This window comes from Actinopolyspora alba, assembly GCF_900112765.1.
In the GTDB taxonomy this organism is placed as follows: domain Bacteria; phylum Actinomycetota; class Actinomycetes; order Mycobacteriales; family Pseudonocardiaceae; genus Actinopolyspora; species Actinopolyspora alba.
In genome coordinates this window covers 115,344-230,134 of the sequence record NZ_FOMZ01000002.1, presented here as the reverse complement: position 1 = coordinate 230,134, position 114,791 = coordinate 115,344, and the positions used below count along the sequence as shown (strand labels likewise).

General features: G+C 68.1%; 102 protein-coding genes, 4 tRNA genes and 2 riboswitches (1 of these 108 only partly in view). Of the genes, 56 read left to right on the top strand and 50 right to left on the bottom strand.

Annotation, left to right across the window (positions count from 1 at the left end; genetic code table 11):
- Nucleotides 1–102 carry the 3' portion of an SPW repeat protein gene (locus BM150_RS03635; RefSeq protein WP_092923846.1) on the top strand. The gene continues 285 nt to the left of window position 1, outside the view, so only the last 102 of its 387 coding nucleotides appear in the window; its start codon lies off the left edge, out of view; the stop codon is at nt 100–102.
- A 74-nt stretch (nt 103–176) separates the two neighbouring features.
- Here the strand turns inward: BM150_RS03635 and mce are convergent, their stop codons facing one another.
- On the bottom strand, nt 177–614 hold the full coding sequence (gene mce, locus BM150_RS03630) for a methylmalonyl-CoA epimerase (protein ID WP_092923843.1): 438 nt from the start codon (nt 612–614) through the stop codon (nt 177–179).
- 220 nt (nt 615–834) lie between these two features.
- Here mce and BM150_RS03625 point away from each other — a divergent pair, with 220 nt between their 5' ends.
- Both BM150_RS03625 and BM150_RS03620 read left to right on the top strand, forming a co-directional pair.
- Nucleotides 835–2,022, top strand: coding sequence for an acetyl-CoA C-acetyltransferase (locus tag BM150_RS03625; protein ID WP_342752523.1), 1,188 nt, complete (start codon nt 835–837; stop codon nt 2,020–2,022).
- An 89-nt stretch (nt 2,023–2,111) separates the two neighbouring features.
- Nucleotides 2,112–2,948 carry a hypothetical protein gene (locus BM150_RS03620; RefSeq protein ID WP_092923838.1) on the top strand — a complete coding sequence of 279 codons (837 nt, stop codon included), beginning with the start codon at nt 2,112–2,114 and terminating at the stop codon, nt 2,946–2,948.
- 254 nt (nt 2,949–3,202) lie between these two features.
- On the opposite strand, the gene BM150_RS03615 is transcribed toward BM150_RS03620, so the two are convergent.
- Nucleotides 3,203–4,546 (bottom strand): DNA polymerase IV, encoded by a 1,344-nt coding sequence (locus BM150_RS03615; RefSeq protein WP_092924409.1) that lies wholly within the window; start codon nt 4,544–4,546, stop codon nt 3,203–3,205.
- 113 nt (nt 4,547–4,659) lie between these two features.
- Here BM150_RS03615 and BM150_RS03610 point away from each other — a divergent pair, with 113 nt between their 5' ends.
- On the top strand, nt 4,660–5,019 hold the full coding sequence (locus tag BM150_RS03610) for a DUF3817 domain-containing protein (RefSeq protein WP_175496669.1): 360 nt from the start codon (nt 4,660–4,662) through the stop codon (nt 5,017–5,019).
- A gap of 226 nt (nt 5,020–5,245) precedes the next feature.
- Here the strand turns inward: BM150_RS03610 and BM150_RS03605 are convergent, their stop codons facing one another.
- Entirely contained in the window at nt 5,246–5,746 is a 501-nt protein-coding gene (locus tag BM150_RS03605) for a MarR family winged helix-turn-helix transcriptional regulator (RefSeq protein WP_092924405.1), read from the bottom strand.
- Nucleotides 5,747–5,917: 171 nt separating this feature from the next.
- Here BM150_RS03605 and BM150_RS03600 point away from each other — a divergent pair, with 171 nt between their 5' ends.
- Nucleotides 5,918–6,223 carry an MTH1187 family thiamine-binding protein gene (locus tag BM150_RS03600; protein ID WP_092923835.1) on the top strand — a complete coding sequence of 102 codons (306 nt, stop codon included), beginning with the start codon at nt 5,918–5,920 and terminating at the stop codon, nt 6,221–6,223.
- A gap of 310 nt (nt 6,224–6,533) precedes the next feature.
- On the opposite strand, the gene BM150_RS03595 is transcribed toward BM150_RS03600, so the two are convergent.
- Entirely contained in the window at nt 6,534–6,791 is a 258-nt protein-coding gene (locus tag BM150_RS03595) for a hypothetical protein (RefSeq protein ID WP_342752522.1), read from the bottom strand.
- 365 nt (nt 6,792–7,156) lie between these two features.
- Between BM150_RS03595 and BM150_RS03590 the strand changes: the two genes are divergently transcribed.
- Nucleotides 7,157–8,068 carry a tetratricopeptide repeat protein gene (locus BM150_RS03590; RefSeq protein ID WP_092923832.1) on the top strand — a complete coding sequence of 304 codons (912 nt, stop codon included), beginning with the start codon at nt 7,157–7,159 and terminating at the stop codon, nt 8,066–8,068.
- Nucleotides 8,069–8,206: 138 nt separating this feature from the next.
- Here BM150_RS03590 and BM150_RS03585 read toward each other — a convergent pair whose 3' ends face one another.
- Entirely contained in the window at nt 8,207–9,667 is a 1,461-nt protein-coding gene (locus BM150_RS03585) for a neutral zinc metallopeptidase (protein WP_092923829.1), read from the bottom strand.
- A 180-nt stretch (nt 9,668–9,847) separates the two neighbouring features.
- Nucleotides 9,848–11,131, bottom strand: a complete 1,284-nt coding sequence (locus BM150_RS03580; RefSeq protein WP_092923826.1) for a neutral zinc metallopeptidase — start codon at nt 11,129–11,131, stop codon at nt 9,848–9,850.
- 206 nt (nt 11,132–11,337) lie between these two features.
- Between BM150_RS03580 and glgP the strand changes: the two genes are divergently transcribed.
- Nucleotides 11,338–13,899, top strand: coding sequence for an alpha-glucan family phosphorylase (gene glgP, locus BM150_RS03575; RefSeq protein ID WP_092924401.1), 2,562 nt, complete (start codon nt 11,338–11,340; stop codon nt 13,897–13,899).
- Nucleotides 13,900–13,971: 72 nt separating this feature from the next.
- On the opposite strand, the gene BM150_RS03570 is transcribed toward glgP, so the two are convergent.
- Nucleotides 13,972–15,135 (bottom strand): tetratricopeptide repeat protein, encoded by a 1,164-nt coding sequence (locus BM150_RS03570; protein WP_245755236.1) that lies wholly within the window; start codon nt 15,133–15,135, stop codon nt 13,972–13,974.
- A gap of 240 nt (nt 15,136–15,375) precedes the next feature.
- Between BM150_RS03570 and BM150_RS03565 the strand changes: the two genes are divergently transcribed.
- Nucleotides 15,376–16,143: an ATP-binding cassette domain-containing protein gene (locus BM150_RS03565; protein WP_092924397.1), complete on the top strand. Its 768-nt coding sequence runs from the start codon at nt 15,376–15,378 to the stop codon at nt 16,141–16,143.
- A gap of 27 nt (nt 16,144–16,170) precedes the next feature.
- Here BM150_RS03565 and BM150_RS03560 read toward each other — a convergent pair whose 3' ends face one another.
- The 3 genes from BM150_RS03560 to BM150_RS24010 are packed head-to-tail and all read right to left on the bottom strand — an operon-like array spanning nt 16,171 to nt 17,648.
- On the bottom strand, nt 16,171–16,638 hold the full coding sequence (locus BM150_RS03560; RefSeq protein ID WP_092923824.1) for an Imm1 family immunity protein: 468 nt from the start codon (nt 16,636–16,638) through the stop codon (nt 16,171–16,173).
- Nucleotides 16,635–17,468, bottom strand: a complete 834-nt coding sequence (locus tag BM150_RS03555) for a DddA-like double-stranded DNA deaminase toxin (RefSeq protein ID WP_092923821.1) — start codon at nt 17,466–17,468, stop codon at nt 16,635–16,637. Before BM150_RS03555 ends, BM150_RS03560 begins: the two co-directional genes overlap by 4 nt.
- A 9-nt stretch (nt 17,469–17,477) precedes the next feature.
- Complete coding sequence (locus BM150_RS24010) at nt 17,478–17,648, bottom strand: hypothetical protein (protein WP_175496667.1); 171 nt, start codon at nt 17,646–17,648, stop codon at nt 17,478–17,480.
- 226 nt (nt 17,649–17,874) lie between these two features.
- On the opposite strand from BM150_RS24010, the gene BM150_RS03550 reads away from it, so the two are divergent.
- Nucleotides 17,875–18,204, top strand: coding sequence for a hypothetical protein (locus tag BM150_RS03550; RefSeq protein ID WP_245755234.1), 330 nt, complete (start codon nt 17,875–17,877; stop codon nt 18,202–18,204).
- Nucleotides 18,205–18,544: 340 nt separating this feature from the next.
- Here BM150_RS03550 and BM150_RS03545 read toward each other — a convergent pair whose 3' ends face one another.
- The 4 genes from BM150_RS03545 to BM150_RS24850 form a co-directional block, all read right to left on the bottom strand.
- Nucleotides 18,545–18,778 carry a hypothetical protein gene (locus BM150_RS03545; protein WP_092923815.1) on the bottom strand — a complete coding sequence of 78 codons (234 nt, stop codon included), beginning with the start codon at nt 18,776–18,778 and terminating at the stop codon, nt 18,545–18,547.
- A 117-nt stretch (nt 18,779–18,895) separates the two neighbouring features.
- The gene (locus BM150_RS03540) at nt 18,896–19,123 is read right to left on the bottom strand and encodes a hypothetical protein (RefSeq protein ID WP_092923812.1); all 228 of its coding nucleotides are present in this window, start codon (nt 19,121–19,123) and stop codon (nt 18,896–18,898) included.
- Nucleotides 19,116–19,319 (bottom strand): hypothetical protein, encoded by a 204-nt coding sequence (locus BM150_RS03535; RefSeq protein WP_092923809.1) that lies wholly within the window; start codon nt 19,317–19,319, stop codon nt 19,116–19,118. Before BM150_RS03535 ends, BM150_RS03540 begins: the two co-directional genes overlap by 8 nt.
- On the bottom strand, nt 19,316–19,450 hold the full coding sequence (locus tag BM150_RS24850; protein WP_281243641.1) for a hypothetical protein: 135 nt from the start codon (nt 19,448–19,450) through the stop codon (nt 19,316–19,318). The genes BM150_RS03535 and BM150_RS24850 overlap by 4 nt, the downstream gene beginning before the upstream one ends.
- 214 nt (nt 19,451–19,664) lie before the next feature.
- Here BM150_RS24850 and BM150_RS03530 point away from each other — a divergent pair, with 214 nt between their 5' ends.
- The 5 genes from BM150_RS03530 to hrpA all read left to right on the top strand — a co-directional run bounded on the left by BM150_RS03530 (nt 19,665) and on the right by hrpA (nt 27,038).
- Entirely contained in the window at nt 19,665–20,516 is an 852-nt protein-coding gene (locus BM150_RS03530) for a helix-turn-helix domain-containing protein (protein ID WP_092923806.1), read from the top strand.
- Nucleotides 20,513–20,710: a DUF397 domain-containing protein gene (locus BM150_RS03525; protein WP_092923804.1), complete on the top strand. Its 198-nt coding sequence runs from the start codon at nt 20,513–20,515 to the stop codon at nt 20,708–20,710. Before BM150_RS03530 ends, BM150_RS03525 begins: the two co-directional genes overlap by 4 nt.
- A gap of 271 nt (nt 20,711–20,981) precedes the next feature.
- Complete coding sequence (locus tag BM150_RS03520; RefSeq protein ID WP_092923801.1) at nt 20,982–21,764, top strand: enoyl-CoA hydratase/isomerase family protein; 783 nt, start codon at nt 20,982–20,984, stop codon at nt 21,762–21,764.
- A gap of 12 nt (nt 21,765–21,776) precedes the next feature.
- Nucleotides 21,777–22,958 (top strand): THUMP-like domain-containing protein, encoded by a 1,182-nt coding sequence (locus BM150_RS03515; protein ID WP_092923798.1) that lies wholly within the window; start codon nt 21,777–21,779, stop codon nt 22,956–22,958.
- Between the two features lie 120 nt (nt 22,959–23,078).
- Complete coding sequence (gene hrpA, locus BM150_RS03510) at nt 23,079–27,038, top strand: ATP-dependent RNA helicase HrpA (RefSeq protein WP_092923795.1); 3,960 nt, start codon at nt 23,079–23,081, stop codon at nt 27,036–27,038.
- 543 nt (nt 27,039–27,581) lie between these two features.
- On the opposite strand, the gene BM150_RS03505 is transcribed toward hrpA, so the two are convergent.
- A complete protein-coding gene (locus tag BM150_RS03505) occupies nt 27,582–28,421 on the bottom strand; it encodes a DegV family protein (protein WP_092923792.1) in 840 nt (279 codons plus the stop codon).
- A 292-nt stretch (nt 28,422–28,713) separates the two neighbouring features.
- Here BM150_RS03505 and BM150_RS03500 point away from each other — a divergent pair, with 292 nt between their 5' ends.
- The 8 genes from BM150_RS03500 (at nt 28,714) to BM150_RS03465 (ending at nt 37,645) form a co-directional block, all read left to right on the top strand.
- Nucleotides 28,714–29,496: an electron transfer flavoprotein subunit beta/FixA family protein gene (locus tag BM150_RS03500; protein ID WP_175496666.1), complete on the top strand. Its 783-nt coding sequence runs from the start codon at nt 28,714–28,716 to the stop codon at nt 29,494–29,496.
- Between the two features lie 167 nt (nt 29,497–29,663).
- On the top strand, nt 29,664–30,623 hold the full coding sequence (locus tag BM150_RS03495; RefSeq protein ID WP_092923786.1) for an electron transfer flavoprotein subunit alpha/FixB family protein: 960 nt from the start codon (nt 29,664–29,666) through the stop codon (nt 30,621–30,623).
- A gap of 186 nt (nt 30,624–30,809) precedes the next feature.
- Entirely contained in the window at nt 30,810–31,595 is a 786-nt protein-coding gene (locus BM150_RS03490) for a GNAT family N-acetyltransferase (RefSeq protein WP_092923783.1), read from the top strand.
- On the top strand, nt 31,592–32,668 hold the full coding sequence (locus BM150_RS03485) for a lysophospholipid acyltransferase family protein (protein ID WP_092923780.1): 1,077 nt from the start codon (nt 31,592–31,594) through the stop codon (nt 32,666–32,668). The genes BM150_RS03490 and BM150_RS03485 overlap by 4 nt, the downstream gene beginning before the upstream one ends.
- Nucleotides 32,583–33,986: an MFS transporter gene (locus BM150_RS03480; protein WP_139219440.1), complete on the top strand. Its 1,404-nt coding sequence runs from the start codon at nt 32,583–32,585 to the stop codon at nt 33,984–33,986. Before BM150_RS03485 ends, BM150_RS03480 begins: the two co-directional genes overlap by 86 nt.
- Nucleotides 33,983–35,206 (top strand): cysteine desulfurase family protein, encoded by a 1,224-nt coding sequence (locus BM150_RS03475; RefSeq protein WP_092923777.1) that lies wholly within the window; start codon nt 33,983–33,985, stop codon nt 35,204–35,206. The genes BM150_RS03480 and BM150_RS03475 overlap by 4 nt, the downstream gene beginning before the upstream one ends.
- 2 nt (nt 35,207–35,208) lie before the next feature.
- Entirely contained in the window at nt 35,209–36,297 is a 1,089-nt protein-coding gene (mnmA, locus tag BM150_RS03470) for a tRNA 2-thiouridine(34) synthase MnmA (protein WP_092923774.1), read from the top strand.
- A 310-nt stretch (nt 36,298–36,607) separates the two neighbouring features.
- Nucleotides 36,608–37,645: a methionine synthase gene (locus BM150_RS03465; RefSeq protein ID WP_092923771.1), complete on the top strand. Its 1,038-nt coding sequence runs from the start codon at nt 36,608–36,610 to the stop codon at nt 37,643–37,645.
- A 221-nt stretch (nt 37,646–37,866) separates the two neighbouring features.
- Here the strand turns inward: BM150_RS03465 and BM150_RS03460 are convergent.
- From BM150_RS03460 to BM150_RS03450, 3 genes are all read right to left on the bottom strand, one after another.
- Nucleotides 37,867–37,939: transfer RNA gene (locus BM150_RS03460), tRNA-His, on the bottom strand.
- Between the two features lie 128 nt (nt 37,940–38,067).
- Nucleotides 38,068–38,715 carry an oligoribonuclease gene (orn, locus tag BM150_RS03455; protein ID WP_092923768.1) on the bottom strand — a complete coding sequence of 216 codons (648 nt, stop codon included), beginning with the start codon at nt 38,713–38,715 and terminating at the stop codon, nt 38,068–38,070.
- Nucleotides 38,716–38,906: 191 nt separating this feature from the next.
- The gene (locus tag BM150_RS03450; RefSeq protein WP_342752526.1) at nt 38,907–40,448 is read right to left on the bottom strand and encodes an AMP-binding protein; all 1,542 of its coding nucleotides are present in this window, start codon (nt 40,446–40,448) and stop codon (nt 38,907–38,909) included.
- A gap of 280 nt (nt 40,449–40,728) precedes the next feature.
- Between BM150_RS03450 and BM150_RS03445 the strand changes: the two genes are divergently transcribed.
- The gene (locus BM150_RS03445) at nt 40,729–41,133 is read left to right on the top strand and encodes a hypothetical protein (RefSeq protein WP_092923763.1); all 405 of its coding nucleotides are present in this window, start codon (nt 40,729–40,731) and stop codon (nt 41,131–41,133) included.
- Nucleotides 41,134–41,238: 105 nt separating this feature from the next.
- Here the strand turns inward: BM150_RS03445 and BM150_RS03440 are convergent, their stop codons facing one another.
- Nucleotides 41,239–41,979, bottom strand: a complete 741-nt coding sequence (locus BM150_RS03440; RefSeq protein ID WP_092923760.1) for a hypothetical protein — start codon at nt 41,977–41,979, stop codon at nt 41,239–41,241.
- A 318-nt stretch (nt 41,980–42,297) separates the two neighbouring features.
- Between BM150_RS03440 and BM150_RS03435 the strand changes: the two genes are divergently transcribed.
- The 3 genes from BM150_RS03435 (at nt 42,298) to tenA (ending at nt 44,456) form a co-directional block, all read left to right on the top strand.
- Complete coding sequence (locus tag BM150_RS03435) at nt 42,298–42,540, top strand: biotin/lipoyl attachment domain-containing protein (protein ID WP_092923757.1); 243 nt, start codon at nt 42,298–42,300, stop codon at nt 42,538–42,540.
- Nucleotides 42,541–42,633: 93 nt separating this feature from the next.
- Nucleotides 42,634–42,732, top strand: a riboswitch (TPP riboswitch).
- Between the two features lie 132 nt (nt 42,733–42,864).
- The gene (thiD, locus tag BM150_RS03430) at nt 42,865–43,686 is read left to right on the top strand and encodes a bifunctional hydroxymethylpyrimidine kinase/phosphomethylpyrimidine kinase (RefSeq protein ID WP_092923754.1); all 822 of its coding nucleotides are present in this window, start codon (nt 42,865–42,867) and stop codon (nt 43,684–43,686) included.
- 44 nt (nt 43,687–43,730) lie between these two features.
- The gene (gene tenA / locus BM150_RS03425) at nt 43,731–44,456 is read left to right on the top strand and encodes a thiaminase II (protein ID WP_092923751.1); all 726 of its coding nucleotides are present in this window, start codon (nt 43,731–43,733) and stop codon (nt 44,454–44,456) included.
- Nucleotides 44,457–44,819: 363 nt separating this feature from the next.
- Here the strand turns inward: tenA and BM150_RS24395 are convergent, their stop codons facing one another.
- The 5 genes from BM150_RS24395 to BM150_RS03405 form a co-directional block, all read right to left on the bottom strand.
- On the bottom strand, nt 44,820–45,959 hold the full coding sequence (locus BM150_RS24395) for a polysaccharide pyruvyl transferase family protein (protein ID WP_217641334.1): 1,140 nt from the start codon (nt 45,957–45,959) through the stop codon (nt 44,820–44,822).
- A gap of 74 nt (nt 45,960–46,033) precedes the next feature.
- Entirely contained in the window at nt 46,034–46,528 is a 495-nt protein-coding gene (locus tag BM150_RS24390) for a hypothetical protein (RefSeq protein WP_217641333.1), read from the bottom strand.
- 95 nt (nt 46,529–46,623) lie between these two features.
- Entirely contained in the window at nt 46,624–47,760 is a 1,137-nt protein-coding gene (locus tag BM150_RS03415) for a coiled-coil domain-containing protein (RefSeq protein WP_092923745.1), read from the bottom strand.
- Nucleotides 47,761–47,932: 172 nt separating this feature from the next.
- Entirely contained in the window at nt 47,933–48,562 is a 630-nt protein-coding gene (locus BM150_RS03410; protein ID WP_092923742.1) for a hypothetical protein, read from the bottom strand.
- Between the two features lie 4 nt (nt 48,563–48,566).
- Nucleotides 48,567–49,643: a hypothetical protein gene (locus BM150_RS03405; RefSeq protein ID WP_092923739.1), complete on the bottom strand. Its 1,077-nt coding sequence runs from the start codon at nt 49,641–49,643 to the stop codon at nt 48,567–48,569.
- 917 nt (nt 49,644–50,560) lie between these two features.
- Between BM150_RS03405 and BM150_RS03400 the strand changes: the two genes are divergently transcribed.
- The 3 genes from BM150_RS03400 to BM150_RS03390 all read left to right on the top strand — a co-directional run bounded on the left by BM150_RS03400 (nt 50,561) and on the right by BM150_RS03390 (nt 53,179).
- Entirely contained in the window at nt 50,561–50,944 is a 384-nt protein-coding gene (locus tag BM150_RS03400; protein ID WP_092923736.1) for a DUF3817 domain-containing protein, read from the top strand.
- Nucleotides 50,941–51,879 carry a heme o synthase gene (locus BM150_RS03395; RefSeq protein ID WP_092923733.1) on the top strand — a complete coding sequence of 313 codons (939 nt, stop codon included), beginning with the start codon at nt 50,941–50,943 and terminating at the stop codon, nt 51,877–51,879. Before BM150_RS03400 ends, BM150_RS03395 begins: the two co-directional genes overlap by 4 nt.
- A gap of 298 nt (nt 51,880–52,177) precedes the next feature.
- Nucleotides 52,178–53,179: an Acg family FMN-binding oxidoreductase gene (locus BM150_RS03390; RefSeq protein WP_092923730.1), complete on the top strand. Its 1,002-nt coding sequence runs from the start codon at nt 52,178–52,180 to the stop codon at nt 53,177–53,179.
- Nucleotides 53,180–53,210: 31 nt separating this feature from the next.
- On the opposite strand, the gene BM150_RS03385 is transcribed toward BM150_RS03390, so the two are convergent.
- Entirely contained in the window at nt 53,211–54,056 is an 846-nt protein-coding gene (locus BM150_RS03385) for an SAM-dependent methyltransferase (RefSeq protein WP_092923726.1), read from the bottom strand.
- Nucleotides 54,057–54,260: 204 nt separating this feature from the next.
- Here BM150_RS03385 and BM150_RS03380 point away from each other — a divergent pair, with 204 nt between their 5' ends.
- On the top strand, nt 54,261–55,043 hold the full coding sequence (locus BM150_RS03380) for a helix-turn-helix domain-containing protein (protein ID WP_092923723.1): 783 nt from the start codon (nt 54,261–54,263) through the stop codon (nt 55,041–55,043).
- Nucleotides 55,044–55,164: 121 nt separating this feature from the next.
- Here BM150_RS03380 and BM150_RS03375 read toward each other — a convergent pair whose 3' ends face one another.
- The 3 genes from BM150_RS03375 to BM150_RS03365 all read right to left on the bottom strand — a co-directional run bounded on the left by BM150_RS03375 (nt 55,165) and on the right by BM150_RS03365 (nt 57,298).
- Nucleotides 55,165–55,959, bottom strand: a complete 795-nt coding sequence (locus BM150_RS03375) for a triose-phosphate isomerase family protein (RefSeq protein WP_175496665.1) — start codon at nt 55,957–55,959, stop codon at nt 55,165–55,167.
- Between the two features lie 68 nt (nt 55,960–56,027).
- Nucleotides 56,028–56,594: an SIS domain-containing protein gene (locus BM150_RS03370; protein WP_092923717.1), complete on the bottom strand. Its 567-nt coding sequence runs from the start codon at nt 56,592–56,594 to the stop codon at nt 56,028–56,030.
- Nucleotides 56,591–57,298: an orotidine 5'-phosphate decarboxylase / HUMPS family protein gene (locus BM150_RS03365; protein WP_175496664.1), complete on the bottom strand. Its 708-nt coding sequence runs from the start codon at nt 57,296–57,298 to the stop codon at nt 56,591–56,593. The genes BM150_RS03370 and BM150_RS03365 overlap by 4 nt, the downstream gene beginning before the upstream one ends.
- Before the next feature lie 310 nt (nt 57,299–57,608).
- Nucleotides 57,609–57,840: riboswitch (cobalamin riboswitch) on the top strand.
- Nucleotides 57,841–57,983: 143 nt separating this feature from the next.
- Between BM150_RS03365 and BM150_RS03360 the strand changes: the two genes are divergently transcribed.
- Nucleotides 57,984–60,479 (top strand): ribonucleoside-diphosphate reductase subunit alpha, encoded by a 2,496-nt coding sequence (locus tag BM150_RS03360; protein WP_217641332.1) that lies wholly within the window; start codon nt 57,984–57,986, stop codon nt 60,477–60,479.
- A gap of 168 nt (nt 60,480–60,647) precedes the next feature.
- Nucleotides 60,648–61,739: a ribonucleotide-diphosphate reductase subunit beta gene (locus tag BM150_RS03355; protein ID WP_092923711.1), complete on the top strand. Its 1,092-nt coding sequence runs from the start codon at nt 60,648–60,650 to the stop codon at nt 61,737–61,739.
- Between the two features lie 144 nt (nt 61,740–61,883).
- Here BM150_RS03355 and BM150_RS03350 read toward each other — a convergent pair whose 3' ends face one another.
- The 5 genes from BM150_RS03350 to BM150_RS03330 form a co-directional block, all read right to left on the bottom strand.
- Nucleotides 61,884–62,513 (bottom strand): HNH endonuclease family protein, encoded by a 630-nt coding sequence (locus BM150_RS03350; protein WP_175496663.1) that lies wholly within the window; start codon nt 62,511–62,513, stop codon nt 61,884–61,886.
- Between the two features lie 300 nt (nt 62,514–62,813).
- Nucleotides 62,814–63,152, bottom strand: a complete 339-nt coding sequence (locus tag BM150_RS03345; RefSeq protein WP_092923706.1) for an MBL fold metallo-hydrolase — start codon at nt 63,150–63,152, stop codon at nt 62,814–62,816.
- 150 nt (nt 63,153–63,302) lie between these two features.
- The gene (locus tag BM150_RS03340) at nt 63,303–64,799 is read right to left on the bottom strand and encodes a tripartite tricarboxylate transporter permease (protein ID WP_092923703.1); all 1,497 of its coding nucleotides are present in this window, start codon (nt 64,797–64,799) and stop codon (nt 63,303–63,305) included.
- Complete coding sequence (locus BM150_RS03335; RefSeq protein WP_092923700.1) at nt 64,799–65,374, bottom strand: tripartite tricarboxylate transporter TctB family protein; 576 nt, start codon at nt 65,372–65,374, stop codon at nt 64,799–64,801. The genes BM150_RS03340 and BM150_RS03335 overlap by 1 nt, the downstream gene beginning before the upstream one ends.
- Entirely contained in the window at nt 65,371–66,360 is a 990-nt protein-coding gene (locus BM150_RS03330) for a Bug family tripartite tricarboxylate transporter substrate binding protein (RefSeq protein WP_092924390.1), read from the bottom strand. The genes BM150_RS03335 and BM150_RS03330 overlap by 4 nt, the downstream gene beginning before the upstream one ends.
- A gap of 302 nt (nt 66,361–66,662) precedes the next feature.
- Between BM150_RS03330 and BM150_RS03325 the strand changes: the two genes are divergently transcribed.
- The 3 genes from BM150_RS03325 to BM150_RS03315 all read left to right on the top strand — a co-directional run bounded on the left by BM150_RS03325 (nt 66,663) and on the right by BM150_RS03315 (nt 69,924).
- A complete protein-coding gene (locus BM150_RS03325; RefSeq protein ID WP_217641331.1) occupies nt 66,663–68,381 on the top strand; it encodes an ATP-binding protein in 1,719 nt (572 codons plus the stop codon).
- Complete coding sequence (locus BM150_RS03320; RefSeq protein ID WP_092923694.1) at nt 68,378–69,079, top strand: response regulator; 702 nt, start codon at nt 68,378–68,380, stop codon at nt 69,077–69,079. The genes BM150_RS03325 and BM150_RS03320 overlap by 4 nt, the downstream gene beginning before the upstream one ends.
- Before the next feature lie 95 nt (nt 69,080–69,174).
- Entirely contained in the window at nt 69,175–69,924 is a 750-nt protein-coding gene (locus BM150_RS03315; protein WP_092923692.1) for a GNAT family N-acetyltransferase, read from the top strand.
- 104 nt (nt 69,925–70,028) lie between these two features.
- Here the strand turns inward: BM150_RS03315 and BM150_RS03310 are convergent, their stop codons facing one another.
- Nucleotides 70,029–70,529 carry a methylated-DNA--[protein]-cysteine S-methyltransferase gene (locus BM150_RS03310; RefSeq protein ID WP_092923689.1) on the bottom strand — a complete coding sequence of 167 codons (501 nt, stop codon included), beginning with the start codon at nt 70,527–70,529 and terminating at the stop codon, nt 70,029–70,031.
- Nucleotides 70,530–70,732: 203 nt separating this feature from the next.
- Between BM150_RS03310 and BM150_RS03305 the strand changes: the two genes are divergently transcribed.
- Together BM150_RS03305 and BM150_RS03300 are read left to right on the top strand one after the other, a co-directional pair.
- On the top strand, nt 70,733–71,083 hold the full coding sequence (locus tag BM150_RS03305) for a PadR family transcriptional regulator (protein ID WP_217641330.1): 351 nt from the start codon (nt 70,733–70,735) through the stop codon (nt 71,081–71,083).
- Nucleotides 71,080–72,126, top strand: a complete 1,047-nt coding sequence (locus BM150_RS03300; protein WP_092923683.1) for an MFS transporter — start codon at nt 71,080–71,082, stop codon at nt 72,124–72,126. The genes BM150_RS03305 and BM150_RS03300 overlap by 4 nt, the downstream gene beginning before the upstream one ends.
- 124 nt (nt 72,127–72,250) lie before the next feature.
- On the opposite strand, the gene BM150_RS03295 is transcribed toward BM150_RS03300, so the two are convergent.
- The gene (locus BM150_RS03295) at nt 72,251–72,811 is read right to left on the bottom strand and encodes a GNAT family N-acetyltransferase (protein WP_092924387.1); all 561 of its coding nucleotides are present in this window, start codon (nt 72,809–72,811) and stop codon (nt 72,251–72,253) included.
- A 729-nt stretch (nt 72,812–73,540) separates the two neighbouring features.
- Nucleotides 73,541–73,614, bottom strand: a tRNA-Arg gene (locus tag BM150_RS03290).
- A 432-nt stretch (nt 73,615–74,046) separates the two neighbouring features.
- On the opposite strand from BM150_RS03290, the gene ssb reads away from it, so the two are divergent.
- The 6 genes from ssb (at nt 74,047) to BM150_RS03260 (ending at nt 85,796) form a co-directional block, all read left to right on the top strand.
- Nucleotides 74,047–74,604 carry a single-stranded DNA-binding protein gene (ssb, locus tag BM150_RS03285; protein WP_245755232.1) on the top strand — a complete coding sequence of 186 codons (558 nt, stop codon included), beginning with the start codon at nt 74,047–74,049 and terminating at the stop codon, nt 74,602–74,604.
- A gap of 256 nt (nt 74,605–74,860) precedes the next feature.
- Nucleotides 74,861–76,537, top strand: a complete 1,677-nt coding sequence (gene ettA / locus BM150_RS03280) for an energy-dependent translational throttle protein EttA (RefSeq protein WP_092923680.1) — start codon at nt 74,861–74,863, stop codon at nt 76,535–76,537.
- Between the two features lie 16 nt (nt 76,538–76,553).
- Entirely contained in the window at nt 76,554–79,370 is a 2,817-nt protein-coding gene (locus BM150_RS03275) for a hypothetical protein (RefSeq protein ID WP_139219439.1), read from the top strand.
- Between the two features lie 169 nt (nt 79,371–79,539).
- Entirely contained in the window at nt 79,540–84,531 is a 4,992-nt protein-coding gene (locus tag BM150_RS03270; RefSeq protein WP_092923674.1) for an NAD-glutamate dehydrogenase, read from the top strand.
- Nucleotides 84,532–84,721: 190 nt separating this feature from the next.
- The gene (locus tag BM150_RS03265) at nt 84,722–85,162 is read left to right on the top strand and encodes an acyl-CoA thioesterase (protein ID WP_092923671.1); all 441 of its coding nucleotides are present in this window, start codon (nt 84,722–84,724) and stop codon (nt 85,160–85,162) included.
- A complete protein-coding gene (locus BM150_RS03260; RefSeq protein WP_092923669.1) occupies nt 85,155–85,796 on the top strand; it encodes a DUF8185 domain-containing protein in 642 nt (213 codons plus the stop codon). The genes BM150_RS03265 and BM150_RS03260 overlap by 8 nt, the downstream gene beginning before the upstream one ends.
- Before the next feature lie 56 nt (nt 85,797–85,852).
- Here BM150_RS03260 and BM150_RS03255 read toward each other — a convergent pair whose 3' ends face one another.
- The 5 genes from BM150_RS03255 to BM150_RS03235 form a co-directional block, all read right to left on the bottom strand.
- On the bottom strand, nt 85,853–87,115 hold the full coding sequence (locus tag BM150_RS03255) for an alpha-amylase family glycosyl hydrolase (protein ID WP_092924381.1): 1,263 nt from the start codon (nt 87,113–87,115) through the stop codon (nt 85,853–85,855).
- 260 nt (nt 87,116–87,375) lie between these two features.
- Entirely contained in the window at nt 87,376–88,674 is a 1,299-nt protein-coding gene (locus BM150_RS03250; protein ID WP_245755231.1) for an alpha-amylase family glycosyl hydrolase, read from the bottom strand.
- A gap of 390 nt (nt 88,675–89,064) precedes the next feature.
- Nucleotides 89,065–89,448 carry a globin gene (locus BM150_RS03245; RefSeq protein ID WP_092923663.1) on the bottom strand — a complete coding sequence of 128 codons (384 nt, stop codon included), beginning with the start codon at nt 89,446–89,448 and terminating at the stop codon, nt 89,065–89,067.
- Nucleotides 89,449–89,473: 25 nt separating this feature from the next.
- On the bottom strand, nt 89,474–90,454 hold the full coding sequence (locus BM150_RS03240; protein ID WP_092923661.1) for a mechanosensitive ion channel family protein: 981 nt from the start codon (nt 90,452–90,454) through the stop codon (nt 89,474–89,476).
- A gap of 209 nt (nt 90,455–90,663) precedes the next feature.
- A complete protein-coding gene (locus tag BM150_RS03235; RefSeq protein ID WP_092923658.1) occupies nt 90,664–92,781 on the bottom strand; it encodes a prolyl oligopeptidase family serine peptidase in 2,118 nt (705 codons plus the stop codon).
- Between the two features lie 245 nt (nt 92,782–93,026).
- Here BM150_RS03235 and BM150_RS03230 point away from each other — a divergent pair, with 245 nt between their 5' ends.
- From BM150_RS03230 to BM150_RS03215, 3 genes are all read left to right on the top strand, one after another.
- Nucleotides 93,027–93,677 carry an HNH endonuclease gene (locus BM150_RS03230; RefSeq protein ID WP_342752521.1) on the top strand — a complete coding sequence of 217 codons (651 nt, stop codon included), beginning with the start codon at nt 93,027–93,029 and terminating at the stop codon, nt 93,675–93,677.
- Between the two features lie 883 nt (nt 93,678–94,560).
- Complete coding sequence (gene ctaJ, locus BM150_RS03220; RefSeq protein WP_092923652.1) at nt 94,561–94,809, top strand: aa3-type cytochrome oxidase subunit CtaJ; 249 nt, start codon at nt 94,561–94,563, stop codon at nt 94,807–94,809.
- Nucleotides 94,796–95,302, top strand: coding sequence for a DUF5130 family protein (locus BM150_RS03215; RefSeq protein ID WP_092923649.1), 507 nt, complete (start codon nt 94,796–94,798; stop codon nt 95,300–95,302). The genes ctaJ and BM150_RS03215 overlap by 14 nt, the downstream gene beginning before the upstream one ends.
- Before the next feature lie 145 nt (nt 95,303–95,447).
- Here BM150_RS03215 and BM150_RS03210 read toward each other — a convergent pair whose 3' ends face one another.
- Entirely contained in the window at nt 95,448–96,194 is a 747-nt protein-coding gene (locus tag BM150_RS03210) for a response regulator (RefSeq protein WP_092923646.1), read from the bottom strand.
- A gap of 218 nt (nt 96,195–96,412) precedes the next feature.
- Nucleotides 96,413–98,986 (bottom strand): aminopeptidase N, encoded by a 2,574-nt coding sequence (gene pepN, locus BM150_RS03205; protein ID WP_092923643.1) that lies wholly within the window; start codon nt 98,984–98,986, stop codon nt 96,413–96,415.
- Nucleotides 98,987–99,308: 322 nt separating this feature from the next.
- Here pepN and BM150_RS03200 point away from each other — a divergent pair, with 322 nt between their 5' ends.
- Nucleotides 99,309–99,929: a mycothiol-dependent nitroreductase Rv2466c family protein gene (locus BM150_RS03200; protein WP_092924378.1), complete on the top strand. Its 621-nt coding sequence runs from the start codon at nt 99,309–99,311 to the stop codon at nt 99,927–99,929.
- A gap of 129 nt (nt 99,930–100,058) precedes the next feature.
- Here BM150_RS03200 and BM150_RS03195 read toward each other — a convergent pair whose 3' ends face one another.
- Complete coding sequence (locus BM150_RS03195; protein WP_245755229.1) at nt 100,059–100,760, bottom strand: 2-phosphosulfolactate phosphatase; 702 nt, start codon at nt 100,758–100,760, stop codon at nt 100,059–100,061.
- A 104-nt stretch (nt 100,761–100,864) separates the two neighbouring features.
- Here BM150_RS03195 and BM150_RS03190 point away from each other — a divergent pair, with 104 nt between their 5' ends.
- Nucleotides 100,865–101,335 (top strand): ribose-5-phosphate isomerase, encoded by a 471-nt coding sequence (locus BM150_RS03190; RefSeq protein WP_092923637.1) that lies wholly within the window; start codon nt 100,865–100,867, stop codon nt 101,333–101,335.
- Nucleotides 101,336–101,426: 91 nt separating this feature from the next.
- Nucleotides 101,427–102,233 carry an Fpg/Nei family DNA glycosylase gene (locus BM150_RS03185; protein ID WP_092923634.1) on the top strand — a complete coding sequence of 269 codons (807 nt, stop codon included), beginning with the start codon at nt 101,427–101,429 and terminating at the stop codon, nt 102,231–102,233.
- A 128-nt stretch (nt 102,234–102,361) separates the two neighbouring features.
- Here the strand turns inward: BM150_RS03185 and BM150_RS03180 are convergent, their stop codons facing one another.
- From BM150_RS03180 to BM150_RS03170, 3 genes are all read right to left on the bottom strand, one after another.
- Nucleotides 102,362–102,985, bottom strand: a complete 624-nt coding sequence (locus BM150_RS03180; protein ID WP_092923631.1) for a 2'-5' RNA ligase family protein — start codon at nt 102,983–102,985, stop codon at nt 102,362–102,364.
- Between the two features lie 113 nt (nt 102,986–103,098).
- On the bottom strand, nt 103,099–104,553 hold the full coding sequence (locus BM150_RS03175; RefSeq protein WP_092923628.1) for a DHA2 family efflux MFS transporter permease subunit: 1,455 nt from the start codon (nt 104,551–104,553) through the stop codon (nt 103,099–103,101).
- A 322-nt stretch (nt 104,554–104,875) separates the two neighbouring features.
- Nucleotides 104,876–104,947: transfer RNA gene (locus tag BM150_RS03170), tRNA-Gly, on the bottom strand.
- A gap of 164 nt (nt 104,948–105,111) precedes the next feature.
- Between BM150_RS03170 and BM150_RS03165 the strand changes: the two genes are divergently transcribed.
- Nucleotides 105,112–105,185 (top strand) — tRNA-Pro (locus BM150_RS03165).
- A gap of 97 nt (nt 105,186–105,282) precedes the next feature.
- On the opposite strand, the gene BM150_RS03160 is transcribed toward BM150_RS03165, so the two are convergent.
- Nucleotides 105,283–106,215 (bottom strand): ferredoxin family protein, encoded by a 933-nt coding sequence (locus BM150_RS03160; protein WP_092923623.1) that lies wholly within the window; start codon nt 106,213–106,215, stop codon nt 105,283–105,285.
- A 189-nt stretch (nt 106,216–106,404) separates the two neighbouring features.
- Here BM150_RS03160 and tig point away from each other — a divergent pair, with 189 nt between their 5' ends.
- The 5 genes from tig to BM150_RS03135 all read left to right on the top strand — a co-directional run bounded on the left by tig (nt 106,405) and on the right by BM150_RS03135 (nt 112,207).
- Nucleotides 106,405–107,799, top strand: a complete 1,395-nt coding sequence (gene tig, locus BM150_RS03155) for a trigger factor (RefSeq protein WP_092923620.1) — start codon at nt 106,405–106,407, stop codon at nt 107,797–107,799.
- 224 nt (nt 107,800–108,023) lie between these two features.
- Entirely contained in the window at nt 108,024–108,650 is a 627-nt protein-coding gene (locus BM150_RS03150; RefSeq protein ID WP_092630845.1) for an ATP-dependent Clp protease proteolytic subunit, read from the top strand.
- A 52-nt stretch (nt 108,651–108,702) separates the two neighbouring features.
- Nucleotides 108,703–109,335 (top strand): ATP-dependent Clp protease proteolytic subunit, encoded by a 633-nt coding sequence (locus BM150_RS03145; RefSeq protein ID WP_092923617.1) that lies wholly within the window; start codon nt 108,703–108,705, stop codon nt 109,333–109,335.
- A 422-nt stretch (nt 109,336–109,757) separates the two neighbouring features.
- Complete coding sequence (gene clpX / locus BM150_RS03140) at nt 109,758–111,044, top strand: ATP-dependent Clp protease ATP-binding subunit ClpX (protein WP_092923614.1); 1,287 nt, start codon at nt 109,758–109,760, stop codon at nt 111,042–111,044.
- 533 nt (nt 111,045–111,577) lie between these two features.
- Nucleotides 111,578–112,207, top strand: coding sequence for an RBBP9/YdeN family alpha/beta hydrolase (locus BM150_RS03135; RefSeq protein WP_092923611.1), 630 nt, complete (start codon nt 111,578–111,580; stop codon nt 112,205–112,207).
- A gap of 27 nt (nt 112,208–112,234) precedes the next feature.
- Here BM150_RS03135 and fdhD read toward each other — a convergent pair whose 3' ends face one another.
- Nucleotides 112,235–113,077 carry a formate dehydrogenase accessory sulfurtransferase FdhD gene (gene fdhD, locus BM150_RS03130; protein WP_092923608.1) on the bottom strand — a complete coding sequence of 281 codons (843 nt, stop codon included), beginning with the start codon at nt 113,075–113,077 and terminating at the stop codon, nt 112,235–112,237.
- Between the two features lie 165 nt (nt 113,078–113,242).
- Nucleotides 113,243–113,596 carry a peptidoglycan-binding domain-containing protein gene (locus tag BM150_RS03125; protein ID WP_092923605.1) on the bottom strand — a complete coding sequence of 118 codons (354 nt, stop codon included), beginning with the start codon at nt 113,594–113,596 and terminating at the stop codon, nt 113,243–113,245.
- 253 nt (nt 113,597–113,849) lie between these two features.
- On the opposite strand from BM150_RS03125, the gene BM150_RS03120 reads away from it, so the two are divergent.
- Complete coding sequence (locus BM150_RS03120) at nt 113,850–114,530, top strand: AMIN-like domain-containing (lipo)protein (protein WP_139219438.1); 681 nt, start codon at nt 113,850–113,852, stop codon at nt 114,528–114,530.
- Nucleotides 114,531–114,791 lie beyond the last annotated feature (261 nt).

The following is a 114,791-nucleotide window of genomic DNA, read 5'->3' as shown; positions in this document are numbered from 1 at the left end:
TGGACCTCCTGGGTGGTGGGAGTGCTGGCCGTGATCGTAGGGGTCGCGGCGTTGCCGGAGGCCAACTCGGCCCACCGCTCGGGAATGGCGGGACAGCACTGAACGACCGCTCACCGGTGTCCGCGCGGTCGTTGTGCCCGACCGCGCCCACCGGTGCGCCGGAACCGCTGGGGCCGTCAAGCCGGTTCGACCAGCTCCACCAGCACACCACCCGCGTCCTTGGGATGGACGAAGTTCACCAGACTGTTCGCGGTTCCCCGCCGTGGTGTCTCGAACAGCAGCCGTACGTCCCTGTTCCGCAACGTCGCGCACGCGGCCTCGACGTCGGTTACGCGGAAGGCGAGCTGCTGTAGCCCTGGACCGTTCTTGTCCAGGAACTTCGCGATCGTGGAACTCTCGTCGGCCGGGGCCAGCAGCTGCACCCTCGTGTCCGACTCGGCGGAGTCGGGGGCGGCCAGCATCGCCTCGTGCACCCCCTGCTCCTGGTTGGTCTCGCGATGAGTGGCCACCAGACCGAAGGTGTTCCGGTAGAAGTCGATCGCCCTGTCGAGGTCGGCCACCGCGACCCCCACGTGATCGACCGCGGTCACCAGCTCACCGAGTTCCTCCCGCATGGCGGCACCCTAACCCGCCGGCGCGGCACGGTGGAAACGTCACAGCAGTGTGCTTCGTCTCACAGCGGGTCGCGCGGTTCCGTGCGGGTATGGTTCGGCCGGTCGGCACGGTTCATCATGGTGACCGGACGGGGGACAACCGTGCTCGACCGCCCGACCGGTGTCAACCAGGCGGACCGTTCGTTACCCAAGACTTCCCATCACCGCATCGGAGGCAGCCGTGGAAAGTTCCGTGATCGTAGCCGGGGCCCGTACCCCCATGGGCAGGCTGCTGGGCTCGCTGAAGGACTTCTCCGGAGCTCAGCTCGGCGGGATCGCCATAGCCGAGGCGCTGCGCCGTTCCGGGGTCGCTCCGGAGCAGGTCGAGTACACGATCATGGGGCAGGTGCTCACGGCAGGTGCCGGGCAGATCCCGGCCAGGCAGGCGGCCGTGGCGGCGGGCATCGGCATGGACGTTCCCGCGTTGACCGTCAACAAGGTCTGCCTCTCCGGGCTGGACGCGATCGCGTTGGCCGATCAGCAGATCCGCGCCGGTGAGTTCGACGTCGTCGTGGCGGGCGGGCAGGAATCCATGACGCGGGCGCCGCACCTGCTGGGCGATTCGCGGGAGGGTTTCAAGTACGGCGACGTGCGGATGCTCGACCACATGGCCCACGACGGCCTGTTCTGCTCGTTCGACCAGGTCGCGATGGGGGCCTCCACCGAGAAGCACAACGGTCGTTACGGGCTGACCCGTGCCCGGCAGGACGAGTTCGCCGCACGGTCGCACCAGCGGGCTGCCGCGGCCGCCGAACGCGGTGTGTTCGCGGAGGAGATCGCGCCGGTGACAGTGCCGCGCCGCAAGGGCGACCCGGTGATCGTCGACAGCGACGAGGGAATCCGCGGTGACACCACGGCGGAGGGGCTCGGCAAACTGCGCCCCGCCTTCGATCCGGACGGCACGATCACGGCAGGGACCGCTTCGCAGATCTCGGACGGAGCCGCGGCCGTGGTGGTGATGCGCAAGTCCAAAGCCGAGGAGCTGGGGCTCGACTGGCTCGTCGAGATCGGCAGGCACGGCGTGGTCTCGGGGCCGGACGCCAGTCTGCACGAGCAGCCCTCCAACGCGATCAACCGGGCCTGCCACCGTGCGGGAGTGGCACCGACCGACCTCGACCTGGTCGAGATCAACGAGGCGTTCGCCGCCGTGGGGATCGTTTCCACCGAGGTGCTGGGGATCGACGAGGAAAAGGTCAACGTCAACGGGGGAGCGATCGCGCTCGGGCACCCCATCGGCATGTCGGGAGCGCGGCTCGCGTTGCACCTGGCCCTCGAACTCGATCGGCGAGGGGGCGGCGACGGTGTCGCCGCGCTGTGCGGCGGTGGCGGGCAGGGTGACGCCCTGCTGCTGCACGCGCCGCGTGGCTGATCGGAGGTGATCGGGTTCACGCGACCGTCGGTGCGTTCCAGCGGCGGTCCGTGACACCTGAACACCGCTGGTGAGGATATTCTGGTGCCATGAAGTGGCTACCCGGGGGATGGCAACGCGCCGATCGTGTGGATCCGGAGGGAAGGACGGCCCCACGCCGTACGGTTCCGCAGCAGGAAACGGTCGTGGAACGTCGCAACGTCCCGCCGGGGGAGCCCACTCCGCCGTCCGCTACCGGGAGCACCAGGCAGGACGCCTATCCGTCCACGCGGGTGCAGCGACGAGCGGGTGGTGACCCGAACAGCGCGGGCCCGGAACGTGCGGGCGGTCGGGCCGTGCTGCTCGGCGAGCACGCCCGTGACATCGACGTCAGCGCCGCGGCCTTCCGCAACCTCGCGGTCGGCGGTGGTATCAGCGGTTTCCTGACCGTGTTGTGCGCGGCGGCGCTGGTCGATTCCCCCGGCGGGGTGTGGCTGTGGATCTGGCAGCTCGTGTTCGGGGTCTCTTTCGTCTGGTTCATCACCTCGGCCAAGGGGTCGTTGAGCGGTCGCGGGTTCCTGGTGGACCAGCGCGGCATCTGCCCCCGCACCAGTGGTGAGGTGTTCGCGGTGCCCTGGGACGAGGTAGCGGCTGCCGGGATCGGTTCGCTGCGCCCGATCGAGAACCGCAGGCTGGTGCATCCCGAGCGTCGGCGTTGTCTGGAACTGTTCCCCGCGGATTCCGCGTTTCCCGGCAGGCATCCCGAACTGGAGCGCTGGCGGGTCGAGGAGCCCCCGCCCATGCAGGGGCTCCCCTCGGTGCGTTACCGATTCCACCTGCCGGTGCTGAGCAGACTTCCCAAGCGGTTGGAACAGGCCGTTCAGGCCGCCGCGCCGCGCGTCTGGGTGGGGAACTACCGCAGGCGGCCCCCGACACCCGAAACCTGATCGCGACCTTGCTCCACGCGGGTTGCGTGGCGGTGTGGTTGCGGAGCCTCTCGCGGTGGTACCGGCTGTGAGAGTGGTAGGGGTTCGGCAGCGCCGAAGCCGCGTCGATTTCTCGCGAAATCGCCGCGCCGGTGAGGTGGTGCGGCCGGGGCGGCGTCGATTTCCCGCGAGATCTCCGAATCCGGAACGATCACCGAAGCGCCGCGGTGAGCGGAGCGGCGCACGGGGACCGGCGCCAGTCGCAGGCCGAGCGGTCAGGCCGGTTCACCGCTTCCGCCGAGACTGTCGAGCGGGTCCGCTGCCACCAGTTCGCGATCCCCGCTGTCGAAGGTGCGCATCCTTCCGGGGCCGGTGGTCGATGTCTCGAACCGCACGCTCACCCGTCCGTGGCCGCAGCCCTGCACCCAGCCGTGTCCCCAGCTGGGGTGGCTCACATCGTCGCCCTGCCGCCACTGCCTCCCCTCGGCGGTGACGGTGGGCGTGGGTGAGCGGGGTGGTTCCGGGGAGGCGGGTGGGCGTTCGCTCTCGTCGGTCTCGGGAACCCGGAACAGGGTGGCCTGTTCGGCGACGGTCAGTCCCGAGTACGAGACCCCGACCAGCCGTACGGGCACGCCGGGACTGACCGCGATTCCGGCCAGCCGTCGCGCGGCGGCCACCAGTTCCTCGCGTTCGGTGGTGGCCGAGGACAGCGTTTCGGAGCGGCTGATGGTGCTGAAGTCGGCATCGCGCACCTTCAGGGTGATGGTGCGTGCCGCGCGCTCGGAGGCCACCAGCCGTCGATGGGCGGCTTCGGCCATGCCGACTATCTCCTCCGCCAGCACTGCCGGATCCGTGTGGTCGGTGTCGAAGGTCGTCTCGGCACTGACCTGTTTGGCCTCGGCCCGTTCGGTCACGGCCCGCTCGTCGATGCCGTGCGCCAGTTCGTGCAGTTCGGTGCCGTGCGCCTGCCCCAGCAACGAGGTCACGTCGCCGAGTTTCAACGCCGCGAGTTCACCGATCGTCTGCACCCCGATGCGGCGCAGTTTGGATTCACCGATGGGGCCGATGCCCCACAGGCGGCGTACCGGCAGCTCGGCCAACAGCTCCCTCTCCTCGTCGGGGGGAACAACCATCGAGCCGTCCGGTTTCGCCATTCCCGAGGCGATCTTGGCCAGTTGCTTGCCCGACCCGGCCCCGACGGACGCGGGCACTCCGACCTCGGTGGCCACCCGGCCACGGAGGGCTTCCGCGAACTCCGCCACGACTTCCGGAGCGGACCCGGTCAACTCGATCGGCTCCAGGAACGCCTCGTCGATCGAAACCTGCTCGAACCGCTCGGAAAGCTGCCTGACTATCGTGAAGACACGCTCGCTCACCTCCCGGTAGAGCCGGAAACGCGGCGGCAGCACCACGGCGGTGCGGCACCGGCGTCTGGCCTCCGACATGGGCATGGCGGAGCGAGCTCCGTACTTCCTCGCCGGATAGCTGGCTCCGGCCACGGTGCCGCGCGGTCCCGTTCCACCGACGAGCACGGCCCGCTCGCGCAGCGTTGGGCGGGTGAGCTGTTCCACGGACGCGTAGAAGGCGTCCATGTCCAAGTGCAGCACCCAACGAGTCATACCGTCATTGAACGAGATTCCACCGACAACGACCAGTCCGGTGCGCCCGTGTCGTACCCACACCGGTGCATACCGGACATCGGAGCGGAAGGCTCCCACGATACGGTGAGATCGTGCTCAGGACTGGTGTCGGATGGTTCCGACTGATCGCGGTCGCCGAGGCTGTCTCGTGGGCCGGGTTGCTGCTCGCGATGGTGCTCAAGTACGGGTTCGGTTTTCCCGAGGCCGTGACCGTCATGGGATGGATTCACGGTCTGGTGTTCACCGCTTACGTAGTCGTCAGCCTGGTGGTGTACGGGCCGCTGCGGTGGAGTTTCCGGGTGCTGGTGCTCGCCCTGATCGCTTCGGTCCCGCCGTTCGGATCGGTGGTTTTCGAGCGCTGGGCGCTGCGACGCGGACTGCTCACCACACCGGAACCGTTGGGGCCCACGTCGTTGTCGAGGCTGGTCGGCGCGTTGCGTGCGTTGAACTGACCGGGGCGTGACGTGCGTGGCCGTCTCCGGTCGCGGGACGGTGGGTCGTCGCACGGCGGTTTCGGCCCGCGGCGTTCCAGCCCCTCGTGGGGGCGAACAGCCGGGAGCTGTGACACGGCTCCGGGGTTGCCGGGACCGTGCCCACTCGAGGACTCCGCGTCGGGAGCGGGAATCGTCGGGTGGTTCCGCTCGACGAGCTTCGGACGACCGAGCCGGAAGAATTCGGTCAGAAGTCCCCGGAAGCCTGTCTGACCTTGCCGAGCAGCTCGGTGAGCTGCTGCGTCTGTCGTTCGGTGATGCCCGAGAGCCCGAAGTCGATGTCGGTGACCGATTCGGTGGCCTTGTCCGTCACCGTGCGGCCGTGTTCGGTGATCTCCACCAGCGTTGTACGTCGATCGGTCGGATGGGGGACGCGTCGCACCAGTTCGTCGGCTTCCAGCCGATCGACGATGTTGGTGACACTGGTCGGGTGCAGTTGCAGCCGGTCCCCCATGACACGCATCGGGAGGCTTCCCTGCCGGGAGAATGACAGCAGTACGAGCGCCTCGTAGCGGGCGAAAGTCAGGTTGTGCGGCCGCAGTGCCGAGTCGACCGCCGACTGCAGGATTTGCTGGACCCGCATGATGCTGGTCACCGCGGCCATCGTCGACGAAGGACCGATACGTTGCGACCAGGTCTCGGCCGCGCGAGCTATGGGATCGAATGGCAGCGGTTGGCGGGGGCTCATGGCATTCGACGCTAGCAGCGTGCTGTTGCACGAACGGGCGATGTGGGGTGTTCGCCGCAGCCGTGGTCGGCGCGTGTCCGACACGTCCGCCACGCGGTGCCGGTAGGTTCGTCGCGGTACCCCTCCGCGAATCCCGATGGAAACGAGACTTCGTAGTCAGGAGAAACACACATGTTGGTCGCATTCAGCGTGGCCCCCTCCGGGGCGGGGGACTCCGACAGCGTGAGTGCCGCTGTCGCGGAGGCGGTGCGGATCGTGCGCGACTCCGGATTACCGCACGAGACGAACGCCATGTTCACCACCGTTGAAGGCGAGTGGGAGGAGGTGATGGACGTGGTTCGGCGTGCCACCGAGGCCGTGTCGTCCAGGGCACCCCGCACCAGTCTGGTGATCAAGGCCGACATCCGGCCGGGTCACACCGACCAACTCCGGGAGAAGGTCGAGCGCGTCGAGCAGCGGCTCGAAGGCGGCAGCTGAGATCGATCCCGGTGGTTCGGCCGAGCGGGGCGGGCGACCAAGAGCCGGACAGCCAAGAACCGGACAACCGAGAACGGCCGCCGGCACGCGCGTCGCGCGGACGCGCGTGCCGTGTGAAGTGCCCGCCGCGACGGGGTGCGAATCCCCGTCGTTCGTGGCGTCCCGGGTCCGTGAGGACGCCGACCGCATCCGTGGTTCACCGGATGCGAGGCGGACCCACCCGCCGCGGCGGACAACCAACTCACGGGGCGGCCTCGGAACGTTCCCGGATCGGGACGCTCCTCGTGCCGCCCAGCGGAGCTCCGTCAGCTCACTTGGACAGCGGGTGGTCGACCACCGGGGCGTTGACGCACTGGGAGTTCTGGGCCGTCAGCAGGTTGAGGGTGACACCGATGACGGCGCTGATGTTGTTGTTGCAGGCCTGGATCGGCACCGCGCTGATGTTGTTGTCGTCCACCGCGTTGATGCCGTCGTTGTCCTTGGTGTCGGCGAACGCGACCGTACCCATGGTCATCATCCCCAGGGTGGCGACGCCTGCTGCACCGGCAACACGGGTTGCAATACGCACTGTCTGATACCTCTCGTCGAACTTGTGGGTAGGGAAAAATCCCGATCGAGTCCCTACGGAGTTGCGGGGCACCGCATGGTGCGGCGCCTCTCGCGGACTCGTGAGTGGGTTTCGACGCTGTCCCGCTCGGAGATTAGAGATTTTCGCCAGATCTCCCTGATCGAGTGATCAAAGCTAACTCGATCGAGAGATAAAATGCCTGCTCGAACGCGTTCGGTGATCTATTCCGGGCTCTTCGCCTTGCCGGACCGGGGTGTCGGGGTGTGCACCGCCTGCCACTGGCGGCGTGGCACGATGGGGGTGTGACACGGCCTGATCCACGCCAGAATTCCGATGCAGCGCAGAGCTCGGCGGCCGCCGCCTCCATGGCAGGGGCGGTCGACCTGTCGGGGTTGAAGAACCGGGCCGACGCCCAGGCCAAGTCCGCGTCCGCGGGCTCGGGCTCCGGTGGTGACTCCGGCGGGGCAGGCGCTTCGGTCGTCGAGGTCACCGAGGCCAACTTCCAGGCCGAGGTGGTCGACCGGTCGATGCAGGTGCCGGTCGTGGTCGACCTGTGGGCGACCTGGTGCCAGCCGTGCAAGCAGCTCTCCCCCATTCTGGAAAAGCTCGCCGGCGAGGGCGGCGGATCCTGGGTGCTGGCCACCATCGATGTGGACAACAACCAGCGCATCGCGCAGCTGTTCGGTGTCCAGTCGATCCCCACGGTGATCGCCATCGCGGGTGGGCAGCCGGTCGAGGCGTTCCAGGGCGTGCAGCCGGAGGAACAGATCCGGCAGTGGATCAGTTCCATCCTGGACTCGCAGCGCGATCAGCTTCCCGGTATCAGCGCCGCCGAGCAGGGCGCGGGCGCCGCTGAGGAGGAGCAGGAGGACTCCCGGTTCACCGCGGCCGAGCAGGCGCTGGAACGCGGTGAGTACGCGGCCGCCGAACAGGCGTACCAGTCGATCCTCGACGCGGAGCCGGACAACGAGCAGGCCAAGGCCGCACTCGCACAGGTCCGGTTCACCGCCCGTGCCGAGAGCGCCGATCCCGGCGCGATCGAGCGTGCCGAGGGCGCACCCGACGACGTCGAGGCACAGCTCGCCGCCGCCGACGCCGAACTGGCGCAACAGCGCGTGGAGGATGCCTTCAACCGGCTGATCGGTACGGTCCGGCGCACTTCGGGTGCGGACCGCGATCGTGTCCGCGAGGAACTGCTGGAGATGTTCGGCCTGTTCCCGGAAGGCGATCAGCGAGTCGCCGACGCGCGGCGTTCGCTGGCCAGCGCGCTCTTCTGAGCCACCTGAGAGTCGGCACCCCGCGAGAGCCGCGGGGTGCCTCGACCGACGGGGTGCCCGCTTCTTCCGTCCCCGTAGCGAACTCGGCGGCAGGCGCCACCGGACTCGTTCCAGGGAGATGAGACGGGAACTCGCCGGTCAGGTGCCGTACTCGGAGGCGCAGGGGGTCATTCCCTGTTGGAATCCGATGCGGAACGCCTCGACCCGGGGGAACCCGGCGGGTACCTGACTACCGGTCATGTCCGCTGCGATCAGACTGTCCTCACCCAGCAGCGCCGCCACGCCCTCGTCGACGTCGCCAGGGGCGATTCGCAGCTTGCCGACCGGATTGCGTTGCCCGATCGGATCCTCCACGAGCAGGCCGCTCCACGCGCCCACCAGACACGCGGTACGCAGCCCCGCCCCGTCACCACGCAGCGACAACCCCGCCGATTCCTGCACGGCCAAGGTGTAGCGGGAGGCCAGCTGGGCATAGGCGGCGAAGTCTCCGTAGCCCGCGGTGCGTTCGCCGTCCGTGGGTGGCTGGGCGATCTCCCGCAGCCCGGCCAGCCGGACCGAGACGGTGTTGGTCTCCACGCAGTACGAAACGGGCTCGGTGCTGTCGGCACCGCCGCAGGATCGGGGACCGATGATCACCCTCGGGGGAGCGAACCCGGTCTCGCTGAAGACCTTCCGCAGGCTCCGCGCCACGGCTCGGATGTTGTCCGCCTCCACCGGAAGATCCGACTCCTGCTTGTCCTTCCAGAAGTGGAACTGGGTGGTTCGTTCCGTGACCGACTTCTCGGTTATCTCGGCACACCGGCTCGGGCCGTCGCTGAAGCCGTACTGAAACGCCGAAACACGGTCGAAGGCGGTGCCGTGAGCCCGGGGATCCGCGAAGCCGGTCCGCCCCGGCGCGTCCCGGATGTAGCTGAGTACTCCCATGACGGTGTTGAGCCCGTTACCGGTCGACACGCGGATGTGTGGTGCCGAGCCCTCCGCCGCGTGCCGGAAGAACGCCCCGGCGAAGCAGTCCGCCTGTTGTTCGCTGACCAGCGTCGGTGTGTCGTCGTCCACGAGGCCCGCCCGGTGTTGTACCGCGTGCCCGATCTCGTGCGCCAGCACGGTTACCGGGGCGAGCTGCCCGAACGTGCTGCGCAGCTTCGGCAGCAGCACCCCGCGGTCCCAGGCGATCGTGTCGCTTCGCGGGCAGTAGAAGGCGTTCGCCAACCCGGCCAGCCGCTGTCCGCAGACGCGCCTGTCGGTGTTCCGGGAATCGTACGAGACCAACCGTGCGATCGGACGGAACGCGGTGCCGTCGAAAGTGTCCGGATAGGCCGTTTTCCAGTACTGCCGCACGTCGGCGACCGTGTCGACCGCGAGGGTGTCGATCTCACCACCGGTACTCCCGACCACCGGCAACTTCGCGTCCGTGACACCCGGCTTGCGGCCACTCGGGCCGTCACTGGCGGGCAGCCCGGCCACCGTGTCGACCTCCGGCTCGTCGTTGGCGGTCGGAATTCCGTCGATCGGACGGGAGCACCCCGTCACCAACAAGCACAGTGCGACGGCGGTCGCCGAACCTGCCAGCAGGCGCCGCGTCGTCGAGCTTCGTCCCACTGACGTGTCCCATCCTCGAAATCGCTCGGGTCCTGTCCCTCCACCTCGGCTCGGCAGAGCGCCACGCGCAGCGTAGCGAATGAACCATCCCCGACACTTCCCCAGGCGCACCCGCCCGAGAACCACCTGAATCCCGGAGGTTCGCACAACTCGACGTGTCGTTCCGCACGGGGCGGCACCCTACGAACAGGACTTCGCGGTACCGCTCACCCCGGCCCGGAACGCCCGCAACTCCTCGAAGCCACTGGCCGTGCTCGTGCCGAACACCTCCCGGCGTGCCGCGTCAGCGGCGAGCACGGCGCGGATCGCCTCGTTCAGGTCCGAGCCGGATGCGCGATCGGTGTCGCGTACCAGGTGACCCGTGTAGGCACCCGTGAGACACGCGGCACGGATTCCCCGCCGTTCCGGCGTCCCGGAAGCCGTCCCCCGTGCGGCGGCGGTGGCGAACGCGCCGATCAGGGACGTTTCGGCGGCCTGGTCACCGAGCTCGTAGATCGAACGCCGTAGTCGTTCGCGATTGACCGCGAGCACGTTCCCACCGCAGTCGGTGAGGATGGCGGCCCCCGCGCATCCGGCCGCCTCCGGTGCCAGCAGCTTCGGCGGATCCCACCGACCGCCCCGCCGTTCCACCAGCTCGTCGAAGAACTGTCGGGCCGGGGGAACTCGGTCGCGCAGCAGCGCCGTCACGTCGCGGTTGCCCCGCGAGCCGCCTCCGGCCGACCACTCACCGCTGAGCTCGCGCCCGGTGGTGCACGTTCGCGGACCGTTCGTGTAGCCGTCCTGGAACGCGCCCGTGCGCTCGTAGGCGGTGCCGTGCGCGTCGGCGACGCCTCGGGCCGCCGGATCCGCGAAATTGATCAGCGCTCGCAACGCGGCGTCCAGTTCGGCCGAGTCCATTCGCAGCCGTCGCGAGTCACCGTCGACGACCCACCGCACGTAGCTGCCCGCGTAGCAGTCCGCGGTGGTCTCGATCCGCAGCGGACTCCGCTCGCCGGACGCGGGTTCGCCGTCGAGCCGATGCGCCACCGCGTGCCCGATCTCGTGCGCCAGCACCAGCACCACGGCCGACTGGCCGTAGTGGTCGCGCAGCACCGGCAGCATCGCCGCGCGATCCCACGCGATCGCGTCCACGGAGGCGCAGTAGTAGGCGTTGCCGGTCAGCTCCGCCACGTCGGCCGAACACGGCGGCGGTGTGGCGTTCTCGTCGGTGGTGTCCACCGAGAAGAAGCCGCCGTCCAGGTCGTGCCAGTCCCGTCCGAACACTCGGCGGAACTCGCCCTCCCAGTAGTCCTGCGCGTCGGTGACCACCGTCGCCGCCAGTTCGTCCACGGCGGAGGAATCGGTCCCGAACACGAAGGAGGGAGCCACGGCGTGACGAAGGACACCCGGATCGGGGGTGGGTGCGCTTCGGATCGCGGTACAACCGCTCAGCACCGCGAGCAGCACCAGCGGCAGCAGCGACACGACCCGGCACCGCGCCTTCCGAACGGATCTCCCCGAAGGGGGCCGGCTCCGCGCCGTCGTCGAGGTCCGCGAGTCCGTTTCGGCACGATTCGCTCGGAGAACGCGGTCGCGGCGGGGTCCGGTGGGCACGTACACCAGGCTCGCATGCCGGGTTTCGCGCGTGGGTGGTTCGGGACTCGCGTCCCGGCGAGATACCCTGCGCGTCCGTGAGAGCCGTTCGTCGCTTCACCGTCAGCGCGCACCTGCCGGATTCCCTACAGGCCCTGGGCCGACTGGCCATCAACCTGCGCTGGAGTTGGCATCCGCCCACCCAGGATCTTTTCGCCTCCGTCGAACCGGACGTGTGGACGGAGGTCGGTGGCGATCCGCTCCGACTGCTGGCCGAGGTCCCCGCGGAGCGGTTGGACAGGTTGGCCGCGGACGAGGACTTCCTCGCCCGCTGCCGCGCGGTCGACGACGACCTGCGTCGTTATCTCACGGTGCCGCGGTGGTACCAGCAACGCCGCGACGAGGGAACACCGCTGCCCTCGTCGATCGCGTACTTCTCGATGGAGTTCGGTCTGACCGAGGCGCTCCCCAACTACTCCGGTGGGCTCGGGGTGCTGGCCGGGGACCATCTCAAGTCCGCCTCCGACCTCGGGCTTCCGCTGGTGGGAGTGGGGCTGCTCTACCGCTCCGGTTACTTCCGGCAGTCGCTCTCCCCCGAGGGATGGCAGGTGGAGCAGTACCCGGTGCTGGATCCGCGCGGGCTGCCGCTGGAGCTGTTGACCCGTCCCTCCGGGGAGCCCGTGATGGTGCACGTCGCGGTGCCCGAGGGCAGGCTGCTGCGGGCCCGGATCTGGAAGGCCCAGGTGGGGCGCGTCCCGTTGTTGCTGCTGGACAGTGACGTCGACGACAACGAGGACGACCTGCGGGGCGTCACCGACCGGCTCTACGGCGGGGACGCCAGCCATCGGATCAGGCAGGAGATCCTCGCGGGCATCGGTGGGGTGCGCGCGGTGCGCGCCTACTGCGAGCTGACCGGCACACCCGCCCCCGAGGTGTTCCACACCAACGAGGGCCACGCCGGTTTCCTCGGGCTGGAGCGCATCAGGGAACTGCTCGCCGATCCCGGTCTCGGCTTCGACGAGGCGGTGGCCGCGGTCCGCGCCGGTACCGTGTTCACCACCCACACCCCGGTCCCCGCGGGGATCGACCGCTTCCCGATTCACCTGGTCCGGCACTACTTCGGTGACGGCTCCGCGCAGTCGTTGCTTCCCGGAGTTCCGACGGACAAGGTCGTCGAGCTCGGTGCCGAGGACAAACCGGGTACTTTCAACATGGCCAACATGGGGTTGCGGTTGGCGCAGCGCGCCAACGGCGTCTCCGAGCTGCACGGCGGTGTCAGCAGGCGGATGTTCAGCGGTCTGTGGCCCGGTTTCGACACGGAGGAGATCCCGATCTCCTCGGTCACCAACGGGGTGCACGGTCCCACCTGGTCGGCGCGGGAACTCGGCAAGCTGATCGGCGAGTCGGAGATGGACCAGGGGGCGGGGCTGCGCGGCATCGAGCCGGTCAGCGACTCGCTGCTGTGGGAGCTGCGCAGCTCGTTGCGCGGCAGGCTCGTCGAGGAGGTGCGACGCAGGCTGCGGCATGCCTGGTTGCGGCGTGGTGCCTCCGAGCTGGAGCTGGGCTGGTGCGACTCGGTCTTCGATCCCGATGTGCTGACCATCGGGTTCGCCAGGAGAGTGCCCACCTACAAACGGCTCACCCTGATGCTGCGGGACCCCGAACGGCTGCGCGCCCTGCTGCTGGATCCGGACCGTCCCGTGCAGGTGGTGGTCGCGGGCAAGTCACATCCCGCCGACGAGGGTGGCAAGGCCATGATCCAGCGCATCGTCCGGTTCGCCGACGATCCCGAGGTGCGCCACCGCATCGTCTTCCTGCCCGACTACGACATGTCACTGGCCAGGTACCTCTACGCGGGCTGCGACGTGTGGTTGAACAACCCGGTGCGTCCGCTGGAGGCCTGCGGAACCTCCGGCATGAAGTCGGCGCTCAACGGCGGGTTGAACCTCTCGGTGCGCGACGGCTGGTGGGACGAGATGTACGACGGCCACAACGGCTGGGCCATCCCCAACGCCGACGGGGTCAGCGATCCGGAACGCAGGGACGATCTGGAGGCCAACGCGCTCTACGAGCTGATCACCGAGCACGTCGCCCCGATGTTCTACGAGCGAAACAGCGACGGCCTGCCCGGTCGCTGGATGTCGATGGTGCGGCACACGCTGGCCACGCTGGGACCCAAGGTGCACTCCTCCCGCATGGTGCGCGAGTACGTCGACAACCACTACTCGCCCGCGGTGCGCTCGGTGCAGGCCGCCACCGCGAACGACTACCGGGGGGCGAAGGAGATCGCGAGCTATCGGGAGCGGCTGGACGAGGCGTGGAGCGCGGTGCGGGTCACCGACACCTACATGTCCGTTGAGGACGGTTCCACCCCGCTGCTCGGCGGCAAGATCACCGTGCGCGCGCTGGTGGAGCTCGCGGGCCTGCACGACTCCGACGTGACCGTGCAGGTCGTGGTGGGCAGGGTGGACGACTCCGACGAGCTGCGCGACTTCGTCACCACTTCGATGCGCTGTGTCGCCGACGGCGGCTACCAGGCCACCGTGACGCTGCCGCACACCGGACCCGCCGGCTACACCGTTCGGGTGCTGCCCAAGCACCGGTTGCTCTCCAGCCCCGCCGAGCTCGGCAAGGTGGTGCCCGCCGACGAGAAGTCGTGAACCGCTCCTATCGAACGGCCTCGCTCCGGTGCTCCTGTGCGTGCCCGCGCTGGTCGACCGCGGGAACGCCGCTCAACCCACCACGTCCAGGCGTTCCCGCACCGAGCGGACCCGAGGCCACCAGTCCGCGAGGCGTTCCGCGTCGGCCAGCGTCTCGCGAGCCCGCCCGTTCTCGCCCTCGGCCATGTACGCCCTCGCCAGCGTCGCCAGGTTGTCCGCCCGGCTGGTGGTCGAGGTCGAGTACTCCGCCCCGGTCCCGCACAGCCGGACCGCCTCCGCCGTTTCGCCCTGTGACAGCGCGAGCAGCCCGAACGTTCCGCTGAGCTCGAAGGCGGGGAAGCCCAGCCGGACGGAGTCGTGCAGCGCCCGCTCGGCCGTGGGCACGATGTCGGCGGCGGGAAGCTGTCCCGCCTCCGCCGCGGCCAGCCCCAGTCCGGCCAGTCCCGCGAGCATGTAGCACATCTCCCGTCGCGGCGGTTGCTGCTCGGACAGCCGTCCCAGCAGCAGCATGGTGGCCGTGTCGAACTCACCGCGCGCCTCGTGCATGGTCACCCGGCAGGACAGCGCGGTGTGCGAGTCCGGTGCGATCCGGTCGAGCTCGTCCACCACGGCCCGCGCCCGGTCGAGCTCACCGCGTTGCAGCAGCGTGTGTGCCTCGGCGGCGTAAGCGCCCGCGCGGAACTCCCGTGCCCGTCCCGCGTCCTGTCTGGGTAGTCCGAACAGCAGCCATCCCGTCGAGGTGCGCAGCGGCGTCCTGCCGGGGATCAGCTGGTACAGCAGCACCGCGCTCGCGGCAGGCGCGAAGCCGTCCCAGAACGGTGTCCCGAGCCCGAACCAACCCGCGGTAGCCACGGCCACCCCGAACAGCGCCGAGACGAGTCCGGCCGTCCAGCAGCGCGTGATGACCGGTTCCCGCCGTGGACCGATGTCCGCGCTGAGCACCACGGGCAGTGTGCGAAAGGTCACTTCCACTTGTCCGGCGCGTACGGTGCCGAGTCGACGCCCCGCGCCGATCACGATGTGTCGAACCCGCAGTCCCAGGAGGAACGAGCCCAGCAGTAGGCCCGTCCGAGTGCACATGGGGAGCACGATCGTGCCGAGCAGTGCCCCGGTCACGGCCGCGAGCACACCGAGAGCGCCGTTGCCCAGGACTGTTTCCACGGTCGTCAGTACGACCAGGGCCACCGTCGCAGCCACGAACCAGGGTTTGCCGAGTAGTCTCAACCAGGGATGCACGGGCGAGGGATGTTACTCGTCCCCGTCGGAATCGGCCGTCGATTTCGCGGGAAAAACTGGCATATCGTGGCCGGTGGGGTTGTCTCCCGGTGGAGGAGCCCCACCGGGAGAGCGGGACAATGACAAGCGCGGACGCGGAAACCCCGCCGGTCCGCGGCGGAGGCGAAGCGCGTGTCGACCAACGCGCGCACAACGGCCGGTCACGGCTGGGAGGTAGACGTGGACGACCTGGTCATCCGGATGGATGGCGTCAGTGTCCGGCGGGCGGCGAACACACTCGTGACCGATGTGGACTGGTCGGTCGAGCTGGACGAGCGCTGGGTGGTACTCGGGCCCAACGGCGCGGGGAAGACGACCGTCCTCAAGCTCGCCGGTGCCGAGATGTATCCCACCACCGGCGCTGTCGACGTGCTCGGTGAGCGGCTCGGCAGCACCAACGTTTTCGAGCTGCGCCCTCGCATCGGGCTGTGCTCGGCCGCGTTGGCGTCGAGGATGCCCACCGAGGAGCTCGTGCGCGACGTCGTGGTCAGCGCGGGTTACGCGGTGGTCGGCAGGTGGAACGAGGACTACGACCACATCGACACCGAGCGCGCCGAGGAACTGCTGCGCGGCATGGGCATCGCCGAGCTGGCCGATCGGCCCTTCGGCACCCTCTCCGAGGGAGAGCGGAAACGTGCCCTGATCGCGCGGGCGCTGATGACCGATCCCGAGATGCTGTTGCTGGACGAACCCGCTGCCGGGCTGGATCTCGGTGGGCGCGAGGACCTGGTCGCCAGGCTCTCGGCGTTGGCCCTCGACCCGGACGCGCCCGCGATGACGCTGGTGACGCACCACGTGGAGGAGATCCCGCCGGGATTCACCCACGCGCTGCTGCTTCGCGAGGGCGGCGTGGTCGCGCAGGGGCTGCTCGATGACGTGCTCACCGAGCGGAACCTCTCCGAGACCTTCGGCCAGGACCTGCGGTTGCAGCGCACCGGGGATCGCTACTTCGCGACGCGGCGCGACTGATCGTGGTTTTCCGGTGGGAGTGCGCGGTTAGAGGATGAGAAAGCCCTGCTGCCACTGCACGGTGGTGGGGCGTTCCCCGCTGTGGGTGTATTCGGTCAGGGCCCGGCGTACCTCGGTTTGGGGAAGTGAGGCCGAGGCGGGCAGGAGGTCGGGGCCGTCGCAGGCGAACACCAGTTCCGGTGCGTCCTCGGGTGCGTGTGGGTTGAGAGTGTCCAGCACGGTGTCGGTGCCGATCCAGGTCATCGCTGCCCAGCCGGTAGGCGGGTGGGAGGCCACCCGCAGGTAGGCCGGTGGGAACAGGGCTCCTCCTTCGTCTCGGTCGGAGCGTGCTGGTCGGTCCCAGGCGCAGACGATGGTGGTGCGGCTGTAGTCGGTGTTCTCGGCGAGAACGAGGTCGAGCAGTGTTTCGACCCCGTCCGGGGCGCTGGCTGTGTGGGTGCGCTCGTCTTGATCGAAGAGCACGGTGACGACGGTGGCAGTGTCGATGGTGGTCATGCTTGTCCCTCGATTCGTCGTGGCTGGGTAGCTCCGGGTTCCCACACGTCCAGAATCGAGCCGCGGGGCAGGATGGTGCGGATCGCCTTCTCGCAGGAGAGATCGCCGGAGCACATCCGGTTGTTGATCGTGACGGCTCCGTGGGTGATTCCGGCTTCGCGCATCCGCATCGCTGCCTGTGTCTCCACGTGTTGGGATACCGCCGGTGGCCCAGCGCGTAGCCGGTCGCCGCCGAAAGTGGGATCACCGGTCAGTACCACGTCGATCCGGCTGACCCGTTCCCGCTGCGTTCGCTGTTCCGGTGTTTCCTCGGAGTCCGGTCCACGCTCCCACCTTTCAGTTCCAGCGTTCCAGATAGGGCGCCCCCTGCCACCACTGCGCAGGGCAACATCCCCCGATCCGGGGAAACGCAGTATTCCCTGCGTGGGGGACCGAGGTTGGTCCCGATCCGGTAGTTCCTCGCGGGCCTGATGCACCCACTCGTCGATCGAGCCGGGGACGTCGCTGACCGGAGGCCGGTAGGTCGATGGGTGGGGAATACTGGGCGGAGGCTGGTCGCCGCTCATGCCGAGCCCGGCGAGGTAATCCACCAGATGCTTGCGGGAGCTCCCGCACAGGGCGAGCACGTCGTCGATGAGCTCGCGAGCCTGGTGGAACAGGCCGATGGCCTCGTACAGTTGTGGGTTCCGGCTGCCGTCGGAGATCTCATCGAGGGTGGGCAGGGCGTACTCGTCGAGCCAGACCCGTGCCTGTTGTAGTTGTTCGGTGGGTAGTTGTGCGAGAGCACCGCTGACCTCGTTTGCCAGGTGTCGCACGTCGGAATCGGACACCTTGGCTCCTTACAGGGCAGTGGTGTAGTCGCGCGTATGGTCGGAAGCCAGCGTCATGGCCTGCAGGGCTTCGCCGCTCTTCTCATGGGCCAGGCTGAGCCGTCCCAGCGCCTGCCGCACGTGCACCTGGTCGGAGCCACTGGCCACCTGCCACAGCTGACAGCGGAGCTCGTCGAGCATTACTGATCTCCTATCAGCAGGGGACGACAGCGAAGGCGTACGAGCGGGAGCGGTTCAGGTTCGAGCGTGGTGCGTTCTTCGTCGCATAGAAAGCCGGGAACACAAGAAAACACCGGCCTCGGTCGGGGACGGCGCATCAGCATTACTGGATTGCTCACCAGTGTAGTGCGTTTGGTGGTTGTCTCGTCGGTTCGCGGTGTCCGTCCGGTGTCGTATGATCCGCGCCATGCGCCCGTTTCCGACGCCCGCCGAGTACGGCAAGTGGGATGTGCTCCCCGAAGATCCCCCGGAGTCCGAGCTCGACTTGTCCAACGAGGACGTGACCGACGCACTCGTACGCCGCGAGAGACTCAAGGACGAGTGGCGCGGATACTGGCACTACCCGTACGGAGAGCACGACCCCGCGGCAGCCAGGGAAACCCCCGAGACCGCCGAGGCGTGGCGGAATTGGTTGCTGCGGCGCTCGTATCAGGGCATCGCGTTCATCAACGGGTGTATTGTGCGCTGGTCGGCGGATTCGCGGGCGCGGACAAAATCGGGGCGTCCCGCTGCCTAGCGGGGCGCCTCGCGTTTTCCGTCAGTTCCCCGGATCGGATTGGTTCCGGCACGAGTCGCACAGCTCCCCGTCCCGATCGGCGTTCCCGCTACACATCCGGCATGAACCCATCGTAATCACCTCCGGAAGGATTCTCACCCGCATCTATTGCGAGGGCGATCCTCCGGGAAGGTGAGATGCTAGGTGGGCGCGCTCTCGGTATTTTCCGTGCGCTGCAGGGGCGTCCGTGAGTTGATGTATAGATAGAGCTGGCAACTGTTGGTCTCGATCACGGCGTCGACGTCGCCACCTTTGGTGAGTACCCACCGGTCGCGAGAGTTGTCGCGTTCGTCCTCGCCGTTCAACGTGTGATTCCAGGGGTGTTCCAGCTGAAGAACACGTCGCGGGTGCTGTGGGTGTGGATGGTTTCCGTGACCCACACGGCGGTGTGGTGCGGATCCGTCAGCACCTCGCTCGGTGTGTGGTACCTGCGTTCCCTGACCCCGGTCACAGCGGGCAGCAGGTAGCCGTGCCAGTGCAAACCCCGGGTACGCCAGGTGCCGGGAAGTGGTTCGAGGATCTCGGGCAGGTCCACTTTCGTCCCCTCGGTGGTGGTGGGAACCGCCCGGCCGGACGGGGAAGGGGAGAGACCGGCCGGGCGGTGGACGGCCCGGCACCGGATGTCGGGGTCTCGACGGTGTCGGGCCGTGGCTTACAGGGCGCGGAGTCCGGCCAGCACGCGGGCGAGCAGATCCGGGTCCGTCCCGTCGAGTGTGAGCGGGCTGTCCGCCGTGGGCCGACCGGGGAGGTCGCTGCTTCCGGGACGGCGTTTCGTCACGGCCGACAGCGGCAACGTGCCGCGCCAGTGCGAGAACCGGGCCAGTCCGAGGGCGGGCATGATCTCGGTCAGCGCCGCGTCGGCCCGGACCTCGTCAGGCATCGGTGTCGCCGTCGACGACGGTGGTCCCGTCCAGCTCGTCGGCGTAGCGCCGGAGGTGGTCGGCCATCTGTTCGAACACCTCGGCGGCCTCGCGGCACTGCCGTCCGGTGGCCAGCCGCCCGGCGATGTCGTGCGAGAGCTGTTCCATGCGCCACTGCTCGTGCGCGACCCACATCGCGAACTCGCCGGGACTCATGCCCGTTCTCCCGCCCGGATCGCCGCGTCCAGCACCGCGCGCAGGTGCCGGGCCTGCGCGAGCGTCCACCGTGTCCGGTTGTAGACGGTCGGCGTGTCGATCTGGACCACGTCCGGCGTGTGCGGCGACATCCACACCCGCACCGACCCCGAGCCACCCTCATGAACACACCTCGCCCGTTCGCCGAATTCTGTCAAGTCATATCGTTGTGGCATTCGATACGCTCCATGCTGGATTGAGTACCGCTTGGTGCTGGTACCAAATAATCCCGGTACCGGTACCGAATGATCAATCGCCTAATCGGATGATCTGGCGCGCTGGCTGAATACGCTAGAGTTTGGTGACATGGCCGAGACCAACCCGGCGCCGCGTGCCTACCTGCTGGGCTCCGAACTGCGCTACGCGCGTACGCAGGCGAACTTGACGATGCGTGACCTGGCCGCACGGCTGGACGTGACGCACACCGTGATCGTCCGGTGGGAAAACGGCTCGCGGGTGCCCTCGTCCGACTCGGTATCAGCGGTCTGTGCTGTGCTCGGACTGTCCAGCGCGGAACGCGACCGGTTGACCGACATGGCGCGGGCGGCGGCCAACGAACCGGCGAACTCCGTCTCCGTGGGACAGACGGGTGCGCAGGATCAACTGGCGGCATTGCTGGAATACGAACGCAACGCGTCCACGATTACCGACGTGGCTCCGGTGCTCATGCCGGGTCTGACGCAGACCTCGGACTACGTGCGTGCCATCGTCGGCACGGACAGCGATGATGTCGACAAGTGGGTCAACATGCGGTTGGGCCGCAAGGACATCATTACCCGGCGGCGGAACGCAGCGCACTACGTGGCGTTCCTGCTGGAGGCCGTGCTGTACCAGCGGATCGGCGACCGCGACACCCACGTCGATCAGTTGTACCACCTGGCCGAACTGGGAAAACGTGACAATGTCGAGATTCGTGTGATCCCGGCGACCGCTGGGTGGACCCCGGCGCACACGGGACCGTTCGTTCTGTTGGAATTCAGCCGCGCCGAGCCTGTAGTGCACCTCGAACACCACAGGTCCAGCGCGACGCTGCGCGACGACGAGGACGTGACAGCTTATCTCGACGCGAGAGATCATCTCGCCCGTGTGGCGATGAACCCGGAGGACTCGATCGGGCACATCGCCGCCGTGGCCGACCGATTGGAGAATACAGCGTGACTCTATCGCAGCTGCCCGACAACTGGCGCAAGTCCAGTAGGTCGAGCAATCAGACCAACTGCGTCGAGATCGGCCGCATCGGCACTGGCGCGGCGGTGCGTGACACCAAGGACCGCTCCGCCGGGTACTTCACCACCACCGGCACGCAGTGGGCCGCGTTCATCGACGCCGTCAAGAACGAACGGTTCGACTGATCCGGTAGTCCGGTAACCGAGTTGGTCCCGGTACGCGTTGAACCGCTCTGCGGGGCCACTCGGTTCGTGCTGTGCTCCGAGCGGAGTGCCGGTGTCACGCGCTGTACGTCCCGGGCTCGAACCGCCGCGGGGCCAGCGCTGCCCGGAGCGAGCCCGGGCGCGGTGGTTGTGACCGAGGCCACGGGCGCGGCGGGTGTTCCAGCGCGGTAGCCTGCGGCACCGTTCGTGGTTGGATCAGCGCGTTTTCACAGGCTTTCAGGAGGTTTGCGACGTGGGTGAGTTCGTCGGGCTCGAAGTGGACGGCGGTATCGGCACGATCCGGCTGGATCGGCCCAAGATGAACGCGCTCAACAGCCAGGTCGAGCGCGAGATTCTGGAGGTAGCCAACGAGGCCGCCGAGCGGGACGACGTGCGTGCGGTGATCGTCTACGGTGGCGAGAAGGTGTTCGCGGCCGGTGCCGACATCAAGGAGATGTCGGAGAAGTCGGCCACCGAGATGGCGAGCAAGGAGCGCAGCGGGCTCTCCGCCGCGTTGACCGCGGTGGCCGAGATTCCCAAGCCCACGGTGGCCGCCATGACCGGATACGCGCTCGGGGGCGGTTTCGAGCTGGCGCTCACCTGCGACCGCCGCATCGCCGCCGAGGGACTCAAAGTAGGACAGCCCGAGATCCTGCTCGGCGTGATCCCCGGTGCCGGTGGCACGCAGCGACTGGCTCGGCTGGTCGGCCCGAGCAAGGCCAAGGACATCGTCTTCAGCGGCAGGTTCGTCGAAGCGCAGGAGGCGCTGTCGATCGGTATGGTTGACGAGATCGTGGCCGCCGAGGACGTCTACGCCGCCGCGCGCCGCTGGGCCGAGCAGTTCGTCAACGGCCCCGTCCACGCGCTCGCCGCGGCGAAGCGGGCCATCGACGAGGGACTGGAGGTCGATCTGCACACCGGGCTACGGATCGAGACCCACCTGTTCACCTCGCTGTTCGCCACCGAGGACCAGAAGATCGGGATGCGCTCGTTCATCGAGAACGGTCCCGGCAAGGCCGAGTTCACCGGCAACTGATCCGGCGGCATCGTGGCATACCGGTTCGACCCTTCCGACGTCGCGTTTCTGCGTTCCGCACCGGGACGGCAGGCGTTGGAACGGGTCGCGCGACTCCCGCTGACCGACTCCTCCCGCCTGGCGGACACGGCAGCCGCCCGGGAGGTGGCGGGCGAGCGGTACGCCGCGGCGGTGCTGGAGACCGTCGCGCTGCGTCGCAGGGCCGCCGCCAAGCTGCGCGACGCCGCGGACTGGCTGTTCACCGACACCGCGTTGCAGCAGGCCACGACCGGTTCGGTCGCCGCGCACCGCGCCGCCCGGCTGGTGGGCAGGGACGTGCACGACGTCACCTGTTCCATCGGGGCGGATCTCGCGGAGATCGCGCCGCTGGCCCGGAGCTTCGTCGGTTCCGATCGCGACGAGGTGCGGCTCCGCATGGCCCGCGGCAACCTGGCTGCGCGCGGTGTCGAACCGATGCTGGTGCGGGCGGACGCACTGCGACCGGTGACCACGGCGACCACGGTGGTCGCCGACCCCGGCCGCCGCGACGGCGCGGGACGCAGGAAGTGGAGCCCGGAGGACCTGGAACCGCCGCTGCGGGAGCTGGTCGAGACCTACCGGGACCGCGACCTGGTCGTGAAGTGCGCGCCCGGACTGGACTTCGAGGCGGTGCCGGAACGGGCCGAGATCGAGCTGGTCTCGCTGGCCGGGCAGGTGCGTGAGGCGTCGCTGTGGTTCGGCGGCCTGGCCGAACCGGCGGTGCGTCGCGGGGCCACCCTGCTCGACGAGTCGGGTGGGACGAAGCTGCGCGTCACCGACGCCGAGCCGGACGACTGCCCGGAGCGGTCGATCGGGGAGTGGCTGGTGGATCCGGACGGCGCCGTCGTGCGCGCCGGGCTGGTGCGGCACTACGCCGCCCGCTACGGCCTGGGGCAGCTCGACCACCGCATCGCCTACCTGACCGGTGAGACACCACCCCCGGGCGTGCGGGCGTTCCGAGTGCTGGAGCACGGCAAGTACAACGAGAAGAGCCTGCGTGCGCTGCTGCGCGGCCACGGTGTCGGGCGGCTGGAGATTCTGGTCCGCGGCCTCGACATTGATCCGGACGCCCTGCGCCGGAGGCTCAAGCTCTCCGGCGACGAGGCGGCCACCGTGGTGCTCACCCGCGTGGGCAGAACCCCCACGGCGATACTGTGCCGCGCGGAGACGGGCTGATACCGCCCCCGCTTCCGCCCGGCTCCCTTCCGCTCGGCGCGGCCGTCGTCGGGACCGTCGAGTGTGATTCGTGAAGCACGGCGGCGTGCCGCCCGCCGGGATCTCTATCCTGGAGAGAGTATGGCCACTGCACCCGTTCCGCCCTCGCTGTCCGAGCTCCGCGACCGCCTCGACGAACTCATGCCGCAGGACCACCGGCGGCTGCGGCGGCGCATCGAAGGCGCGCACAAGATCCGCGACCAGGAGGCGTTGCGCGGCGTCGCGTCCGAGATCTCGGACGACATCACGGCCGCGCACGAGCGCGTCACCCGCCGCAGGGAGCAGGTTCCCGAGATCACCTATCCCGCGGAGCTTCCCGTCACCGGGCGGCGGGAGGACCTGATGAGCGCGATCCGGGACAACCAGGTGGTCATCGTCGCCGGGGAGACCGGTTCGGGCAAGACGACGCAGCTGCCGAAGATGTGCCTGGAACTGGGCCGCGGCGTATTCGGTTCGATCGGCCACACCCAGCCGCGCAGGCTCGCCGCGCGCACCGTCGCCGAGCGGATCGCCACCGAACTCGACGTCGAGGTGGGCGGCGCGGTCGGATACCAGGTTCGGTTCACCGAACGCGCCGACGAGGACACCCTGGTCAAGCAGATGACCGACGGCATCCTGCTCGCGGAGATCCAGCGGGACAGGCTGCTGCGGCGCTACGACACGCTGATCATCGACGAGGCCCACGAGCGCAGCCTCAACATCGATTTCATCCTCGGCTACGTCAAGCAGATCCTGCCCAAGCGCCCCGACCTCAAGGTGATCATCACCTCGGCGACCATCGATCCGGAGCGGTTCTCCAGGCACTTCGACGACGCGCCGATCGTGGAGGTCTCCGGCCGCACCTATCCCGTCGAGGTGCGGTACCGGCCGCTGGTCGACGACTCCGACGAGCTCGAGGACGTCGAGCGCGACCAGATCACGGCCATCGGCGACGCGGTGGACGAGCTGTGCGCCGAGGGGCCCGGTGACATCCTGATCTTTCTCAGCGGTGAGCGGGAGATCCGCGACGCCGCGGAGGCGCTGGAACAGCGCAAACCGGCCCGGACCGAGGTGCTTCCGCTGTACGCGCGGCTGTCCTCGGCCGAACAGCAGCGCGTTTTCCAGCGGCACTCCACGCGGCGCATCGTGCTCGCCACCAACGTCGCCGAGACCTCGTTGACCGTGCCGGGCATCAAGTACGTCATCGACCCCGGCACCGCGCGGATATCCCGCTACAGCTTCCGGACCAGGGTGCAGCGGCTGCCCGTCGAGCCCGTCTCGCAGGCTTCGGCCAACCAGCGCAAGGGGCGCTGCGGTCGCGAGTCCGAGGGGATCTGCGTCCGGCTGTACTCCGAGGAGGACTTCCTGGCCCGGCAGGAGTTCACCGATCCGGAGATCCTGCGCACGAACCTCGCCTCGGTGATCCTGCGGATGACCTCGCTGGGGCTGGGCGAGGTGGCCTCGTTCCCGTTCGTGGAACCCCCCGACCGGCGGCAGATCACCGACGGGGTGAACCTGCTGCACGAGCTGGGCGCGCTGGAGCAGTCCACCAAGCGGGGCAAGCAGGACAACCAGCGGCTGACCAAGGTCGGCTCGAAGCTGGCGCAGCTGCCGATCGACCCGAGGCTGGCCAGGATGATCGTCGAGGCCGAGGTGAACGGGTGCGTGCACGAGACGATGGTCGTGGCGGCCGGACTGTCGATCCAGGATCCCAGGGAACGTCCCACGGAGCACCAGCAGGCAGCCGATCAGCAGCACGCCAGGTTCCACAACAAGCAGTCCGACTTCCTCGCCTACCTCAATCTCTGGCAGTACCTGCGTGACCAGCGCAAGGAGCTCTCCGGCAACCAGTTCCGACGAATGTGCCGCAACGAGTACCTGAACTACATCCGGGTGCGGGAGTGGCAGGACCTCTACAGCCAGCTGCGGCAGATGGTCAACTCGCTCGACATCTCGATCAACGACGAGCCCGCCGACGAGGACCGGGTGCACCAGTCGCTGCTGGCCGGGCTGCTCTCGCACATCGGGTTGAAGGACACCGAGCGCAAGTCCGGTTCCAACCGCCGCTCCGGCACCGAGTACCTGGGTGCGCGGGGTGCGAAGTTCGCGATCTTCCCCGGCTCGGCGCTGTTCAAGAAGCAGCCGCAGTGGGTCATGGCGGCCGAACTGGTGGAGACCTCCCGGCTCTGGGCGCGCACCGTCGCGAAGGTGGAACCCGCCTGGATCGAGCGACTGGCGGGGCACCTGGTCAAGCGGCACTACAGCGAGCCGCACTGGGAGAAGGACAAGGGCGCGGTGATGGCCTATGAACGAGTGACGCTCTACGGCGTTCCGCTCGTGGCGGGCCGCAAGGTCAACTACGGCCGCGTCGAACCCGAACTCTGCCGCGAGCTGTTCATCCGGCACGCCCTGGTCGAGGGCGACTGGGACACCCGCCACGAGTTCTTCCACACCAACCGCAAGCTGCTCGCGGAGGTCGAGGAGCTGGAACAGCGCGCCCGGCGCCGCGACATCGTCGTGGACGACGACGCGCTCTACGACTTCTACGACCAGCGGGTCGGTGCCGAGGTGGTTTCCGCCCGCCACTTCGACACCTGGTGGAAGAAGGTCCGGCGCCGGCAGCCCGACCTGCTCACCTTCCCGAGGTCGTTGCTGTTCAACGAGACCTCCGCGAGCGTGACCGACACCGACTACCCGGACTTCTGGCAGCAGGGCAGGCACCGGTTGCGGCTGAGCTACCAGTTCGAGCCCGGCAGTGACGCAGACGGGGTGACCGTGCACGTGCCGGTGGCCGTGCTCAACCAGCTCAGCCCCGCCGGTTTCGACTGGCAGATCCCAGGGCTCCGCGAGGAGCTGATCACGGCGCTGCTCAAGGCACTGCCCAAGCAGTGGCGACGTGAGTTCGTGCCGGTTCCCGACCACGTCAGGGCGCTGCTCGCGCGGCTGCGACCGTACGAGGGTCCGCTGCTCGAAGCGCTCTCCGCCGAACTGCGGCGCATGACCGGGGTCAACGTTCCGCTCGACGCCTGGGATCCGCAACGGATTCCCGACCATCTGCGGATGACCTTCCGCGTGGTGGAGGGCGACGAGAACAGCGGTGAGGAACGCATCCTCGCGGAGGGCAAGGACCTGGAGGAGCTCTCCGAGCGACTGCGCCCCCGGCTGCGGGCCGAGATATCGGCGGCGGCGGAAAGCATCGAACGGCACGGGTTGCGCGAGTGGGACTTCGGCAAGGTTCCCGGAACTTTCGAGCGGCAGCGCAACGGCCAGGTGGTCAAGGCCTACCCGGCGCTGGTCGACGAGGGTGACAGCGTCGGCATTCGCGCTTTCGACACGGTCGCCGAACAACGCGACCAGCAACGTCGTGGTGCCCGCCGATTGGTGCTGCTGAACCTGCCCTCGCCGGTGAAGTTCCTGCGGCGGCAGCTGACGAACTCGGCGAAGCTGGTGTTCGGCCGTAGTCCGCACGGGGATCCCGAGACCCTCTTCGAGGACTGCATCGCCTGCGCCGCGGACGCGCTCATCGATCGAGCCGGGGGCGTGCCCGCGGACCAGGAGGCCTTCGCCACCGTGGTGCGGCAGGTGCGTGAGGGGCTGAACGAGACCTCCGAGCGGGTGCTGTCCACCGTGGAGCAGGTGCTTACCACCCAACAGCGGGTCGAGGCCGAACTGGACGGCACACGCTCGCTTTCCGCCGACGCCGCCGAGGACATCCGCACCCAGCTGTCCAACCTGATCTACCCCGGTTTCGTCACCGAGACGGGGTGGTGGCGGTTGGCCGATCTGCGGCGCTACCTCGAAGCCGTCTCCTACCGGTTGCGGAAGGTCGCGCAGCATCCAGGTCGGGATCGAGATCTGATGGAACGGGTACGTGGCGTGGAGCAGCGCTACCAGGAGATGCTCGACTCCGTGGGGGAGGGCAAACCGGTGGGCGAGCGGCTCTGGTCGATCGGTTGGATGATCGAAGAACTGCGGGTGAGTTACTTCGCGCAGGAGCTGGGGACGCCGCACTCGGTCTCGGAGAAGCGGATACACCGGGCCATGGACAAGCTCCAACCCTGACCGCACTGTGGTCGCCCGCTTGCCGTAGGGCGCGGGTGGCGGAACCTCTGGCACGGCTCGCGCTCCGGGAGGCCCGATATCGAGTAGCCACCTACGCCACGTCGGGACTTCCTCGCGAGAGCCGCACCGGAGAACCCGCGGCGGCGCAGGCTGCGCTGGTGGTCGGGGTTCGGCTTTCGGAGCACCAAGGGCGCGGCGATTTCTCGAGAAATTTACGCCCCGTGGTCACACCCCTTCACCGTTCCGTCAATTTCTCGCGAAATCGACGGCGCAGTGGGGTGGTGTGGCCCCGAGCTCCGGCGATTTCTCGAGAAATCGCCGGGCCACCAGCGCCGACGAGTAGCCTCACTCCCACCACTTCCGCAGGCCGAGCCCCGACCACCCTCGCAGCAGGACCGACCGCGGGTTCTCCGGGGAGTGCCTCGCGAGGAAGGCCCCGACGTTGTGTAGGTCGCTACCCGATGTCGGGGCACCCGCGGCGAGGCGCCTCCGGAGGTTCCGCCACGCAACCACCTACGTGGGGTGAGAGACCGAACTTCGGCCTCACGCGGGCGTGATCGTGATTCCCACTGCTCCGGGGCCGGCGTGCGCGCCGATGATCGCGCTGGTCTCCTCCAGGAACGGTTCCCGCTGCGGTGACAACCCGCGGTTGAGCTTTTCCAGCACCCACTTGGCGCGTTCGGGAGCCTGGAAGTGCTCCGTGGCGATGTCGACCCGTCCTGACGCGGTACGCGCCGCCCGCTCCACTGCCTTGCGCAGCACCCGTTCCGGCCCGATTCCCTTGGTCAGCTCGTGCAGTTCGCCGTCGCGCATCACCAGCAGTGGTTTGATCGACAGTGCCCGCGCGAGGGTGGCCTGCCCGCCGCTGACCCGCCCGCTGCGCCGCAAGTACTCCAGGGTGTCGACGTAGACCATCTCCGTGGTGCCGTTCAGCCGCCGGTGCAGCAGCTCCAGCACCGTGTGCACGTCGTCCCCTCGGGCGGCGGCCTCGGCCGCAGCGATCACCGGTAGACCGAATCCCAGCCCGCACATCCCGGAGTCGATCACGTGCACCGGCACGCTGACCTCGGCCGCCGCGGCGCGTGCCGCCTCGCAGGTGGCCGAGAGACCGCCGGAAAGGTGCACCGAGACGATCGCCTCGACACCCTCGCTGACGGCGTCCGCGTAGTTCCAGAAGAACGCGGGGGCCGGCGGAGCGGCGGTGGTCACCGGTCGTCCCGATCGCATCGCCTCGGCGAGTCTGTCGTGCGGGACGCGTCGCTCGTCGTCGCTTTCCCCGTCGATGCTCAGATCCAGCTGCACGACCGTGATGCCCAGCTCCTCGGCCAGAGCGGCGGGGATCGATGCGGTGGAGTCCGTAACGATGGCGACGCGTCGATTCATACTTTCAGGCTAGCGTTGATCACCTTTTCGTATGAATGCCCCGTGTTGGGGGAGTCGCACGTGGTCGTCCCCGCTGTTCGGTGCCCCGCCGTGGAAAGGCGCTACGGAGTGAGTACCGTCACCCTCGTATCCGGGTTACGCTGGGGCTACCGGCCGGTAACATCCATGGTGGTTGGCGTCACTGTGCTTTTCACGGGGCTACGTGGCAAGGTCAACCTTCCCGGGGACATGCCGCGCCGGGACTACTCAGCCAGGAAGCCGTCAACAGTCCGCAGGAGGTCGGAGAGGGCCCATGAATATTGTCGTCCTGGTGAAGCAGGTGCCGGACACGTGGTCCGAGCGCAAGTTGTCCGACTCGGACCACACGTTGGATCGGGCATCCGCCGATGTGGTGTTGGATGAGATCAACGAGCGGGCCGTTGAGGAGGCGTTGCTGGCCAAGGAGGCCCACGGCGGTGAGGTGACCGTGCTGTGCATGGGCCCCGAGGGTGCGTCCGACGCGATCCGCAAGGCGCTGTCGATGGGTGCGGACAAGGCCGTGCACCTCACGGATGAGTCGCTGCACGGTACCGACGCGGTCGGTACGGCCAAGGCGCTGGCCAAGGTGGTCGGCACGCTGGATTCGGTGGACATGATCATCGCCGGTAACGAGTCCACGGACGGACGCAGCGGTGCCGTTCCCGCGATGCTGGCCGAACTGCTGGGCTGGCCGCAGCTCACCTACGCCCGCTCGCTGTCGGTCGACGGATCGACGGTCTCGATCGAACGCGAGACCGACGCCGGGGTGACCAGTGTGCGCGCCGAGCTCCCCACTGTGGTCAGCGTCACCGAGAAGATCAACGAGCCGCGGTACCCCTCGTTCAAGGGCATCATGGCCGCGAAGAAGAAGCCGGTTTCCACGCTGGCGCTGGCTGACGCCGGTATCGAGGCCGAGGAGGTCGGACTGTCCGGCGCGCTGACGCAGATGGTCTCCTCCGCGCCCGCGCCGCCGAAGGAAGCAGGCCAGCAGGTCACCGACGAGGGCGACGGCGGCACCCGCATCGTCGAGTTCCTGTCGGGCAAGAACCTCGTCTGAGGTTCCTCACCGCAAGGGGATTCGGCTCCGCCGGTTCCGGCCGGGTGCCGCGTTCCGGCACTCGCACGACGATCCTCGGCCGTTCGCGCGGTTGGTCGTGACGAGTCCGGATCGTTTCGAGTCGTGGTGTGTTTCGGCTTCGGTCGCGTTTGAGAAGGGCGTTATCCATGTCTGAGGTTTTGGTCCTCGTCGACCACGCGGGTGGCGAGGTCAAGAAGGTTACGTACGAGATGCTCACGGTGGCCCGCCGACTCGGCGAGCCCGCCGCTGTGGTCACCGGTGGCCCCGGTGCCACCGACAAGATCGCCGATGCGTTGGCTTCGGCCGGTGCCGCCAAGGTTTACACGGCGGAATCGGCCGACATCGACAACTACCTGGTCACGCCGCAGGTCGACGTGCTGTCGAGCCTCGTCGAGCGCGTCTCCCCCGCGGCGGTGCTGCTGGCGGCCAGCGTCGACGGCAAGGAGATCGCGGGCAGGCTGGCGGTACGTACCGGCAGCGGGTTGCTGTCCGAGGTCGCCGACATCGATTCCGACGGGGTGGCCGACTACTCGCTGTTCGGCGGGTCGTACCAGGCAAGGGCCAAGGCCGCTTCCGGTGCTCCGGTGGTGTCGATGCTGCCGGGCAGCGTCGAGCCGGAGACGCTGGACGGTGGCGGTGCGCGCGAATCCGTCGAGGTTCCGGGCACCGACGCGGGCAAGTCCGGTGCCGTCACCGGCAGGCAGCCCGCGGAATCGGGAGACCGTCCCGAGCTGACCGAGGCCAACGTGGTGGTTTCTGGCGGCCGTGGTGTCGGCAGTGCGGAGAGCTTCGAGGTGATCGAGAAGCTCGCGGATTCCCTCGGCGCCGCCGTCGGTGCCTCGCGCGCCGCGGTCGACTCGGGTTACTACCCCGCCCAGTTCCAGGTCGGTCAGACCGGCAAGACGGTCTCCCCGCAGCTCTACCTCGCGTTGGGGATCTCCGGTGCCATCCAGCACCGCGCCGGGATGCAGACCTCCAAGACCATCGTGGCCGTCAACAAGGACGCCGAGGCACCGATCTTCGAGATCGCCGACTTCGGTGTCGTCGGTGACCTGTTCAAGGTGGCCCCGCAGTTGACCGAGGAGGTCGGCAACCGCAAGGGCTGACGCCCGCTCGTTCCACGGCGTCCTCGGGGGCGGAAGAGACCGGCCGGTCTCTTCCGCCCCCGAACGCTGTCGGCCCCGCTCCCGAGCTCCGGCGGGCCTCGGGTACCCGTCATTCACCCGAAGTTCTCGTTACGTCCGTCCGGTGCCACTGTCGGTGGTCGCACGGACCCGGCTACATCTGCGGACATGGCCGAAACAGCGCGATCCGATGCCACGTTGCTGGCCGTCACCGACGGGCGGGACCGGAGCGGGACCGATCGCTACTCATTGCTTCTGACCAGGGAACCAGCCGAGATTCGAGCCGCCCAGCGGTTGCGCCACCGGGTGTTCGCCACGGAGATGGGGGCCCTGGTCCACCAGGACGAGGACGGGATCGAGACCGACCGCTTCGACGAGTTCTGCGATCACCTCGTGGTGCGAGCGCAACGCTCGGGCGAGATCGTCGGTACCTACCGGATGCTGCCGCCGCAGCACGCCCTCGCGGCGGGGCGGCTCTACTCCGACGACGAGTTCGACCTCACCGCCTTGGCACCGCTGCGCTCGGACCTGGTGGAAACCGGGCGCTCCTGCGTGCACCCGGACCACCGCACCGGGGCGGTGATAGGTCTGATCTGGGCCGGTATCGCTCGATACCTGCTGTTGCACGGCCATCGTTGGCTCGCGGGATGCGCCTCGGTGTCGTTGCGGGACGGCGGAACGTCGGCCGCCGGCGTTTGGCAGACGGTTCGCCGCCGTCACTACGCCTCCCGCTCCCACCGGGTTCGGCCCTACCAGCCCTGGCCCACCCGAGTCGTGCCCGCTCCGGATCGTGTCCGGCTGCCACCGCTGCTGCGCGGGTACCTGCGGTTGGGAGCCCGGGTGTGCGGCCCGCCCGCCCACGACCCGGAGTTCGGCGTCGCGGACTTCTTCGTGCTGCTGGATTCGCACGACATCGACCGTCGGTACCTCGACCGCTTCCTGGGGGAGTCGTGAACGGGGCCGACACCTGGACACCGAACTCGCCGTGCGACACGTACTGCCTGCCCCATCGGGGGACGTTGCCCCGCGCCACGTTCACCCGCCGACTCCGCCGGGTGCTGGCGGTGGCGGTGCTGCTGCTGTACGGGGTGCTGCTCGCCTCGGCCATGCCGGTGTTGTCCGAAAGCCTGCGTCGCACCGCCGCCCGAACCTGGTTCACCGGCGTTCTCGCCGCCCTCGGTGTGCGGCTGCGAGTGCGCGGAGTTCCGCCACCCCGCGCGGGGGAGGACGTGGGAGCACTGGTGGTGTCCAACCACGTGTCCTGGTTGGACGTGCTCGCGCTGCAAGCGGTGTGTCCCATGCGTCTGTTGGCCAAGGCCGAGGTGCGCGAGTGGCCGTTGCTCGGGATGCTCGCGGTGCGGGCGGGAACGCTGTTCATCGACAGGAACCGTCCCAGCGGGCTTCCCGTCGCGGTCGGCTCCGTAACCGAGGCACTGCGCCACGGCCACGTGGTCGGTGCGTTCCCGGAAGGCACGACTCGGTGCGGTCGTGCGTCCGGGCGGTACCGTCCCGCCGTCTTCCAGGCGGCGTTGGACGCGGGCGCCCCGGTCCGACCCGTCGCACTGCGGTACGAACTGGCGAGCGGGGAACCCACCACCGTCGCCGCGTTCCTCGGCGAGGACACCCTGCTGGGTTCGCTGCGCGAGGTGCTGGCGGTGCGTGGCCTCGTCGTGGAGCTGATCCCGCTGCCGTCACCCGGTGCCACGGCCACCGCTTGGCCGGTGCGGTTCGACCACGGGCGCGGTTCGGTCGCACTCGGCGCTGCCACGAGTGCCCCTGGACGGCCGGGAACCAGCGGTTACGCCGCCGTGCGGCGCGACAATCCCGCCGCACGGCGGGAGCTGGCCTCCTACTGCGCCCGGGTCGTCACCGAAGCGTGTGATCCACGTCCCGCCGGAAACCACTGGACTTGCACCGCGGTGGAAGTCGCAGCATCGTGCGGTGACCGATCGGAACGACCCCCGCGAAACGACCGCCGCGACGGATCCGGAGCCCGGGAGTCCACTGTGGGCACCGCGGTACCGTAACTTCACCATCGGCCTGCTGCTGGTGGTCACGCTGGTCGCCTTCGAGGCGATGGGGGTGGCGACGGCACTGCCCACCATCGCCTCCGAACTGGACGGACAGCGGTGGTACTCCTGGGCGTTCACCCTGTTCATGGCCGCCAGCGCGGTCGGGACCGTCTTCGCGGGCCGGCTCGCCGACCGGCACGGGCCCGCCCTGCCACTGCTGCTCGCGCTGCCCCTGTTCGCGGCGGGACTCCTGCTCGCCGGGTCGGCGCCGAACATGCCCGTGCTACTGCTCGCCCGTGCCATGCAGGGACTGGGTGGCGGCAGCGTCGCCGTGCCGCTGTACGTGATGATCGCCAGGGTCTACCCCCAGCGGCACCACCCCAGGGCATTCGGCGCGATGTCCGCGGCCTGGGTTCTTCCCTCGCTGCTCGGGCCCGCACTGGCGGGGTTGATCACCGAACAGCTCCACTGGCGGTGGGTCTTTCTCGGGCTGGCACCGTTCGTGCTGCTCGGGGCGGTGCTCCTCGCTCCCACCATCCGGCGCGCCGGGAGCGGCCCCGAGGCGTTGCCCACGGCAAGACCGGGACTGGTGCCCGCGGCGCTCGGCGCCGGGCTCGCCACAGTGGTGCTCAACTGGAGTGCCGACCATCCCTCGGTGCTCTCGGCGGTTCTCGGCGTGGCGGCGATCGCCTCGCTGTGGGGCTGTGTGCGGGTGCTGCTGCCCACCGGGACGCTCTCGGCCCGTCCGGGCATCCCGGTCATGGTGCTGGCGCGCGGGCTGCTGGCCGGTGTCTTCTTCACCGCGGAGGCCTTCATTCCGCTGGTGCTGACCGTCGTGCACGGCTATTCGGCGGTGTTGGCCGGAATTCCGCTGACCGTGGCCTCGCTGGGCTGGTCGTTGGGCTCGTTCTGGCAGGGCAGACAGGGGCGTTTCAGCAGGGAGCACCTGGTGGCGTCCGGATTCGTGCTGGTGGTCGTCGGCGTGCTCGGCGTGGCGCTGCTGGCGCCGGAATGGGGAGCGGACCGGGCGATCTTCGTGTTCTGGTCGATCGCGGGTGCCGGTATGGGGATATCCGTCGCCAGCACGGCCGTACGGGTGCTGGGGCTCTCGGACCAGGCCGAACGAGGGTTCAACTCGGCCGCGTTGCAGATCTCCGACATGCTCGGGCAGGCACTGCTGGTCGGCTTGGGAGGGGCGCTGGTGAACCTGCTGGCCAGCACCCGGGAACCGACCCTGGGCGTGGTCGTGCTCGCGGGGCTGCTGATGCTGACGGGCTCGCTGGGTGCGCGCCTGGTGGCGCGTTCCCGAGGGATTATCCTGGACGGGCGATGACGTACCTGGACCACGCGGCAACCACCCCGATGCGTGCGGGCGCGATCGAGGTCATGACCGAAGCGCTCGCCACGCTGGGCAACGCCTCGTCCCTGCACACCTCCGGCAGACGAGCTCGTCGTGCCGTGGAGGAATCCCGCGAGGACATCGCGGCCGCACTCGGCGCTCGCCCGTCCGAGGTGCTGTTCACCGGTGGTGGCACCGAGAGCGACAACCTCGCGGTGAAGGGCATCTTCTGGGGCCGCAGGGGCGCCGATCCGCGGCGTCGTCGGGTGCTCGCCTCCGCCGTGGAGCATCACGCGGTGCTCGACACCGTGGAGTGGCTGGCCGAGCACGAGGGGGCCGAGGTCACCTGGCTGGAGGTCGACTCGTACGGCAGGGTGACTCCCGAAGTGCTGGAGGAGGTGGTTCGTCGGGCCCCGGACGAGGTCGCGCTCGCCACCGTGATGTGGGCCAACAACGAGGTCGGCACGGTCAACCCGATTCCGGAGCTGGCGGAGGTGGCCGTCCGGTACGGCATACCGCTGCACACCGACGCCGTTCAGGCCGTGGAGACGCTGCCCGTGGACTTCGAGTCCTCCGGGGTGTCGGCGCTGACGATGACCGGGCACAAGATCGGTGGTCCCTACGGCGTCGGGGTGCTGGTGCTGGGCAGGGACGTCACCTGCACGCCGCTGCTGCACGGGGGAGGCCAGGAGCGCGAGGTCCGTTCCGGCACGCTGGACACACCGGCCGTGCTGGCCCTCGCCAGTGCGCTGCGCGAGGCGGTCGACCGCCGGGAGCACCACGCGGCGGAGCTCGCCGCCCTGCGCGACGAACTCGTCGAGGGAGTGCGTTCGGCCGTGCCGGACGCGGTGCTCAACGGCGATCCGGGTACCGTCGAGGGCGGCCGGTTGCCGGGGAACGCGCACTTCACCTTCCCCGGCTGTGAAGGGGACAGCCTGTTGATGCTGCTCGACGCCAACGGCATCGAGTGCTCCACCGGATCCGCGTGCACCGCCGGTGTCGCCGAACCCAGCCACGTATTGTTGGCGATGGGCGCCGACGTGCGGGTCGCCCGGGGGTCGCTGCGGCTCTCGCTCGGACACGACTCGACCCGTGAGGACGTCCGTGCGTTCCTGGACGCGCTGGAACCGGCCGTGCGGCGGGCCCGTGGCGCAGGGCTCTCCGGTTTGAGCAAGACTTCGGTGGGATCGGCCACCGCGCCTACGGAGGTGTGAGGGTGCGAGTACTCGCGGCGATGAGCGGCGGTGTGGATTCGGCGGTGGCTGCCGCCCGAGCTGTGGACGCGGGGCACGACGTCACCGGCGTGCACTTGGCGTTGTCCGCCAAACCGGGGACGTTGCGAACGGGAGCCCGCGGCTGTTGCACCGTGGAGGACTCCCGCGACGCGCGACGTGCCGCGGACATTCTGGGGATCCCGTTCTACGTCTGGGACTTCGCCGAGCGGTTCAGCGAGGAGGTCATCGAGACCTTCGTGGGTGAGTACGCCGCGGGACGTACCCCCAACCCGTGCATGACCTGCAACGAGAAGATCAAGTTCGAGGCGTTGCTGGAGAAGGCCGTCGCGCTCGGCTTCGACGCCGTCTCGACGGGCCACTACGCCAGGCTCTCGCAGGAGTCGGGAGCTCCGGAACTGCGCCGCAGCAGGGACGAGGACAAGGACCAGTCCTACGTGCTCGCCTCGCTGACCCCGCAACAGCTGCGGCACGCGATGTTCCCGCTGGGCCACTCGCTGAAGTCGGAGGTACGCGAGGAGGCGGAGCGGCGCGATCTCGCTGTGGCGCGAAAACCGGACAGCCACGACATCTGCTTCATCCCGGACGGCGACACCAAGAAGTTCCTGGACTCCAAGCTGGGTGAACGGCCGGGCGAGATGGTCGACGCCGACTCGGGCGAGGTGCTCGCCGAGCACTCCGGAGTGCACGGTTTCACGGTGGGGCAGCGCAAGGGACTCGGCATCGACAAGCCCGCCGCCGACGGACGGCCGCGTTACGTGCTCTCGCTGGAGCCGGTTTCCGGCACGGTCGAGGTCGGTTCGGCGGAACGACTCTCGGTGACCGAGATCGACGCGGATCGGCCGATCTGGCCCTCCGAGAGCCCCATCGACGGTCCGACCGAGTGCGTGGCCCAGATCCGTGCACACGGTGAGACCTGTCGTGCCGTGGCCGAGACGACGGACGAGGGCGTCCGGGTGCGGCTCCACGAGCCGATGCGCGGCGTGGCTCCCGGGCAGTCGGTGGTGCTCTACCGGCCCGAGGAGGCCGGTGATCTCGTGCTCGGAAGTGCCAAGATCTCCGCTACTCGATAAACGGTTCACTGCCCGGTTGGCCAGGGTGGTTGCGTGGCGGAACCTCTCGCACGGCTCTCGCCGCGGGTGCCCCGACATCGGGTAGTAACTACACAACGTCGGTGCCGTCCTCGCGAGAGCCGCACGGGAGAACCCGCGGCGGTGCCGACTGCGTAAGTGGTGGGAGTTCGGCGCTCGCCGCACCGAAGCGACCATGATGCAACGTTCGAGGGCAGCGATCTCTGACGACTCTCGGTGTGGACCCGCTCCCATGAGAAACGCCTGATTCCCGTTTGGCGGAGGGCGCGAACTCGGTTGCGATAATGGTCGCGTGACGCAGCGACAGCCCTGGAACCCCGGTACCGCGACCGCCATCGGCTCCATGCCCGGTACCGACCCGCTGGAAACCGCACGGATCGTGGCGGGGGAACTGCCCGACCTGACCCCGATGCCGGAACTGCCCGCTCGTGGTGTGGGTGGTGACATGCTGGGGCGCACCGCCGGGATGCTGCCCGACCTGGCTGTCGAGGTCGTGCCGTCCGGTTACCGGGTCGCTCGTACGGCGGGACGCGACCAGCGCCGGGCGGTGGATCTGCTGCGCTGGGATCTCGATGCCCTGGAGGAGGTCACCGCCGCGGACACCGAACCCCGGCTGATCAAGCTTCAGGTCGCCGGTCCCTGGACGTTGGCCTCGGGCATCGAACTGGAGCGCGGGCACCGCGTGCTGACCGACCACGGCGCGTTGCGCGACTTCACCGAAGCGCTGGTGGAAGGCGTTCGCGAGCACGCCGCGCTGGTCGCCGAACGTACCGGTGGGCGGATCCTGCTGCAGCTGGACGAACCGACGTTGCCCGCCGTGCTCTCCGGTGATCTGCCCACTCCCTCGGGTTACGGAACCGTCCCAGCGTTCCCGGAGCCCGAGGTGCAGCGGCTGCTCGAACACACCATCGAGCGGTTGGGCGAAGCCGTGGCACGGCCGGTGATCGTGCACTGCTGCGCGGCACGGCCGCCCGTGCGGTTGTCGCGCCGGGCCGGTGCCGGGGCGCTGAGCCTGGACGCCGGGACGCTGGAGTCCTGCTCCGAGGAGTTCGCCGAAGAGGTCGGCGAGGTCCTGGACGCCGGGCTGCCCGTGCTGCTGGGCATGGTCCCCACCACCGAGCCCCGGCGCGAGCCGGAATCGCGCGAACTGGTCGAGCCGGTACGCACCTTCGTGACCAAGCTGGGGTTTTCCGAGCGGGTCCTCGCTGAACAGGTGGTTCCCACGCCGACGTGCGGTCTGGCGGCGGCATCACCGCGCTGGGCGCGCCGCGCGTTGGAACTCACCGGCAGGTTGGGCAGGATGCTTCCCGAGCGCTTCGCCCAGAACTGACGGCCCAGAACTGACCGCCCAGGGCCGACCCCGGCACCCGCGTCCGATGACGCCGGGCCGCCAGGGGCGATCACGAGCCGCCGGGTTGAGCCGGACCGGGGGAGCGGTGGGGTGCGGACCCCGGTCCGGCGTACGTCGTGCGGACGGTCCGTGTGAACGCCGCCCGATACGAAAACGGCGGCCCCGACACCGGAAACCGATGTCGGGGCCGCCCTCTGCGGGGTGAGTGACGGGATTCGAACCCGCGACTCCTGGGACCACAACCCAGTGCTCTACCGCCTGAGCTACACCCACCGTGCTCACCCGGTCTCATCACCGGGCAACGGATCCCATCCTAGCGTGGCCGGTTTTCGGGCTCGCAACGGGATCCCCTTTTGCCGATCGCGCTCTCGATTTCGCTGCGCAACCGGATGGAGCGAGGCTCACTCCTCCTCGAGGCGCCGCTTCGCCCGTTCCGTGCCGCCGACCTGCTCGTCGGCGAGCAGTTCGGCGGCGATCTCCTGTGCCTGTTCGCTGGAAGGACCCGGCTGCGGGACGAACGCTGTGCGCCGGTAGTAGGCCAACTCTCGGATCGATTCCCGCACGTCCGCCAGTGCCCGGTGCGCCAGCCCCTTCTCCGGCTGGGCGTAGTAGATACGCGGATACCACCGGCGGCACAGCTCCTTGACGGAGGAGACGTCCACCATGCGGTAGTGCAGGTACTGGTCGAGTTCCGGCATGTCCCTGGCGATGAAACCGCGGTCGGTGGCGATCGAGTTCCCCGCCAGCGGTGCGGATCGCCCGTTCGGCACGTGCTCCCGCAGGTACTCCAGCACCCGCTGCTCGGCCTGGGCGAGTGTGACCGTGGAGCGGCGCACCTCCTCGGTCAGCCCGGAGTGGTCGTGCATCTCCCGCACGACCTCCGGCATGTTTCGCAACGTCTCCTCGTCGGCGTGGATCACGATGTCCACGCCTTCGCCGAGGATGTTCAGGTCGGCATCGGTGACCAGGGCAGCGATCTCGATCAACGCGTCCTTGCCGAGCTCCAGCCCGGTCATCTCGCAGTCGATCCACACTAGACGATCGTTCACCGGGGTCAGCCTAACGCGCCACGTTGGGTGCACGCGAAACCGCCGGTGCGTCGTCACCGCCGCGGGCTCCCGCTGCGCGGGAGGCCCGACGTGGCGTGGCGGACCACTACGACGTCGGACCTCCCGGAGCGATCGCCGCACGAGCGGTCCCACCGCCCCGGAATTCCCGGCTGCGCGGGGGAGACGGAGCTCTACTCGGACGCGTCCCGGAAGGGCAACCGGTTCGGGACCACCTTGCCGGTGGCGTTGCGGGGGAGTTCGTCCAGGAACACCACGTCACGAGGGCGGGCGAACGTGGAGAGCTTCTCCTTCACCCGCTCACGAACGGTGTCCTCGTCCAACTCGTGGCCTTCGTGCGGCACCACGAAGGCAGCCAACCGCTGCCCGTGCTTCGGGTCCTCGACTCCGGTGACCGCGACCTCGCGGACTTCCGCGAAGGAGGCGATGACGTCCTCGGTCTCCTTGGGGTAGACGTTCTCCCCGCCCGAGACGATCATGTCGTCGGTTCGCCCGACGATGAACAGTCGGCCCTCCTGATCGAGGTAGCCGAGATCACCGGTGGGCATCAACCCGTTCGTTCGTCGGACCTCCTTGCCGTTGGTGTATCCCTCGAACAGCATGTCGTTGCCGACGTGGACACCACCGGTCTCGCCGGTCTCCACCGGGGAGCCGGACTTGTCCAGGATTCGCAGCGTCGTGCCGCGGGGCGGTTTACCCGCCGTGCCGGGGGAGGTGCGTAGGTCCCCCGGATTCGCGATGCTCACCCAGGACGCCTCGGTGGAGCCGTAGAAGTTGTACAGCACCGGCCCGAAGGCCCGTTGGAACTCGGTGGCGAGTGTGCCGGACAGTGCCGAACCACTGCAGGCGACGATCCGCAGTTCGCGGTGGTCGTAGTTGCGCCGCTGTCGTTCGGGCAGTTCGAGGATTCGTTGCAGCATCACCGGCACCGCGAACATCGCGCCGCAGCGATGTCGTTGTAGCGCGGCGAGAGTCTGCTGCGGGTCGAATCCCCTGCGCAGCACCAGGGTGGCTCCGAGCACCGTTCCCAGCTGGAACGCGGCCAGTCCCCAGGTGTGGAACATCGGGGCGCAGACCAGCATTCGTTCGCCGCTGCGCAGCGGCACCCTGGACATGATCGTCGTCGCCGGGCTCAGGTTCGGCGGATCGGGGCGTCGCGCGCCCTTGGGTGTGCCGGTGGTTCCGGAAGTCAGCACGATCATCCGGCCGTGCCTGGGGCGCTTGGGCAGTGGAGTCGAGGGGGAGCGTCCGATCAGCTGTTCCAGCGTGGTGTCGCTCGTCGTGCTCTCTGTCCAGCTCACGAGCAGTTCCACGCCGTCCGGTAGTCGCAGCCCCTCGGTGAACTCGGAGTCGGAGATCACCACCGCCACGCTCTGCTCGGCCAGTACGGCCGACATCTGCTCGGCGCTCATGCCGGTGTTGAGCAGCACGGAATCGGCACCCAGTTTGCTCGCAGCCAGCAGGCCCTCGACGAAGCCGTGATGGTTCCGGCACAGGATCGCCACCCTGGAACCGGATTCCACCCCGTACTCGCGAAGCCCGTTCGCCAGTCGGGTGGTGCGCTGCTCCACTTCGGCGAAGCTCAGCGCGCCGCGCTCGTCGATCACGGCGGGCCGGTCGGGGTGGCGTATCGCGCCCACCGCGTATCCGAGTGGAATCGCGATCCCCCAACGTCGGTAGGCCATCGCGATCCGCAGCAGCCTGTCCGGACGCATCGGGCGGACGACACCCTGTCTGATCAGGGTAAGGGCGTCGAGCAGTACCGGCGCCCGTCGTGCGAACCATCGGGATACCGCGCTCTGCTCGGTTCGGCGTTCACCGGCTGCCCCTGGCAACGGGCTCCGAGACCGGCTCTCAGGGGTCCGTTCACTCGTCACGCGACACCTCACAACTCTATCTACTCGTGAGTAGATAATGCCTTGTGTGGCGTCAGCAAGGAAGGGGAGAAGCGTCAGTAATGTCCAGATCTCCGGATCGGCTGGCACACTCATCGGGGTGAGCGGTTACGACACGCGGCTGTGGCGAGTGCTCGACCGGGCCCTGCTGGTCCTGGCCGTCGGAACACTGGGCCTGCTGATCGGCCTCGGCGACTCGCCGAGGCGAGCCGATTCGGCCCTCGGGCTGCTGGTCCTGGCGGCGGCCGTGCTGCCGATCGCGGTGACCGTGGGCCGACTTCCCTCCCACGCCCGCGCGAGACTTCGTGAACTCCCGCGCCGTCGTCGGTTGTTGACGGTCACCGCGTTCCTGGCGGCATGTGCGGCGATGTGCATCGCGCTCTGGAGTCTCCACAACGCCCTCGCGCCAGGGACGCTCGCGCCACTGGCGCTGGCGGTTCCGGCGCTCGCCGTCGCCGGGGTGGCCACACTCGGTGTTCGGCTCACCGGCGGACGGGGACGTTGAGAGCTTCGGACAACTCGCCACGACCGGAACAGGCGGCTCGTGGCACGAGAGGTTCCTCGGCGCGCTCCGGTCGGTCCCGGAGACGCCGGGGAGAACCGGCGGTGGTCAGACCGAGCGAACGACCAGACCTTCCCGCTCGCAGACGAAATCCAGCGAGCCCTCGAACTCCGCGATCGGCATCTCGTCGCGGATCAAGCGGTGCGGACCACCGTGCGTCTCCAGGCTCAACCGGTCCGCGGTGAAGTGCTGCTCGGAGTAGTCCGGCCCCTCGATGCGGACGTCCAGCTGCCCCTCGTGCAGCGTGATCGCGACCTGCCCACCGGGGATGGACAGCGGCTCACCGCCACGGTTGAGCGTGAGGCTGCCTTCCGTCGCGTTCTCCGGAAGCACCACGACCCTGCTCAGTGCGGCGTCCCTGCGGGAGTCCTGCCGGTTCATCGCGATCACGTCGCGCCGCAGGCTCTCGCCCGGTTCGCCTTCCTCCGGACGCGGTGCCAGCAGTGCCGCACGTTCCTTGGCGGCCAGCCGGTAGGGCTGCCAGGACCCCGTGCCCACCAGGTTGATCACCGAGTCGACACTGCTGTCGGCGAGCAGTTCCTCGCTGTCGGGCGCCGGGGTGATCTCGGTGGCTCGCACCCCACGCTCGTCGAGCAGCTGCCGCAGCGCTCGGGCACGCTCCCGCGCCTTGCGGTCGAAACCGCGGTTGATCGCGACCGTGGTGGAGCCACTCGCGGTCGCCGCGGCCGCTTCGGCGAGCCCCGCCAGCGGTTCCCAGACCGCGGCCGGGTCCTGTCCCGGGTTCTGCCGGGCGCGCGTGCTGCTGAGTACTTCGGTAGTGCTGTTCATTGCCCCAACTCTAGTCCGCCGTCGTCCGCGAGCTCACGATCCCGGAGTGGCTGTGCGGCAGCCGCGGCCCTCGGTGTGACATAACTCGCCGGAGACCGTTCCACGATGTGGTGTCCGGCCGGTTTTCCGGTGGTGTCCCGACCCGGCCCACGCGGTGATCGCTCCCACCGCCGTTCGCGTTCCGCGACACGAGTCCGCACGGTGTTGCGTCCGGGACTGTGCGTTTTGGAGGCTGCACCTTTCGAAGGTACCCGCCGGCCGGTCGGGCAGCGACCGGTCGGAGAGCACACCGCGCGTTGGCCGAGTCGGAGGCAGTGGATGACGGAGTTGCTGTACTGCGCCGAACAGCCGGACGGCCGTATGCCGGAAACCACCAGGGGCGTGCTCGTCCGGTGGTTGGCGGCGGACGGCAGTCGGGTGAGGGCCGGGCAGCCGTTGGCGGAGGTACGTGCCGAGGGCAGGAACGACCGGATGCACTCCCTGGCCACCGGAACGCTGCACCAGCAGGTACGGCAGGGTGAAGCGCTGTTGCCGGGATTTCCGGTCGGGCTGATCGAGTAGCGGAGCCGAACGGGTGCGGCGTTGTTCGGTTCGGCGTTGACCGCCGCTGCTATCTTGAGGTTCGCCGGAGTGGGAACGAACGACCCGCCTCCGGCCAGTGACGCGGGGTGCCCGGCCGTTCGGTCGGGCTGAGAGAGACCCGTCGAACCTGAACTAGTTCGCACTAGCGGAGGGACGTCGCGGTGTTGCCGGCTCGTACGTGTGCCGTCACGCCCGGTTGCCGGGTGGTTCCAGCTGTTCCCGGGGCGGTGTGCGGCCGTTCCGGACGAACCACGTACGCCGTCGCCATGCCCCCGTGCTCGTCCAGCCGTGAGAGGGGCAGCAGTGATTCCGAACGTGCTCACGATCGCCGGTACCGATCCCAGCGGGGGAGCGGGCATTCAGGCCGATCTGAAGGCTTTCTCCGCCCACGGCACCTACGGTATGGCGGTGACCACGGCGCTCGTGGCCCAGACCACCACGGGAGTCTCCTCGGTGCGGGAGATCCCTGCGGAGTTCGTGGCCGATCAGCTACGGACCCTGTTCGACGACGTGCGGGTCGACGCGATCAAGATCGGGATGCTCTCGGACACGGATATCATCCGAACCGTGGCCGGGGTGCTGTCCGAGTACTCGGCACGCGAGATCGTGCTGGACCCGGTGATGGTCGCCAAGAGCGGCGACCGGTTGCTCGCCGCCGACGCCGTCCGTGCGTTGCGGGACGAGTTACTGCCCCACGTTGACCTGATCACACCCAACCTGCCCGAAGCGGCGGACCTGCTCGGTGTGTCGGAGACGACCGGTACCGAGGGGATGTCCGCCCAGGCCGAGCGGCTGGCCGGGCTGGGAGTCGAGCGGGTGCTGCTGAAGGGCGGTCACCTGGGCGGTGAATCCAGCGTGGACGTGCTGCGCACCGCGAGCGGTGTCGAACTGTTGTCGCACGAGCGAGTGGTGACCAAGAACGACCACGGCACGGGATGCACCCTCTCGGCCGCCACGGCGGCACTGCGTGCCCTGGGGCGAGACTGGTCCACCGCCGTGCGCGAGGCCAAGGACTACCTCACCGGTGCGCTGCGCGCGGCCGACCTGCTCGACGTCGGACAGGGCCACGGCCCGGTGCACCACTTTTACCGCTGGTGGCCGGCTGAGGGCACGCCACGCACCTGACCATCCCGTCCCACCACGTCGAACCGCCGAAGCGGAGGAAAGACATGAGCTACCGCCTTCCCGACCCCGTCCCCGGCGGTTTCTGCGCCGAAGCCTGGGCTTACACGGCGGAACTGCAACGTGCGATCGTGCGCCACCCGTTCAACACGGCACTGGCCGACGGCAGCCTGCCACGGGACCGGTTCGCGTTCTACATCGTGCAGGACTCGCGCTACCTGTTCGGATTCGCGCAGGCACTGGCCGCCGCCGCGAGCAGGGCCGACGACCCCGCAGACGCGGCTTTTCTGGCAGGCAGCGCACACGGAGCGCTGGCCGAGGAGCGCAAGCTGCACGCCGGTTACATCGAACAGCTCGGTCTCACCGAGGACGAGATGGCGGGTGTCCAGACCTCGCCGACGTGCCTGGCCTACACCTCCTACCTGCGTGCCACCGCGCTGAGCGAGCCCTATCCGGTGCTGGTCGCCGCGCTGCTGCCCTGTTTCTGGGTGTATCAGCACGTGGGCAGCACGATTCTGGAGAGCACCGGAACGACGGCCGGGCACCCCTACGGGCGCTGGATCGCCACCTACGCCGACGAGGAGTTCGCCAACGCGGTACTCGGCGCCAGGGAACTCACCGACAGGCTCGCCGCGGGAACCGACGAGAACACGCGGCGACGCATGCTCACCGCCTTCGTGCGGTGCAGTGAGTACGAATGGCTGTTCTGGAACAGCGCGTGGGAGACCGAGAGCTGGCCCACCGCGGCATGGCTGCCCGAGCCGCACGACTGACGCGCTCACCCGGAGCCGGTAGGGCCGAGTTCCGTTCAAGCTGTTGCTCGGTGGGGTTCTTCGGTGCGGCGTCGATTTCTCGCGAAATGTCGGGAAGGTAGGGCCGGACGGCACGGTTGGGCGTCAATTTCTCGCGAAATCGCCGGGCCGCCAGCACCGACGAGTAGCCGCACTCCCACCACTCCCGCAGGTCGCACTCCGACCATCCCGGCAGTCGGCACCGCCGCGGGGTCTCCGGTGCGGCTCTCGCGAGGAAGGCCCGACGTTGTGTAGGTCGCCACCCGAGGTCGGGCCTCCCCGCAACGAGCGCCGTGCCAGAGGTTCCGCCAAGTGAGTAGCTACGTGGCCCGAGCCGTCAGGGCTCTACTGGAAGTAGATCTTGGCGGCCAGCTCTTCCTTGGCCGAGCGAAGCGACTCCAGCGTGCCGAGGTCGAACCCACCGGCTGGTTCCGTGGCCACCGAGGTACTCAGATCCGTGTTCAGCGACCAACCGGAGCCGTTGGCGATCAGCGAGCCGTGTTTGCTGGTGTAGTAGTCGGCATCGATCGCCACCGCGGTTCCGGCAGCTCCCGTCGCCGCCGCGACCAGGTGCGTGTGGAACCGGGTGGACAACCACCGCTGCTCGGCGTGGGCGGGCAGTCCCGAATCCATGATCTCGGAGAACGGGTAGAAGCGGGCGTCGGGCAGCTCGTGTCGCAGCAGTGCGTAGATCTCGCGGTCCACCAGCGGCATCCCCTCCACGAATCCGATGCGTTCGGAGGGGGTTTTCCAGCGCCGCAGGGTTTCGAGCACGAAACCGGCCAGCGCGGCCCGGCTCATGCTCAGCAGGTCGGACTGCACGCAGACCATGACCTCGGGGCAGTCGTCCTGCCGGTACATGTGGGGCGTGATCCCGAAGAACAGGTCATCGCCGGTGTCGGTGACTTCCGGCACGTTGGCCAGCGCGTCCAACGAGGGCGTGTCCCGCACGTCCACCACGTCGAACCGCCTCGCCAACGCACTCAACAGCTGCCTCGCCTCGCCGGGCAACGGCGTCAGGCCCTGCCCGGTCATCGCCAGCCGCGCACCGGAGCGCTCCCCGATGGCCACGGCCGCCGCGAGCAACCCGAAGTGGTGCGGCCAGATCCCGTTGATGTAGCCACCACCGATGACGTGCACCACGTTCGCCCGCCTGGCCGCGACCACGCCCGCGACCCAGCGAGGTGCTGTTCCGGGGTCGTGGATCGCCTGGCGCACGAACGAGGCCACCTCCCACGGTTCCCGCGAGTCGGCGTGCCAGCAGAGTCGCCACAGGGTGTCGGTGAACCGCACGTTCGGATGCAGCTTTCCCAGCAACACCTCACTCGGCCCGGGATTGGGGCAGTCCAGCCAGACCTCCGAGTCGGGGGCCTGGTGTGCCAGGTGGCGCAGCCAGCAGGCGGCGATGTGCTCGTCGCCGTAGTTGGGGTGGCCGGTGGTGCCGACCAGGTACACGGTTTTCCGTTCCGGTGAAGGGTCGGTCAAACGTACTCCTCGGCCGGTCTCAGCGTTGGAGTGAGGATCCCGACTGGCTTCGGAGTCGTTCCCGACGCCGTCGGTCAGTGCAGCTCGAGTTCGTTGCTGATCGTCAGCAGGCGAGCTTTCGCCTGCCCGAACCGTACCCGGTGTTTGGCGGCGCACAGTTCGATCCGCTCGCTCCAGCGGGCGGTGGACGAGCGCCCGGTGCCGAGGTCGGCCTCGTCGGTGATTCCGGAGCTTGCCGCGTCCTCGCTGTCCGGCAGGGTCGACTCCGGATCGGTCTCCTCGTCCACGTTTCGAGGTCGATTCTCCGGTGCGCTCGAAACTGCGGTCGAAAGTGCGGTCGACGGTGCGGTCGACGGCTGGGACGCCGGTGTGCTCACCGGCGTCGTGTTCGACCGCGGGACGTCGTTCACCACTCGGGCCTGCCGCCGGGACCTGGCCGCGGCTCGGTCGCCGCGACGGTGTTCGCGCCGCAACAGCGGTACGAACACCAAGGTGGCCACACCGAAACCGGCCAGGAAGGTGAGTGCGAGCAGATCGATCGCCGGGAAGGTGAGCTGTGCCAGCGTCATCTTCGAGTGTGCTCCTCTCTGCTGTTTCGGGGTTGCCTTCGCCGAGCCCGGTCAACGGGGCGGTCGTTCGGGGCGCTTCCTCCGGTCGTCCCGGTTCAGTTCCGGCCCGCGGGATCCTGCTCTTCCAGTGAGCCGGGAACCGTGCCGGTGACGGTGGTGATCCCCTCACCAGGGGGCACCACCGCATCCGGCTGTTCCGCCGGGGGTTCGTACTCACCCATGCGGGGGTCAGGGGTGCTCGCCATCACCGAGGTTTCCGGTGCGGAGCCGTCGGTGCCCGAGCTCGGTTCCGGCGTCCCGTCCTCCGCTTCGGGGCGGCTCGGAGTCAGCTGTACCGGGATCGAAGTGGGGGAGGTGACGAAACGGGGCACTTCCGACTCCTGGTCGGCTTCGGCCGTTTCCCGCTCATCCTGACCGGAAGCGCTGTCGTGCCCCGCAGTCCCCTGCTGCCCGGTCTCGTCCGGCGTTTTGCGCAGTGAGACCGCGGAGGCACCGATGGTGTCGCTGGCCGTGTCGAGCGTGTTCAGCACGTGGTCACGCAGCGACTCCAGCTCCGTGCGGTGCCGGGTGATTTCCTCCAGGGTCTCCCGCCTGTGTCGTTCCGCCTCGGCTTCCTGCCTGCCGCATTCGCGGCGAGTTCGTTCCACGAGCTCGGACGCTTCCCGCTGTGCCGCGCTCATCAGCGACTTGTAGGCGTCCCGGACGGACCGGCGCATCCGCTGTTCCCGCTCCCGCAGCTCGTTGAGCTGTCGTGCCCGGTCGCGGTGCAACCTCTCGTGGCGGCGTTCTATCTCGGCGAGCAGTCGTTCGCACTGCCCGTGCAGCTCACCCGCGGTGTTCTCGGCCTGCTCGATCAGCCGGTTCGCCTCGCTCTCCGCGGAACCTCGGATCACTTCCGCCTCGTGCCCGGCCTGTTCGCGGATGGCCCGCAGCTCCTCCTCTGCCAGCTCCAGCATCTCCCGCACCCGCTGCGAGGCGGCTGGCAGGCCCGTTTCCGAGGATTCCACGTGGTGCAGGCGTTGCTGTGTCTCGGCCAGCTCCTGGCGGGTCCGGTCGTAGAGCTCGCGCAGATCCGAGTTCAGTCGAGCCGCCTCGTTGCGGTCTATGGTCACCAGTTCGAGCTGGTTCTCCAGTACCTCGAGGTGCTCCAGTACCTGCTCTCGTTGAAATCCGCGGAACCCGACGTCGAACCCGGGCCGGAGCGGAACCACGGCGTCGGCGGCGTCTTCCATGTCGAATCCTCCTGTCCGCGACTGCCTTACGAGGTTGGCTCGATGATGGTCGAGAGTGGGGTTGCCGTATCGGATCGGGACGTGGGATCGCCGGCCCCACCACGAGGGGAGTGGTGCTTACCGGCGTGCCGTGACTGGTGGGAGTTCCGGTCGCCGTCGGGTGCCCCCGGCGCTACCGCTGTTGCTGTCCGTCGCCCGAATGTCCGTTCTCCTCCAGCCGCAGTTCGCCGGTCAGGCTCATGCGCAGTTCCTCCAACCGCTGTTTGCTGTCGTCCATCGGTTGGATGTACTCCCGGCGGAACCGTTCCGCGCTCTCCTCGCTGCCGAAGTGCGTCTCGGCACCGAAGCTCCCGGTGGGCGGGTTACCGGTGTTCGTGGGTTGTTCGGTTCGGACGGGTTGCTCCGGAGCATCGGTTCCGGCCATCGCGTCGGGTTCGGTGGGTGCCTCCACACCGGAAGGGGCGACCGGTCGGTTCCGGGATTCCTCGTCCCGTGCCGGGACCGCTCGGTCACCCGGTTCCGCCGCGCCTGCCTCGGGGGAGTCGGCGTGCTTCGCTTCGTCCTCCTGGGGAACTCCCGTTCCGACCCGTCTCGGTTGTCCGTTGCGCCCCGGGCCGCTCAACAGGGCCGTCGAGGTGGTCAGTCTGGCCAGTTGCCTGCGCAACCGTTGTTGCCGTCGCCGTGCTCGAACGAGCAGGATCGTGGCCGGAAGTGCCGTGAGCAGGACTCCGGAAAGCACCGCGAGCCCCAGCCGGAGCAGGTGCCATCCGGCCGGAGCCCACGGGATCAGCTCAGCATTCATCGAATCAGTGTCCGTAGTCGACCGAGTGGGGATGGTTCTCGCCGTCCGTGCCCAGGGTGTTGGCCCTGTTCAGTACGGGGACCTCGTCGTGTACCGGATCGTCCTCGGTGACGGGGTTCACGGGGATCGGGCGGTTGCCGGTCTCCGCGGCCTGCTGGTCCGGCTGGAACGGGATGCGTTCCTCCACCGACTCCCGGGACATCTCCGGTTCGGCGGGGGAGAGCGCTTCGCGTGCCTCGCCGGTTGCCTCGCCACCGGGGGTGGTGTACGAGGGGGTCTGCTCCCGCTGGGTCTGTTCGACGATCAACAGCGGTCGGGGTTGCTCGCTGAGCACGTCGCGCTGTTGCCCGACGAAGGTGGCCACCGCGTCCATGTTCTGCACCAACCTGCTGCGCAGGTCCTCCAGCTGTTCGGCGCGGGAACGCAGCTCACTCATGAGCTCGCTGTGCCTGCGGCGTGCGTCCTCCTCCAAGTCGCCGCAGCGTTGACGAGTGTTCTGGAGCAGCTCGTCGGCGTCCCTGCGCGCGGCTGTCAGGGCCTCTTCGTAGGTACTGCGGTAGGACTGCTTGAGCTGCTCGGCCCTCGCCTCGACCTGGGCGGAACGCGAAGCGTGCTCCTCGTCGAGACGTTTTCTGCGTTCCTCGAGGTCGTCGACGAGCTCCGAGCACTCCTGACGCAGTTCGGCCGCGCGGTTCTCCGCCTCGGTCCGGATGCGTTCGGCATCGGTCTCGGCGACGCCGCGGATCGTCTCGGCCTCACGATTGGCGTGCTCACGAATGGCGGTTGCCTCTTCCTCCGCCACGTTCAGCATGTGCTGCATCCGCGCGGTGATGTAGGGCTGCCCCGTATCGGCGTTCTGCACCCGTTTCAACTCACCGGCGGTTTCTTCCATCTGTCTGCGCGTCTCGTCGGTGATGCGCCGCTGGTCCTCGTTGAGCCGGATCGCTTCATCCCTGTCCGTGACCAGGATCCGGATCTGGTCCTCCAGTAGTTCGATGTGTTCCAGAACCTGTTTTCGGTTGAATCCGCGGAACTCGTTGTCGAACCCCGGCCTAAGGGGAACGATGGCCTCGTCTTCCATGGTCCACCGCACTTCCGCTCGACACTGTGCTGCTGGTGATCCTAAGCGGAGTGACGGATTTTCCGGCGCATGCTTGATGCGCACGTCCGAGTTCTCACTCGAACGAGCGAGACGTATCATTGAATGAAAGCAATTCATTTTTGTGGGGCGATGCGCGGATCTCGCGCGTGAAATCGGTGTGGACACGAAACATTTCGGAAGAATGTTCGTGAAACGTGCGGAAGTGGTAGGCCGGTGGATTCCGGCCGCCGAATCCGCTCCCTCCGGCGAGCGGGGACCGTGGAAGAGTGGTGTGAACCGCACCATCGACTCGGAAGGTTGAGCGGGAACGACCATCGGGTTCGGCGGGGTGTGCCGGAGGACGGAATCCTTCGCCGGCCTCCGAGTCGCCACCGGGGGTGACGAGCCGATGATCACGGCGAACGTCGCCGACCGGAAGGCCGAGCCGCGTTCCCGCGAGTCCGCGGCCGAGGAGTGCCGAGTCGGGGACGCCCGGTAGCGGGGGAGACCGCCCCGATTCGCCGCTCGCTCGCAGCGGCGCGGCACATCGGGTGGTCGCTCACGGAGTAGTAGCTCACTGGGGAGTAGCTCACTGGGTGGTCGCCGGCGGGGCGGCTGCTCCGCGGAGTCGCCCTCCGGAGGCTCGCGGTGTTCCGTCCTGGTGGGCGTCCCGTTCCTCATGTGAACCGCGCGGTTCGAAGCGCCGTTGTTCCCGCCCGACGTGGCCGAGACCACTGTCGGTGTCAGGTAGTCGCAAGTCGCTGTGAGCCGTGGCGTACGGTCTTCAACGACGGGCAGCCACGGTGGCCCGCCTCATCCGCGTGCCACGACGGCAGCCGATCCATCGGCCCACGAACGGGACGGACATCGCCGCCGCGGTCGTGGTGGAGGCACGAGGCGGGATTGAGGGAGTTGTCGTGAAGCCGAGTGTTCTGCTGACCGGTTACCGGGTCATGGCGTATGTGACGGCCGTGCTGCTGATCGCACTGTGCGTGGCAATGGTGGGCAAGTACGGGTGGCCGAGCGGCACCGACGTGCAGCACGTCGGTGAGACCTCCACCACCGTCATCGGAATCGCCCACGGTTGGCTGTACATGGTCTATCTGGTGTTGGCACTGTTGATCACCCGGCTGTTGCGGGTCCCCATCGGGCCCATGATCCTGGTCCTGTTGGCCGGGACGATTCCCTTCGGTGCCTTCTTCGCCGAGCACAAGGTGGTTCAGTGGTTCCGCGTGTGGAGCACAGCAAAGTACGGTCCCGCGGCCGGGACAACCCAGCAGACCGGGTCGGCGCAGACATGACGACCGCGACACGATCCACCGGGGACGACGAGAGGTCCACCGGCCGCGCCGGAGCGCGCGGAGTGCTCAGCGCCTATCTGGCACTGACCAAGCCGCGCGTCATAGAGCTACTGCTGATCACCACGATTCCGGCCATGTTCCTGGCCGAACGCGGCATCCCCTCGTTGCTGCTCGTGCTGGTCACCCTGGTCGGGGGAGCGATGGCCGCGGGCAGCGCGAACACGCTCAACTGCGTCGCCGACTCGGACATCGACGCGGTCATGGACCGCACCAAGTCCCGCCCGTTGGTCAGCTACCGCGTGCCGCGCACTCACGCCCTGGTGTTCGGGCTCGTGCTGAGCGTGGCTTCGTTCGCCGTGCTGTGGGCGGGGGCGAACCTGTTGGCGGCGGTGCTCGCGCTGTCGGCCACCCTGTTCTACGTCTTCATCTACACGCTGGTGCTCAAACGGCGCACCTCGCAGAACATCGTCTGGGGCGGCGCCGCCGGCTGCATGCCGGTCCTGGTCGGCTGGGCGGCCGTCTCCGGAACCGTGGAGTGGCCCGCGGTGGTGATGTTCGCCGTGGTTTTCCTCTGGACACCGCCGCATTTCTGGTCACTGGCTATGAAGTACCGCGCGGACTACGAGCGGGCGGGCGTGCCGATGCTTCCCGTGGTGGCGACTCCGCGGCAGGTCTCGGCGCGCATCCTGGCCTACTCCTGGGCCACCGTGGCGAGCACGCTGCTGCTGATCCCGGTCACCAGCTGGATCTACGTCGGCTGCGCCGTGTTGATCGGCGCGGTGTTCCTGGTAGTGGCACAGCGGCTGCACCAGGGCGTGCGCCGCGGTCGCGGCGTCAACCCGATGCGGCTGTTCCACCTGTCGAACAGCTACCTCAGTGGGCTGTTCCTGGCCCTGGCCGTCGACGCCGCGATCGGGCTGCCCGTGCTCGGTTGATCCCGAGCCCGGGCGGTGTTCCCGCCGGGAAGCCGGTACGGGGTGTTGTCCGTACTCTCGTGGACCGCGGGCGCGGCACCACGTGCGCGCCCGCGTTTCGGACATATATCCGTCGAACTCCGCCGTGCTCCGCCACTCGGACTGCGTCTTTCCCGGTACGGCGCCATAGTGAGCCCGGGGATTTCGATATCCGGCCTTTTCGCGCTCGGTGATCCCTCCCGGCACTTCGGCCGCCACCAGTGCCGATTCATCGCGATACCGCGGCGAGCGCGCACACTCGTGTCGCAGGGGGTCGACCATGAGTTGGCTCAGACCGCACCGGCGACGAGCCGGTACTTCCACAACCGAACAGGGCTGGTCACCCGAAGAGGTCCACAGCCTGGAGGACGCGGTCGCCCGGGCCCCCTCGGTGCACAACACCCAGCCCTGGGAACTGACGACGAGTGACCGCACGGCGCTGCTGCGCGAGCGACCCGACGTGGCACTCGAGCAGCACGATCCGGAAGGCAGGGATCGGCGACTCTCCTGCGGTGCGGCGGTGACCAACCTGTTCCTCGGGGTGCGCGCGCTCGGCTGGGCGGCCCTGGTGCGACGGTGGCCGGAGGAGAGCGAATCCGACGATCCCCGGCTGGTCGCCACCGTCAAGGCCACGCATCGGCAACAGCCGTCGGTTTCCGAAGGACAGCGCTTCCGGGCGATCACCCGGCGCACCAGCTACCGCAAGCCGTTCCACGAACAACAGCTCCCCCACGTGGCGAGAGAGGCACTGCTCGCGGCGGGGAACTCCGCCGACGTCCACGCCCGCTGGATAACCGGCCTCGAGGAGGCGCGGACCCTCGCGGAGATCCTGGGCTACGCGGCCCGGGTGCACCGCAAGGACCGTCACTACCAACGGGAACTGGCCATGTGGCTGGTGGACGGTCAGGGCGGTGTGGATCCGGGAGGTGGCATCGCTTCCGAGGATCTCGGTACCGGGGGAGTGGCCGCCGTCGGCCTCGTCGGACCGAGCAGCAGACTCCCCGACGAACGGCATCTCGCCGAGTGGATCGCGAACGAGTCGATCATGGTGCTGACCACCAGCACCGACGAACCCGCCGCGCACTTCCGTGCCGGTGAGGCCATGCAGTTCGCCTGGCTCACCGCCACCAGTCTGGGGGTGGCGGCCTCGGTCATCACACAACCGCTCAACCTCACCGAGGTGCGCGCGGGACTGCGGGACCGGCTCGGACTGCCGGGACCCCCGCACGCGTTGCTCAGGTTCGGCTATCCCGTTCCGGTCCCGACTCAGCGCCGTTTCTGACCGGTGTACCTGTCCGACGTCGGTCCGTTGCTCAACGCGTCAGCCTGCCCACCGCTCCGTACGCGTTCGAGACCTCGATCTCCTCACGGGCGACCGTGTCCTGGGGGTGCCAGCTCGGCAGCGGTACGAGTCCGGGTTCCACCAGCTCGTAGCCCTCCATCAGCTCGGTTATCTCGTGCGGGGGGCGCCACCTGACAGGTGTCGGCGTGCGGGCCATGATCTCCTCGGCGTCGGCGACCTGCCGCTCGGTGGCCGATATCGCGGAGATGTGTGAGAGAACCAGATAGCTTCCCGCCACACACGCCTCGCGGTAGGCGGTGATCACCTCCCGTGCGGCCCGCTGCTCCGGCACGAACGGCAGCACCGCTACCGCAAGCACTCCCACCGGGCGACTGAAGTCCAGCAGTCCCGCCACGCCGGGAGCGGTGAGCACCGCCTGGGGATCCCGGACATCGGCCAGCGTGATCGTCACGTTGGAGTGCTCGGCGAGCAGTCGCTGTGCGTGTGCCACCGCCACAGGTTCGTGATCGACGTAGGCCACCCGGGCCGTCGGATCGAGCGACTGGGCCACTTCGTGCACGTTCCCGACGGTCGGAATGCCCGAGCCCAGGTCCAGGAACTGGTCGATCCCCCGCGCGGACAGGTACGCGACCGCGCGACCGAGGAAGGCCCGGTTGGCCCGCGCGTACTCGCGCGCGTGCGGCATCGCCGCCGATCCGGCCTCGGCCGCTTCGCGGTCCACCGCGAAGTTGGTGGATCCACCCAGGTAGTAGTCGTACATCCGGGCCGCGTTCGGTCGGTCCGTCCGTGTCTCCCCCGGCGGCGGGGCGAACGAGCTGAACGGAACCGATTCCCGGGGATCCTCGTGCTGGTTCATCCGCGCTTCCTCCGGAGTAGCTGCCACGTTCGGGTCACCGAGACCACGGGCAACGTTACGCCTTCCGAGCCCGTGCCACAGCAGTGGAGCGGAGGACCGGTCACTCCGCTGTCAACGCCGTGTCAGCCCCACCCGCTACAACCGGAGTTGTTTGTTCCATTGCTACCGACGGGCGAACACCGCCCTCCGAAAGCGGGTATAGCGATGAGTCGACCGGTACGGCCGAAACACCACGACGAGACGGAGCCCGGGGCGGAGGCCAACGGCAGCCTCGCTCGTGCTCTGCTGTTGTTGCGCGAATTGGCACTTCGTCCCGAGGGAGTGGGGGTTTCGGAGCTCTCCCGAACGCTCGGCATCCCGAAGCCGAGCGTCCACCGCACACTGCGCACGATGCGACGGTTGGGTTTCGCGCGCGAGTCCGAACACGTCTACTTCCCCGGCACCGAACTGCGACGTCTCGCGCGTGACCTCACCGCCGGCACCGAGTCACGCCTGCTGTGCGAGCGCCTGTCCCCGGTGATGGTCGAGCTCTACTGTGCCGCGCGACTTCCGGTGGAACTGGCGGTGCCGCGTGGTAGCGATGTCGTCGTGCTGCACCGCGTCCATGGGCGCGGTGCCTGGAATCCGATCGGAACGGCCGGCGGGACGGTCGAACACCACGGAGCGACGACCAAGGTGCTGTCGGCGTTCTCGCTCGACTCGGTACCGCACGAGGTGATCGGTGATCGCGGGGAGCGCGTCCGAGGTCCGTCCTCGTCCCAGTTCGCGGAGATCCGCAGGACCGGGCTGTTGGTGGAGAGGTCTTGTCACGGGCGGGTCGAACTCGCCGCTGCCGTGCTGGACCGGCTCAGGCGTCCGATGGCCGTGCTGGCGATGACAGGTCCCACCGCCCGGGTGCACAACATCCCGCACACGGCGACATTGCTCAGGCAGGCCGCACACGATGCCGCGAAGCTACTGCCCACCGGTTCGACGAGCCGTTGTTGAAGGACTCGCCCAACGAAGTCCTCCGGGGTGCCGGGATCCGCCGAGATCGCGGGGACGGTCCACGAGCGAGGCGGGAGACCTCGGTGCGGTGCACTTCTCGCGATCACGACGGGATGTTCCGTCAGGCGCACGTGGCCACCTCGTCGAGAATGTCGCGCAACACGGCGGTGTCACGCCCCGACCTGCCCACCCCCAGCCCGTCGATCGGTGCTTCGGCACGCAGGGCGCGGAACGTTCCGGGAAAAACCGCCCCACCGTAGAGCAGCATGGTGGCACCGTCACGAGCGTCCGCCACGCGTCGGAGCTCGTCCAGCACCGTACCCACGTGTTCCGGTGTGGCACCGCTCTCCGCCCCGATGGCCCAGCGCGGCTCGTAGAGAAAAGCCACGGGCGAGGTTCGGGGAACCGATTCCAGCGTCGAAACGGCCTGCTCCGCCGCTCGCGCGGCCGCCGACACCGGGTTGAGCCGTTGTTCCTCGCCGATGCACACGATCGGCGTGATTCCGGCGGTGGTGGCCGCCAGCGCCTTGCGCGCGGTCGAGCGGTCGTCCTCGCCGAAGAGGGTCCGCCGCTCGGAGTGTCCCACCATGCAGTAGTGACAGCCCGCCTCGGCCAACATGTCGGCTGGGACCTCGCCGGTGTAGGCGCCCGCTTCCGGCCAGAGGTCCTGCGCGCCGCACGACGCTCCGAGCTTGGCTGAGGTAGTGCCCAGCAGCGGGAACGGAACGAGCAGCGTCAGTATTCGACGCAGTTCCGGGTCCACGTCCCGTCGGATCCCGTCGATCCATCGCTCGGTCCGTTCGATTCCCAGGTGGGCTTTCGCGCTCACGCAGACCAGACGTCGAGCGGGTCGTCCGTGCACCGTTTCCGCGCTTCGGGCTCCTACTTCGTCGGCATTCTCCTCGAGTGATGACATGCCCGCTCCTCGTGACGATGTGGCGTTCGGGTCTCCGCTCGGCGAAATCGTGTTGTCGTTCGGCGCGTTCATTCGAGATTGGCGTGTCGTCGGGCCGCGTAGTCGCTGTCGATTCCCAGTTCCTCGGCGAGCGCGTTCGCCACACAGTCGAACAGCACGAAACCGGTCTCCTCGAACGTCGAGTTGGAAAACAGCGACTCCTCGTCGAGGTCCGAACCCGTGTGAGGCTCGATCGGAACCAGGTGGTCGGCGAGTTCCCCCAGCCGTGACGAGTTCGTGTCGGTCACCGTCACGACCGCGGCACCGTTGCGGACCGCCGTTTCCGCCAGCAGCACTACGGTGGCGGTGTTGCCGGAGCGGCTGCAGCACACGAGCACGTCGTTCTCGCCGATCGCCGGTGTGGTGCTGGCTCCCACCACGTGACAGGCGATCCCGAGTTGACTCAGCCGCATGCCGAACGCCTCCACCACCAGCCGTGACCGGCCGGCGCCGAGCACGAACACCCGTTCCGCGTTCGAGAGGATGTCCACGGCGCCGGCCACCGACCGGGCGTTCAGCCCGGTGATTTTCGTCAGTACCTCTTCGCCGCTCCGCCGCAGCAGCCGTGGCAGCCGAGCGATCGTTCGGTCGCTCATGAGTCCGTTCCCCCGAATCGCTCGTGCATCGCTCTCCGGATCCGCCGCACGGCGTCACACGGCTCGCTCGAGTCGAGGACGTAGCCGCCGACGACCAGGATCGCCGGGGTGCCCGTGTGCAACGCTCTCACCGATTCGGGTGAAATTCCTCCGGAGAGCTGGACATCGCGGATTCCCAATTCTTCGCACATTCTCAGTTGCGTCGACAGGTGATCGCTGTCCTCCCGCTCGTCGAGGCCGTTGTGTATTCCGATGTAGTCCACGCCGAGTTCCGACAGCCTGCTCAGCCGGTGCGGGGTGGCTCTGGTCCCAACCAGGTCGCCGACCACCGCTCGTCGGTGACGACGGGCCTCGGACACGACACCGGTGACGGTCGCGTCGGCGGCACCGGCGCAGACCGTGGTCAGGTCGGCTCCGGCCTCGAAGACCAGTCCCGCCTCGTAGGCGGCGTCATCCATGGTTTTCGCGTCGGCCAGCAAGTCCGTCCCCGGAATCGCTCGTCGAACACGCTCGATCGCCCACACGCCCTCGGTCTTCAGCATCGAGGTCCCGACCTCGGCGATGTCGATCAGCGGAGCGGTTTCGGAGAGGATCCGTACCGCCTCGGAACTGTCCACGAAGTCGAAAGCGAGCTGCAGCAGCGGTCTTTCGCGTGGGGAAGTCCCGGAAGCGGGTAGGGGTTCCGTTCGGCTTTCGCTGGACACTGTGACTCCCGGAGCGCCGTTCGTCCGCCGTCCGGCGGTTGGTTCGCGGATAACGCTAGGAATCCGCCGCCCGGTTCGGCGAGCGGCCGTTTCGTCCCGCGAAACGGCCGGATCGGTCCGCGCCGGGTGCCGCCTCGGTGGACCCGTCGCGTGGTCCTCCAGGTCGTTGGAGCCGTTCCCTCGCGGCCGCTCCTGTCGGGACAGCGTCCGATGCGGTCCGCCCGCTGCTCGTCGTTTCCTTGCCCGCCAACTCGAAAACGAAAGCTCGGTAACCCATGTGGGGGTAGCCTAGATCCAGTAAGTCAACATGTAGTGTGTTGCTGTCGGCGGTTCACCGGATTCGAAGGATTCGGTGTGCCAACAGGGAACCCGGTGCGAGTCCGGGACTGCCCCGCAGCGGTAAACGGGAACGAACGCCGTGCCACCTCAGGGTGGGAGACGCACTGGACGCTACCGGTCCGGGAAGCGACGGTTATCAGGACCGGCGGTCGAGCCGCCGGAAGCCCGTGAGTCCGAAGACCTGCCGTCGATGCGCGCACGACCGTGCGCGCCGTCCGCGACCTCGAGGGAGGGTCCGCGCGAACTCGGCCGGACGCGTGCCCCGGAATTCGGTGCCGTGTCCCGCGGACCTCGTGTGTTCCCGCCCGGTCCGGGCATCGGTTCGAACTCGCGAGGAGAGTGCACCGTGACTCGAGCGTCCGACGCTGTCGTGTCTTCCGCCGCCCCCGACATCCGTGTCAGCGGCCTGGACGGGGAACCGGAACCGCTGGACTGGGACAGGTTGTCCACGGTGGTGGAACAGGCCTGTGCCGGGTTGGCGGACGTGTCCGCCGAGCACGTGCTGCGCGAGGTGCGGCGCAACCTCTACGACGGCATCTCGCCCGACGAGTTGGCAAGCGCGCTGATCATGGCCGCCCGCACGCTCGTCGAAGCCGAACCGAACTACTCGCGGGTCACGGCCCGGCTGTTGTTGGACGACCTGCGTCGCGAAGCCCTCAGCTTCCTGGATGGGCAGCAGCGGGAGGCCGACCAGGAGGAGATGCGGCAGCGCTATCCGGACTACTTCGTCCGCTACGTGCGGCACGGCATCGGAAACGGCCAACTCGATCCGCGGCTCGGCGAGTTCGACCTCGAACGGCTCGGCGCCGCGCTGCGTCCGGAGCGGGACACGTCGTTCGACTTCCTCGGGCTGCGCACGCTTTACGACCGCTACCTGCTGCACGAGCGGGGAGTGCGTTACGAGCTGCCGCAGGCGTTCTTCATGCGGGTCGCCATGGGGCTCGCGCTGGAGGAGGACGATCGCGGTCGCCGTGCCGTGGAGTTCTACGAGCTGCTGTCGGCGATGGACTTCATGTGTTCCACACCGACCCTGTTCAACGCCGGAACCACCCGCCCCCAGCTGTCATCCTGCTTTCTGACCACCGTCGACGACGATCTGCGGCACATCTTTCACTCGATCGGCAACAACGCCAAGCTGTCGAAGTACGCCGGAGGTCTGGGCAACGACTGGACACCGGTACGCGGTATCGGTGCCCACATCAACGGCACCAACGGGCAGTCCCAGGGGGTCGTGCCGTTCCTCAAGATCGCCAACGATACGGCGGTCGCGGTCAACCAGGGCGGCAAGCGCAAGGGGGCGGTGTGCGCCTACCTGGAGACCTGGCACATCGACGTCGAGGAGTTCCTCGACCTGCGCAAGAACACCGGTGACGACCGCAGGCGCACCCACGACATGAACACGGCGAACTGGGTTCCGGACGAGTTCCTGCGTCGCGTCGAGGCCGACGGCACCTGGACGTTGTTCTCCCCGGACGAGGTGGGCGACCTGCACGACCTCTACGGCACGGAGTTCGCCGAGCGCTACCGCGAGTACGAACGCGCCGCCGAGCGGGGTGAGCTGAGAGTTCACCGCAGGGTCTCCGCCGTGGACCTGTGGCGCCGGATGCTGACCATGCTGTTCGAGACCGGCCATCCGTGGATCACCTTCAAGGATCCCTGCAACCTGCGTTCCCCGCAGCAGCACGCCGGTGTGGTGCACTCCTCCAACCTGTGCACCGAGATCACGCTCAACACCGACCGGGACGAGGTGGCGGTGTGCAATCTGGGGTCGATCAACCTGGCGAACCACGTCACCACCGACGGCATCGATCGCGAACGACTGCAACGCACCACACGAACCGCCGTGCGCATGCTCGACAACGTCATCGACATCAACTTCTACACGATTCCGGAGGCACGCGACTCGAACACGCGGCACCGGCCGGTCGGGCTGGGGGTGATGGGGTTGACCGACGCCCTGTTCGAGCGCCGGATCCCGATGTCCTCGCAGCGTGCCGTGGAGTTCGCCGACCGCAGCATGGAGGAGATCAGTTATCACGCGATCTCGGCCTCCTCGGATCTGGCGCACGAACGCGGTCGCTACGATTCGTTCGAGGGCTCGTTGTGGAGCCGGGGCATCCTGCCGCTGGACTCGCTGGAGCTGCTGCGGCGTGAACGCGACGGCGACGTGGAGCTGTCGACCTCCTCGACGCTGGACTGGCAGCCGCTGCGGGAGAAGGTGCGGCGGCAGGGCATGCGCAACTCCAACGTGATGGCGATCGCCCCCACCGCCACGATCTCCAACATCTGCGGCGTCGGGCAGTCCGTCGAACCGCTCTACCGCAACCTCTACGTCAAGTCGAACATGTCCGGCGATTTCACGGTGATCAACCCGCATCTGGTCGCAGACCTGAAGCGGGCGGGGTTGTGGGACCGGCGCATGGTGGCCGACCTGAAGTACCACGACGGTGCCCTCGGGCCGATCGAGCGGATCCCGGCGGAACTCAAGGAGCTCTACGCCACGGCGTTCGAGATCGGCTCGGACCGGCTAATCGAGGCCGCGGCGCGCAGGCAGAAGTGGATAGACCAGGCACAGTCGCTGAACCTGTACCTCGCGCGGCCGAGCGGGCGCGAACTCGACCGGCAGTACCGCGACGCCTGGCGCAAAGGGCTCAAGACCACCTACTACCTGCGCTCCAGCAGCGCCTCGGACGTGGAGAAGAGCACGCTGCGCGGTACCGACGGCAAGCTCAACGCCGTATCACCCACCGTGATCCCGGCCGATACGTCCTCCGACGCGGCGAATTCTTCCGACGCGACGACCTGCGCGGTGGAGGACCCCGAGTGCGAGGTCTGCCAGTGACCTCCTTCTCCGGGAGCACGACCTTCGGAGAACGGGGCGGAAACCAGCCGCCCGAGAAACAGCACCCAGCCACCCCAGAAGCTCCGAGAGCGCTCGGTCGGAACGCCGGGCCCGCGAACGGACCGAACAGGTCCGGCGCGATCAAGCACAGGAGGACCGGAACCCAGTATGACCTCGTTGAACGTGCCGGAAACCGCCGTCAGCCCCGACACCAGCGGACTCGGGGAGATCGACCGTTCCGGATCCCGGGTCGACGCGGCGGACAAGGCGATGATCAATTCCCGCGCCGACGTCAACCAGCTGCTGCCGCTGAAGTACGGCTGGGCCTGGGACAAGTACCTGGCCGGGTGCAACAACCACTGGATGCCCACCGAGGTCTCCATGCAGGCCGACATCGCGCTGTGGAAGTCCCCGGACGGGCTCACCGACGACGAGCGGCTGATGCTCAAGCGCAACCTCGGCTTCTTCGCCACCGCGGAGTCCCTGGTCGCCAACAACGTGGTGCTGGCGGTGTACCGGCACATCACCAACCCCGAGTGCAGGCAGTACCTGCTTCGGCAGGCGTTCGAGGAGGCGGTGCACACCCACACCTTCCAGTACATCTGCGAGAGCCTGGGGCTCGACGAGGGCGAGCTGTTCAACATGTACCGCGAGGTCCCGTCCATCTCGGACAAGGACTCGTGGGCGCTGCGGTACACCAGGAACCTGGAGAACCCCGACTTCGCCACCGGAACGCCCGAGGCCGACCAGGCGTTCCTGCGGGACCTGGTGGCGTTCTACGTGATCTTCGAGGGGATGTGGTTCTACACCGGCTTCGCGCAGATCCTGTCGCTGGGGCGCAGGAACAAGATGGTCGGCATCGCCGAGCAGTACCAGTACATCCTCCGGGACGAGTCGATCCACCTCAACTTCGGGATCGACTGCATCAACCGGATCAAGCTGGAGAATCCGTGGCTGTGGACCCCGGAGTTCCAGGAGGAAGTGCGTACGATGCTGACCGAGGCCTGTGAGCTTGAGGTCGCCTACGGTCGGGAGACCATGCCGCGAGGCATGCTCGGGCTCAACGCCGAGCTGTGCACCGAGTACATGCACTTCATCACCAACCGCCGCTGCGACCAGCTGGGCCTGGAACCGGTGTTCCCCGAGACGGGGAATCCGTTCCCCTGGATGTCGGAGGCCGTCGATCTGAAGAAGGAGAAGAACTTCTTCGAGACGCGGGTGACCGAGTACCAGTCCGGAGCGGCGCTGGAGTGGGACTGACCGGAGTTCGTCGAGAGGCCGGAACCGTCGGGCCGTGATGCCCGGCGGTTCCGGTTACCTCACTGACGTTTTTCCCGTGCTGTTGACCGACCGGCGCGGGTCTTGCCGGAGCCGGAACCGTCGGGCCGACCGGAAAACTTTCGATCAGCAGTCGTCGAGCATGTTCGACAGCGCGTTCTGCTCGGCCGAGTCGACGCTCAGACCCCAGACGTGCTTCACGTTGATCCAGCTGCGCGCGTACACGCAGTGGTAACCGGTGTTGGAGGGCTGCCACGCGGCCGGGTCGTCGTCGCTCTTGGTCATGTTGGAGGTGCCCGAGACCGCGATCAGCTGCTGGCTTTCCAGGTCGTTGGCGAAGTCCTCCCGCTTCGCGTCGCTCCAGCTCGCGGTGCCGGAGCGCCAGGACTCGGCGAGCGGGACCACGTGGTCGATGTGCACCTCGCTCGGGTCGCTCACCCACCGCTGGTCGTAGACGCTGTACCAGCTCCCCGAGTCCGGGTAGCAGTCCGAGCCGACGGTGACGCCGCTGCCGTCCCGTTTCAGCACGGTCTCCCGGGTGTCACAGTTGCCCGATTGGCTCGACCAGTGCGGGAACCTGTCCCGGTCGTAGCCGCTCATCGAGCCCTCGGCGCTCACCGTGAGCTCGGCGAGCTGCTGCCGGGCGGTGGATTCGCCGGGCGGGTCGGGTGGATAGGCGGCGGCGGTTCCCGCCGAGGCGAGCAGCAGTGTTCCCGCGGCTAACGCGGTGGTCAACGCGATCAGTAACCGTCGCACGGTCGTTCTCCTCACGTGCTGGGGTGAGCCGACCTCAGCAGCGTGACAAGCGAGGGTCAACACCGGTCAATACCGCGGTGAAGAACCGATGATTTCGAGAGGCCGTCCGTGGTGAATTCCGCATCGGACGGACCACCGGATTCGTCCCCACGGAGCAGACGGAGCGCGGGACGCACCGAGCTCGCCGTTCCGGCGCCGAAACACTGTCCTCAACGAAATGGGGCAGACTCCTGGATTCGAGGCGGAAAGGCCCCACCGAATACTTCTCGGCGGGTAGCGGATGTGGTTCGAATACCCGGCTCAGCGGTTCGGTGCAACCTTCCTCGAACTCGCACAGCGTTCCCACACACCGGAAGCCGCGTACAGCGGCATCGCCGCACCGTCGCGCTCGCCGAACCAGCGGGCGCGGAACAGACCGTGCACATCGACCATGTGGTCCGGGTGCCGGTGGGTGACGATCAAAGCGTCCACACCGGACGCTGTCGTGTTTCCCAGCAGCCGTGACAACCCGGGCAGTGTTCCGTAGCCCAGGTCCAGCACCACGCGGAAACCGGCGTGTTCCAGCAGGAAACCACCGCAGGCCCGGCCCTGTTCCGGCCAGGCACCGCAACTGCCCAGCACTGTCAGTCGAGCGGTCATTTTCCCAACCTATCGTGCCGGGTACCCGGGGTCAGGTGCTTCACCTCGGTGATCCTTCAGGGGCAGCTGATGACCGATCAGGACAACCGCTCCCCGGAAGGTCCGGCTCGGGACCTTCCGGGGAGCGGTGTGTCGCTGAATGGAGAGGTGTCAGGCCGCCCGTGCGCGCCGCACCCGCAGCACGCTGGAGACGACCACCGCCACCAGCAGGATCGCGTAGATCCCCACGGCGAAGGGGCTGGCGAACAGCACTCCCACGTCTCCCTGACTCATCGCCATCGCCCGCCGCAGCGAGGTCTCCGCCAGCGGCCCCAGGATCACGCCGATCAGCACCGGCGCCACCGGGAAGCCGTAGCGGCGCAGCATGAAACCGAGCGCCCCCACCACGTAGAGCAGCAGCACGTCGAACAGCGAGGACCTCGCGGTGTACACCCCGAGGGTGGCGAACACGACGATCCCGGCGTAGAGGTAGTTGCGCGGGATCCGCAGCAGCTTCGCCCACACCGGTGCGAACGGCAGGTTCAGCAACAGCAGCATGACGCTGCCGATGAACAGGCTAGCCAGCAGTGCCCAGACCAGGTCGGACTCCTGGGTGAACAGCAGCGGACCGGGACGCATGCCGTACTGCTGAAAGGCGCCGAGCATGATCGCCGCGGTGGCCGAGGTGGGCAGCCCCAGCCCCAGCAGCGGCACCAGCGAGGTGGCCGTGGTCGCGTTGTTGGCCGCCTCCGGGCCTGCCACGCCCTCGATGGCGCCCCGACCGAACTCGTCGTCGCCACGACGGCGGGACAGTGTCCTCTCGGCCCCGTAGGACAGGAACGTCGGTATCTCCGCACCACCCGCGGGGATCACGCCGAACGGGACACCCAGTGCGGTGCCGCGCAACCACGGCCGCCAGGAGCGGCCCAGGTCCCGTTTGCTCAGCCACGGCCTGCCCGAGGCGACCGTCTCGGTGGCGGGATTCCGCCGCGCGCGGGAGGCCACGTACAGCACCTCCCCGATCGCCAGCAGCCCCACAGTCACCACGATGATGCTGATCCCGTCCAGCAGCCGCGGACTTCCCAGCGTGAACCGGACCGCCCCGCTCTGCTCGTCGATGCCCACCATCGCCAGGGCCAGCCCGAGTCCCAGCCCGCTCAGCCCGCGCAGCACGTCGCCCGCCACCACTGCCGAGGTCGCGAGGAAGGCCAGCACGGTCAGCGCGAAGTACTCGGGAGGACCGAACCCGACCGCGAGGTCGACCATCAGCGGCGAGAAGAACACCACGAGCGTCACGGCCACGATGCTGGCCAGGAACGAACCGAGCACGGCCGTGGCCAGTGCCTGCGGTGCCCTGCGGTTCCTGGCCATCGGAAAGCCCTCGAACGCCGTGGCCATCGAGGAGCTCTGCCCAGGGGTGTTCAACAGGATCGCGGTGGTCGCCCCACCGAACTGGCCTCCGAAGTAGACCCCGGCGAACATGATGAAGGCGCCGGTGGGGTCCAGTTGGAACGTGACCGGCACCAGCAGGGCGATCGCCATGGCGGTGCCGAGTCCCGGCAGCACGCCCACGACCGTTCCCAGCACCACACCGGCCAGGCAAAGCAGCAGGTTGACGGGAGTCAGCGCCGAGCCGAACCCGTCGAGCAGCAGCGACAGCGTTTCCATCACAGCACCTCCAGCAGCAGCCCGGAGGGCAGCGACAACCCCAGCCCGGCCGAGAAGGCCAGTTGCACGGCGGACGAAACGACCACCGATATCCCCAGGTCACGCAGTTTGTGCTCGCTGCCCAGTGCGCAGGAGACACCCCAGAACAGCAGGGCTCCCGCCACGATCCACCCGGCGGTTCGCAGCAGCGCCAGATGCGCCACCAGGGTTCCGGCGGTCAGCAGCAACGGTTTCCAGTCACTGCGCGCTCCGGCCGCGTCGGCTTCCGTGGCGGTCTGTTCCTCCGTCGCGGTCGTGTCCGTCACGGTGGAGCGATGCCCGGGCAGCGCCACCCGCACGGCCAGCGACACGCCCAGCACCACCAGCAGCGCGCCGATCACCCCCGGGAAGAACCGGGGGCCGAGGAAGCTGACCGAGGAGGGAACGTCCATCATCGCGGTACGCAGCAGCAGGAAACCGCCGATCGCGCCGACCAGCACACCCACGAACAGTTCACTGCGCCCGGTCCAGAACGAACCGGAAGCGCTCTCGTCGTCCCGCCGCCGCGAGGCGGTTCGTTGCACGAATGTGGTCATGACAGGCCCAGCTCCTCGCTGATTCGCTTGATGCGCGCCGTCTCGGACTCCAGGAAGGACCGGAACTCCGCACCGGTCTGGAAGGTGTCCTTCCAGCCGTTGCGTTCCACCGCGTCCTGCCACCGCCCGCTCCCGTGCACCGTTGTGACGATCCTTTCCAGCTCCGCGCGCTGGGCATCCGACAGCCCCGGCGGTGCGACGACTCCACGCCAGTTGGCCAACGAGGCGTCCACGCCCTGTTCGACGAACGTCGGAATGTCGACCCCTTCCAGGGGTCGTTGGGAGGAGACCCCGAGCGCACGCAGCTTCCCCGCCTCGATCTGCCCGGCGAACTCCGCGTAGCTGGAGACCCCGACGTCGAGTCCACCGTCGAGCAGCCCCGTGACGACCTCACCGCCGCCCGCGTAGGCGATGTAGTTGAGTTCGGAGGTGTCCACCCCGGCGGCGCGCAGCAGCATCCCCGCGAACAGGTGGTCCGTACCGCCCGCCGAACCGCCGCCGACCGCGACCGAGCGCGGGTCGGCTCGCCAGGCCGACATGAGGTCCTCCACCGTGCGGAACGGCGAGTCCTTCGGCACCACCACGACCTCGTAGTCGTCGGCCAGCCGCGCGATCGGGGTGACGTCGTCCAGCGTCGTCGCGGAGTCGGTGGTCTGGATGGCTCCGGTCATCACCGCCCCGCTCATCATCAGCTTGTTGCCCTTGCCGGACTGGTTCGCCAACCGGGAGAGCCCGATGGTGCCGCCGGCGCCGGGCACGTTGAGAACCTCGGTGGCGCGCGAGAGGCCGTGGGCGTCCACCGAGCTCTGGATCTCCCTGGCCACGGTGTCCCAGCCCCCGCCCGGATCGGCGGGGGCCATCAGTTGCAGCTTGTCCCGGGGGTCTTTCCCACCGGAGGCCTTCGTGTGGGCGTCGGTCAGGCCCGCCCCCACGACGACCACGCCCAGGACCGCTGCGGTCAGGCGCAGGATCAGTCGTCCCGTCATGGTTTCTTCCCTGCGAAATCCGGATCGTTCACGTCGACTCCGCACCCCGCTGTCCCGGTTCTCGTGGCCGGGCGCACCGGCGGAGAACCCGTGCACGGCGATACCGCCGGATGAACAGCACGTTACGAGTCGTGGATCACAGGGTGTGGGTCACACCCGTCCGGGGGAAATGTGGTGTTCATAAACGCAGTAGTGGTCGTTGTGGTCACGGGCTCCGCCCGATTCCCCGGCCGCGTCCCCGCTGTGGTTTTCCGGCGCACTGCGCTGCCGTTACCGTCGTACGGTCGTCGACAGCCGGAGGGGTGGACGTCATCGCCGAGGGCAACACCACGCGCACCCGCGGGCCCGCGCGCCGCTGGCCGCTGGCGGGCCAGTTCTTCGCGCTGCAGCTGGTGCTGGTCGTGCTCGCGCTCGTGGCCAGCGGGCTGTTCTGGTGGCGCAACACCCGCGCCGAGCTCGACGAGCAGTACGCGCAGCGCGTGCTGGCCATCGCCGAGTCGGTCGCCACGCTGCACACGGTGCGCGACGCCTTCGACGATCCACACCCCGAGAACACCATCGCGCCACTCGCCGAACGGATCCGCCGGGCCACCGGCGCCTCCTTCATCGTCGTCGCCAACAGGCGCCAGATCCGCTACTCGCACCCCGACCCCGAGCGCATCGGTCACCAACTTTCCACCGACGCCGCCCCGGCGCTGGCGGGCAACGTCTGGACCGGGATCCAGACCGGCACCACCGGACGTTCCATGCGGGCCAAGGTGCCGGTGCTCGACGAGTCGGGAACGGTGATCGGCGTCGTTTCCGTCGGCGTGCCCGTCTCGACGGTCAGCGATGAGGTCTCGCAGAGCCTTCCCGACCTGCTGGGAACCGTGCTGACGCTGGTGGTGCTGGGCGGGCTCGGTACCTATCTCGTGTTCCGCAGGATGCGCCGGATGACCTTCGGCATGGCCGCGGACGAGATCGGCAGCCTGGTCGAACACCGCATGGCCATGCTGCACGCCCTCAAGGAGGGAGTGGTCGCCTTCGATCCCTCCGGGAGGATCACCCTGGTCAATGACGAGGCACACCGGTTGCTCGGGCTGCCCTCGGACGCGGAGGGCCGATACCTCGACGAGCTCGAACTGCCGGAGCGGTTGCACGAGGTGCTGGCCGGGCAGGCCGACGGCACCGATCAGATCGTGCTGCGGCGGGGCAGGGTACTGGCGCTGAACCGGATGCCGGTTCGGCTGGACAGCACCGAGGGCGGTTCGGTGGTCACCCTGCGCGACCGCACCCAGCTCGACCAGCTCGCCCAGGAACTCGACGGGGCGCGGACCACCACCGACGCGCTCCGAGCCCAGGCGCACGAGTTCTCCAACCGCATCCACACCATTTCCGGCCTGCTCGAACTCGGCGAGTACGAGCAGGCGCGCAGTTTCGTCGACGAACTCAGCGCCTCCCACGGGCGGTTCACCGAGGACCTCACCACCCGGGTGCGCGACGCCGCCGTCGCGGCCCTGCTGCTGGCGAAATCGGCCGCCGCCGCCGAGCGGGGGGCGGAGTTCGTGCTCGGCACCGACACCGACCTCGACGCCCTGCCCTCCACCACGGCCAGGGACGACCTGATACTGGTGGTGGGCAACCTCATCGACAACGCGTTGGAGTCACTGGCGGGCTCCGGACGAGTACGGGTGTCGTTGTTGTCGGAGGAAGCCGACGGTGCCGCGGTCACCCGCATCGAGGTCGGTGACTCCGGTGCGGGCATCGCCCCCGAACTGGCCGACGAGGTGTTCCGCGCGGGTTTCACCACCAAGGTGGCCCAACAGGGCGGCACCGGCGGGCTGGGGTTGGCCCTGGTCCGGCAGACCTGCCGCAATCGGGGAGGGTGGGTGCGCGCCGACAACGACGACGGCGCGGTCTTCACCGCGCTGCTGCCCGTGGTGGGCGAGATCGCGGAAACAGGGGGACCCGACGGAACGCCCGAAAATCACCGGCAGTCGATCCGAACCAGACCTCAGTCCTCCCACTGGAGCCCCCGATGATCCGAGTTCTCGTGGTCGACGACGACGTCCGGGTCGCGGACAACCACCGCAAACTGGTCGAGAGCATGGCCGGATTCGAGGCGGTGGGCGTGGCCCACAACGCCCACGAGGCACTGACCATGAGCGAACGGCTGCTTCCGGACCTGGTGCTGCTGGACCTGTACCTGCCGGACGAATCCGGGGTGCGGGTGTTGCAGCGGCTGCGGGGCAACGCCCACCCGCTCGACGTCCTGGTGATCACCGCGGTGCGCGACGTGGAGACGGTCAAGGCCGCCATGCAGGGCGGGGCGGTGCACTACCTGCTCAAGCCCTTCCCGTTCCGGGAGCTGCGGGAACGGCTGAACGGCTACGCCGAGGCCCAGCACGAACTCGACGCGGTCGATGAGGCCGAGCAGGCCGATGTGGACCGGGTCTACGGCAAGTTGCGGGCCTCCGAACCCCAGCGCACCGTTCCCGAGGAGCTGCCCAAGGGGCTCTCCACGGTCACCGCGCGCCTGGTGCTCGACACGCTGCGCTCGGCCGACACCGACCTGTCCGCCTCCGAGGTCGCCAACAACGCGGGACTGTCCCGGGTAAGCGCCCGGCGTTACCTCGACCACTTCGCCACCACCGGCAGGATCACGCTGCACCTGCGGTACGGCTCGGCGGGCAGACCCGAACACCGGTATCAGTGGGCGAGTGGGCGTGGCGCCCAGTGAGTTCCTGGCTCCCGATCCTCCGGTGTTTCCGGGGCTTCCGGCGTCTTCCGGACACGCTCGCACGGTGGCCGTGCGGCTCTGTCAGGATCGTCGGCATGACATCGTCAGCGGCGACGGTCCGCCACCTCACCGGAGCAGCCGAACTGCTCACCGTGGCCGGTGCCGACACCTACACCCGCATGACCGTGGCCGACGACGTGATCGGCTACGCCACCGATGAGGCAGTCGCCTGGTTCACCAGCATTCCGTGGCAGCCCGGTTCGCTCTCGCTGCGCGGTCGGCCGCGCGCGGCCCTCGACCTGCTCGCCGAACTCCGGGAGGCGGGACTGCTCGACTCGGTCGAATCCGTTCGGCTGCCGCTGTTGTCGGGCGAGGACGGCGACGAGCGGCTGTCCGTCTCCGGACCGGAGGACTGGTACTTCCTCGCGGCCGAAGGCGCGCCCGAGTGGCGGCGCGGCGAGTCGGCGGTCGAAGTGCTGCCGAGCGGGGAGAGCGAGCGGGTCGAGCGGTTGCTGCGGGAGGGTCATTCGGCCACCGGGGCGAACCCGTGCGCCTCGGGCATTCGCCGGTGGTTCGGCATCCGCGACGGTGACCGGCTCGTCGCCTGCGGGGCCGACCGGAGCATCAACGGTGTCGGTTTCCTCGCCAAGATCACCGTCGATCCAGCCTACGGTGGTCGCGGCTTGGGAAGCGACCTGACCGCCGCGATGACCCGCGCGCTGCTCGACGAGTTCGGCGAGGTGGCGCTGGGGGTGACCGTGGACAACGCTCGGGCGATCGACGTCTACGAGCGGCTGGGCTACCGCCGGGTCGCCGACGTCAGCTCGGTGCGGCTCCTCGACTGAGGGAGCCGGGGAAAGCCCGCGAAGGCTTTGATTTTCGGATCGGGCGGGCTGTTTCCCGGTCCGGGACCAGGTTCGTAGCGAGATTCTTCGGAAGAGCCCGTCCCTCAGAACAGTCTGCCCGCCACTTCGGCAGGAGGCTCCTCCAGGCGCAGCAGAAAGCGCTTGCGGTCCAGCCCGCCGCCGAAGCCGGTCAGGCTGCCGTCGGCGCCGAGCACGCGATGGCAGGGCACGATCACCGCCAGCGGGTTGCGTCCGGTCGCCGTCCCCACGGCCCGGGACAGGCCCGGATTGCCGAGCTCGCGGGCCAGTTCGCCGTAGCTGCGCGTCTCGCCGTAGCCGATCCCGGCGATCAGCTGCCAGACCCGCTGCTCGAACTCGTCGCCGTGGAAAGCCAGCGGAAGGTCGAACCGGGTGCGTTCCCCCGCGAAGTACTCGGCGAGCTGTTCGCTGGTGCTGTGGAAATCGTCGTCGACGCGGGGGCCGAGCGTCGTCGCCGGGTTCTTGTGGTCGCGGCCCTCGAAGTGTAGCCCGACCAGGTGCTCGTCCTCGGCCACGACGGTCAGCTCGCCGACCGGTGAGTCGATCACCGTGTGTCTCGTGCTCATGTCGTGGTCCTCGAAACCCTCTTCGCCGGTGCGTGCGCCACGAGTGTAAGCGCGGCGGGTGCGGCGGTTCTCCGTCGTCGCATTCGACGTGCTTCGGATCGGTACTCCCCGGGGAGGTGCTCACACGAGGGTTCTGTCCTCCGTTAGATGGATACAAAATCTCACCGCTCGTTATATATCGGTTTGCGATATATACTGTTCACATGACACGGCGAGCCATGTCCGAGCAGTCGTTCCTGGTGCTGACCGTGCTGGCCGACGGTGCCTTGCACGGTTACGGGATCGTGCGTGCGGTGAGTGAGCTCTCGCGGCAGCGGGTCGTGCTGCGGGTGGGCACCCTCTACGGGGTGCTCGACCGGTTGTGCGCCGACGGACTCGCGGAACTCGACAGCGAGCGGGTCCACAACGGCCGGTTGCGCCGGTACTACCGCATCACCGACAACGGGCTGACCACACTGGCCGGTGAGACCGCTCGCCGCTCCGAGGTCGTGCGGGCGGCCACCGAGCGGTTGCGGATCCGGGGACTGCTGCCGGAATCGGGTGGTACGGCATGACGCGACTGGAACAGCGCTACCGACGTCTGCTGCGGCTGCTGCCGAGCTGGTACCGCGCCGATCGCGAGGAGGAGATGGTGGACGTCTTCCTGCTCGCCGACGCGGCGAGGCACAGCGGAGGAGCGGAGGACGAGCAGGACGATTGGGACTACGGAGACCACGAGGATCTGCGTGGTGAGTACGGCTGGCCGGACCGGCGCGAGTTCCTCGCCGTGGCGGGGCTCGCGGTCCGAACCCGTTTCGGTGGTGTCGGAGCCCCGAGCGCGGCTCGTGCCCGAGGTGACACCGTTCGCACCATCGCGCTGCTCGGAGTGCTCGTGCGGGCCGTGCTGGCACTCGTTTCGGTGGGCAGCCTGGTGCACGTCCAGCTTCGGAGCGGCGTGGCGTTCGCTGACTCCACCACGCTGCTGTCCCCGCTCGGCGGGTACGTCTTCCCGACCCTGCTGCTGAACCTGGTGTGGGTACCCGCCTATCTGCTGCTGGTGCTGGGGAAGCGCCGTGCGGGCATGCTCTGTTCGGGTGTCGCGCTGCTGCCTTCGCTGCTCTCGATGATTCCCCCGGACAACACCCCGGCCACGTCCCTCACCAGTGTGATCACGGGAGTCGGCATCTGGTTGCCCGTCGTGTGCGTGTTCCTCGGCTTCCACCGCGACGCGCCCGAGCCGTCGCGGAAACCGTGGTTGCTCGCGTTGCCTGTCGGTGTTCTCGCCGCCTTGATCTTCATACTGCTGGGATGGCTCGTTCCACCGGTGGTGGTCGCGGGCCCGCGGGTCTGTGGCCTGCTCGTCGTCGCCGTGTTCACTCTGGTCGTACGACTTCGTTCCCCCGGCGGGTTCCGAGTTCCTGGTCGGCCGCGCTGGCGGTGGTCGGTGCGCTGTTCCTGGTGGAACACGCGACGCTGTTCATCACCTTCGGGATTACGGAAGTGGTGCCGGTGCTCTCCGTCCTCGTGCCGTTGGCGGTACTCGCCCTGTGCTGCGTCTTCCTGGCGGTCACCGCCGCCCGCGCGCCATCCGGCGGTCGTTCGGACGCGGTCGGTGTGACCGAGCGCTGATCGACTCCCGGCGGCAGCTGTGTAGCGGGTGTGCTCGGTGGGCGAGGCCGGCCCGGACCATCGGTCCACATTAGAAAACCCGGTCGTTCCTCGGGAAACCGGTCGTTTCCCACCTAACGCGTTTCATCGGCCAACAGACTGAACATCATGCTGTCACGTCGTCCGCCCTGAAAGCGGATGCGTGAACGCAACACTCCTTCACGCGTGAAGCCGCAACGCTCGGCCACCCGCTGGGAAGCGATGTTGTCCGGAGCACAGGTCAATTCCAGGCGTTCCAACTCCAGGTGGTCGAACACCCAATGTGCCAAGAGTCGTAGTGTCCGCGTGGCCAGGCCGCGCCCCCGCGCGTGGGGTGCGAGCCAGTAACCGGCCGCCGCGCGTCCTTGGTCGAGAGCGACTTCGTAGATCGAGGCGCCTCCCAGAACGAGCTCGTGGTCGGTGGCCTCGACCACGGCGAAGTTGATCGCCTCCCCGCGGAGCCGCATTTTCTCGTGCTCCACCATGTCCTGCTGCACGTGTGCGATCGTGAACGGCTCCACGAGCGGCCAGGAGAACTGCAGGCACAACGGGTCGGAGAAGCCGTCGAACCACTGCCGCGCGTCGGAGGTGGTCCAGGAGCGCAGTGCCACGGCGTCGTCGGAGAGCGGAGGGTCCGGGAACGGTAACGCTGACACGCCCACACGATAGGGCACCTTCCAGGGCGGTCACACTAGCTTCCGGCCCACCACTGGATTCTGGTCTCGTATGAATGCGAGGAACGACGAGCCGCAGTAGTCGTCCACTCGGCTTTGACTGGTCCGCGCTGCGCAACCGCCATGCCGATCTCGGCACCGGCGATGACCGACACGAGGATCGACACGGGGCCACCGGGTACGAGCAATGGTGCTGGATCGACTACCTCGACAGTCGCGATCATTGGGCGCTGTAACCACGAAAACGCTCGGTCCTCCAGATCCTCTTCCAGAGGGCGAGGCGTTTTCGTTGTGCTGTCAACGATGCGCAGCGGGAGGAATTCTGCCGTACTCGCGAACTGTGCTGCTTTGCTTCACACGAGACGTGCTTGTTGACATCGAACTGTGTGCGATCACGCGAGGTCTTGTCGAGTGGGGGCGGTGCTCGGCATCGGACACGGCACAGCCGGGGCGGGAAGCCTCACCGGTAACGGCCCCGCTCCGGACGATTCGAGGTGCTCGGCCACGCCACGATCACGATGCCCCAGTGATCAACTCATGTGGGTGCTCCCCCACGGCGCAACGTTGGTGCACTGAGCTGGGCAGGATGCGAGTCCGGTGGGAATCTCGCACCACGAAAGCCCCACATCTGCCACGCACGGCAGATCAGCACGACCAAGCTACCCTGAGGATTCGGTTTCCCGTTGCAGGTCAATCGGCTGGTTTGCTAGGCGCCCCCGGCAGGATTCGAACCTGCGACCTAGAGATTAGAAGTCTCTTGCTCTATCCGTCTGAGCTACGAGGGCTCGAGCGACACCGAGCGCGCGCTCACGGCGCGTGTCGTGTCGCGCCAAGCAGACTAACGGTTCCCCTTGCTTTACGAAGAACCCACACGGGAGCTGTTGCCGAGACGGTATCGAATGGCAAGCCGATCATAATCCCGAGTGGTTGATCCCAGTTGTCTGAATCTTGTTCGTTTTCCTGTCGCGGGTAGCTTGGTAGCGACCTGCGCAGCGGCAACGACCCATCACGGACATCGTAGTCGCGCTTCGCGCATGACTCTATCCGCTGCGCTTACGCGAAATCGAGTCGTTATCTCATGACGTCTGCCCGCCTCGATTCTCGCTCGTTCGGGTGGAGTCGCGCGATGTTGTCGGCCACCGCAGCGAGGGGCCTTCTCGCGAATTGTCCACATGGCTACCGCTTTTACACATATCGTAATTGTTGTATCGCTCAGTGTGTTCGTTCTCGTGCAGGGTGAGTACAGCGCCGCACGGCGCGACCGAACCGAGACGAGACCACTCGAAGTGGTGGAAGGGCAGGAACTCATGTATGAAACCGCTGTCACTCTTGTCGGTGAAGTTCTCAGTGCCCCGAAGACCCGCGAGACCAGACACGGCAATCGTGTGGCGAGTTTCCGCATGGTCAGCATCGCCCGTCGCTTCGACCGCGCGAACCAACGCTGGGTCGACGGTGATCGGGTACACGCCACGGTCCACTGCTGGAAGCAGCTCGCCCAGGGGGTGGTTCAGGCTCTGGAGAAGGGCGATTCGGTACTCGTGACAGGAAAGCTGCGCACCAAGGAGTACGAAACCGACGGGCAGCGTCGAACCACCGCGGAGGTCGAGGCCGGTGCGGTGGGGCTCGACGTGCTGCACGACTCCCGCGCCGCGGCGGATGACACCGACGAGGAAACCGCCGGGGCCGGCGCGGCTTCCGCTCGTGATTGCTTCCGGGCCGCACCACCCTGTCCACGAGCCGCCGAGGACACCTCCACGCAGGCGATCGGCGCCTGACGGCGCACCGGGTAACGACACTACGGTCCGCCGGGCGGCTGCGATCCGGTTTCCGCGTCGCCGCCCGGCGCCCCGCCACGACCACGTCCGCTGCCGGTTCGCCGGTGCACAAGACATGTTTCCGCCCGATGGGTGCGACGCTCCCGACCGCACCGCTGGGGGCGCGGTCGCCACGCGCCGCGGGCTCGTCACGGGAGGTGCACACCGTGCGGATGCAGTGCAGACCACGCGGTCCCGCACATCTACGATCGGAGGCATGGCCGAGTTCATCTACACCATGAAGAATGTGCGCAAAACGCACGGGGACAAGATGATACTGGAGAACGCGACTATCCAGTTCTACCCCGGTGCCAAGATCGGTGTGGTGGGGCCGAACGGGGCCGGGAAGTCGAGCGTGCTGCGCATCATGGCCGGACTCGACCACCCGAACAACGGTGAGGCCTTCCTTTCCCCCGGTTACACGGTGGGCATCCTGCAGCAGGAGCCCCCGCTGAACGAGGAGAAAACCGTACTCGGCAACGTCGAGGAGGGCGTTGGCGAGATCAAGGAGAAGCTGGACCGCTTCAACGCCATCGCCGAGCAGCTCGCCACCGATTACACCGACGAGCTCATGGCCGAGATGGGCAAGCTCCAGGAGGAGCTCGACCACGCCGAGGCATGGGAGCTGGACTCGCAACTGGAGCAGGCGATGGATGCCCTGCGCTGCCCACCCCCTGAAGCCGAGGTCCGTTACCTCTCCGGCGGTGAGCGTCGCAGGGTCGCCCTGTGCAAACTGCTGCTGAGCAGGCCCGATCTGTTGCTGCTGGACGAACCCACCAACCACCTGGACGCCGAGAGCGTGCACTGGCTGGAGCAGTTCCTGTCCAACTACTCCGGCGCCGTGCTGGCCGTGACCCACGACCGCTACTTCCTGGACAACGTGGCCGGCTGGATCCTCGAACTCGATCGCGGCAACACTTATCCCTACGAGGGCAACTACTCGACCTACCTGCAGAAGAAGTCCGAGCGGTTGGCCGTGCAGGGCAAGCGGGACGCCAAGCTGCAGAAGCGCCTCAAGGACGAGCTGGAGTGGGTGCGTTCCAACACCAAGGCGCGCCAGAAGAAGTCGCGTTCGCGACTGGATCGCTACGAGGAGATGGCGGCCGAGGCCGAGAAGACCAAGAAGATGGACTTCGAGGAGATCCAGATTCCGCCGGGTCCGCGCCTGGGCAACCTCGTGGTCGAGGCCAACGAGATGAGCAAGGGCTTCGAGGGCAACCTGCTCATCGACAGGCTCTCGTTCACCTTGCCGCCCAACGGCATCGTGGGAGTCATCGGTCCCAACGGTGTCGGTAAGACGACCCTGTTCAAGACCATCGTCGGACTCGAGGAGCCGGACAGCGGTCAGGTGCGGGTCGGCGACACGGTCAAGCTCAGCTATGTGGACCAGAACCGCTCCGGTATCGACCCCAACAAGAACGTCTGGGAAGTCGTCTCGGACGGGTTGGACCACATCCAGGTCGGCCAGGTGGAGATGCCTTCGCGCGCCTACGTGAGTGCCTTCGGGTTCAAGGGTGCCGACCAGCAGAAACCGGCCGGGGTGCTCTCCGGTGGTGAGCGCAACCGGTTGAATCTCGCGTTGACGCTCAAGCAGGGTGGGAACACGCTGCTGCTGGACGAGCCCACCAACGACCTGGACGTGGAGACGTTGTCCTCATTGGAGAACGCGCTGCAGGAATTCCCCGGTTGTGCCGTGGTGATTTCCCACGACAGGTGGTTCCTCGACCGGGTGGCCACCCACATCCTCGCTTGGGAGGGTGATGAAGAGAATCCGGCCAAGTGGTTCTGGTTCGAAGGTAACTTCGAGGGGTACGAGAACAACAAGATCGACCGGTTGGGCGCCGAGGCCGCACGTCCGCACCGGGTTACCCATCGGAAACTGACCCGCGGCTGAGGATCGGAGAGTCGACTTGGCGAGGGAGCGCGGTTCGCGGATAAGCAGCCCCGGCCACGAACTACTGGAATCCGCTCGGCAATTGCGCTGGCGGGTTCCGGAGCTGGCACTGTTGTTCGCCAACCGCGCGACTGCCACTGCCCGACAGGTCGGTGACACCGAACAGCGACTCCGGGCCGAAGCGATAGCGCTTTTCGCCGAGAACCGCTTGGGGCGTTCGGTCACCGCCACCGAACGCGCGCTCGGGGCCTTTCGGGACGCCGAGCGCGCGGGCTCGGCTGAACCGCTCGGTGACCTGCGGGTCGAACTTGCCTGCTGTGCCCGTGGCAGCGGCAGTCCCGATGTCGCGTTGCGCGTGCTGCATCCGTTGCTGGAGCTGGAACGTGTTCCGGCACGGCTGCGCGCGCACGCGTTGGTCGAGCTGTGTGGTGCGTTGCCGATGCATCGTCGCGCGGCGGAGCGTGTCGAGGCGCTGGACGAGGCCGACCGGCTCTACGCCGCCGAGTCGACCGAGGACCAGGACACCACGCGGTTGCTCCGTGCCAGGGTGGCGGGCGCGCGGGCGGCTCACTATCGCGGTAACGGTGAGTTCGCGCTCGCGATCGAGTCCGCCGCGGCGGGCCTCGACTTTCTGGAACGTCTCGGTGACCCGGCCGCCGACAGCGGGGAGGTCCGCGCCGGGCTGGTCCTCGAACAGACGCAGTCGCTGCTGGATCTGGGCAAGCAGGCCGAGGCGTTGCGGTGTGCGTCCGAGATCGTGCGGCAGCCGCTCCGGGCCGCCGCCGCGGCCCCGGTCGGTTGGCTGCGACTCGCGGTGGCGACCAGGGTTTACGTGCCCTCGGGGCAGCACTCGGCCGCGTTCGAGTCGTTGCGAGAGGCCCTCGACGGTGGGCGCAGGCACGAGCTGTTCGATCTGCAGGCCGCAGTACTGAACACGTTGTCCGCCCTGCACGAGAAGGCCTCCGACCTTCCCGAGGCGTTGCGCTGTGTTCGCGATGCCTACTCGGCCGACCATCACTGGCGCAGAACCGTCGAACAGGCCAGGCTGCGCCTGCTGGAGGAGTTCCCGGCGCCGAACTCCGCGATCCCGCGGCAGCAGTCCGAACACGGTGAGCAGGGCCACGATCGGCACGATCACACCGTCGAACATCCGCCACGAGGTCCGTTGCCTCCCACGGCGCCCGCGACGGAGGATCCGGACACCCGGCAGCAGGCTCGGCGGTTGATGAACACCCTGCTGTCCGGTGGGGCGCCGAGTACGCGGGACTCCGCGGCCGTGCCGCAGCAGCACGAGGGCACCGACACCGGTGATCGCCGTTCGACCGGCGAGGGGCACGACACCGCCGCGCACCGTTCCGATAACCCCTTCGGCGAGGTCGTCACGGCGGGTGGAAGCGTCCCGGGCAGGCGTCATCGGGCGCCGGACGGAGCCGAGGAGCACGGCGCGACCGATCCGCATCCGTATCCCGCTGCCGGGACTGCTGCGCCTGTCGACACCGGCGCCTCGGCCGATCCCGCACCCTCGGGCGTGTTCGACCCGTCGGGAGCGTCGAGCGACACCGTCCGGCAGGGTGAACCGGATGCTCACCGCCCGCCCCGCGAACACGGCCCATCCCGTGAACACGGTGGCCGGGAGGACATCGACTTTCCCGCCGAGAATCCGACCGAAACCGGGTTCGACAGGACCGCCACGGAGTCGGGCACCGGTTCGGGAATCGGATCGGGAAGCGGTTTTCCGTCGTCCTCCCCCACCGAGGACGTGACCACGATAATGCCGGTCGTGCCGAGTTTTCCGGACTCGGAGCCCCAGCCTGCGGACGCCGGTGAGCACGCGGTCGGGGACAAGGCTTGGCCCGTGTCCGACCCGCAACCGGGTGGCACGACCGAATCGGCCGAGCCCCACCGCCCCCGTGCCGCTGAGTCCTCGTGGGGCCACGGCTCCGAGTCGCTTCACGAGCACGCCACGAGCGGTTCCTCCGAGTCGGCCTCACCCGATTCAACACCGCCCGAGTCAGGCACCACAGGGGGCAGGCGACGAGCGGAACCGGCCGAAACCGAGGAACCACCGGCACGGCGGTCGCACGGTCGTTCGCTGGACGAGATCCGTGCCGCGCTCGAAGCGGAGGGCAGGGGCGCGCCCCGCCAGCGTCGGAGTCGTTCCGCCGGCGCCGCCGAAGTCACCGGGGTGACCGGGAACGGCCCGGAGTCCCCGGTCACCGCCCAGCCCGGGACCACGGCCCAGCCCGCGCCCCCTACCCGGTCCGGAGGACGCCGTCGCCGTGCGGAACCACCGGAACCGGACGCCTCCGGGGAGCCCGCCGAATCGACGGCACCGGCTGAGAGCGGCGGTTCGGAAGCTTCCTCCGAGTGGGGTGATAGCTCCGGAGGTACCTCGCCGGATACGAGTTCCCGTCCCGCGGTCCCGGAGCACCTGCTGGAGCAGAGCAGAGAGTTGATCAGAGACTTCTCCGGGATGGACGTTTCCGACAGCGCCGAGTCCGGTGCGGGACAGGCGGGACTGGCCGATCTGCTCGCGGAAGCGTTGGTGGCCTACCGCAACGGCAACCGGGCCGACGACGACACCGCCAGTACCGAGCAGTCCGCCACGGCGAGGGCACCGCGGACGCCTCCCGAGGCTCCGGAGCCCCCTCCCGGATCGAATTCCACGGCCGCGCGACGCTCTCGGCGTTCCGGTGATCCCGAGATACGTGTCGAGGACGAGCCGACGGCCCGTACGGGAACGGATGACACCGCTTTCCGGGGACGTAGACGACACGCCGCGGGGGAGACCGATCCCGGCGAGTCGTACAGCTGGACTCCTCGGATCCGTTGATCGAGCTCGTCCGCGACGCTCACGTGTGCTGGTTTCGACGCGCGCGGGGTACGCCCCTGAAATCCGGTTCCACTTGATCTGTTCAGCCCGTCACCGATCACGCCGTCGAGCACTCTAGGGTGGTCTTGTTGGCACAACGAGGTGCCGCTAGTTGTGGAGCTGCGTGACGATGACCTCTGAATCCGGACAGTTGAGTACCGAGCACACCGTGCCGAACGGAGAGCGGACACCGCGGACGTCCGACCCGGGTGCGGTAGGCCCCGAGTATCTGACGAGCCTGGTGGAGCGAGCCGTGCGAACGGTCCCGGAACTGGCCCACCTGCTACGTACTTACTATCGCCACGTCCCGGCCGAGGAAGTCGTGAGCGAGGAGCCGGACGATCTCGCAGGTGCGCTGCGCTCGCACTACGAGCTGGCCGCCCACCGCGCGCCCGGACGTGCCATGGTGCGGATATTCAACCCGACCCGTGCCGTCGAGGGCTGGTACAGCCCCGCCTCGGTGGTCCAGCTCGTCACCGACGACATGCCCTACCTGGTCGACTCGGTGATCGCCGAGTTGTCGCACGCCGGTGCGCAGGTGCAACGCGTGGTTCATCCCATTGTGGTGGTGCGCAGGGACGTCGCGGGTGAGCTGCGTGAGGTGTTGCCCGGTGCGGATCCCTCGAACCCGCCCGAGGACGCCCTGGCCGAGTCGTGGATGTTCCTCGAGATCGACAAATTGGCCGACCCGGATCGGATAACCGAGCTGGAGAACGGCCTGTTGCGGGTGTTGACCGACGTGCGCGAGGTCGTCGAGGACACCGACCGCATGAACGAGACCGCCCGCCGGCTCGCGGACTCGCTGGAGCGGGACAGTTCCCAGTCGACCGTGGAGCAATCCACCGATGCCGCCGCCCTGCTGCGTTGGCTGGCCGAAGGGCATTTCACCTTCCTGGGGTACCGCCACGACGAGGTGGTGCACGACGAGGACTCCGGCGGGCCGACACTGCGACCGGTGCTCGCCTCCGGTCTCGGTGTGCTGCGGTCCGACAACGGCGTCGCCAGGACGCTGTCCACCGGCCCGGACATACTCGTCGAGTCACCGGACGACGAGTTGCTGGTGCTGACCCAGGCGAACGCGAACTCCCCCGTGCATCGCGCCGGGCATCCGTTCTACGTGGGGGTCAAAACCTTCGACTCCGATGGTGGGATGTCCGGTGAGCACCGCTTCATCGGTCTGTTCACCACCACCGCGCTGCACGAGAACGTGCTGGAAATACCGGTTATAGCCCGCCGGGCCCGCGAGGTGATCCACCGCGCCGGTTTTCCGTTGGAGTCCTACTCCGGGCAGCGCATGCTCGAGGAGATCCAGAGCTATCCGCGTACCGAGTTGTTCGCCACCGGCTCCGACAGACTGCTGGAGATCATCACCGGGGTGCTCGCCCTCGCGGAACGTCGCAAGCTCAAGCCCTTCCTGCGGCGCGACCCCTACGGCCGGTTCTTCTCGTGCCTGGTTTACCTGCCGCGTGACCGATACACGACCCGTTCCCGACTGGCGATGCAGGAAGTGCTGCTGGCGGAGCTGGGAGGAACAGGTCTGGAGTACAGCACCCGGGTGGGTGAGTCCGCGCTGGCCCGAGTGCATTTCGTGGTGCACACCGAACCGGGAAGCAGGTTCGACCCCGATGTCAACCGGGTGCAGCGCCGACTCAGCGAAGCCATCCGCACCTGGGACGACGACATGGTCGAACAGGTCGAGTCGGAACGCGTGGGGGACCGCACGGAGGCACGTCGGGACGGTCGTCTCGTCTCGTTCGGCTCCGAGACCATCAACGAGGTCGGGCTGCGCTACGCGGCGGCCTTCCCCGAGGCGTACAAGGAGGATTTCGAGGCATCCGACGGCTTGATCGATCTGCGCAGGCTGGAGACGCTCTCCAGTCCCGGTGACCTCGCGATGTCGTTCTACACGCCACGTGATGCCGGACCGGGCGACCGGCGTTTCAAGATGTTCCTCACCGAGCGGGTGACGTTGTCCAGGGTGCTTCCGGTGCTGCAGAGCATGGGGGTGGAGGTCGTCGACGAACGGCCCTACGAGATCTCCCCGGACGACGACACCGCCCGCTGGATCTTCGATTTCGGACTGCGTCCAGGGCGGGGGGTGTTCGATCCGTCCGACGGTGAACGGATCGACACGCTTCGGGAGCGGTTCGAGGAGGCCTTCCGTGCCGCCTGGCAGAACGAGGCCGAGGTCGACAGGTTCAACTCACTGGTGCTGCGGGCCGGGCTCACCTGGCGGCAGACCACGGTGCTGCGTGCCTACGCCAAGTATCTGCGGCAGGTCGGAGTGGCCTACAGCCAGGACTACATCGAGGACGCGCTGATCACGCACGAGTCGATCACAGTGCGGCTGATCAGGCTGTTCGAGACGCGCTTCGATCCGGGTATCGCGGACACGCTGCGGTTCTCCAGGGAACAGGAACTGGTCGAGGCCGCGGAACGAGCCGTCGACGAGGTCACCAGCCTGGACGCCGATCGCATCCTGCGTGCCTACCTCGGACTGATCCGGGCCACGCTGCGCACCAACTACTTCGTCGAGGACGAGTGGTCGCGGTCCCGTTCCTTCCTGTCGTTCAAACTGGAACCGCAGGAGATTCCCGGCCTGCCCGAGCCGCGGCCGCAGTACGAGATCTTCGTGTACTCCCCCCGCTTCGAAGGAGTGCACCTCAGGTTCGGCTCGGTGGCGCGTGGCGGACTTCGCTGGTCCGACCGTCGCGAGGACTTCCGCACCGAGATCCTGGGGCTGGCCAAGGCGCAGGCGGTCAAGAACGCGGTGATCGTGCCGGTGGGGGCCAAGGGCGGGTTCGTCCTGAAGCGCCAGCCCGCACCGACCGGAGACCCCGTGGCCGACCGGGAAGCGGTCCGTGACGAGGGGGTCGCGTGCTACCGCATGTTCATCTCCGGCATGCTCGATCTGACCGACAACCTGGTCGACGGGCAGGTGGTCGGCCCGGACCGCGTGGTCCGACACGACGCCGAGGACACCTACCTGGTGGTCGCTGCCGACAAGGGGACCGCGACGTTCTCCGACATCGCCAACGAGGTCGCCGAGTCCTACGGCTTCTGGTTGGGCGACGCCTTCGCCTCCGGCGGGTCGGTCGGTTACGACCACAAGGCCATGGGCATCACAGCCAAGGGGGCCTGGGAGAGCGTCAAACGGCATTTCCGCGAACTCGGTACCGACACGCAGCGCGAGGAGTTCAGCGTCGTCGGTGTCGGCGACATGGGTGGTGACGTTTTCGGCAACGGGATGCTGCTTTCCGAGCACATCCGCTTGGTGGCCGCCTTCAACCACATGCACGTCTTCATCGACCCGACTCCGGATCCCGCCGCATCGTTCGCCGAGCGCTCCCGGCTGTTCGCCATGTCCCGATCCACATGGGACGACTACGATCGCGACGTGATCAGCGAGGGCGGCGGTGTCTGGCCGCGTTCCGCCAAGTCGATCCCGCTCAACCCCGAGATCCGCGCCGCGCTCGGGATCGACGACGACGTCGCCCGGTTGGCGCCGGCCGAACTGATCAAGGCGATTCTGCGGGCGCCCGTCGACCTGCTCTGGAACGGTGGTATCGGTACCTACGTCAAGGCCAGCACCGAGACTCACGGCGAGGTGGGGGACAAGGCCAACGATCCGGTGCGGGTGGACGGTGCCGACCTGCGTGCCCGCGTGGTCGGTGAGGGCGGTAACCTCGGGATGACCCAGCTCGGGCGTATCGAGTTCGCCCGCGACGGTGGCAAGGTCAACACCGACGCGCTGGACAACTCGGCGGGTGTCGACTGCTCGGACCACGAGGTCAACATCAAGGTGCTGCTGGACCAGCTGGTCGCCGACGGGCGACTGGACCGGGACCGGCGCAACCAGTTGTTGCGGGAGATGACAGATGAGGTCTCCGAGCTGGTGCTGGCGGACAACTATCGCCAGAACGCCGTGCTCGGCACTTCCCGCTCGCACGCGGCGCCCATGCTCTCGGTGCACGCCAGGCAGGTCGCCGAACTGGAGAAGCGCACCGGACTGGACCGTGAACTGGAGGCGTTGCCGACCCCGGCGCAGTTCCGGCAGCTCGAGAAGGCAGGCGACGGTCTCACCTCGCCGGAGTTGGCGACCCTCATGGGCCACGTCAAACTCGCGTTGAAGCAGGACGTGCTGGCCAGCGACCTGCCCGACACGGAAGCCTTCGCCTCGCGGCTGCCCGAGTACTTTCCGCGCCCGCTGCGCGGACAGTACGGCCAGGCGGTGCGCCAGCACCCGCTGCACCGCGAGATCACCACGACCCTGCTGGTCAACGAAGTGGTCGACGGTGCAGGCATTTCCTACGCGTACCGCCTGTCGGAGGAGATGAGCGCCGACACCACCGACGCGGTACGCGCCTTCGAAGTGGTGACCGGCGTTTACGATCTCCCCGCGCTGTGGGAGGAGATCGAACAGCTGCACGGCACGGTTCCCATCGATGTCGTCGACTCCATGGTTCTGGAGACCCGTCGCCTGCTGGACCGGGCCTCCAGGTGGCTGCTTTCCAACCGTCCGCAGCCGTTGGCCATCGGCGCCGAGATACATCGCTTCCGTCCCGTGGTCACCGAGTTGGCCGAGTCGGTGTGGGAGATGCTGCACGGGCGGGCGGCTGCCAACGCCGCGACCGAGACCGACCGACTCGTGAATCGGGGCGTGCCGAAGCGGACCGCACGGCGTGTCAGCACCTTGCTGGACACGTTCGCGCTGCTGGACATCACCGAGATAGCGGAGCTGGCGGAGCGGGACGCGGGCATCGTGGCCGAACGCAGTCCCCGCGAGAGCGCGGAGCTCTACTACGCGCTGTGGGAGTACCTCGACATGGAGCGGATGCTGGTGTCGGTCGCCGAGCTGGAGCGCGGCAACCGGTGGCACGCGCTGGCGCGGCTGGCGCTGCGTGACGACCTGTACGCCTCGCTGCGAGCCATCGCGGTGGATGTGCTGCGTAGCAGCGATCCGGAGGAGCATCCCGAGAACAAGATCGCGCAGTGGGAGTCGGCCAACGCCTCCCGCATCGGACGGGCCAGGGCGTCGTTGGAGGAGATCAGGCGTTCGGGACGTCAGGACCTGGCGACGCTGTCCGTGGCGGCCAGGCAGCTGCGCAGCATGGTGCGTTGACGGCTTGCCCCTCGGGTCGGTTCGTTCACCCGCCGATCGGCCCGAGGGGCCTCCCGCTCCGCCCGGCAGGCGGTGGGCCGTTCGTCGGATCCGGTTCCGCACCGTGGCCGCGTACGGTGTAACCGGGGACCCGGTGGCGCGGTCGCTGTCCGACCCCTGTTGTTCGGCTGTGCGCTAAGGAAGGCAAAAGGTGGGAGCCTACGTCACCGAAGTGCCCCTGCGGTGGTCCGATATGGACGCCTTCGGGCACGTGAACCATGCCAGAACCGTGACGCTGCTCGAGGAGGCCCGTGCGGGGCTGCTCTTCAACGAAGCGGAACGGCGGGGCCACGGCGGTATGTCGGAGGGAATGGTGGTGGCCCGGTTGTCGGTCGACTACCGCTCTCCGGTGGAATACCGCATGGGAGCCGTGCAGGTGCGCATGTCGGTGCGCGAGTTGCGCACGGCCTCGTTCGTGGTCGACTACGCTGTCGCCGCGGGTGGTGACGATTCGGTGGCCACCGCCGAGACCATGATGGTTCCCTACGATCTGCGAGCCGGACGTCCGCGTCGCCTCACCGAGGGTGAGCGTTCGTTCCTCGCGGAGTGGGTACTCGATCCGCTCGTGAACGAGGAGCAGCGAATTGCCTGAACTGCGAATGCCCGGTTCGGTCGAACGTGACGACCTGAGCGCGTTCGTGGCCCGTGCCGTGCGGCTGGACGGTCAGGCGGTCGTGCGGTTGCGGAACAGGTCCGACGCCGAACGGATCGACGTCTGGTCGGCCACCCCGTTCGACGCGCTGTGCACTCGTTCGGTGGGGGGCGAGGTCGAACCAGCCGACGTGAGTGTCTCGGGCAACGAGTTGCTGGCCGCGTTGACGGTTTCCAACGGGCCGGTGATGGATCCCGGCCCGCAGCGGGACCTGTTGTGGCGCTCCGAGCTGCCTCCCCCGGAGGGGTGGCGGCACGTGGACGACCTGCCTGCCAGGGTGGTCGGTGAGGTCGCCGAGCAGGGGGTCGGTGTCGCCAGGCAGAACGTGGGGCCGAAGGGCACTCCGCCCGCTTCGCTGATGGACCAGGAAGTGTTCACCGTCAGCGGTTCGGGGCTGCAGGTCAAAGTTCCGTTGCGCTGTTTGTTCGTGCTGACCGGGATGGGTTTTCTGGCCAGCGATCCTCCGGAGGAGGAGATCGTACGAGTCAGCGCCACCGAGACGTGGCTTCGCATCGACTCCCGGTTCGGGGCCGTGGTTCGACGGCGGTACGCCCTGCTGCCCTTGCTGACCTGATCGAAGTTTTCGGTCGGGTCGCCGGGTCGTCCGCTCGGCGGAACCTCCCGACCGACTCAGGTCAGCCACACCGCCGTGTTCGGCGGGATGCGTTCGCCCTCCAGAGATCCGCTGCACAGCACGACCGTGCCCGGTGGTTTCGGCACGCTCGTGCCGGAAGCGTTCAGCGCGCAGGTCAGGCCGGCACGGTCGCAGCGAAACGCCAGACAGCCGCGCGGCGCGCCGTACCAGCGCACCGTGGTGCGGTGCGCGATCTCGTGGCGGCGTCGCAGCTCCATCGCGTTGCGGTGCAGCGACAGCGTCGACAACGGGTCCTCCAACTGCGCCTCCACGGTGCTCGCGGCCCAGCTGGGTGGGGTGGGCCACCAGTTGCCGGGCGCGGCGGAGAAACCGAACGGCGGTTGTGTCCCCTCCCAGGGGATCGGGCCGCGGGCGGGTTGGCTGCTCGTGCGATCGGGCTTCTCGGATTCCGGCAGACCCAGTTCCGTTCCGTTGTCCACTCCGACCGACCCCGGCAGCGCGAACTGGACCAGCGCCATCGCCCGTGCGCGTGCCAGGCCGTGCGCACCACCCCCGAACCGGGTGGTCGGGCGCGGGTTTTCCCATGTGGACAGCGTCCATACCGGTGTTCCCGCGTTGTTGTCCGAGTCCGTCAGCACGGTGTCCACGATCCGGCGTATCTCGGTGGCGTCGAACTGGGTCAGGCTGAATCGCAGGTCCACGCCGACGTCCAGCTCCATCAGTTCGCCGAGTCCGGTGCGCCAGCCGTTGACCAGGCCGCCGAGCATGACCGATTCCCGTTCGTCGAGCGCCGAGCGGATCATTCGTACGATCCGGTGCGTGGACTCGTCGATCGGGCCGGTGATGCCCGGTAGTGCGGCGACGCGGAACCCGTCGACGCCGTGCCCGCTCCAGAACCGCAGCGATTCCACCAGTTCCCGTTGGTTCTCGCTGTGAACGATCTCCGTGCCGTCCACGGCGAGGTCCAACGTCACCCGCATCCCAGCCGCGTGTGCTTCGGCCAGCAGCGTTTCCAACGAGCCCAGGGTGCCTACCAACGGATCCACGTCCCGCCCTTGCCCGGGGCGCCCCACGGGTGAAGCCAGCACACCGGTCAACCAGATGGCGTCGATACCGATCAGTTCCAAGTACCCGAGCCTGTCCCGAACGCCCTCCAGATCACCGACCCCGTCGGCATCGGAGTCGCTGAACGCCCGGACATCGACACGGTAAAAGATTCGATCTTCCCACCAGCCACGCCCCGCCGTCGAGTCTTCGCGGCTCAATTCGCTCAAGCCCACGGTGGCCCATCCTGTCACTGAGTTTCCTCGTCGCAGCGATGTCGACGGGACCACGATCGAGTGGATCTTGAAATCTCGTCGGCTCGAACGAGGCGTATCGCCGTTATCCGTCGTCCACGCACCGCGGTTTCCCCGCGCCAGACTTCCGGCGTCATCGAGACCGGTGGCCCCGAGACCGGTCGCGGGATCCGTGGCGGTGCGAGCCACCGGCGTGATGTCTCGGCGCCGAAGCGCCGGCGAGCACCGCACCGGTCGTCGATACCGCGGGCCGACCCCGGTCAGTTCGCGGTCAACCACACCGCCGAGTTCGGCGGTAGCTGCCCGTCCACCAGCGGAGTGCTGGAAAGGAGGAGCTCTCCCGGGGGGAGTGGCACCCGTTGCTCCGAGGTGTTCAGCGCGCAGATCACTCCGCCCACACCCCGTCGGAACGCCAGGCAGCCGCTCGGGGCTCCGTACCATTCCACGGTGTCCTCGTCGAAGAGCCCCGCGGTGCCGGAGCTCTCGCCGACACCGGCTTCCGCGGGAGCGGTGCGTTTCAGTTCCAGTTCCTGACGGTACAGCGACAGGGTGGAATCCGCGCTCTCCAACTGCGCCTCGACCGTGAGCTCCCGCCAGTCGGCCGGTACCGGTAGACAGGAGGTCGGGTTAGCACTGAAACCGTACGGTGGCTCGTTGCCCTCCCACGGCATCGGCACCCGCGCACCGACGAGTTCGCCGGGACGGTTCTCGGCGTCGGAGTCGATGACCTCGGGCAGCCCGAGTTCCTCCCCGCTGTCGATGCACACGACTCCGGGCAGCGCCAGCGTCACCAGTGACATGGCCTGCGCACGCGCCCGACCGAGTTCGCCACCGCCGTACCGGGTGACCTGTCGCGGGGTGCTCCGGCCGGAAACCAGCCAGCCGGGGCGCGTTCCGAACTCCCGGCACGCGGCCAGTTCCTTGCTGATCGCCTCCCGGATCTCACCCGCCTCGAACTCCGCCTCCGCGAGGGAGCGGTTGAAGTCGACGTCCCACACCCCCCGGCTGGACTGCTGTTCCTCCACCAGAGAGCCGATCAGCCTGTCCGACTCCTCTGCCAGCGCCGCTCTGATGGCGCGGGAGGTCTCCGGATCCAGCCCCTCGGCGTCGGGGACGCCGGAGTACGCACCACGGCGGGAGAGGGCGAGGCGGAAACCGTCGACCCCCCGGTCGGTCCAGAATCGCAGCGTGCGGACCAGCTCCTGCTGCGCCCGGGGCTGCCGGAGATCGGAGATGTCCGCACCGATGTCGAGGGTCACCCGCAGATCGCAGTCGTGGGCGGCCGTGGTCAGGTGTTCGAAGGATTCCAGGATCGCGGCGGCCTGCCGCGGTTCACCGATGTTGGGGCCCACACCCGTCATCGCGACCCCGGTGAGCCACACCGTGTCGATGCCGAGCAGTTCGAGATACCCCAGCCGGTTGCGCAGACCGTCCAGATCGCCGACACCGTCACCGTCGGAATCCGCGAACAGCCGGACGTCGATCGCGTAGTGCGTCGCGTCCCACCACCAGGGAAGCCGCTCCTGGCCGGGGGCGTCTTGTTCTGTCCAGCGGCGCACAGTGGTCACCCCTTAACTGCGTCCGGCCACCGTAGCCGAGTGTCCGACGACGAGGCCGATGCGCCCGGACGCCGGCTGCGACGCCGGTCTCCGGTGTCGATGTTGTCGATAACCGTAATACCGCGAACTCTGCCGCGGTGTCGTGCCGGGTATTCCAGCACTCCTACCGCCGCCCGTCGTCGCTGGGGAGATCACCGGAGAACGGCGGTTCGGTATGGACCTGCCCGAAAGGACCGATCACTTCGAAGCGGAGGCGACCGAGCACGCCTGATCAGGATACGCAGCGAGGTCGTGGGGTGGTGGGCGGTCCTGAGCCGACCGGGTGTTCGCCCGGAATCAGCGGTGGGCGGGCCGACCGCCTCGTACCGACGCGGAGTCGGAACCACGAGGTCAGAACCACGAGTTCACCATGCTGTGTGCGGCCATCTCGAAGTACTGCCAGAGTCGGTCACGCTGTTGCCGCGTCAGCTCCACCTCGTCCAGGGCGATTCGCATGCAGCGCAGCCAGGCGTCACGCTCGGCGAGGCCGATCTTGAAGGGGGCGTGCCGCATCCGCAGTCGAGGGTGCCCGCGCTGCTCCGAGTAGGTCTGCGGGCCGCCCCAGTACTGCATCAGGAACAGGCGCAGCCGTTGCTCGGCGCCGCTGAGATCCTCCTCCGGGTACAGCGGCCTGAGCAGCTCGTCCTTGGCGACCTCCTCGTAGAAGCGGGCCACGATGGTTCGGAAGGTGGCCTCGCCACCGACCTCGTCGTAGAAGGTTTCCGGAGTGCTCACATGCCCTCCTCGGGAGGCTTCGACGTCACTGCTGTTCGCCTGGCTCCGGCATCAAGCGCCCAGCCGGGTAGGGCGGCTTGATGTCCGCCTCGTCGTAGGCCCGCTTGATCTCGGCGCGGAGCAGGCGCTGCACGGCCCACTGCTGTCCCGGACGCACCTTGGCGGTCAACCGCAGCGTGATCGTATCCGAGGTGATCTGGTTGATACCGAGCATCTCCGGCTTCTCCAGTACGTCCTTGGAGAGCGGTTCCCGTTGTGCCGCCGAGGCCGCGACCGACTGCGCCACCTCCTGCGCGCGCGCCACGTCACTGCTGTGCGCCACGGGCAGATCCACCACCGCGACCGCGTAGCCCTGACTGGAGTTGCCGACCCGCAGGATCTCGCCGTTGCGCACGTACCAGACGGTGCCGTTGATGTCGCGCAGCGTGGTGACTCGCAGTCCCACCGTCTCCACGGTACCGCCGGCCTCACCGAGGTCCACCCAGTCGCCGACCCCGTACTGGTCCTCGATCATCATGAACATGCCGGACAGGAAGTCGCGCACCAGGTTCTGCGCGCCGAATCCCAGCGCGACGCCGACGATTCCGGCCGAGGCGATCAACGGCGCCAGATCCACGCCGAACTCTCGCAGCACGTAGAAACCCGCGAACACGAAGACCACGAAGCTGACCACCGACTTCAGCACCGAGCCCAGTGTTCGTGCGCGCTGGCTCCGCTGCTCGGCCAGCGTCTCGCCCGATACCGCCTCGCCACGCCGTTCCCGCAGTGGCTGCAGCAGCTTCGGTGCCTCGCCGTTGGTGCGGCTGAGCCTGGTGATGATCCGGTGCAGGATGTAGCGAGTCAAAAACGCCACCACGACGATCAGCAGGATCCGCAGCGGGGTGGCGATCAGCATCTCCGAGTAGTTGGCCAGCCACGAGTTGCCGGTCCAGTCGAAGACGGTCTCGCACCATCGGCTCGACTCGTCCGAGCATTGGGACTGTGCCAGGGGCAACGTGGTCGTCATGGTTTCGGGGCTCCACGCGGACGTTGGAAAGTTCTTCACGGTCGGTGTACGAGTGGGGCCTCCCACACGTGCGCTTCGGCGATCCGACGGGTGGGCCGGTGCGCCCGAGGCCGTCGAGCGGACCCGGCGTTGTCGAGCGAGCTTCGTGAACGCCCCGCCGTCCACGATGCGAGCACGGGTGCTCCTGCGAAGCACCCGTCGCTGACCTGCTACTTCCGGATGAGTCCGGTGGCTTCCGCGAGAAACGCGAAATGGTCGGTCGCCATGCCCACACTACGGGAGACCGAACGTGCCGAATGCCCCACCTCCGTCTCGCGCCGGAGCAGTACGGGGCGTTTGTCCGGTGGTGAACTCGTCGCGTGCTGCAGTGCCGCGCACATCTTGCGTGCGTGCATCGGATCGACCCGGCTGTCCGACTCGAACACCGACAGCAGCACCGCCGGGTACTCCGTGGCCTCGCCGATGTTGTGGTACGGCGAGTAGGACAGCAACCATTCGAGTTCCTCGGGATTCTCGGCGCTGCCGTACTCCTCGCTCCACAGTCTGCCGAGCAGGAACTTCTCGTAGCGCACCATGTCCAGCAGCGGCGCCGAGCAGACCACTGCCCGGTACAGCTCGGGGCGTTGCGTCAGCGCCGCTCCCACGAGCAGCCCGCCGTTGGAGCCACCGCTGATGGCCAGCTGCTCCGAGGTGGTCCAGCCCCGTTCGATCAGGTGCTCGGCCGCGGCGTGGAAGTCGTCGAAGACGCGTTGTTTGTTCTCCCGCATGCCCGCTCGGTGCCACTGTTCCCCTTCCTCGGCACCACCGCGCAACGAGGGCAACGCCCACACACCGCCCGCGGCTACCCACGCCAGCGCGTTGGGGGTGTAGGCGGGTTCCCTGGACAGTGCGAAACCGCCGTACCCCGTCAGCAGCGTGGGCAGTGGCCCGTGCGGTGGTGTGGCGGGAGCGAGCACGAACATCCGTACCGTGGTGCCGTCCGCCGAGCTGTAACTCAGCTGGGTGCTGGTTATCTCCGGTACGGCCTCCTGGCCGGGGGCGTGTTCCACCGCCTCCGTCTCGTCCGTGGCCACCGAGTACGAGTACACGCACGGTGGAGTGGCGAAATCGGTCCAGCCGAGCCAGATGCGGTCACGTCCGGTCGTGGTCCGGGTGTCCACCGTGTTCATCGTGGTCACCTGGCCGGTGCCGGGCAACGGGACCGCACGACGGAGCTCGCCGGTGCCCGCGTCGTGCAGTGTGAGTTCGGAGACCGCGTGTGCGGTGCGCAACACGGCCAGTCGCGGATCCGACCCAGTGCTGTCGAGCCAGCGTGAGGTCTCCAGCACCGATTCCGGATCCTCCGGGATCAGCTCCGTCCAGTCGGTCGGGTCCGGGCGGTTCGGATCGGCGACGCAGAGCCTGCCGCGCGGGGCGTCCAGCGTGGTGCGGATGTACATCCACCCGTCCGGTTCCACCCGAGCACTCGCCTGCACGCCCTGCTCGTCGTCCAGCACGCGTCGCAGTTCGGGAACGCGCTCACCGTTTCGCAGATCCGCTATCCACAGCGAATCACGACGTGCCGTTCCCGGACTGCCGTGCACCAGCAGCCAGCTGCCGTCCGGGGACAGGCTCACGGAGTAGAAGTAGGTGTGATGCAGCTGTTCGCCGTGGACCAGCACGTCCTCGTCCGGGTCGCTTCCCACCCGGTGCAGCCACACCCGGCGGTGGAACTGTCGTTCGTCCTCGGGGACCAGCTCAGGGGCGATCCTGCGGACGTAGTAGAACTCGGCGCCACCGGGAAGCCAGGCCACCGAGGAGTAGCGGCACCGGTCGATGGGACCTTCCAGCGGTTCGCCCGTGGTCACGTCCAGCACGTGCAGCAGCGACTCCTCGTCCCCGCCGCTCGAGACCTGGTAGGCGAGTCGGTCCCCTTCCGGACTGGGACTCCACCGGTCCAGCGTCGTCAGTCCGGACGGATCGAGCTCGGTCACGTCGAGCAGTTGCCGAACCGTTCCGCTCGGTTCGCGCACGAACAGCACCGGGAACTCCTGGTCGCTCTCCCTTCTGGTGAAGAACGAGCGGCCGTTGCGCCACACCGGCGCCGACACCGACCCGGTGCGCAGCAGCGCGCTCAGCCGCTCGGTGATCTCCTCGCGCCGGGGCAGGTCGCGCAGCCACGCGTCGGTGAGTCGGTCCTGCTCACGTGACCACGCCTCGCAGGCCGGGTCCGAAGGGTCTTCCAACCAGCGGTAGGGATCGCGCACCTCGAACCCGTGCGGCGTTTCCACCGTGTCCGTGCGATGCGCGTTCGGATATGACTCCGGCAATGACTGAACCTCGTTCACTCCCCGGACGATACGGGTATCGAAAACGTTCGTCCGTTCACATGACGCGGTCGGTCGTGTGCCGAATCGGCTGGATCCGAATGATCGGAGTGGCTTCGTCGCCACGGATAACCGTACATTTCCGATCGTGTTGCCTTCTCTTCGTCGAATTTTCGGTATCCGGTCACCGGTGCGGCGCGGATCACACGTGCGTTCCGGGCGGGTTCTGTGTTCGACTGATGCACATACACGGTGGAGGTGGTCGAGTGCCCGACCGAAAACCGATCCCGTGCGGCGCTCCGAAGGCGGCGCCGCCCCGCGCCCCCGCGCGTCCTGCCGGACGTAAGCGGGGTCACCGGCTGTCGGCCTCCGTCGACAGATCGGAGGGCGTGGGCGCTTGGCCGAAGCGGCGGGTACTACTACTGAACACGACGTTCGAACCGTTGACCGCACTGCCCGTGCGCAGGGCGATCGTGTTGATCGTCTGCGGCAAGGCCGAAGTGGTGCACGGTGATTCCGCTGGATCGATGTTGCATTCGGCGACGCACAGCATCGAGGTTCCCTCGGTCATCAGACTGAGCCGGTTCGTGCACGTTCCCTATCGCGGGCGGGTTCCGCTGTCCCGCTCCGCCTTGATGCTGCGGGACAACCATCGCTGTGTTTACTGCGGCGTGCGTGCGGAGACCATCGATCATGTGGTTCCTCGGAGCAGGGGTGGCGCACACAGCTGGGAGAACTGTGTGGCCTGTTGTACGCGGTGTAATCATCGAAAGGCCGATCGGACGCTTCGTGAGCTGGGGTGGCGCCTTCCGGAGACGCCGAAGGCGCCGCGCGGCAGGCACTGGCGGCTGTTGGCCGGCGCGACCGACCCCGATCCGATGTGGTTGCCCTATCTCGGCGAGGTCGCATCACACTGAACGGTGAGGCGGGCCGTCGTTCTCGATGCTCGGCCCGTCCCGATGAGCGCCGCGGCTCTGCCCGGGTCGCGGTGTGTCTCCCACCGGTGTGACCGGCTGCCGTCCGCCCCTTCGCCGTTCGTTACAGCGCGGCGTGGCAGGTCGGCGTTCGTTCGTTCCGCCCGTTCCGGTGTTGCCGCTGATCCGCACGCCCGCGCCGGAGTCCGCCCGGCGGGAGTCGTGGCTGCCACTGATTCGCACTCCTCGCTGATGGCCGCTGATCCGCACCCCGCCCAGCGAGCTGATCCGTACTCCCGCGCGGCCACTGATTCGCACGCCGCTCCTGCCGCTGATTCGCACACCGGCGTGTCCGCTGATCCGCACGCCTTCCCTGCCGCTGATCCGCACCCCCGTCCGGAGCCGAGTTCCGGTCCCGGTTCCCGTCCCGGTTCGGATCACCCGTTTTGTGCACGCAGAGTATTCATTCGGGGTAAATGCGTCACACGGAAAGATCAAATTGGCGCTGCTGTTCCCGGTTTCGATGGTCATCATCGTTTCCTCACGTGTTCGGAACTGCTCCTGTCATGGATGCGATCAATTACGCAAGATCCATACAGGTGAAATCTAGAATCGGAAACTGTCCGGTACAAGCCGCCAACTCGACCCCTCCGAGCGGCCGTCCGGTTCGGCTCCGAATGGCGGTTCCGAATGGGGCGAAAGCAGCACCGAAGGTGCCCGGGGGACAAGGAATGGTGTCAGTCGTGGTGTGTATTTAGTGACCGCACGATTACTTCACGGCGTCGCGGTCGGGTTGTGCTGGGAACGGGGTGAGGTTTTCCCAGTGGGTGAGGCAGGAGGCACAGGTAGTCGACCGCGCGTGGGGGAAATCGGATACCGTGCTGGTGTGACTGTCGTGCAGACCGTACTCGTCTTGGCCGTGATACCGGCGGCTGTCTACGGCCTCGTCATGTTGATGGTGCTGTGGCCGAGACTGTTCCGTGCCCGTTACCGCCCCGACGGGGAGTGGAACTTCCCGTCGGTGCTGTGGGTGGCGAACCCCGCCGGTGTGAGCCCCAGCAGCCCATCTACCGAACACGCGGAGTCCGAGTCGGAGACCGGTACCGCAAGGGGAGGCGCTCGTGGCAACTGGTGAGATGACCCGAACAGCGGCGGACGTGAACCCGGCCGAACTCGAGGAGGGACACGCTCTTACAGCGGGTGGTCGGCTGTCGATCGCGCGCCGTATCGAGCCGGAGCGCCCGAAACTGCCGTTCTCCCCGGGAGAGCTCGCGCGGTTGGACGAGGCGCTGACACTGTCCACCCGCACGACCGGGCTCGAATTCGCGATCTACCTCGGTGGTCTGGGGGAGCGAACCCGTGAGCGTGCCGAGCAGATCCACGCCGGTCTGGGCGGCCGCGCATCGCGCGGTGTGCTCATCGCCGTCTCGCCCTCCCAGCGTTGTCTGGAGATCGTCACCGGCGAACAGGCCTATCGGCGGATACCCGACCGCACTTGCAACCTGGCCGTGATGAACATGGTCGCCTCCTTCAAGGAGGGTGACCTGATCGAGGGGCTCATCGGCGCGTTGCGGATGCTCTCCGACGCGGCCGGAACCGATTTCGAAACCGAAGGTGAGCATCACTGACGGGGTTTCCACCGGCAGGCCCGGGGTTTCCACCGGCAGGGTTTCGAACCGCGGACCCGGGTGTTTCGGCGGCGGACACGCCGGAACACCCGGGGCGTGCCGAGACGCCCGATCACGATCCCGTCCCGGTGACGGCGGGGGACGCTCAGAGCAGCCCGAAGTTCTGGAAGTGTCGGAACATCTCGTAGGACGAGGACGTGGTGGCCACGGCGCCCAACTGGCGAGCCTGGTTGGCGTGTTGCAGCTGCCCGCGCTGCGTGCCGAAGACGATCACCGGTATCTCCATGCCCAGGTCGCGCAGCTCGCGGAGTAGCGCCAGGCCCGCGTCTGTGATCCACTGCCCGTCCTCCTTGCGGGCCATGTCCGAAACCACCACGCGGTAGGGCCGTTTGGACACTTCGGCCACCGCCTCCGACGTGGTGGCCGTGATCGTCACCCGCACCCCGTTGTTGCGGAGCTGCTCCACGAGCAGTGCGTGGCTCTGGGCGCGGTCGGTGACCCACAGCACCGCGAACGGTTCCGGACCCACCGGTGCCTGTACGGGGGGCAGCTCAGCCGACTCGGGATCGCCGTCCAGTTCCCACCCGGCGGGTTCCTCGGGCGTGCTCGCCCCGTCCCCGCCCCTGCTCGGGACCGTGCCCGCAGGCACCGCTTCCCGCTCGTCCAGTCGACTGCTCAGGATGCTGAGTTGTCGCTGCAGGTCCTGGATCATCTCGTTCTGTTGATCGTTGAGCTCGTGGAAGGTGAGCCGCTGCCCGCCCACCTCGAACTCCAGCTCGCGTTTCTCGGCGGTACGCAGCACTCTTCCGATCGCCTGTCGGAACAGCAGCAGCACCAGCAGGGTGATCAGCGGCCACAACAGCGTGGCGATGGCGGTTATCAGCTCGGGCATCGGCCGCTCCACGACGTGTTGGACGGTGCGCGATCACAAGCCTACGCGCGGTGATCCTGCGATTGGGTGATCTTCGCCGGATGCCACCCGGAAGGGCGTGCTCGTGGCGGTGCCGTCCGGTGGGGAGCGGGCAACGGCGTGCCCTCGGGCCGGAGATCGGGTGGCCGGGTCCGTGAAGGAGGCTTCGCGAGCCCGACCACCCGTGCTGTGCTTTCCGATCAGGAGCGGTCGAACTCGCGTGCCGTCAGCGCGCGCACCACTCCGGCACGGCCCTCCGAGACCAGGCGACGCAGGGCCGAGGGGTGCTCCCCGGCGAGCCAGGTGTCCGCGGCCTCGACCGTCCCGGGGTCCACGGACCAGGAGGGGAACAGCCCCATCACCGTCGGCTGTGCCCGCTCGCTGGAGCGCCGTTGCCACACCTCGTCGATCTCGTCGAAGTAACGCCGCACGTAGGGGAGCAACAGCTCGTGCTGGGCGGGATGCTGGAACCCGGAGATGATCGCTTCGTTGATGGCGTTGGGCAGTTCGTCGTCGTGCACGGCTCGCTGCCACGCCCGTTCCTTGGCCTCGGGTGTGGGCAGGAGCGCCCGCGCGCGCTCCGCGCGCCGCCTGCCGGTGGCGGTGGAGTCGGCTGCCAGCTCCGCGTCGATCTCGGACTCGTCCGCCGCGCCGTGTGCCACGAGGGCGTGCAGCAGTTGCCAGCGCAGGTCGGTGTCCACCACCAATCCCTCCAGCACCCGCGAACCGTCGAGCCAACCGCGCAGCAACGTGAGCTTGTCCTCGTCGAGCTTCGCGGCCGTCAACGCGTTGACGAAGGCGAGCTGGTTGTCCGAACCGGGCCGGGCGCCGCGTGCCAGCTCCAGCAGCCGATCCGTGTAGCGCTGCCAACCCTCCGGTTGCCAACCCGGATCGGCATAGGCGCCCAGTGCCGTGCGCGCCTGCATCAGGACCCGCTGCACCACGCCGATCTCGGATTTGCCTCCGATGCCGCCGTCGCTGTCCTTGCCGAGCACGAGGCTGACGAAGTCGCGCGCCCGCATCTCCGCGTCCCTGGTCATCTCCCAGGCGGTCGACCAGCACAACGCGCGCGGCAACGACTGATCGATGTCGGCGATCCGCTCCACCAGGGTGGCCAGCGATCGCGAGTCCAGCCGCATCGTGCAGTAGCTCAGGTCGTCGTCGTTGACCAGCACGAGCTTGCCGCGCGGCACCCCGACGAGTTCGGGGGCGTCGGTGCGCTCACCGGAGATGTCGAGCTCGACCCGGTGCGTGCGGACCAGCTTGCCCGTGGTGGGGTCGTCGTCGTAGACGCCCACCGCGATGCGGTGCGTGCGGTACTCGCCCTCGCCCGGACTCGCGGGCCCCTGCAGCACCGTGAACTCGGTGAAGCGGTCCTGCTCGTCGGTCTCGAACTCGGGGCGCACCGTGTTGAGCCCCGTGGTTTCCAACCACTGCGCACTCCACCACGACAGGTCCCGCCCCGACGCCTCCTCGAGCGCGGTGAGCAGGTCGGAGAGCCGCGCGTTGCCCCAGGCGTGCCTGTCGAAGTAGATCTTCAACCCGCTGAGGAAGTTCTCCAGCCCCACGTAGGACACCAGCTGCTTGAGCACCGAGGCGCCCTTGGCGTAGGTGATCCCGTCGAAGTTGACCTCGACGGCCTGCAGGTCCTCGATGTCGGCTGCCACCGGGTGCGTGGAGGGCAGCTGGTCCTGCCGGTATGCCCAGGACTTCTCCACGTTCGCGAAGGTCGTCCAGGCGTGGGTGTACTCGGTGGCGTTGGCCTGCGCGAGCACGCTGGCCCAGGTCGCGAAGGACTCGTTCAGCCAGAGGTCGTCCCACCAGCGCATGGTGACCAGATCGCCGAACCACATGTGCGCCATCTCGTGCAGCACCGTTTCGGCGCGGCGCTCGTAGAAGTACCCGGTGACCCTCGACCTGAAGACGTAGTCCTCCAGGAAGGTCACGCAGCCGGCGTTCTCCATGGCACCCGCGTTGAACTCGGGCACGAAGCACTGGTCGTACTTGGCGAACGGGTAGGGCACGCCGAACGCCCGCTGGTAGAAGCCGAATCCCTGCTTGGTCTCGGTGAACAGCCGTTCGGGATCCAGGTACTCGGCCAGCGAGGCACGGCAGTAGAGCCCGAGCGGGATCTCGCCCTCCGGGCCGCTGTAGACGTCGCGCCACTCCGCGTAGGGGCCCGCCACCAGTGCCACCAGGTAGGTGGAGATCGGGGCGGTGGCCTCGAAGGTGTGCGTGGCGCGGGTTTCGCTGGAAGCGGTGATCTCGCCCGGTGAGTTCGAAACGACCCGCCAGGTGCTCGGCGCCGTCACCGTCAGCTGGAAACTCGCCTTGAGGTCGGGCTGGTCGAAGCAGGCGAACATCCGTTTGGCGTCGGCCGTCTCGAACTGGCTGTAGAGATACACCCCGCCGTCCACGGGATCGACGAAACGGTGCAGCCCCTCACCGGTGTTGGTGTAGTGGCAGTCGGCGCGTACGACCAGCTCGTTCTGCTCCGCCAGGTCGGGGAGCGCGATCCCCGTTTCCTCGTCGTAGTCGGACAGATCCAGTTCCACGCCGTTGAGGGAGGCCTGGTGCACTTGTGCGGCCATCAGATCGATCCACGTGGTGGCGCCCTGTCGGGCGGCGAACCGCACGGTCGTCTTCGATCCGAAGACCTCCACGTTCTCCCCGCCCGCGCCGTCGGACAGGTCGAGCTCGATCGCGTAGGAGTGCACGCGCAGCAGTTCGGCGCGCTGCTCTGCCTGTTGGCGGGTCAGGTTCGGCGGAGCCACGGATCACCTCGTTGATCGTCGTCGGATGGGAGCCGGGCCGCGGGTCACGCGATGCCCGGAAACAATCATGCCGGAATGAAATCACGCTCCGGCACTCGCTACCCGATGTCGGGCCTCCCGGAGCGGGAGCGTGCGGGAGGTGCCGCCGATTGCGCGACCCACCAACCCGACCGAGAACTTCGATCAGGGAGACGTGAGCGGAAATCGCCCCTCGGTGCGCGCGCCCACATCCGCGAATCCACGGCAGCCGGGAACACGATGACCCCTTCGGGTGGTTGACCAACCGGAATCGTGACCACATGTGATCGTGGAAGGCGTGTTGATGAGCACCGACAGTCCGCAGAAGCCGCAAGTCCACTTCTACTTCGACCCGATCTGTCCGTTCGCCTGGGTCTCGTCCCGGTGGATCCTCGAAGTGGAGAAGGTGCGCGACATCGACCTGCGGTTCCGCGTCATGAGCCTTTCCGTGCTCAACGCGGAGCGTGAACTGGGGGACCAGTACGACGAGATGATGCAGCGGGCCTGGAAGCCCGTCCGCGTCGCCATCGCCGCCGCCGAGCACCACGGCAACGAGGTGTTGTCCCCGCTCTACACCGCGATGGGAACGCGGTTCCACGACAACGGTGACAAGGACTTCGACCGGGTGATCACCGAGTCCCTGGCGGAGGTCGGGCTGCCCGACACGCTCGCCAAGGCGGCGATCACCGACGAGTACGACGAGCAGCTGCGTGCCAGCCACCACGCGGGCATGGACCCCGTGGGCGACGAGGTGGGTACACCGACCATCCACGTGGACGGTGTGGCGTTCTTCGGTCCGATCACGACCCGCGTTCCGCGCGGGGAGCAGGCGGGCGAGTTGTTCGACGCCGCGCGCACGTTGGCGGGTTACCCGTACTTCTTCGAGCTCAAGCGGACTCGTACGGAAGCCCCCCGGTTCGACTGACGGCGGTTCGACCGGCTGCGGGGGCCGGGGGGATCGTCCGGACTTTTCCGCCCCGTTGTCCGTGCTCCCCGGCCGTCGTCCGCTTGCCGAGACTCCTGGTGGGAACCCGCTCCGGTGCGACCGGAACGATCAGTGGTGGCTGAACACCCCCGCGTGCAGCCTGGGCGCCGTCGAGCCGGCGTTCCGCGCGAGCGCCAGCTCGACGTCCGCCCCGTAGCCCCGTCCGGCGAGCTCGCGACCGGAGACGCATTCCCGTACATCTCGCGCGAGATCGTCGGAGGCCTCGTAGGCTCGTGCGGCCAAGTCCGCCTCGATCGAACGGGCGGACGTCGGTACGGGCAGTGCAGAGATTATCGCTCCGGCCCCGAGCAGGTCCTCCGCCGCGAAACGCAACGAACCGTCGGTGCGGCGTTCCCCCGCGGCGATCACCCCGACGGGACCGTTGTGAGCAGCCGAACCCGCTGCCGCCGCGACCGCGGCGGCATTGCGCAGGCAGCCGGTGAACACCACCGCGCCCGATCCCGCCGCCTCCGAACACAGCGTGGCCCCGTTGGGTGAGGGCAGCGCGACGAGTGTGCCCGCGGGCGCGCTCACCAGCGAAGCCGGACTCAACGAGTACCCTCCGCTGCCCCGCTCACCGGCGAGCACCGCTCCGGCCGCCGCCGCGGCGTCACCGGTCCGCTCGTCCCGGTAGGGGAGTGGCAGCACGTGGGCGCCCGCGGCCGTGGTCACGTCCACCGCCGTGGCGAAGGAGAGCACGTCCACCACCACCAGCACGGCACACTGCTCCCCGAGGGTGCGAAGGCCCGCCGTCCCCCATTCGAACCTCACCGTGTGATCGGGCTGTGCGGTCGGTGATGTCGCTTGTTCGTATGGCATTTCTGTCCCTTGACCGGGTGAGTAATGCGCGTGGAGCGGTTTGGCAGACTACACGTGTGCGCGTCTATCTTGGTTCCGATCACGCCGGTCTCGAATTGAAGTCACACCTGGTCGAACGACTCGACCGTCTCGGTTACGAGGTGGTCGACGTCGGTCCCGCCGTCTACGACGCCGAGGACGACTACCCACCGTTCTGCGTCGAGGCCGCGCGCCGCGTGGTCGCCGACGCCGGCAGTCTCGGTCTGGTCATCGGAGGCTCCGGCAACGGGGAGCAGATCGCGGCCAACAAGGTTCCCGGAGCGCGGGCCGCGCTGGTCTGGAACCAGGACACGGCGAAGCTCTCCCGGCAGCACAACAACGCCCTGCTCGCGGGCATCGGTGCCAGGATGCACAGCCTCGACGAGGTCGAGGGGCTCGTCGACACCTTCCTGACCACCGAGTTCGAGGGCGGCAGGCACCAGCGCCGGATCGACATGCTGGCCGACTACGAACGTACCGGCGAGCCCCCCGCCCTTCCCGAGAAGTGATCCCCACCGCCACCGCTGGTCACGCGGGCCGCGCCGTTTCGCGGCCCCGCGGCGGTCGGTGCCGGCGGGGTGGGTCGTGCCTGGAGGTGTCGTGCCGGAAGGACACATCGTGCATCGGCTGGCCGAGCTGCATCGGCGTCGGTTCGCGGGAAGCCCGGTCCGGGTGACCAGTCCGCAGGGGCGTTTCACCGCCGCCGAAGTGCTCGACGGCGTCACCTTCCGTGACGCGGGGGCCCACGGCAAGCACCTCTGGCACCACTACGCCCCGGATCGGGTGGTGCATGTTCACCTGGGGCTCTACGGCAAGTTCACCGAGGCACCCGTGCCGCTCGAGCAACCGCGCGGCAAGGTCCGCATGCGCCTGGTCGGTCCCACGCACGGAACCGATCTGCGTGGTCCCACCGCCTGCGAACTGCTCACCGAGGAGGAGTTGACGGAGCGGCTCGCCCGGCTGGGGCCGGATCCGTTGCGTTCGGACGCCGATCCCGAGACCGCTTGGCAGCGCGTGACGCGCTCGCGCTCGGGTATCGCGGCGCTGCTGCTGGACCAGTCCGTGCTGGCCGGGGTGGGCAACGCCTACCGGGCCGAGGTGTTGTTCCGGCAGGGGCTCCCGCCCCGGTTACCGGGCAACGCGCTGTCCCGGCGATGCTGGGACGCCCTCTGGGACGACCTGGTCGAATTGATGTCGGATGGAGTCCGTACCGGTCGCATCGACACCGTTCGGGAACAGCACTCGCCCGAGATGACAGGTAGACGGCCCAGGAACGACCGCCACGGCGGTGAGGTCTACGTCTACCGGCGCGCCGGCGCTCCCTGCCTGGTGTGCACCACCCCGGTCGCCATGACGGAGCTGCTCGGGCGCAAGCTCTACTGGTGCCCCGGCTGTCAGGGCGACTGACGATTGTCAGGGCGATTGGCGGTCGGCAGGGCGACCGGCTCGATCCGGATCTCCGGTGGTCGAAGCCCTGCGCTCGTCGTAAACCGCTCGTACGGCCGTACGGCCGGGGAGCCGTACGGCCGGTTCCGTCAACCGGACAGTTGGACCTCGCCGAGGACCTCCCACTCGTTGCAGGCGTGATCCCGGTTCAGCCGTACCAGCGAGATGCTCGGCACCCGCACCGTGGCCGGTTCGGCGCTGGTCGCGTCGAGCGTCGCCTTCGCGAAGACGGCGGGCCCGTCCGCCGTGGAAAAGGCGAGGCTCACGTGCTGGTCGATCTCCTCGGGCTCCTCGGCGAGATCCGATCCCACCACCGTCGCGGTGGCCTCACGCAGCCGCGCCCGCAGATCCGTCAGCGTGGCCTGCGGCTCGGCGGGCAGTGCCAGCGCCTCCGGGAGCACCAGCCCGCTGTGGAACGACAACGAGAGCGCGGCGAAGGAGGACAGCCGCTCGCGTGCCGCCTCCAGCAGTGCCGCCGCACGTCCCTGCGGGGCTTCGTCGTGAAATCCGTTCTCCTGCAGCAGGATGTGCATCCACTCCAGTGGTACGGGGTCGAAACCGGGCAGATCGCGCAGCGAGTACTGGTACTGATTGGCCAGTCTCCGCAGCTCCGGCTGGTCACCGAGCGGTAGCAGCCAGGCCAGGCTGCTACGGCCGGAGGACCACCCCTGGCGCCAGCGTGCGTGTTTGCGGACCTGATCTGCGTGCGGCATGTGGGTCACTCCCAGACGATGCACCGTCCGCGACGGTGCGGGACTGCTCTGACGGCGTTCGGTTGTCTACGAGGCAAGTCTGCCTGCCGGGGACGGGGCGGTCCGGGGCCGTGTCAGTTCACCGAGGATCTCTCCCGCCGCGCCTTCCCCCGTTGATCGAGTGTGGCCACGGCGTCCGAGTCGCGTATCAGCGAGGTCAGCAGCAGCCCGAGCACACCGAAGGCCACCGGTACCAGGAAGGCACCGTGGAAACCGCTCAGCTGCGCCCGCGCCAGTTCTCCCGGATCGGGTGAACTCAACCCACTCGTGGCCGCCTCGGTGAACATCACCAGCGCACTGGCTACCACGGCCGTGGCCAGTGCCGTGGCCACCTGGCGACTCACGTTGAACAGCGAGGTCGCCTGCCCCATGGCCGCCGAACTCATCTGTGCGAACGCGGCTGTCTGCAGCGGAGTCATCAACAACCCCATCGACGCGCCGAGCAGCAACAGCGAACCGACCACGGCCCACAGCGAGACGGAAAGGCTCAGCCACTGCAGGGTGGCGGTGCTGACCAGCAGCATCGCGAATCCGCCCGCCACCAGACGCCGTGGCCCCACTCGGCCGTAGATCCTGCTGATCACCTGGGTGACCAGCAGCATGGACAGTGCCTGGGGCATCAGGATCGCACCGGCCTGTAACGCGGAGGCACCACGCAGGTTCTGCAAGTACAGCGGGATGAGGAACAGCACCCCGAACATCGCACCCGTCTGACACAGCAGCAGTACGTTACCGGCTCCGAAGATCCGGTTGCCGAGCAGTCGCAGATCCAGCATCGGTTCGGCCGCCCGGAGCTCCCGCCACACGAGCCCGCAGATCAGTACCACGGCCAGCAGCAGGCAGGCCCACACCGCGGGGTCGGTCCAACCGTCCTGCGCGGCCCGGTCCAGCCCGAACAGCAGCACGCCCAGCCCGCTGCCCGCGAGCAGGAAGCCGGGCAGGTCGAAACGCCCAGGGCGCTGTCCCCGCTCCTCCACCAGGAACAGGATCGAGCACAGCAGCGCCAGCGCGCCCACGGGCACGTTGATGAAGAAGATCCACCGCCAGCTGGCCACCTCGATCAACGTCCCACCGAGCAGCGGTCCCAGCGCCGGTGCGGCGGTGATCGGGATGGCCAGAATCGCGGAAGCCTTGGCGCGCTCATCGGCCGGGAACGCCCTGAAGAGCATCGCCTGTCCGACCGGGACCAGCATGCCGCCTCCGATTCCCTGCAGGAATCTCGCGGCGATCAGCGTTTTGATCCCGGGGGCCGCGCCGCAGATCACGGAAGCCCCGGTGAACATGATCACGGCGAACTGGAAGGTTCGTTTGCTGCCGAATCGGTCGGAGATCCAGCCCGAGGAGGGGATGAACACCGCCAGGCTGATCATGTAGGCCGTCAGTACCCACTGCAGGGTTCCGGCGTCGACGTCGAACCGTTTTCCCAGTGTCGCCAGCGCGACGTTGAGGATGGTCATGTCCAGGATCTGCATGACCAGTGCCAGTACGAAAGTTATCCCGACGAGCCACTTGTACTCGAGCCGTCGCAACGGCGCATCGCCTCCGTAAGTGTCGAGTGGAACGCGCGGCATCCCGGAGCGGAACGCTGGGAAGCGTCGACCGGGGTGCGTGGGCGAACGTTCAGGATGCGCGCACCGCGCGCAGCGGGCCAACCAGATTCCTCGGGGACGCCGTTGGACCGGCGTCGTGTCCGGTGCGGTGCTCCTCGGACGACGGAGCCGCACGGTGATTCGACGGTCGTGCCGGAACGCGACCGGATCCGAGGATGTCCGAGCCTGCCGTGAGAACCCGCGCCTGCCATGAAAATCGGTGGTCACCCGCAGTGCGGATGACCACCGATTCGACAGACCGAGCGGGTGACGGGAATCGAACCCGCATAACCAGCTTGGAAGGCTGGGGCTCTAACCATTGAGCTACACCCGCAGTGCGCCACCGATACTACAACAGTGGCTCCCCGTGGGTGATCCCCGGGGGTCCCGCCGATCTCGACGACCACGTGTGCCGTATTCTAGCCAACAGCGATAGAGTGCACGCGAAGGACCCCTTTCGTGGGAATTCTCCTGGTGGAGTCGTTCCGATGGGGTCATCGGGGTGTGGCGCAGCTTGGTAGCGCACTCGCTTTGGGTGCGAGGGGCCGTGGGTTCAAATCCCGCCACCCCGACGTTCGGGCCGGATATCCCCCGGGATGTCCGGCCCTGTTCGTGTCGGGCCCCGAGGTTCGTGTCGGGCGCCGCGAAGCCGCCGCTCTCGAACCCGGTTCACTCCGGATCCGGCAGCCGGCGGATCCGCTCGGCGGTCCAGGTGCCCGTCTGCACCGGAGCCTTGCCGCAGCTGTTCGGGCGCGGCGGTGACAGCGTGATCTCGCGCAGTCGGATGCTCCAGCGGCGCCCGTCGCGGTGCCGCAGCACCACTTCCTCGTCGGCTTCCGAGGCCACGGTCAGTGCTTCCCCCGCGTGTTCGCCCAGGTTCTCGCGCAGCGCCAGTTCGGCCACCTGGGCGCGCTGTGAGAACGCGGAGCGCCCTCTGCAGTGTGCCGTTGTCATCTTTCCGGCCGTCGCGGCGGAGAGCACCGCGTCCACGCCGTGCGGTGTGAGACGCCCGTAGTTGTAGCCCGACGGCAGTACCACCCCCGTGGGCGCGAACCGGTGACCGCCGGTGTGTGTGGTTTCCCACAGCTTGCCCTCGTGTCGCGGTCCCATCTCGCGCAGCAGGGAGATCCCGCGCAGCGCACAGCACTGATCACGGCGTCCGTTGGTGCACACCAGCAGTACCGGCTCGGTGACGGGGGTTCCCCAGCCGCCGTGTTCGCCGCGGGCGAAGGCCCGGAAGTCGAGGTCGAGCAGTTCCGCCGGATCGGTCAGTTCCGTGCGGCGCAGCCAACTCGCCCCGGGGCGGGTGTGGGCGAAGTAAACGGTGCGCGGCGCGTCCACCCCGGTGTCCGGGTGCCTGCCCGGTTTGCGGATGAGCTGGACCCGTACCCCGGTCTCGGCGGCACGCTCGGCCAGTCGGGCTCCGATGTCGGGATCCAGATGGCTCCGCACCAGCGCGTCCCCGCCCCAGGGGCCCGGCTGTTCCAGGCACAACCAGCTGGCCGCCACCGCAGCGGTGCCGGCCAGGGGCTCCGAGAGGGTCTCGGACCACGCCGCGCACGTCCGCGGCGCCGCACCGGCTTGTTCCCGTGGATCCTGCACGTTTCCACTCAAGCACGAGGGTGTCGTAATTCGCCCGCTCGGGCGGGTCGGTACCCGGAACGGCCCCCCGCGAGCTCAGGCCATAGAATCGGAGGTCAGCCCGGCACGGAAAGTGTTTCCCGTGGTGAAAGCCGTGGGAAGCCCAGGGAGGTCGGGAGTCTTTCAAGCACGTTCGCACGAGGAGACCACGTGAAGAGCACCGTCGAGCACCTGAGCCCGACGCGCGTACGGCTCAACGTCGAGGTGCCGTTCGACGAGCTCAAGCCGAACTTCGACCGCGCGTACAAGGAACTGGCCAAGCAGGTCCGGATCCCCGGCTTCCGTCCCGGCAAGGTTCCGGCCAAGGTGCTGGAGAGCCGGATCGGCCGTGGACCCGTGCTCGACGAGGTCGTCAACGAGGCCGTTCCCTCCAAGTACACGGAGGCCGTCACCAGCAACGAGGTCCAGACACTGGGTCGCCCGGAGATCGAGGTCACCAACATCGCCGACGGCGAGCAGATCGAGTTCTCCGCCGAGGTCGACGTACGGCCGGAACTGACCGTTCCCGCCTACGACGACATCCAGGTCAGCGTGGACGACCAGGAGGTCACCGAGCAGGACGTCCAGGAACAGCTGGACGAGCTGCGTGCCCGTTTCGGGACGCTGACCGGGGTTGAGCGTCCCGCCGCCAACGGTGACTACGTCAGCATCGACCTCTCGGCCACCGTCGACGGTGAGCAGGTCGAGGACGCCCAGACCAGTGGCCTGTCCTACGAGATCGGTTCGGATGAGCTCGTCGAGGGCATCGACGAGGCGTTGATCGGCGCGAGCGAGGGCGAGACCAAGCACTTCACCACCACGCTGGTGGCGGGGGAGTACGCCAACCGCGAGGCCGAGGTCGAGGTCACGCTGAACTCGGTCAAGGAGCGTCAGCTCCCCGAGGCCGACGACGAGTTCGCCCAGATGGCCAGCGAGTTCGACACCATAGACGAGCTGATCGCCGATCTGCGCGAGCGGCTCGGCCGGGTCAAGCGGATGCAGCAGGGCATGCAGGCCAGGGACAAGGTCCTGGAGTCCCTGCTGGAGAAGGTCGAGGTTCCGCTGCCGGAGAGCGTCGTGCAGTCCGAGGTCGAGATCCGCGAGCACGACGCGGTCCACCCCTACGACCACGACGAGGAGCGCTTCGCCGAGTCGCTGCGCGAGCAGGGCAAGACCCGCGAGGACTTCGACGCCGAGACTCGTAAGGAAGCCGAGGAGGCGGTCAAGACCCAGCTGGTGCTGGACACCATCGCCGACAGCGAGGAGCTCTCGGTCTCGGACAACGAGCTCACCGAGCGCATCATCTACCAGGCGCAGCAGTCCGGCATCAGCCCGGACCAGTACGTCCAGCAGATCCAGCAGTCCGGGCAGCTGGGCCGCATCTACTCCGACATCCGGCGCAGCAAGGCCCTGTTCTCCGTCGTTCGGCAGGCCACGGTCACCGACTCGGCGGGCGAGCAGCTGGACATGGACGAGCTGCTGGGGACCCAGGACGAGGACCAGGAGCAGCCGGAGCAGGTCGAGGGTGCGGTAGCCGACGAGGAGGAGCGCACCACCGCGCAGTGAGCGACAGGTGGTGGAGCGCCGGTCGGATCCGACGACGATCCCGACTCGGTTAACAAGCTCTCAGCGAACGTGGGCGGCACCGGGAAGCTGGTGCCGCCCACGTTCGTTAGGGTCGGTTGTAACGGATCACCCGGACTCCGGCACCCCGGTAACGGGCAATACTTCAGGCGGGCCCGGTTCGACGAAGCGCTTACCGGGTCCATTGTGGAAGAAGGCAGGGAGACGTGACCCAGCAACAGACTGTTCCGGCGTTCGACGCGCAGTCACCGCAGATGCGGACCGGTAGCAACGGGCTTTCACTCAACGACTCGGTCTACGAGCGGCTGCTGCGGGAACGCATCATCGTCCTCGGGTCCCAGGTGGAGGACACCATCGCCAACCAGATCTGCTCGCAGATGCTGCTGTTGGCGGCCGAGGACCCGGAACGCGACATCGCCCTCTACATCAACTCGCCCGGTGGCTCGGTTCCCTCCGGAATGGCCATCTACGACACGATGCAGCTCATCAAGCCGGACGTGGCGACAGTGGCGATGGGCTTCGCCGCTTCGATGGGGCAGTTCCTGCTCTCCGCGGGCGCCAAGGGCAAGCGATTCGCCCTGCCGCACGCGCGGGTGCTGATGCACCAGCCCTCGGCCGGTCTGGGCGGTACGGCCTCGGACATCGCGATCCAGGCGGATGTGTTCTCCAGGCAGAAGCGGGAGATGGCCCAGCTCATCGCCGAGCAGACCGGCCAGACGGTCGAGAAGATCACCGAGGATTCCGACCGTGACCGCTGGTTCACCGCCGACGAGGCGCTCGAGTACGGCTTCGTGGACCACATCGCCAACCGTGCCAACCTGCCGAGCAGCTGATCCTACGAACCACCGAGCCCTGCCGGCATCACACTCACGAGGAGTCACCCCAGTGAGCTCATTCCAGCTCCCCCAATCCCGGTACATGGTGCCGTCGTTCGTCGAGCGCACGGCCTACGGGGTCAAGGAGTCGAACCCCTACCAGAAGCTGTTCGAGGAACGGATCGTTTTCCTCGGGGTCCAGGTCGACGACGTCTCGGCCAACGACATCATGGCCCAGCTGCTGTACCTGGAGTCCGATGATCCCGACCGCGAGATCCAGCTCTACATCAACTCGCCGGGCGGCTCGTTCACCGCGCTGATGGCGATCTACGACACGATGCAGTACGTGCGGCCCGACATCCGCACGGCCTGCCTCGGCCAGGCCGCCTCGGCCGCGGCCGTGCTGCTCGCCGCCGGTACTCCCGGTAAGCGGATGGCACTGCCGAACGCGCGTGCGCTGATCCACCAGCCCGCCACCGAGGGGATCTACGGGCAGGTCTCCGACCTGGAGATCCAGTCCAACGAGGTGCAGCGCATGCGGAACCAGATGGAGGCCACGCTGTCGGTGCACACCGGGCGTTCGCAGGAGCAGATCCACAAGGACGTCGAGCGGGACCTGATCCTGACCGCCGACCAGGCCAAGGATTACGGTCTGATCGACGAGGTCATGCCGTACCGCAAGCTCTCGGCCAAGAAGTCCTGAGAGCGCGACCGGCCCGTTTCTCGGGTTGGTGTGTCGGTCCGTGTCGACCGGGGCGTTCTCGGCGCTCTAGTGGGCCGGTGTGGGCCACGGGACGGCGGATGTGGTTCCGGCCGGCCCGATGCGCTCCGCGGGAGGTCGAGTCGCGCCGGTCGGCGGACCGAGTGGTCAACCAGGCGTGAAATCGCCGACACGCCGAGCGTGTCGATGTTTTCGACGTGCTCGGTCCGGCGAGGCAAGGTGTTGATCAGGCGGTGCCCCGCGCCCCCTCCCGGACGGGGAACGGTCTCGGCCGGACGAACGAATTCGGGACCGTGATCCACCCCGCTGGGTCGAAATGGCGGGTACCGTCGAATGCGGAACCGACGGTGAAAACAGGTTAGGCGCGCACGCGGCTGCGTGCCGGAGGGGACGAGGTCAGCGGCATGGCACGTATCGGTGACGGCGGCGACCTGCTGAAGTGCTCCTTCTGCGGGAAGAGCCAGAAGCAGGTGAAAAAACTCATCGCCGGCCCCGGCGTGTACATCTGTGACGAGTGCATCGACCTCTGCAACGAGATCATCGAGGAGGAACTCGCCGAATCGGGCGAGGTCAAGCTCGACGAACTCCCCAAGCCGGGTGAGATCCACGACTTCCTCGACCAGTACGTGATCGGCCAGTCCAGCGCCAAGCGCAACCTCTCGGTGGCCGTCTACAATCACTACAAGCGCATCCAGGCCGGTGAGCAGCAGGGCTCCCGGGAAGGCAAGGACGAGAAGGTCGAACTCGCCAAGTCCAACATCCTCATGCTCGGCCCCACCGGCTGCGGCAAGACCTACCTGGCGCAGACGCTGGCCAAGATGCTCAACGTTCCCTTCGCCATCGCCGACGCCACCGCCCTGACCGAGGCGGGTTACGTGGGTGAGGACGTCGAGAACATCCTGCTCAAGCTGATCCAGGCCGCCGACTACGACGTCAAGCAGGCCGAGAAGGGCATCGTCTACATCGACGAGGTCGACAAGATCGCCCGCAAGAGCGAGAACCCCTCGATCACCAGGGACGTCTCCGGCGAGGGCGTGCAGCAGGCGTTGCTCAAGATCCTGGAGGGGACCACGGCCAGCGTCCCCCCGCAGGGTGGCCGCAAGCACCCGCACCAGGAGTTCATCCAGATCGACACCACGAACGTGCTGTTCATCGTCGCCGGTGCGTTCGGCGGTCTGGAGGACATCGTCGAGGACCGGGTCGGCAAGCACAGCGTGGGCTTCGGCGCGGACCTGCGTTCCAAGGCCGAGATCGAATCGGCGGACCACTTCGGCGAGGTGCTGCCGGAGGATCTGATCAAGTACGGGCTCATTCCCGAGTTCATCGGCAGGCTCCCCACCGTCGCCAGCGTCTCGAACCTGGACAAGGACGCGCTGGTCAAGATCCTGACCGAACCGCGCAACGCGCTGATCAAGCAGTACACCCGGCTGTTCGACCTGGACGGTGTGGAGCTGGAGTTCACCCAGGCCGCGCTGGAGTCCATCGCGGACCTGGCGATCGTGCGCGGCACCGGAGCCCGTGGGCTGCGGGCGATCCTGGAAGAGGTGCTGCTGCCGGTGATGTACGACATTCCCAGCCGGTCCGACGTGGCCAAGGTCGTCATCACCGAGAAGACGGTCGACGAGAACGTGAATCCCACGATCGTCGCCCGCCAGAGCAGCCGCCACGAGCGCCGCGAGAAGTCCGCCTGAGTCCTCTCGCCCCCGACGCGGTGTCGATTTCTCGCGAAATCGTCGGGCCAGGGGGATCACTGCCCGGATGAGCGTCAATTTCGCGCGAAATCGTTGCGCCCCGAGACCGCCATCGGGAAGTGACCATGTGGGTAAGCAGCTAACTACCCGATGTCGGGGCACCCGCAGCGAGAGCCGTGCGAGAGGTTCCGCCACCCGCGCAGCTACGGCGTCAATTTCTCGCGAAGTTGTCGGGCCGCCTGTCGGGACGGGAGCACGCGCCTAAGCAGCGCGGGTGTCCTCGGTGCGTGAGTCGGATGCATTGCGAGGCCGGGCCGCTCGCCGCGTAGGTCGCTACTCAAGAGCCGGCCCAACGCGGCAAGGCGCCGACTCACGTGCCGGCTAACCGACCAGCCGTGCAAGTCCGCTGTGCGCCTGTCATAGCCGGATGGTGTTCCCCTCCGCGTGTACCGCGCGCGTAATGTCCCCCGATGGGCAATCATGGTGCCGACCATCGTGATTGCCGATGTCGGGAGGGGAACACGGTGAGTGAGATGCATGTCCTGCTGGTGCACGGGTTCGGTGGTTCGGGGCCGTGGCACTGGCAGCAGTGGCTCAGTGGACGGCTGAACGAACTGGGCGTGACCTGTGAGATGCCGCGGTTGCCCAAACAGGACCAACCGGTGCTGCAGGAATGGTTGGCCGTGCTTCGTTCGCGGCTGGAGGACGTTCCCGCGGAGTCCGAGCTGGTGGTGGCCGCGCATTCCTGCGGGGCGGCACTGTGGCTGCACCACGCCGCGACCATCCACGGCACCGCGCGCCGTGCCGACCGGGTGCTGCTGGTCGCACCGCCCGGACCGGACTGGCGTCATCCCGACGTCCACGGCATCACCCCTTATCCGGTCGACGCGCACGCCTTGCGCAGGGCGGCGGGCTCCACGCGCATGGTCGTCGGTACCGGCGATCCGTATCTCTCCGTGCAGGACGGGCACTACCTGGCCGAGACCATGCGGGTAGCGCTGGACGTGATCCCGGACGGGGAGCACCTCAACACCGACGCGGGCTACGGCCCCTGGCCCGCGGTGCTGCGCTGGGTCTCGCACGGCACCACGCCGGTGGCGGACAGGTTCGAGACGCCACCCCAGACCGGGGGAGCGGCCCCGAGCACGTTCCGCCTGGTGTGACCGGTCCCGTCCTTGGAGCTGTCGGGCTCACTCTTCGGGTGCCTCGGCCCCCGACAGCCTGTCCGGTCGGGTGTAGACGTTCATCGAGGAGCCGCGCAGGAAGCCGATCAGGGTGATGCCCTGTTCCTCGGCCAGCTCGGCTGCCAGCGACGAGGGTGCGGAAACGGCCGCGATCGTCGGGATGCCCGCCATCGCGGCCTTCTGCACCAGTTCGAACGAGGCGCGACCCGAGAGCATCAGCACGTGACCCCGCAGTGGTGTGCGGCCGTCCAGCAGCGCCCAGCCGAGCACCTTGTCCACCGCGTTGTGCCTGCCCACGTCCTCCCGGGCCGCCAACAGTTCGCCCGCCGTGTCGAACAGTCCCGAGCCGTGCAGCCCACCGGTGGTGTCGAACACGCGTTGCGCCGCCCGCAGCTTCTCCGGCAGCTCGACCAGCGTTTCCGTGCTGACGCGGGAGTCGTCGGATTCCGGCGGGTGCGCGCTGCGGAGCCGCACCGCGTCGAGTGCGGCCTTGCCGCAGACTCCGCAGGACGAGGTGGTGTAGAAGTTGCGCTCCACCGAGTTGTCCGGCCGGGGGACGTGGGGAGCCAGCTGTACGTCGAGCACGTTGTAGGTGTTGCGCCCGTCGGGGCCGGGGCTGTCGCAGTAGCGCGCCGCCGTGACGTCCTCCCGCGCGGTGACGACGCTCTCGGTCAGCAGGAAGCCGTGGGTGAGTTCCACGTCGTGACCGGGGGTGCGCATGGTCACGGTCAGCGGTTTGCCGTCCAGCCGGATCTCCAGCGGCTCCTCGGCGGCCAGCGTGTCGGGGCGGGTGGTCTCGCCGTTCGGGCCGATGCGTCGCACCGGCCTGCGTACCGTGATCCGTCCCATGCGGGTGGGCCTCCAAGCCAGCTCTCCGAGTCGTCACCGGCGTCGTGGAGGCACAGCATAACTCCCACGTCGTTCACGCGGCGTGTCCAAGGCAGGCCGGACGGGCGCTGCGGGGGAAGGAGAGATCACCGGGAGCGTTCGTGCGGAGCGCTCCCCGTGCACTGATCACCAGCAGGCGCCGAGCTGGCCCCACGTCTCGGGGCCGGTGATTCCGTCGACCCGCAGGCCGTACCAGCTCTGGAAGTTGATCACCGCTGCCTCGGTCTTGGGGCCGTAGATGCCGTCCGGGACCAGGTCCGGGCCGGTGACCTCGTACGGATAGTTGTTCAGCGTGTTCTGCAGCGCCACGACCATCTCGCCGTAGCTACCTCGCGAGAGGGTGTCTGGACACTGCGCCGCGGCCGCCAGTCGAGCAGCGCTCTGTTGGGTGGTCTCGGAGCCCTGCGCGGCCGCGGCGGCGGTGGCGGGCGCGAGGATCAACAGTGGCAGCATGATCGCGAGCGACAGGATTCGTCTCATCGATTCTCCCAGGTGAGTCGAGGTTCGCTCGGTACTGACGATCAGTCGAGCGGACTCGAACTCTAGCGAGCGGGGCGTCGGAGCGGCTCCGCCGTTCGGCCGATTCGACGCGTTCGGGGCGGGGCGAGTCGTAACCGATGGTCCTCGGTATCGAGGCGTAGTTCTCCCGGCTCGCTCGCAACCTGTCGGAACGATCGGGCGTCACACGGAATGTCAGAACGACGCGGTGAGATCACTTGGAAGGGTGAGGGAGATGCGACGTCGTGGTGCACGGATGTTGCTGACGGGCGCGGCGGCCGCGCTGGTGCTGCCGCTGGCCGGATGCGCCTCGGACTCGGCGTCCTCATCGGGAGCCGCGACGGGCGCCGAGGCCAGTGGTTCCATCGGGGCAGGCAGCGCGAGCTCGGACGGCGACAGCGCGGAAAGTACCGCCACCGATGTCGTCGACAGCTTCTCCGACGGCCGTTCCACGGCCGCGGACTCCGGCGGTTCGGGTGACGGGGCGAATTCCGGAGCCGGTGGGGATCTCGCCGAGCTGACCGGTGTGGACGTCCAGGGGGGAGAGGGCGCTTCCGCGCGGGTCGTCTTCCGGTTCGACGGTGTCGGTGGCAAGAGCGAGTTGCCGAGCTACCGGGTGAAGTACCTCGACGGTTATCCGAAGGCTCCCGGCTCGGGCAAACCGGTGGAGATGTCCGGGCAGAACTTCCTCGGTGTGACGTTCACGCACGCCACTGCGGGCGGTGAGCTGCGCGAGGCGATCGAGCCCGAGCTGCCCACCGTGGCCGAGGTGCGCTATCTGGGCGGTTTCGAGAAGGTGCAGGAGGCCGCGATCGGGGTCACCAGCTGCCACGGCGCGCCCACCCAGCCCGAGTACGACGTCCGCGAGGTCGACACCGCCATCGTCGTGGAAATCGAGGCTGCCGACTGTTCCTGAAGGGGGCTGTTCGCGGATCACGGCGTGACCGCGAGGCGTCCGCTACGCAGTCTTACTGGACGCCGTTGCCGACCGGATCCGTTACTGGGATCGGTTTCCTGGTGTGAGCCGATGGCGGGCTGGTTTGTGCGCTCCCGTCCCAGGCCGAGCCACGGGCCGCACTCGCCATTCGGGCCGAAGCAGGAAACGAGCGGATGAACGTCGGCGATGTCGTCTGACCATGTGAAACTGACCGAGCGATGTTTTCGGCGTAACATCGAT

Coding starts and splice junctions, on each gene's coding strand:
- BM150_RS03620 (WP_092923838.1), top strand. CDS start 2,112: ATGAAGTGGCTACCCGGGGGATGGCAACGCGCCGATCGTGTGGATCCG.
- BM150_RS03310 (WP_092923689.1), bottom strand. CDS start 70,529: ATGAGCACGAGACACACGGTGATCGACTCACCGGTCGGCGAGCTGACC.
- BM150_RS03305 (WP_217641330.1), top strand. CDS start 70,733: ATGACACGGCGAGCCATGTCCGAGCAGTCGTTCCTGGTGCTGACCGTG.
- BM150_RS03270 (WP_092923674.1), top strand. CDS start 79,540: ATGACCTCTGAATCCGGACAGTTGAGTACCGAGCACACCGTGCCGAAC.
- BM150_RS03345 (WP_092923706.1), bottom strand. CDS start 63,152: ATGACCGCTCGACTGACAGTGCTGGGCAGTTGCGGTGCCTGGCCGGAA.
- BM150_RS03535 (WP_092923809.1), bottom strand. CDS start 19,319: ATGAGTCCCGGCGAGTTCGCGATGTGGGTCGCGCACGAGCAGTGGCGC.
- BM150_RS03605 (WP_092924405.1), bottom strand. CDS start 5,746: ATGAGCCCCCGCCAACCGCTGCCATTCGATCCCATAGCTCGCGCGGCC.
- BM150_RS03335 (WP_092923700.1), bottom strand. CDS start 65,374: ATGACCACATTCGTGCAACGAACCGCCTCGCGGCGGCGGGACGACGAG.
- BM150_RS03475 (WP_092923777.1), top strand. CDS start 33,983: ATGACGTACCTGGACCACGCGGCAACCACCCCGATGCGTGCGGGCGCG.
- BM150_RS03500 (WP_175496666.1), top strand. CDS start 28,714: ATGAATATTGTCGTCCTGGTGAAGCAGGTGCCGGACACGTGGTCCGAG.
- BM150_RS03490 (WP_092923783.1), top strand. CDS start 30,810: ATGGCCGAAACAGCGCGATCCGATGCCACGTTGCTGGCCGTCACCGAC.
- BM150_RS03415 (WP_092923745.1), bottom strand. CDS start 47,760: ATGGAAGACGCCGCCGACGCCGTGGTTCCGCTCCGGCCCGGGTTCGAC.
- BM150_RS03180 (WP_092923631.1), bottom strand. CDS start 102,985: ATGCCGCACGCAGATCAGGTCCGCAAACACGCACGCTGGCGCCAGGGG.
- BM150_RS03380 (WP_092923723.1), top strand. CDS start 54,261: ATGAGTCGACCGGTACGGCCGAAACACCACGACGAGACGGAGCCCGGG.
- BM150_RS03320 (WP_092923694.1), top strand. CDS start 68,378: ATGATCCGAGTTCTCGTGGTCGACGACGACGTCCGGGTCGCGGACAAC.
- BM150_RS03615 (WP_092924409.1), bottom strand. CDS start 4,546: ATGACTCGTTGGGTGCTGCACTTGGACATGGACGCCTTCTACGCGTCC.
- BM150_RS03330 (WP_092924390.1), bottom strand. CDS start 66,360: ATGACGGGACGACTGATCCTGCGCCTGACCGCAGCGGTCCTGGGCGTG.
- fdhD (WP_092923608.1), bottom strand. CDS start 113,077: ATGGGACGGATCACGGTACGCAGGCCGGTGCGACGCATCGGCCCGAAC.
- BM150_RS03550 (WP_245755234.1), top strand. CDS start 17,875: ATGCGCCCGTTTCCGACGCCCGCCGAGTACGGCAAGTGGGATGTGCTC.
- clpX (WP_092923614.1), top strand. CDS start 109,758: ATGGCACGTATCGGTGACGGCGGCGACCTGCTGAAGTGCTCCTTCTGC.
- BM150_RS03390 (WP_092923730.1), top strand. CDS start 52,178: ATGAGTTGGCTCAGACCGCACCGGCGACGAGCCGGTACTTCCACAACC.
- BM150_RS03405 (WP_092923739.1), bottom strand. CDS start 49,643: ATGGAAGACGAGGCCATCGTTCCCCTTAGGCCGGGGTTCGACAACGAG.
- BM150_RS03370 (WP_092923717.1), bottom strand. CDS start 56,594: ATGAGCGACCGAACGATCGCTCGGCTGCCACGGCTGCTGCGGCGGAGC.
- BM150_RS03385 (WP_092923726.1), bottom strand. CDS start 54,056: ATGAACCAGCACGAGGATCCCCGGGAATCGGTTCCGTTCAGCTCGTTC.
- BM150_RS03540 (WP_092923812.1), bottom strand. CDS start 19,123: ATGCCTGACGAGGTCCGGGCCGACGCGGCGCTGACCGAGATCATGCCC.
- tenA (WP_092923751.1), top strand. CDS start 43,731: ATGAGCTACCGCCTTCCCGACCCCGTCCCCGGCGGTTTCTGCGCCGAA.
- BM150_RS03315 (WP_092923692.1), top strand. CDS start 69,175: ATGACATCGTCAGCGGCGACGGTCCGCCACCTCACCGGAGCAGCCGAA.
- BM150_RS03410 (WP_092923742.1), bottom strand. CDS start 48,562: ATGAATGCTGAGCTGATCCCGTGGGCTCCGGCCGGATGGCACCTGCTC.
- BM150_RS03375 (WP_175496665.1), bottom strand. CDS start 55,959: ATGTCATCACTCGAGGAGAATGCCGACGAAGTAGGAGCCCGAAGCGCG.
- mce (WP_092923843.1), bottom strand. CDS start 614: ATGCGGGAGGAACTCGGTGAGCTGGTGACCGCGGTCGATCACGTGGGG.
- hrpA (WP_092923795.1), top strand. CDS start 23,079: ATGGCCACTGCACCCGTTCCGCCCTCGCTGTCCGAGCTCCGCGACCGC.
- BM150_RS03395 (WP_092923733.1), top strand. CDS start 50,941: ATGACGACCGCGACACGATCCACCGGGGACGACGAGAGGTCCACCGGC.
- BM150_RS03590 (WP_092923832.1), top strand. CDS start 7,157: ATGGCAGGGGCGGTCGACCTGTCGGGGTTGAAGAACCGGGCCGACGCC.
- BM150_RS03340 (WP_092923703.1), bottom strand. CDS start 64,799: ATGGAAACGCTGTCGCTGCTGCTCGACGGGTTCGGCTCGGCGCTGACT.
- BM150_RS03200 (WP_092924378.1), top strand. CDS start 99,309: ATGAGCACCGACAGTCCGCAGAAGCCGCAAGTCCACTTCTACTTCGAC.
- BM150_RS03135 (WP_092923611.1), top strand. CDS start 111,578: ATGCATGTCCTGCTGGTGCACGGGTTCGGTGGTTCGGGGCCGTGGCAC.
- BM150_RS03565 (WP_092924397.1), top strand. CDS start 15,376: ATGGATGGCGTCAGTGTCCGGCGGGCGGCGAACACACTCGTGACCGAT.
- BM150_RS03440 (WP_092923760.1), bottom strand. CDS start 41,979: ATGAACAGCACTACCGAAGTACTCAGCAGCACGCGCGCCCGGCAGAAC.
- BM150_RS03450 (WP_342752526.1), bottom strand. CDS start 40,448: ATGCGTCCGGACAGGCTGCTGCGGATCGCGATGGCCTACCGACGTTGG.
- BM150_RS03120 (WP_139219438.1), top strand. CDS start 113,850: ATGCGACGTCGTGGTGCACGGATGTTGCTGACGGGCGCGGCGGCCGCG.
- BM150_RS03125 (WP_092923605.1), bottom strand. CDS start 113,596: ATGAGACGAATCCTGTCGCTCGCGATCATGCTGCCACTGTTGATCCTC.
- BM150_RS03560 (WP_092923824.1), bottom strand. CDS start 16,638: ATGACCACCATCGACACTGCCACCGTCGTCACCGTGCTCTTCGATCAA.
- BM150_RS24010 (WP_175496667.1), bottom strand. CDS start 17,648: ATGCTCGACGAGCTCCGCTGTCAGCTGTGGCAGGTGGCCAGTGGCTCC.
- BM150_RS03435 (WP_092923757.1), top strand. CDS start 42,298: ATGACGGAGTTGCTGTACTGCGCCGAACAGCCGGACGGCCGTATGCCG.
- BM150_RS24390 (WP_217641333.1), bottom strand. CDS start 46,528: ATGACGCTGGCACAGCTCACCTTCCCGGCGATCGATCTGCTCGCACTC.
- BM150_RS03600 (WP_092923835.1), top strand. CDS start 5,918: ATGTTGGTCGCATTCAGCGTGGCCCCCTCCGGGGCGGGGGACTCCGAC.
- BM150_RS03210 (WP_092923646.1), bottom strand. CDS start 96,194: ATGCCCGAGCTGATAACCGCCATCGCCACGCTGTTGTGGCCGCTGATC.
- BM150_RS03530 (WP_092923806.1), top strand. CDS start 19,665: ATGGCCGAGACCAACCCGGCGCCGCGTGCCTACCTGCTGGGCTCCGAA.
- ettA (WP_092923680.1), top strand. CDS start 74,861: ATGGCCGAGTTCATCTACACCATGAAGAATGTGCGCAAAACGCACGGG.
- BM150_RS03505 (WP_092923792.1), bottom strand. CDS start 28,421: ATGAATCGACGCGTCGCCATCGTTACGGACTCCACCGCATCGATCCCC.
- BM150_RS03495 (WP_092923786.1), top strand. CDS start 29,664: ATGTCTGAGGTTTTGGTCCTCGTCGACCACGCGGGTGGCGAGGTCAAG.
- BM150_RS03240 (WP_092923661.1), bottom strand. CDS start 90,454: ATGACGACCACGTTGCCCCTGGCACAGTCCCAATGCTCGGACGAGTCG.
- BM150_RS24850 (WP_281243641.1), bottom strand. CDS start 19,450: ATGTCGCCGCACACGCCGGACGTGGTCCAGATCGACACGCCGACCGTC.
- BM150_RS03355 (WP_092923711.1), top strand. CDS start 60,648: ATGACCTCGTTGAACGTGCCGGAAACCGCCGTCAGCCCCGACACCAGC.
- BM150_RS03300 (WP_092923683.1), top strand. CDS start 71,080: ATGACGCGACTGGAACAGCGCTACCGACGTCTGCTGCGGCTGCTGCCG.